The 112,116-nt window shown below is 68.6% G+C and carries 93 protein-coding genes and 11 pseudogenes; 57 read left to right on the forward strand and 47 right to left on the reverse strand.

Going from position 1 to position 112,116, the window contains the following annotated elements:
- Positions 1–198: 198 nt before the first annotated feature.
- A pseudogene (locus tag ACIBAF_RS35605) lies at positions 199–342 on the reverse strand (acyl-CoA dehydrogenase); the annotation flags it as partial.
- A 303-nt stretch (positions 343–645) separates the two neighbouring features.
- On the opposite strand from ACIBAF_RS35605, the pseudogene ACIBAF_RS35610 reads away from it, so the two are divergent.
- Positions 646–738 (forward strand): annotated as a pseudogene (locus ACIBAF_RS35610) (IS5/IS1182 family transposase); the annotation flags it as partial.
- A 44-nt stretch (positions 739–782) separates the two neighbouring features.
- Positions 783–938 (forward strand): annotated as a pseudogene (locus tag ACIBAF_RS35615) (IS110 family transposase); the annotation flags it as partial.
- Between the two features lie 486 nt (positions 939–1,424).
- Here ACIBAF_RS35615 and ACIBAF_RS35620 read toward each other — a convergent pair.
- On the reverse strand, positions 1,425–2,012 hold the full coding sequence (locus ACIBAF_RS35620) for a TetR/AcrR family transcriptional regulator (RefSeq protein ID WP_399468470.1): 588 nt from the start codon (positions 2,010–2,012) through the stop codon (positions 1,425–1,427).
- Positions 2,013–2,155: 143 nt separating this feature from the next.
- Between ACIBAF_RS35620 and ACIBAF_RS35625 the strand changes: the two genes are divergently transcribed.
- The 3 genes from ACIBAF_RS35625 to ACIBAF_RS35635 all read left to right on the forward strand — a co-directional run bounded on the left by ACIBAF_RS35625 (position 2,156) and on the right by ACIBAF_RS35635 (position 5,964).
- A complete protein-coding gene (locus ACIBAF_RS35625) occupies positions 2,156–3,349 on the forward strand; it encodes an acyl-CoA dehydrogenase family protein (RefSeq protein WP_399468472.1) in 1,194 nt (397 codons plus the stop codon).
- Positions 3,346–4,380 (forward strand): phosphotransferase family protein, encoded by a 1,035-nt coding sequence (locus ACIBAF_RS35630; RefSeq protein ID WP_399468474.1) that lies wholly within the window; start codon positions 3,346–3,348, stop codon positions 4,378–4,380. Before ACIBAF_RS35625 ends, ACIBAF_RS35630 begins: the two co-directional genes overlap by 4 nt.
- A gap of 342 nt (positions 4,381–4,722) precedes the next feature.
- Complete coding sequence (locus ACIBAF_RS35635) at positions 4,723–5,964, forward strand: cytochrome P450 (RefSeq protein WP_399468476.1); 1,242 nt, start codon at positions 4,723–4,725, stop codon at positions 5,962–5,964.
- A 41-nt stretch (positions 5,965–6,005) separates the two neighbouring features.
- Here ACIBAF_RS35635 and ACIBAF_RS35640 read toward each other — a convergent pair whose 3' ends face one another.
- From ACIBAF_RS35640 to ACIBAF_RS35675, 8 genes are all read right to left on the reverse strand, one after another.
- Positions 6,006–7,361 (reverse strand): VWA domain-containing protein, encoded by a 1,356-nt coding sequence (locus tag ACIBAF_RS35640; RefSeq protein WP_399468478.1) that lies wholly within the window; start codon positions 7,359–7,361, stop codon positions 6,006–6,008.
- A complete protein-coding gene (locus ACIBAF_RS35645; protein WP_399468645.1) occupies positions 7,358–8,245 on the reverse strand; it encodes an AAA family ATPase in 888 nt (295 codons plus the stop codon). Before ACIBAF_RS35645 ends, ACIBAF_RS35640 begins: the two co-directional genes overlap by 4 nt.
- A 60-nt stretch (positions 8,246–8,305) precedes the next feature.
- The gene (locus tag ACIBAF_RS35650; protein ID WP_399468480.1) at positions 8,306–10,666 is read right to left on the reverse strand and encodes a molybdopterin-dependent oxidoreductase; all 2,361 of its coding nucleotides are present in this window, start codon (positions 10,664–10,666) and stop codon (positions 8,306–8,308) included.
- The gene (locus ACIBAF_RS35655; protein ID WP_399468482.1) at positions 10,663–11,721 is read right to left on the reverse strand and encodes an LLM class flavin-dependent oxidoreductase; all 1,059 of its coding nucleotides are present in this window, start codon (positions 11,719–11,721) and stop codon (positions 10,663–10,665) included. The genes ACIBAF_RS35650 and ACIBAF_RS35655 overlap by 4 nt, the downstream gene beginning before the upstream one ends.
- A complete protein-coding gene (locus tag ACIBAF_RS35660) occupies positions 11,721–12,227 on the reverse strand; it encodes an SRPBCC family protein (protein WP_399468484.1) in 507 nt (168 codons plus the stop codon). Before ACIBAF_RS35660 ends, ACIBAF_RS35655 begins: the two co-directional genes overlap by 1 nt.
- A gap of 54 nt (positions 12,228–12,281) precedes the next feature.
- A complete protein-coding gene (locus ACIBAF_RS35665; protein ID WP_399468486.1) occupies positions 12,282–12,740 on the reverse strand; it encodes a winged helix-turn-helix transcriptional regulator in 459 nt (152 codons plus the stop codon).
- Between the two features lie 346 nt (positions 12,741–13,086).
- On the reverse strand, positions 13,087–15,099 hold the full coding sequence (locus ACIBAF_RS35670) for an FAD-dependent oxidoreductase (RefSeq protein ID WP_399468487.1): 2,013 nt from the start codon (positions 15,097–15,099) through the stop codon (positions 13,087–13,089).
- A 14-nt stretch (positions 15,100–15,113) separates the two neighbouring features.
- Positions 15,114–16,151 carry an acyl-CoA dehydrogenase family protein gene (locus tag ACIBAF_RS35675; RefSeq protein WP_399468489.1) on the reverse strand — a complete coding sequence of 346 codons (1,038 nt, stop codon included), beginning with the start codon at positions 16,149–16,151 and terminating at the stop codon, positions 15,114–15,116.
- A 114-nt stretch (positions 16,152–16,265) separates the two neighbouring features.
- On the opposite strand from ACIBAF_RS35675, the gene ACIBAF_RS35680 reads away from it, so the two are divergent.
- From ACIBAF_RS35680 to ACIBAF_RS35705, 6 genes are all read left to right on the forward strand, one after another.
- The gene (locus tag ACIBAF_RS35680) at positions 16,266–17,483 is read left to right on the forward strand and encodes an acyl-CoA dehydrogenase family protein (RefSeq protein ID WP_399468491.1); all 1,218 of its coding nucleotides are present in this window, start codon (positions 16,266–16,268) and stop codon (positions 17,481–17,483) included.
- Positions 17,480–19,801 (forward strand): AMP-binding protein, encoded by a 2,322-nt coding sequence (locus tag ACIBAF_RS35685; protein ID WP_399468493.1) that lies wholly within the window; start codon positions 17,480–17,482, stop codon positions 19,799–19,801. Before ACIBAF_RS35680 ends, ACIBAF_RS35685 begins: the two co-directional genes overlap by 4 nt.
- A gap of 374 nt (positions 19,802–20,175) precedes the next feature.
- Entirely contained in the window at positions 20,176–21,342 is a 1,167-nt protein-coding gene (locus ACIBAF_RS35690) for a thiolase family protein (RefSeq protein WP_399468495.1), read from the forward strand.
- A gap of 208 nt (positions 21,343–21,550) precedes the next feature.
- Positions 21,551–22,720 carry an NAD(P) transhydrogenase subunit alpha gene (locus ACIBAF_RS35695; protein ID WP_399468497.1) on the forward strand — a complete coding sequence of 390 codons (1,170 nt, stop codon included), beginning with the start codon at positions 21,551–21,553 and terminating at the stop codon, positions 22,718–22,720.
- 2 nt (positions 22,721–22,722) lie between these two features.
- Complete coding sequence (locus tag ACIBAF_RS35700; RefSeq protein ID WP_399468499.1) at positions 22,723–23,037, forward strand: NAD(P) transhydrogenase subunit alpha; 315 nt, start codon at positions 22,723–22,725, stop codon at positions 23,035–23,037.
- Positions 23,030–24,433 carry an NAD(P)(+) transhydrogenase (Re/Si-specific) subunit beta gene (locus ACIBAF_RS35705; protein WP_399468501.1) on the forward strand — a complete coding sequence of 468 codons (1,404 nt, stop codon included), beginning with the start codon at positions 23,030–23,032 and terminating at the stop codon, positions 24,431–24,433. The genes ACIBAF_RS35700 and ACIBAF_RS35705 overlap by 8 nt, the downstream gene beginning before the upstream one ends.
- Positions 24,434–25,028: 595 nt before the next feature.
- Here ACIBAF_RS35705 and ACIBAF_RS35710 read toward each other — a convergent pair.
- The 4 genes from ACIBAF_RS35710 to ACIBAF_RS35725 all read right to left on the reverse strand — a co-directional run bounded on the left by ACIBAF_RS35710 (position 25,029) and on the right by ACIBAF_RS35725 (position 28,932).
- The gene (locus tag ACIBAF_RS35710; RefSeq protein ID WP_399468504.1) at positions 25,029–26,000 is read right to left on the reverse strand and encodes an alpha/beta hydrolase; all 972 of its coding nucleotides are present in this window, start codon (positions 25,998–26,000) and stop codon (positions 25,029–25,031) included.
- Between the two features lie 76 nt (positions 26,001–26,076).
- On the reverse strand, positions 26,077–26,844 hold the full coding sequence (locus ACIBAF_RS35715) for an enoyl-CoA hydratase-related protein (protein ID WP_399468506.1): 768 nt from the start codon (positions 26,842–26,844) through the stop codon (positions 26,077–26,079).
- The gene (locus ACIBAF_RS35720; protein WP_399468508.1) at positions 26,822–27,307 is read right to left on the reverse strand and encodes a MaoC family dehydratase; all 486 of its coding nucleotides are present in this window, start codon (positions 27,305–27,307) and stop codon (positions 26,822–26,824) included. The genes ACIBAF_RS35715 and ACIBAF_RS35720 overlap by 23 nt, the downstream gene beginning before the upstream one ends.
- The gene (locus ACIBAF_RS35725) at positions 27,304–28,932 is read right to left on the reverse strand and encodes an AMP-binding protein (protein WP_399468510.1); all 1,629 of its coding nucleotides are present in this window, start codon (positions 28,930–28,932) and stop codon (positions 27,304–27,306) included. The genes ACIBAF_RS35720 and ACIBAF_RS35725 overlap by 4 nt, the downstream gene beginning before the upstream one ends.
- A gap of 104 nt (positions 28,933–29,036) precedes the next feature.
- Between ACIBAF_RS35725 and ACIBAF_RS35730 the strand changes: the two genes are divergently transcribed.
- On the forward strand, positions 29,037–29,876 hold the full coding sequence (locus ACIBAF_RS35730; RefSeq protein ID WP_399468512.1) for a 3-hydroxyacyl-CoA dehydrogenase family protein: 840 nt from the start codon (positions 29,037–29,039) through the stop codon (positions 29,874–29,876).
- A 9-nt stretch (positions 29,877–29,885) separates the two neighbouring features.
- Here ACIBAF_RS35730 and ACIBAF_RS35735 read toward each other — a convergent pair whose 3' ends face one another.
- Positions 29,886–30,494 carry a TetR/AcrR family transcriptional regulator gene (locus ACIBAF_RS35735; RefSeq protein ID WP_399468514.1) on the reverse strand — a complete coding sequence of 203 codons (609 nt, stop codon included), beginning with the start codon at positions 30,492–30,494 and terminating at the stop codon, positions 29,886–29,888.
- Positions 30,495–30,585: 91 nt separating this feature from the next.
- On the opposite strand from ACIBAF_RS35735, the gene paaA reads away from it, so the two are divergent.
- From paaA to ACIBAF_RS35775, 8 genes and pseudogenes are all read left to right on the forward strand, one after another.
- Complete coding sequence (gene paaA / locus ACIBAF_RS35740; protein ID WP_399468516.1) at positions 30,586–31,560, forward strand: 1,2-phenylacetyl-CoA epoxidase subunit PaaA; 975 nt, start codon at positions 30,586–30,588, stop codon at positions 31,558–31,560.
- Complete coding sequence (gene paaB, locus ACIBAF_RS35745) at positions 31,557–31,889, forward strand: 1,2-phenylacetyl-CoA epoxidase subunit PaaB (RefSeq protein ID WP_399468518.1); 333 nt, start codon at positions 31,557–31,559, stop codon at positions 31,887–31,889. The genes paaA and paaB overlap by 4 nt, the downstream gene beginning before the upstream one ends.
- Complete coding sequence (gene paaC, locus ACIBAF_RS35750) at positions 31,886–32,692, forward strand: 1,2-phenylacetyl-CoA epoxidase subunit PaaC (RefSeq protein ID WP_399468520.1); 807 nt, start codon at positions 31,886–31,888, stop codon at positions 32,690–32,692. The genes paaB and paaC overlap by 4 nt, the downstream gene beginning before the upstream one ends.
- Entirely contained in the window at positions 32,686–33,231 is a 546-nt protein-coding gene (gene paaD / locus ACIBAF_RS35755; protein ID WP_399468523.1) for a 1,2-phenylacetyl-CoA epoxidase subunit PaaD, read from the forward strand. The genes paaC and paaD overlap by 7 nt, the downstream gene beginning before the upstream one ends.
- Positions 33,228–34,331: a 2Fe-2S iron-sulfur cluster-binding protein gene (locus tag ACIBAF_RS35760; protein ID WP_399468525.1), complete on the forward strand. Its 1,104-nt coding sequence runs from the start codon at positions 33,228–33,230 to the stop codon at positions 34,329–34,331. Before paaD ends, ACIBAF_RS35760 begins: the two co-directional genes overlap by 4 nt.
- 402 nt (positions 34,332–34,733) lie before the next feature.
- Entirely contained in the window at positions 34,734–35,594 is an 861-nt protein-coding gene (locus ACIBAF_RS35765) for an MBL fold metallo-hydrolase (protein ID WP_399468527.1), read from the forward strand.
- A gap of 44 nt (positions 35,595–35,638) precedes the next feature.
- A complete protein-coding gene (locus tag ACIBAF_RS35770) occupies positions 35,639–35,956 on the forward strand; it encodes a YciI family protein (protein WP_399468529.1) in 318 nt (105 codons plus the stop codon).
- A 355-nt stretch (positions 35,957–36,311) separates the two neighbouring features.
- Positions 36,312–36,761 (forward strand): annotated as a pseudogene (locus ACIBAF_RS35775) (winged helix-turn-helix transcriptional regulator); the annotation flags it as partial.
- A gap of 197 nt (positions 36,762–36,958) precedes the next feature.
- On the opposite strand, the gene ACIBAF_RS35780 reads toward ACIBAF_RS35775, so the two are convergent.
- The 3 genes from ACIBAF_RS35780 to ACIBAF_RS35790 all read right to left on the reverse strand — a co-directional run bounded on the left by ACIBAF_RS35780 (position 36,959) and on the right by ACIBAF_RS35790 (position 40,509).
- The gene (locus tag ACIBAF_RS35780; RefSeq protein ID WP_399468531.1) at positions 36,959–37,405 is read right to left on the reverse strand and encodes a cupin domain-containing protein; all 447 of its coding nucleotides are present in this window, start codon (positions 37,403–37,405) and stop codon (positions 36,959–36,961) included.
- A 19-nt stretch (positions 37,406–37,424) separates the two neighbouring features.
- A complete protein-coding gene (locus tag ACIBAF_RS35785) occupies positions 37,425–38,600 on the reverse strand; it encodes a hypothetical protein (protein WP_399468533.1) in 1,176 nt (391 codons plus the stop codon).
- Positions 38,601–38,709: 109 nt separating this feature from the next.
- Entirely contained in the window at positions 38,710–40,509 is a 1,800-nt protein-coding gene (locus tag ACIBAF_RS35790) for a helix-turn-helix domain-containing protein (protein ID WP_399468535.1), read from the reverse strand.
- A gap of 149 nt (positions 40,510–40,658) precedes the next feature.
- On the opposite strand from ACIBAF_RS35790, the gene ACIBAF_RS35795 reads away from it, so the two are divergent.
- The 9 genes and pseudogenes from ACIBAF_RS35795 (at position 40,659) to ACIBAF_RS35835 (ending at position 47,746) form a co-directional block, all read left to right on the forward strand.
- Positions 40,659–41,852, forward strand: a complete 1,194-nt coding sequence (locus ACIBAF_RS35795; protein ID WP_399468537.1) for an FAD-dependent monooxygenase — start codon at positions 40,659–40,661, stop codon at positions 41,850–41,852.
- Between the two features lie 50 nt (positions 41,853–41,902).
- Entirely contained in the window at positions 41,903–42,937 is a 1,035-nt protein-coding gene (locus ACIBAF_RS35800; protein ID WP_399468539.1) for an alcohol dehydrogenase catalytic domain-containing protein, read from the forward strand.
- A gap of 1,034 nt (positions 42,938–43,971) precedes the next feature.
- Complete coding sequence (locus tag ACIBAF_RS35805; protein WP_399468647.1) at positions 43,972–44,493, forward strand: PadR family transcriptional regulator; 522 nt, start codon at positions 43,972–43,974, stop codon at positions 44,491–44,493.
- 198 nt (positions 44,494–44,691) lie between these two features.
- The gene (locus ACIBAF_RS35810; RefSeq protein WP_399468658.1) at positions 44,692–44,913 is read left to right on the forward strand and encodes a hypothetical protein; all 222 of its coding nucleotides are present in this window, start codon (positions 44,692–44,694) and stop codon (positions 44,911–44,913) included.
- 83 nt (positions 44,914–44,996) lie between these two features.
- A pseudogene (locus tag ACIBAF_RS35815) lies at positions 44,997–45,254 on the forward strand (MMPL family transporter); the annotation flags it as partial.
- Positions 45,255–45,354: 100 nt separating this feature from the next.
- A complete protein-coding gene (locus ACIBAF_RS35820; protein ID WP_399468649.1) occupies positions 45,355–45,807 on the forward strand; it encodes an MMPL family transporter in 453 nt (150 codons plus the stop codon).
- Positions 45,711–46,220 carry a hypothetical protein gene (locus tag ACIBAF_RS35825; protein WP_399468660.1) on the forward strand — a complete coding sequence of 170 codons (510 nt, stop codon included), beginning with the start codon at positions 45,711–45,713 and terminating at the stop codon, positions 46,218–46,220. Before ACIBAF_RS35820 ends, ACIBAF_RS35825 begins: the two co-directional genes overlap by 97 nt.
- A gap of 30 nt (positions 46,221–46,250) precedes the next feature.
- Entirely contained in the window at positions 46,251–46,454 is a 204-nt protein-coding gene (locus ACIBAF_RS35830) for a hypothetical protein (protein WP_399468651.1), read from the forward strand.
- 638 nt (positions 46,455–47,092) lie between these two features.
- Positions 47,093–47,746: a DedA family protein gene (locus tag ACIBAF_RS35835; RefSeq protein ID WP_399468541.1), complete on the forward strand. Its 654-nt coding sequence runs from the start codon at positions 47,093–47,095 to the stop codon at positions 47,744–47,746.
- 943 nt (positions 47,747–48,689) lie between these two features.
- Here ACIBAF_RS35835 and ACIBAF_RS35840 read toward each other — a convergent pair.
- The 7 genes from ACIBAF_RS35840 to ACIBAF_RS35870 form a co-directional block, all read right to left on the reverse strand.
- Positions 48,690–50,129, reverse strand: a complete 1,440-nt coding sequence (locus tag ACIBAF_RS35840; RefSeq protein ID WP_399468543.1) for an MFS transporter — start codon at positions 50,127–50,129, stop codon at positions 48,690–48,692.
- Positions 50,130–50,170: 41 nt separating this feature from the next.
- Positions 50,171–51,379: a cytochrome P450 gene (locus ACIBAF_RS35845; RefSeq protein ID WP_399468545.1), complete on the reverse strand. Its 1,209-nt coding sequence runs from the start codon at positions 51,377–51,379 to the stop codon at positions 50,171–50,173.
- Between the two features lie 227 nt (positions 51,380–51,606).
- Positions 51,607–52,578 (reverse strand): SDR family NAD(P)-dependent oxidoreductase, encoded by a 972-nt coding sequence (locus ACIBAF_RS35850; RefSeq protein ID WP_399468547.1) that lies wholly within the window; start codon positions 52,576–52,578, stop codon positions 51,607–51,609.
- Between the two features lie 21 nt (positions 52,579–52,599).
- Positions 52,600–53,799 (reverse strand): cytochrome P450, encoded by a 1,200-nt coding sequence (locus ACIBAF_RS35855; protein WP_399468549.1) that lies wholly within the window; start codon positions 53,797–53,799, stop codon positions 52,600–52,602.
- 14 nt (positions 53,800–53,813) lie between these two features.
- Complete coding sequence (locus ACIBAF_RS35860; RefSeq protein ID WP_399468551.1) at positions 53,814–54,971, reverse strand: NAD(P)/FAD-dependent oxidoreductase; 1,158 nt, start codon at positions 54,969–54,971, stop codon at positions 53,814–53,816.
- Positions 54,968–55,165, reverse strand: coding sequence for a ferredoxin (locus ACIBAF_RS35865; protein ID WP_399468553.1), 198 nt, complete (start codon positions 55,163–55,165; stop codon positions 54,968–54,970). Before ACIBAF_RS35865 ends, ACIBAF_RS35860 begins: the two co-directional genes overlap by 4 nt.
- A 235-nt stretch (positions 55,166–55,400) precedes the next feature.
- The gene (locus tag ACIBAF_RS35870) at positions 55,401–56,627 is read right to left on the reverse strand and encodes a cytochrome P450 (protein ID WP_399468555.1); all 1,227 of its coding nucleotides are present in this window, start codon (positions 56,625–56,627) and stop codon (positions 55,401–55,403) included.
- Positions 56,628–56,842: 215 nt separating this feature from the next.
- Here ACIBAF_RS35870 and ACIBAF_RS35875 point away from each other — a divergent pair.
- Positions 56,843–57,870, forward strand: a pseudogene (locus ACIBAF_RS35875) (thiolase family protein); the annotation flags it as partial.
- A gap of 151 nt (positions 57,871–58,021) precedes the next feature.
- The gene (locus ACIBAF_RS35880; RefSeq protein ID WP_399468557.1) at positions 58,022–60,466 is read left to right on the forward strand and encodes a SpoIIE family protein phosphatase; all 2,445 of its coding nucleotides are present in this window, start codon (positions 58,022–58,024) and stop codon (positions 60,464–60,466) included.
- Between the two features lie 127 nt (positions 60,467–60,593).
- Here the strand turns inward: ACIBAF_RS35880 and ACIBAF_RS35885 are convergent, their stop codons facing one another.
- The 3 genes from ACIBAF_RS35885 to ACIBAF_RS35895 are packed head-to-tail and all read right to left on the reverse strand — an operon-like array spanning position 60,594 to position 63,224.
- Entirely contained in the window at positions 60,594–61,445 is an 852-nt protein-coding gene (locus tag ACIBAF_RS35885; RefSeq protein ID WP_399468559.1) for an MBL fold metallo-hydrolase, read from the reverse strand.
- A 3-nt stretch (positions 61,446–61,448) separates the two neighbouring features.
- Positions 61,449–62,363: an alpha/beta hydrolase gene (locus ACIBAF_RS35890; RefSeq protein ID WP_399468561.1), complete on the reverse strand. Its 915-nt coding sequence runs from the start codon at positions 62,361–62,363 to the stop codon at positions 61,449–61,451.
- Between the two features lie 6 nt (positions 62,364–62,369).
- Positions 62,370–63,224: an alpha/beta hydrolase gene (locus ACIBAF_RS35895; protein ID WP_399468563.1), complete on the reverse strand. Its 855-nt coding sequence runs from the start codon at positions 63,222–63,224 to the stop codon at positions 62,370–62,372.
- 196 nt (positions 63,225–63,420) lie between these two features.
- On the opposite strand from ACIBAF_RS35895, the gene ACIBAF_RS35900 reads away from it, so the two are divergent.
- The 4 genes from ACIBAF_RS35900 to ACIBAF_RS35915 all read left to right on the forward strand — a co-directional run bounded on the left by ACIBAF_RS35900 (position 63,421) and on the right by ACIBAF_RS35915 (position 66,971).
- On the forward strand, positions 63,421–64,143 hold the full coding sequence (locus tag ACIBAF_RS35900; protein WP_399468565.1) for a flavin reductase family protein: 723 nt from the start codon (positions 63,421–63,423) through the stop codon (positions 64,141–64,143).
- Positions 64,140–65,360, forward strand: a complete 1,221-nt coding sequence (locus ACIBAF_RS35905; RefSeq protein ID WP_399468567.1) for an alpha/beta fold hydrolase — start codon at positions 64,140–64,142, stop codon at positions 65,358–65,360. Before ACIBAF_RS35900 ends, ACIBAF_RS35905 begins: the two co-directional genes overlap by 4 nt.
- Positions 65,361–65,426: 66 nt before the next feature.
- Positions 65,427–66,215, forward strand: coding sequence for an enoyl-CoA hydratase/isomerase family protein (locus tag ACIBAF_RS35910; protein ID WP_399468569.1), 789 nt, complete (start codon positions 65,427–65,429; stop codon positions 66,213–66,215).
- 120 nt (positions 66,216–66,335) lie between these two features.
- Positions 66,336–66,971 (forward strand): CGNR zinc finger domain-containing protein, encoded by a 636-nt coding sequence (locus tag ACIBAF_RS35915; RefSeq protein ID WP_399468571.1) that lies wholly within the window; start codon positions 66,336–66,338, stop codon positions 66,969–66,971.
- Positions 66,972–67,047: 76 nt separating this feature from the next.
- Here the strand turns inward: ACIBAF_RS35915 and ACIBAF_RS35920 are convergent, their stop codons facing one another.
- The gene (locus ACIBAF_RS35920; RefSeq protein ID WP_399468573.1) at positions 67,048–67,899 is read right to left on the reverse strand and encodes an HpcH/HpaI aldolase/citrate lyase family protein; all 852 of its coding nucleotides are present in this window, start codon (positions 67,897–67,899) and stop codon (positions 67,048–67,050) included.
- The gene (locus ACIBAF_RS35925; RefSeq protein ID WP_399468575.1) at positions 67,896–68,384 is read right to left on the reverse strand and encodes a MaoC family dehydratase; all 489 of its coding nucleotides are present in this window, start codon (positions 68,382–68,384) and stop codon (positions 67,896–67,898) included. The genes ACIBAF_RS35920 and ACIBAF_RS35925 overlap by 4 nt, the downstream gene beginning before the upstream one ends.
- A 567-nt stretch (positions 68,385–68,951) precedes the next feature.
- Here ACIBAF_RS35925 and ACIBAF_RS35930 point away from each other — a divergent pair.
- Positions 68,952–70,619 (forward strand): CocE/NonD family hydrolase, encoded by a 1,668-nt coding sequence (locus ACIBAF_RS35930; protein ID WP_399468577.1) that lies wholly within the window; start codon positions 68,952–68,954, stop codon positions 70,617–70,619.
- Positions 70,620–70,686: 67 nt separating this feature from the next.
- Here ACIBAF_RS35930 and ACIBAF_RS35935 read toward each other — a convergent pair whose 3' ends face one another.
- From ACIBAF_RS35935 to ACIBAF_RS35945, 3 genes are all read right to left on the reverse strand, one after another.
- Entirely contained in the window at positions 70,687–71,892 is a 1,206-nt protein-coding gene (locus tag ACIBAF_RS35935) for a CaiB/BaiF CoA transferase family protein (RefSeq protein WP_399468579.1), read from the reverse strand.
- A gap of 127 nt (positions 71,893–72,019) precedes the next feature.
- Positions 72,020–72,826 carry an IclR family transcriptional regulator gene (locus ACIBAF_RS35940; protein ID WP_399468581.1) on the reverse strand — a complete coding sequence of 269 codons (807 nt, stop codon included), beginning with the start codon at positions 72,824–72,826 and terminating at the stop codon, positions 72,020–72,022.
- A 187-nt stretch (positions 72,827–73,013) separates the two neighbouring features.
- A complete protein-coding gene (locus ACIBAF_RS35945) occupies positions 73,014–73,601 on the reverse strand; it encodes a TetR/AcrR family transcriptional regulator (RefSeq protein ID WP_399468583.1) in 588 nt (195 codons plus the stop codon).
- 107 nt (positions 73,602–73,708) lie between these two features.
- On the opposite strand from ACIBAF_RS35945, the gene ACIBAF_RS35950 reads away from it, so the two are divergent.
- The 4 genes from ACIBAF_RS35950 (at position 73,709) to ACIBAF_RS35965 (ending at position 78,028) form a co-directional block, all read left to right on the forward strand.
- Positions 73,709–74,524 carry an oxidoreductase gene (locus ACIBAF_RS35950; RefSeq protein WP_399468653.1) on the forward strand — a complete coding sequence of 272 codons (816 nt, stop codon included), beginning with the start codon at positions 73,709–73,711 and terminating at the stop codon, positions 74,522–74,524.
- Between the two features lie 56 nt (positions 74,525–74,580).
- Positions 74,581–75,297 carry an SDR family oxidoreductase gene (locus ACIBAF_RS35955; RefSeq protein WP_399468585.1) on the forward strand — a complete coding sequence of 239 codons (717 nt, stop codon included), beginning with the start codon at positions 74,581–74,583 and terminating at the stop codon, positions 75,295–75,297.
- A gap of 112 nt (positions 75,298–75,409) precedes the next feature.
- Positions 75,410–76,261 (forward strand): MBL fold metallo-hydrolase, encoded by an 852-nt coding sequence (locus ACIBAF_RS35960; RefSeq protein ID WP_399468587.1) that lies wholly within the window; start codon positions 75,410–75,412, stop codon positions 76,259–76,261.
- Positions 76,262–76,324: 63 nt separating this feature from the next.
- Positions 76,325–78,028 (forward strand): amidohydrolase, encoded by a 1,704-nt coding sequence (locus tag ACIBAF_RS35965; protein ID WP_399468589.1) that lies wholly within the window; start codon positions 76,325–76,327, stop codon positions 78,026–78,028.
- Between the two features lie 121 nt (positions 78,029–78,149).
- Here ACIBAF_RS35965 and ACIBAF_RS35970 read toward each other — a convergent pair whose 3' ends face one another.
- Together ACIBAF_RS35970 and ACIBAF_RS35975 are read right to left on the reverse strand one after the other, a co-directional pair.
- On the reverse strand, positions 78,150–79,955 hold the full coding sequence (locus ACIBAF_RS35970; RefSeq protein WP_399468591.1) for a GMC family oxidoreductase N-terminal domain-containing protein: 1,806 nt from the start codon (positions 79,953–79,955) through the stop codon (positions 78,150–78,152).
- Positions 79,956–80,050: 95 nt separating this feature from the next.
- On the reverse strand, positions 80,051–81,664 hold the full coding sequence (locus tag ACIBAF_RS35975) for a succinic semialdehyde dehydrogenase (RefSeq protein ID WP_399468593.1): 1,614 nt from the start codon (positions 81,662–81,664) through the stop codon (positions 80,051–80,053).
- 93 nt (positions 81,665–81,757) lie between these two features.
- Here ACIBAF_RS35975 and ACIBAF_RS35980 point away from each other — a divergent pair, with 93 nt between their 5' ends.
- From ACIBAF_RS35980 to ACIBAF_RS36015, 8 genes and pseudogenes are all read left to right on the forward strand, one after another.
- Positions 81,758–82,156 (forward strand): cupin domain-containing protein, encoded by a 399-nt coding sequence (locus tag ACIBAF_RS35980; protein WP_399468595.1) that lies wholly within the window; start codon positions 81,758–81,760, stop codon positions 82,154–82,156.
- Between the two features lie 8 nt (positions 82,157–82,164).
- Positions 82,165–83,605 (forward strand): annotated as a pseudogene (locus tag ACIBAF_RS35985) (phytoene desaturase family protein).
- A gap of 92 nt (positions 83,606–83,697) precedes the next feature.
- Positions 83,698–84,411 carry a flavin reductase family protein gene (locus ACIBAF_RS35990; RefSeq protein WP_399468597.1) on the forward strand — a complete coding sequence of 238 codons (714 nt, stop codon included), beginning with the start codon at positions 83,698–83,700 and terminating at the stop codon, positions 84,409–84,411.
- Positions 84,412–84,646: 235 nt separating this feature from the next.
- Positions 84,647–85,132, forward strand: a complete 486-nt coding sequence (locus ACIBAF_RS35995) for a hypothetical protein (RefSeq protein WP_399468599.1) — start codon at positions 84,647–84,649, stop codon at positions 85,130–85,132.
- Complete coding sequence (locus tag ACIBAF_RS36000; protein WP_399468601.1) at positions 85,129–85,944, forward strand: alpha/beta fold hydrolase; 816 nt, start codon at positions 85,129–85,131, stop codon at positions 85,942–85,944. Before ACIBAF_RS35995 ends, ACIBAF_RS36000 begins: the two co-directional genes overlap by 4 nt.
- Positions 85,945–86,061: 117 nt before the next feature.
- Positions 86,062–86,985: an alpha/beta hydrolase gene (locus ACIBAF_RS36005; RefSeq protein ID WP_399468603.1), complete on the forward strand. Its 924-nt coding sequence runs from the start codon at positions 86,062–86,064 to the stop codon at positions 86,983–86,985.
- Between the two features lie 32 nt (positions 86,986–87,017).
- Positions 87,018–87,872: an MBL fold metallo-hydrolase gene (locus ACIBAF_RS36010; protein WP_399468605.1), complete on the forward strand. Its 855-nt coding sequence runs from the start codon at positions 87,018–87,020 to the stop codon at positions 87,870–87,872.
- Between the two features lie 65 nt (positions 87,873–87,937).
- Positions 87,938–89,488: a carboxylesterase/lipase family protein gene (locus tag ACIBAF_RS36015; protein ID WP_399468656.1), complete on the forward strand. Its 1,551-nt coding sequence runs from the start codon at positions 87,938–87,940 to the stop codon at positions 89,486–89,488.
- A gap of 148 nt (positions 89,489–89,636) precedes the next feature.
- Here the strand turns inward: ACIBAF_RS36015 and ACIBAF_RS36020 are convergent, their stop codons facing one another.
- The 5 genes from ACIBAF_RS36020 to ACIBAF_RS36040 form a co-directional block, all read right to left on the reverse strand.
- Positions 89,637–90,839 (reverse strand): acetyl-CoA C-acyltransferase, encoded by a 1,203-nt coding sequence (locus tag ACIBAF_RS36020; protein WP_399468607.1) that lies wholly within the window; start codon positions 90,837–90,839, stop codon positions 89,637–89,639.
- A gap of 78 nt (positions 90,840–90,917) precedes the next feature.
- The gene (locus tag ACIBAF_RS36025; protein WP_399468609.1) at positions 90,918–92,093 is read right to left on the reverse strand and encodes an acyl-CoA dehydrogenase family protein; all 1,176 of its coding nucleotides are present in this window, start codon (positions 92,091–92,093) and stop codon (positions 90,918–90,920) included.
- Positions 92,094–92,108: 15 nt separating this feature from the next.
- Complete coding sequence (locus ACIBAF_RS36030; protein ID WP_399468611.1) at positions 92,109–93,191, reverse strand: alcohol dehydrogenase catalytic domain-containing protein; 1,083 nt, start codon at positions 93,189–93,191, stop codon at positions 92,109–92,111.
- Between the two features lie 19 nt (positions 93,192–93,210).
- Positions 93,211–94,617, reverse strand: a complete 1,407-nt coding sequence (locus ACIBAF_RS36035) for an aldehyde dehydrogenase family protein (RefSeq protein ID WP_399468613.1) — start codon at positions 94,615–94,617, stop codon at positions 93,211–93,213.
- 14 nt (positions 94,618–94,631) lie between these two features.
- Positions 94,632–97,853, reverse strand: coding sequence for a carboxyl transferase domain-containing protein (locus ACIBAF_RS36040; RefSeq protein WP_399468615.1), 3,222 nt, complete (start codon positions 97,851–97,853; stop codon positions 94,632–94,634).
- An 85-nt stretch (positions 97,854–97,938) separates the two neighbouring features.
- On the opposite strand from ACIBAF_RS36040, the gene ACIBAF_RS36045 reads away from it, so the two are divergent.
- On the forward strand, positions 97,939–98,577 hold the full coding sequence (locus ACIBAF_RS36045; RefSeq protein WP_399468617.1) for a TetR/AcrR family transcriptional regulator: 639 nt from the start codon (positions 97,939–97,941) through the stop codon (positions 98,575–98,577).
- 98 nt (positions 98,578–98,675) lie between these two features.
- On the opposite strand, the gene ACIBAF_RS36050 is transcribed toward ACIBAF_RS36045, so the two are convergent.
- The 5 genes from ACIBAF_RS36050 to ACIBAF_RS36070 form a co-directional block, all read right to left on the reverse strand.
- Positions 98,676–100,142, reverse strand: a complete 1,467-nt coding sequence (locus ACIBAF_RS36050; protein ID WP_399468619.1) for a class I adenylate-forming enzyme family protein — start codon at positions 100,140–100,142, stop codon at positions 98,676–98,678.
- A 75-nt stretch (positions 100,143–100,217) separates the two neighbouring features.
- Positions 100,218–101,099 carry an MBL fold metallo-hydrolase gene (locus ACIBAF_RS36055; protein WP_399468621.1) on the reverse strand — a complete coding sequence of 294 codons (882 nt, stop codon included), beginning with the start codon at positions 101,097–101,099 and terminating at the stop codon, positions 100,218–100,220.
- A 220-nt stretch (positions 101,100–101,319) separates the two neighbouring features.
- Entirely contained in the window at positions 101,320–101,757 is a 438-nt protein-coding gene (locus ACIBAF_RS36060; RefSeq protein WP_399468623.1) for a tautomerase family protein, read from the reverse strand.
- Positions 101,758–101,809: 52 nt separating this feature from the next.
- Positions 101,810–102,715 carry an alpha/beta hydrolase gene (locus ACIBAF_RS36065; protein ID WP_399468626.1) on the reverse strand — a complete coding sequence of 302 codons (906 nt, stop codon included), beginning with the start codon at positions 102,713–102,715 and terminating at the stop codon, positions 101,810–101,812.
- Positions 102,716–102,889: 174 nt separating this feature from the next.
- Positions 102,890–103,744, reverse strand: a complete 855-nt coding sequence (locus ACIBAF_RS36070; RefSeq protein ID WP_399468628.1) for a helix-turn-helix domain-containing protein — start codon at positions 103,742–103,744, stop codon at positions 102,890–102,892.
- 215 nt (positions 103,745–103,959) lie between these two features.
- Between ACIBAF_RS36070 and ACIBAF_RS36075 the strand changes: the two genes are divergently transcribed.
- The 3 genes from ACIBAF_RS36075 to ACIBAF_RS36085 all read left to right on the forward strand — a co-directional run bounded on the left by ACIBAF_RS36075 (position 103,960) and on the right by ACIBAF_RS36085 (position 106,849).
- Positions 103,960–105,042, forward strand: a complete 1,083-nt coding sequence (locus ACIBAF_RS36075; protein ID WP_399468630.1) for an AraC family transcriptional regulator ligand-binding domain-containing protein — start codon at positions 103,960–103,962, stop codon at positions 105,040–105,042.
- 477 nt (positions 105,043–105,519) lie between these two features.
- Positions 105,520–106,473 carry an aldo/keto reductase gene (locus ACIBAF_RS36080; protein ID WP_399468632.1) on the forward strand — a complete coding sequence of 318 codons (954 nt, stop codon included), beginning with the start codon at positions 105,520–105,522 and terminating at the stop codon, positions 106,471–106,473.
- Positions 106,474–106,546: 73 nt separating this feature from the next.
- Positions 106,547–106,849: an acyl-CoA dehydrogenase family protein gene (locus ACIBAF_RS36085; RefSeq protein WP_399468635.1), complete on the forward strand. Its 303-nt coding sequence runs from the start codon at positions 106,547–106,549 to the stop codon at positions 106,847–106,849.
- On the opposite strand, the gene ACIBAF_RS36090 is transcribed toward ACIBAF_RS36085, so the two are convergent.
- Entirely contained in the window at positions 106,824–107,285 is a 462-nt protein-coding gene (locus ACIBAF_RS36090) for a winged helix-turn-helix transcriptional regulator (RefSeq protein ID WP_399468637.1), read from the reverse strand. The two genes, ACIBAF_RS36085 and ACIBAF_RS36090, sit on opposite strands and share 26 nt — an antisense overlap.
- 48 nt (positions 107,286–107,333) lie before the next feature.
- Between ACIBAF_RS36090 and ACIBAF_RS36095 the strand changes: the two genes are divergently transcribed.
- The 5 genes and pseudogenes from ACIBAF_RS36095 to ACIBAF_RS36115 all read left to right on the forward strand — a co-directional run.
- Positions 107,334–108,761, forward strand: coding sequence for an MFS transporter (locus ACIBAF_RS36095; protein WP_399468640.1), 1,428 nt, complete (start codon positions 107,334–107,336; stop codon positions 108,759–108,761).
- A gap of 45 nt (positions 108,762–108,806) precedes the next feature.
- Positions 108,807–109,052: pseudogene (locus ACIBAF_RS36100) on the forward strand (winged helix-turn-helix domain-containing protein); the annotation flags it as partial.
- Positions 109,049–109,578 (forward strand): annotated as a pseudogene (locus ACIBAF_RS36105) (transposase). The pseudogenes ACIBAF_RS36100 and ACIBAF_RS36105, both read left to right, overlap by 4 nt.
- Before the next feature lie 258 nt (positions 109,579–109,836).
- Positions 109,837–110,565, forward strand: coding sequence for a hypothetical protein (locus tag ACIBAF_RS36110; protein ID WP_399468642.1), 729 nt, complete (start codon positions 109,837–109,839; stop codon positions 110,563–110,565).
- Positions 110,566–111,223: 658 nt separating this feature from the next.
- Positions 111,224–111,397, forward strand: a pseudogene (locus ACIBAF_RS36115) (hypothetical protein); the annotation flags it as partial.
- A gap of 345 nt (positions 111,398–111,742) precedes the next feature.
- On the opposite strand, the pseudogene ACIBAF_RS36120 reads toward ACIBAF_RS36115, so the two are convergent.
- Positions 111,743–111,970 (reverse strand): annotated as a pseudogene (locus ACIBAF_RS36120) (ISAzo13 family transposase); the annotation flags it as partial.
- Positions 111,971–112,116: the final 146 nt, after the last annotated feature.

Consider the following 112,116-nt stretch of genomic DNA (forward strand, 5'->3'; position numbering starts at 1 on the left):
CGTTGCTGTCGGCTCGGCAAACGAGCCTAACCATGAGGGTCTATTTATACAACTATGCAGGTAGAAATCATTTTTTATGGCGATGTGCATCGAGGCCGGACTCGGAACCCCGGGTCCGCCGACACCGGGGACGCTTCCCCCAGCACGCCGAGGACCTGTTCGCCGCCACCGTCACCAACGCACCCCGCGGCATCCACTCTCGTCCGGTGCGGCGATGTTCAGGGCCAGCGGCCCGAGCAACGAATACCCCGCCTCCTCGAACACCGCGGCCGGCCCCCGCATGTCCGGGCCGTGACCGCCGTACGCCGCGCTGACGTGCGGCGCGAACACACCCCGACCCTTTGGCTAATCACCAATAGCTAGAAGCTAGCGGACGCCGGCTGACATGCGCAACGGGTCGTAGCGTGTGACACAGCTGTTCGCTGCGTCACCTGCTAATCCTTGTTAGCCATCCGAGTCGAAAGGGGAGATCGCGTCCCGGCCTCCGGTATCCCGCCGTGGCTACGAGGCCACGACCGCGGAACGATGCCCACACAAGGAGGCCCTTGCGAAATGATCTCTGGTGGCACGGTGGAGACGCATGCGATCCCGTGCTTTGCAGGGGGGGTCATGGCACGGCGATAGCCGTGGGCGGTCAGCGACGAGTTGCGGGCGGTGATCGAGCCGCTACTGCCGAAGCATGAGCGATGGTTCCGGCACCCGGGGCGCGGGCGGATCGATGACCGCAGAACGCTGAAGACCACGCCAAGCTGCTCCAAGAGGCCACTCGACAGCAGGCGTTCAGCATCGGCGCGAACATTGCGGCCGATGTACTGGTCGTAACCGGGGACAACCCCGAACGCCTCCGCTCGCAGGCCGGGGTCGCCAAGCTCGCCGACGCCTGCCCGGTCCCCACCTCGTTCGGCAAGAACGACCCGCACCGGCTCAATCGCGGCGGCCATCACCAGCTGAACTGCGCCCAGCGTCAACTCGTGATCATCCGCTGTCCCAAACGGTATCTTGCCCGCGAGATACGAGGCCGGAGTGGTCTCCACCGGTCCCAGAGCGGTTCAGACAGCCACCGCCCCTGCGGTGCCGCATAGGGCAAACGGGTCCTCACAGTCGAGTCGGGGCTGCCGCTCGCTCACAACTGCCGCCCTTTACATGTTCAGCAGCCCCGCCCGGCGGCCGACGGCGTGACCACTGGGTGCGCGGCGGGATCGCCGCTCGGACGCGGACCGGCCATGGGCGGGTGGAGGCCGAACGCCACGGCCAGCCGGGTGCACACACGCCTTCAGCGCCAGGGCACGCTCGGGCTGCCGGGCTGCGTCAGGCTTGGTCCGCGAGGTTTGGGCGGGCATCCCTCCGCTACGGACCGCCCGACTTGTCATGGCTGACCACTTCGTGCTCCATGCTGGAGTCGTTGTCTGGGCTCGTTATGACGATCACGACGGTGCCGCGCCGACGATGCGGAGGGCGAACTCGGCGTACTGCCAGACGAGGGCGTCTTCGGTGAGTTCGCCGTCGTCGCGGTACCAGACGACGACCCCCATGCCGAGGTCCAGGATGGCGTAGGAAGCCATACGCGCGGAGGCGACGCGGAAGCGGCCGGCGGCGATGCCGTCGTTCACCAGCTTCCGGAAGCACTGCTCATATTCACTGCGCAGCGCGAGGACTTCGGTTCGGTGGGGTTCGCAGAGACTGCGGATTTCCCGGGTGCCGACGAAGGCTTCCAGCCGGTGGCGGGCGTGGTAGCGGACGTGGGCTTCGGCCGCACGGCGAAGCCGCTCGGTCGGGTCGGTCGTGGTGGCGATCGCGGCATGATGGCCGGAGATGAGGTCACGCATCGTGCTGATCATGATCTCCACGAGCAGGTCCTGCTTGGACGTCACATGCTTGTAGAGGCTGGGCCCGCGGATACCGACCCCTGCGCCGATGTCGGCCATGGTCGTGGCCTCGTAGCCACGGCGGGTGAACAGCTCCAGCGCGGCGGCGCGGATGTCGTCACGGCGGGATGCCGGAGGCCGGGACACTATCTCCCCCTTTGACTCGGATGGCTAACAAAGGTTAGCAGGTGACGTAGCGAACAGCTGTGTCACATGATACGACCCGTTGCGCATGTCAGCAGGCGTCCGCTAGCTTCTAGCTAATAATGATTAGCCAAGGAGGGCTCGTAGTGACCGTCGACCTCACTCCAGACCCGGCCGCGGCTGGCCTTGCCGCACAGACCGCGCAGTTCGTCCGCGACGTCGTACTGCCGATGGAAGCCGAGTACAAGGGCGTCGTCCCCTCCGATGCGGTGCGGGCGGAGCTGCAGCGCGCGGCAAAGGACCGGGGAGTGTTCGCACCGCACGTCAGCGCGGCGTACGGCGGTCACGGCCTGGACATGCGGGGGCGGGCCGCGGTGTTCGAGGAGGCGGGGTATTCGCTGCTCGGGCCGCTGGCCTTGAACATCGCCGCGCCGGACGAGGGCAATATGCACATGCTGGAGGCCATCGCCACGCGGGAGCAGAAGGAGCGGTATCTGCGGCCGCTGGCCGGCGGAGACATCCGGTCCTGCTTCGCGATGACCGAGCCCGCTCCGGGGGCCGGTTCGGACCCCTCGGCGCTGACCACCCGCGCGGTGCGGGTCGACGGTGGATGGCAGATCGACGGACGGAAATGGTTCATCACCGGAGCCGACGGGGCTGCTTTCGCGATCTGCATGGCCCGGACGTCCGGCGAGCCGGGTGACGCGGGCGGCGCCACGATGTTCCTGGTCGAGGCCGACAACCCGGGTATGGAGATCGTCCGGCACATCGAGACGCTGGACGAGAGCCTGTACGGCGGGCACGCCGAGCTGGTCTTCGACGGCTGCGTGGTCGCCGACGACGCGGTGCTCGGCGAGGTCGACCTGGGATTCCGGTACGCGCAGGTGCGGCTCGGGCCGGCGCGGATGACGCATTGCATGCGCTGGCTGGGGATCGCCCGCCGCGCCCAGGACATCGCCGTAGCCCGCGCCGCCGACCGGCATGTGTTCGGTTCGCGGCTGGCCGAGTTGGGGATGGTGCAGCAGATGATCGCCGACAACGAGATCGACATCGCCGCCTCCCGCGGGCTGATTCTGCAGGCGTGCTGGGAGCTCGACCAGGGCCGCTCCGCCGCACAGTCCACCGCGATCGCGAAGACCTTCTGTGCCGAGGCGATCTGGCGGGTCGTCGACCGCTCGGTGCAGATCTGCGGCTCACTGGGCATTTCCGGCGACGTGCTGCTCGGCCGGTTCCTGCGTGAGGTCCGGCCGTTCCGGATCTATGACGGACCCTCGGAGACGCACCGCTGGGCGATCGCCCGCCGCGTCGTCCGCCGCCACGACAAGGCATGCGCTCGATGACGACCAGCGCGGAATCCACTGTGGACGGTCTTGATCTGCCGGCACTCCACGGCTTCCTGCAGGCCAACGTGCCGAGTTATAGCGGTGAGTTGCGGGCGGAGCTGCTACAGGGCGGCAAGTCCAACCTCACGTACCTGCTGACCGATGGCCGCTCCCGATGGGTACTGCGCCGTCCGCCGCTGGGCGGTCTCGCCCCGTCCGCCCACGACATGCACCGCGAGTACCGGGCCGTCGCAGCGCTCTCCGGCAGCGGGGTCCCGGTCGCCCGCGCCGTCGCGTTCGGCGACGACACCGTGTTCGGCGTGCCGTTCTCCATCGTGGACTACGTCGAGGGCACCGTGATCCGCACCCGCGGACAGCTTCACGCCCTGCCGCAACAGCAGATCACCGGCTGCGCCTACGCCCTCATCGAAACCCTGGCCGGGCTGCATCAAGTCGACATCGACGCCGTCGGACTGGCCGGCTTCGGCCGCCCCCACGGATACCTGGAGCGCCAAGTGCTGCGCTGGCACGACCAGTGGCAGCGGGTACGCACCCGTGAACTCCCTGACATCGACCGCCTGTACGCCCGGCTCGGCGAACGCTGCCCGCAGGAAAGCGGAACGTCGATCGTGCATGGTGACTACCGCATCGACAACGCCATCCTCGACCCGGCCGACCCCACCAGAGTCCGGGCACTGGTCGACTGGGAGATGGCCACTGTCGGCGACCCTCTCGCCGACCTCGGCCTGCACCTGGTCTATTCCGACCCCGCGTTCGAGCCCGTCCTCGCCGGGTCCGCCGCGTCCACCAGCGACCGCATTCCCCCACCGGCCGACCTCGCCCAGCGCTACGCCATCCGCAGCGGCCGCGACCTGAGCCGGCTCCCGTTCTACCTCGCCCTCGGCTACTTCAAGATCGCCGTCATCGCCGAAGGCATCCACGCCCGTCACCAACAAGGCCTGACCCGCGGCGCCGGCTTCGACACCGTCGGCGAGGCCGTGGCCCCACTCGCCGCCAACGGCCTGCGCTCACTCACGACCACGCCTTGACGACACACCACCCCGGCCCGGCCATAGACGCATCAGAACGACCCTCGAGCTACCGACCCTCGCGCTGGAGGGATTTACCTATAGATTATGCAAACCTATGTTACCGTGACCTAGCCAGGTAATCGCGGTTCTCTCCTATTTGCTTGGCGCCCATGCCAGGAGGCCCCCGAAGCAGCCGGCGGCCCCGTCAGGCCCACGAGCTCCCGGACCCGGCCGTGATCGTTTCCGCTCTGCTCGGAGCGCCGTGCGTGGAACGCGAGTCCTACCACTGACACAGCATCAGATCGACAGCATTACGTCTGCCTCCCGATCGTCTGCCGTCTCATTTCGAGAAGAGGTCTCATGACCGTCGCATCTCTTCACCATTACCCGAAGCCCTTCCCCCTCGACCCCCGGGGAGTCGACCTGCCCGGCCAAGCGGCCCAGCTTCGAGCGCTGGGAGACGTGGCCGCGGTGGAGCTGCTCGGCGGCATACGCGCCTGGATGCCCACCTCGCAGCGGGTCCTGGAACCGCTCCTGACCGATCCCCGCGTCAGCCGGGACGCGCGTCAGCACTGGGACGCCTGGCGCAATGGCTGGCTGGCGAACACCCCGGACGCCCACTGGATGTACGGGCTCGTCGGCGAAAACATGTTCTGGTCCTACGGACCCGACCACACCAGGCTGCGCAAACTTGTCGCCCCCGCCTTCACGCTCCGGCGCATCAAGGCATTCCAGCCGTCCGTCGACCGCCTCGTCGCCGATCTTGTCGACCAGCTGGCCCAGACCGCGCCCGGCGAGGTCACAGACCTGCGCGCCGACTTCACCAGTCCGCTGCCGCTCCGCGTGATCTGCGAGATGTTCGGCATGCAGGGCGATGGGGCCGCCGCAGTGAAGAACTTCACCGAGATCGCGCTGGCTGACCCCGCCTCACAGGATGGCGGCGCCGCGCTCACAGCCTGCCGCGAGGCCTTCGCCGAGGTCCTGGCCCAGAAGCGGGCCCGGCCCGGCGACGACATGACCACCGCGCTCCTCCATGCGCAAGACGGCAACGACACCCTCTCCGACCTCGAGATCATCGACACGATGGTCCTCGTCCTGGGGGCCGGCCTCGAGACGACCGTCCAGCTGATCGGCAACGCCGTCGTCGCGCTGCTGCAGCACCCCGACCAGCTCGCCCTCGTCCGCGACGGCCGCGTGCCGTGGGAGACCGTGGTGGAGGAGGCCCTGCGCTTCGCCCCCGCCGCTGCGATGAGCCCGCTGCGGTTCGCCGTGGAAGACATCACCGTCGGGGACGTTCGCATACGCGCCGGCGAGGCGATCCTGGCCGCATTCGGCTTCCTCGGGTGGGACCCCGAGCAGTACGGCGAGGATGCCGACCGCTTCGACATCACCCGCCCCACCCCCATCAAGCACATGTCCTTCGGCCACGGCGCGCATCACTGCCTCGGCGCCCCGTTGGCGCGCGCCGAAGCGCTCGCCGCGCTGCCGGCGCTCTTCGAACGCTTCCCCCGCCTGACGCTCGTCGAGAACCAGCCGCTCGACCGTGTGGCGTCGTTCTTGATCCACGGGTTCAGGGAGATCAAGGTCGTCCTCGATCACTGAAGCTCGACTTGTACGGCCAGGAGAACTCCCCCGGCCGGCGCTCAGTCCGGCAGCAACTCGGTGACCAGGCGCGACAGCTGGCGTAGGTTGCGGCATTCGTACATGGGCACCAGCCGCGCGTACAGCAGCGCCGCCGAGTCACCGGTAGCCCACAGGCTCCTCGGTTCGGGGTTGAGCCAGTACACGTGCCGAGCCTGGTCAGCGATCCGCCGCACAGCGGACAGGTTCGCGTCGCCGCCGTTGGTGCGCCCGTCGCCGAGAATGAGCACCGAGGTACGCGGTCCGACCGCGTCGAGCCAGCCGTCGACGAAGCCGGCGAGCGAACTCCCGTAGTCGCTGCTCCTGGCCCAACGGGTCAGCCTGGCCTCGGTCGCGATGCGCTCGGCGAGATTCCTGGTGTCGGTGGCGGCTGCGGTGACCAGATCGGTGATGTCGTCGGTGAGTTCGATGAAGGCAAATGTCCGGACCTTGCTGAACTGGTCGGCCAGCGCCTGCACCAACTCCAGGGTGAACTGGGCGAACCCCGCTACTGACCCGGACATGTCGCACAACAGGACGAGTTCGGGTCGTCCAGGCCGCCGTCGGCGCAGTACCGGGCGCATCGGCACTCCACCGGTGGCCAGCGACCGGCGCAGGGTGCGTCGCATGTCGATCTGACCGCGGTGTGCCCTTCGCCGACGGGCCGCAAGCCTGGTCGCCAGCTTCCGGGACAGCGGCTGGATCGTACGCCGCAGTTCTGTCAGCTGTTCTGAACGGGCGCCGACGAAACTGGCTTGGTCGCTCGGCGGCGCGACTGCGTACCGGGCGATGTGGTCCCGGCCGCGCAGTTCGGAGGTACGGCGGCGTGCCTCGGACTGAATGTACTCGCGGAGCTGGGCGATGCGGCTGTGGGCTTCCTGCTGCGCGATCGCATCGGCGAGACCGCCGTCCTCTTCGCCTTGGATGGCGGCCCGTACGCGTGCGAACAGATCGTCCGGTCGGATCCGGTTCAGTGTGTGGTACGCGGACCAGCCGCCGGTCCCACCGCCGATGGTCCCGAAGCGGCCGTATGCGGCGACACCGGCGGCTGCCAGCGCCCGCATGCGTGCGGTGTCACCCGCGGCGAGCGCGGCCACGAGCGCGTCGCGCAGTGCGGGTAGCTCGGCGGTGTCGACCGTCGTTTCCGCCCTCCCCACCGCCACCGGAAAGTACAGGTCGAACAGCGCGTCGAAGGTGGCGCGCAGGCCCGTACCACGCAGCACGGTCGCGGCCAGCGCGGCGCGCAGGCGCTCGCGGTCGGCAAGGCCGAGTACGTCGACGGCGGCTGCGGCGTCCACGGTCTCGCCGGTCCCGACCGGGATCCCGTGTTCCCGCAGCGCCCCGACGAACTCCACCAGCCGGTGCGGCAGGCCGCTCATGACGACGCCGGATCCAGTGCGTGGTCCAGTCGTAGCTCGGCGGCGGCCTTCTGGTGGTCGGTCTGGTGCTTGAGGATCACGCCGAGGCTTGCCTCCACCACCGCTTCGTCGAGTGTGCGCGCGCCGAGCGCCAGCAACGTCCGCGCCCAGTCCACCGATTCGGCGACGGACGGCGCCTTCCGCAGGTGCATGGAGCGCAGCGCGTTGACGACCCGCACCAGCGACTCGGCCAGGCGGGTGTCGAGGCCCGGCACCTGCAGCCGGACGATGTCGCGCTCGAGCTCCGGCGACGGGAAGTCCAGGTGAAGGAACAGGCAGCGCCGTTTGAGCGCCTCCGACAGCTCGCGCGTCGCGTTCGAGGTGAGCAGCACGAAGGGACGGCGCGTCGCGGTGATCGTGCCCAGCTCGGGCACGGTGACCTGAAAGTCGCCGAGTACCTCCAGCAGGAGACCCTCCATCTCGATGTCCGCCTTGTCCGTCTCATCGACCAGCAGCACAGTCGGTTCCGGGTTGCGGATGGCCTTCAGGAGCGGACGGGGCAGAAGGAACTCCTCGCTGAACACCTCCTCGCGCGCCTGTTCCCAGCCCTCGTCACGGCTGGCCGTGATCCGCAGCAGCTGCTTGGCGTGGTTCCACTCGTACAGCGCGCGCGACTCGTCGACGCCCTCGTAGCACTGCAATCTCACCAGTTCGCTGCCGGTCGCCGCGGCAACGGCCCGTGCGAGTTGCGTCTTGCCGACCCCGGCGGGTCCCTCCACCAGGAGCGGTTTGCCGAGCTGGTCGGCCAGAAACACCGTGGTGGCCACCGGCGTGGACGCCAGATACCCGGCCTCGGCCAACCCTCGCGTCACGTCGTCCACCGAGCGGAACAGCGGCTGCTGCATCATGCCTCCCTGCTGTAGCGGCAACGCCGTGGCCTCAGAAGCCGGGACCGTTGGCGCGGATCATCCACGGGAGCCGTCAGCGAAAAGCGGGGTCGGCGGCTTCGTCCGGTCTCGCTCGGGGACCAGTCGACCGACCCGGTCGCGGTCTCGCTCGGCGTGCGCGCGTTCCGCGGCGGTGGCGGGTTCCAGGCGCACGGGCACATCCTTGTGATGCGGGGTGCCGGCGATGGGGTCGCGGTCGTTGGCGTCGGTGATCAGGTTGATCCGCGGGCCGTGTGTCACCCGTCCACCATGACCATCGGGAACCGACATCCCGTACCCGTGGGGCAGCGCCACCTGGCCGCGGCGAAGGCTTTCGTCGGTCTCGGCCCGGACCACGATGCGCCCCGTCCTGGACACCACGGCGACCCAGTCGCCGGGGGTGGCGCCGATCGCGGAGAGATCGTGCGTACGGACCCGGAGCGCGCCGTCGGGGTCGGTCTTGCGCCAGGCGGGCGGACGCAGGATCTGGTTGGCATTGTGCCTGCGGCGCTGGCCGCTGATCAAAGACAGCGGGTAGTCGGGATCCGGGCCGTCCCGCTTGGGGTCGAGCGCGGCCAGCCATTCGAGCAGTTCCGGTATGGCGAGCTGGACGCGCTCGTTTCGAACCAGCGTCCAGACCTCGCCGTATTCGTGGCGGCTAAAGGCAAGTCCGCTGGGACTTGCCAGGATCCGGTCGAACAGCTCCTCGCCGAGCGCCGGGCCGGAGAGCTCGGTACCGAGCGCCCGCTGCACCGCAACGGACATTCTCTGTGCCGCGCTGTGGCAGCCTCGCCACAACGCTGCCGCGGACGACGCACCGTCGGGCAGCGTGCGCCCAAGCGTCCGGTAGAGCACTACCGGTGCGATCGCGGGGTGGTCCTTGAATACATGGCTTGCGTGGCTCAGCAGATTCGGCCGGTCCGCCCGCGCGACCTCGGTCAGCCGGTCCAGCGTCTGCTGGTCCGGCAGCAGACCGAGGGCTTCGAACAGCCTCGCGTAAATCTCGGCCTCCACCAGGGTGCCGGGCAACGGGTCGAACAACGGCCGGCGCAGGTGGAAGTAGTTCGTCGGCCATTCGAAGTCGAAGAAGGTCCACTCCCACTTCTCATACTGTGAGGCGGCCGGTAGCACGTAGTCGGCCAGCGCGGCGGTTTCTGTGTAGGCGACGTCGATCACGACGGACAGCTCGCACTGTCTGATCGCCTGCTCGGTCGTCACGGTGTCCGCGGTGGTGTTGGCGGGGTTGGACGACTCGACCCACAGCACCCTCGCCCGGTGGGGATGGTCGGCGAGGATCTCCTCGGCAAGCGTGTTCATCGGCAGGTAGCCGCCGATGTACTCGAAACCCGTGATCTCCGACCGCTGCCCGCGCGACTCACTCATGATCGGAACCAGCCACGAGTGCACGGCATTGGTACCGGGCCGGCCGAAGTTCCCGGTCAGCAAGTACAGCAGCTTCTCCAGATAGCTGTTGAGCGTGGAGTTACGGCCCTGCTGAATACCCAACTCCACGCGGACGGTCATCGCCGTGGCGGCGAGGATCAGGTCCACCACGCGCTCGACATCTGCGCGGTCGACCTCCGCGTGGGCGATCCACTCCTCCACCGGAATCCCCCGCAGCACCGCGGCCACCTGGTCGAACCCGTCGGTGTGCGCCCGAAGGAACTCCTCGTCCTCGCCGCGCCGTTCGATGACCAGCGCCAGAATGGCGCCGAGCACATAGGCGTCAGTACCGGGCCGCAACGGCAGGTGCACGTCCGCAACGTCCGCCGTCTCGGTACGCCGCGGGTCAAGCACCACCAGCTTCCGGCTCGGGTCGTTCTTGATCGTGTTGACCACGTTGCGGGCCCGGTTGAAGCCGTTCGCCAACCACGGGTTGCAGCCGATCACAACCAGCAGGTCGCACTCCTCGACTCCCTCGGAGGTATGGCAGGTCTGCCCTCCGAACATCTTGCCGTTGACCCAGTAATCACCGGTCTTTTCCTGCGAGAGCGCACCGAAGAACCGGGAGGCGTTCATCCACCTCATCAGCGCGTGTCCGTAGGCGCCTCCGGAATGGTTGCCCTGGCCGCCCCCGCCCACGTAGGCGAACGACCCCGGCCGTCCCTCGGCCAGGTCGGCGTCGCGGACCTCACGCAACTTGGCCGCGATCTCGGTCAGCGCCGTCTCCCAGCTGACCGGTTCATGCGTACCGTCCGCACGACGGCGAAGCGGTGTGGTGAGCCGGTCGTCGTGGTCGCCGTACCACGTCAACCGCTGTGGCTTCTGACACAGGTAGCCCTGGCTGCGCGCGTTGTCCTTGTCTCCACGGACCCGGATGATCGCCGACCCCTCGGTCTGGACCTCGAGCCCGCAGTTGACGTAGCAGAGATTGCACGCGGTCTTGTGCCACTGGCTCACGCCGGACTCCCGATCTCCTGCACGAGTTCGATCGCCCGGCCCAAAGTGGACAAGCGCGCGTCCAGCGTGTCACCGGACGGATAGAGACGGACGGTGTCCACACCCGCGTCGCGCCACACTCGCAGCCGCTTGCGCACCATCTCTTCGGTGCCGATCAGCGTGGTGCCCAGCACCATCTCGTCGGTCACCAGCGCGGCGGCGCCGTCGCGGTCACCGCCCTGCCAGCGCTCGCGTACCTCGGCGGCGATCTCGGCCCAGCCCTGCCGGGAGTAGGCCTGGTTGTAGAAGTTGGTCGACGCCGAACCCATGCCGCCCAGGCTGAAGGCCAGTTCCTTCTTCCGCCCGGCCACCATCCGGCGCAGCGCGTCCTCGTCCGGCGCGAACGCCACCTCCGCTCCCTGGCATACGTCCAGATCCGCCCGGGTCCGCCCGCCGCGGGCCAAACCCTCGTCGAGGTACGCGAAGTACGCCCCGGCCGCGCCCTCGGGTACGAAGCTGGTGCCCAGCCACCCATCGGCGATCTCACCGGTCAGCCGGAGCATGCCCGGGGACAAGGTGGCCAAGTAGATCGGGATCTCGTGATGGGCGCGCATGGAGAGCCGCATCGGCACCGCATCGCCACCGGGCCGCGGGATCTGGAACTCGCGACCGGTGTAGGAAATCTTGCCGCCGGCGAAGGCCTGGCGCACGATCTCCACCGTCTCCCGGATCCGGCTCAGCGGCCGTGCGAACGGCAGCCCGTGCAGGCCCTCGATCACCTGGGGGCCGGAGGCGCCCAGCCCGAGCAGGAAGCGGCCCTCCGACAGGTTCGACAGGGTGATCGCGGTCTGCGCCAGCGCCACCGGCGTACGGGTACCCACCTGCATGATCCCCGACCCGAGCAGCATCCGCTCCGTGCGGGCCGCGTAGTAGCCCAGCGCCGAAGGCGCGTCCGAGCCCCAGGCCTCGGCGACCCAGCAGATGTCGAGGCCGAGTTTCTCCGCCTCCAGCACGAAGTCGATCTGTTCGCGCCAGCTGTCGCCGCCGGAGGCCTCGATCGTGGTCGCGGTCCGCATCAGGCTTCCGCCAGCTTCTTGATGTGCTCCAACGTGGCGGTGATGCTTTGCTCGAACTCCCGCATTCGCACGAACACGATCTTCTGCTCCTTCTCCGGCATCCGGTCGATCGCGTACGACAGTCCCGAGCGCCCCGGGCCCATCTGCATCCATTGCGACAGCTCGGTGCCACCGTCGCGGGGCTCTAGCCGGAACCGCCAGATCGCGGTGGGGCACTGCAGGTCCTCCACCGCCCACGCGAACAGCCGCGGCGGCTCGTACTCGATGATGTGCGAGGTGGTGGCCCACTCCCCGAGCGCCTCGTGCTTGCTGTGCCCGACGAACGTCGCGCCGACGGCCGGGCCCGAACAGCCCCCCACCCACTCGATCGACTGCAGTTCCTCACTCATGGTGGGCATCAGGTCGACATCCGACACCAGCGCCCAGACCCGCTGGGGCTCGGCGTTGATCCAGGTGCGTACCTCCGCCGTCGGCGTGTCGGCGTAACGAGCGCCAGTCCACTCCATCGTGGTCAGCCTCCTCACTGTCAGGATCTGACCGACAGAGTTGCTTAACTAGATTTAGCCTGTCAAGCCCGAGAATCGGCGCTGCACGTCCGGTCGCGATTTGAGCCGCTCCGGGTACCCCGGCCCCATTTGCATCGTGGTCTCGTCCGCTCGCAACGGTTCACCGCACGCGGCACAGACGACTTCGGCACGCGCGTCGTGGCCGCACGTGTCGTGATGGAAGATGACCGGCGCTCCCTCATCCGCGACCAGCCACCGGTCACCCCAGCGGGACATGGCGGCCAGCACCCCGAAGAAGTCCTTGCCTTTCTCGGTGAGCACGTAGTCGTAGCGCCGCGGCTCGGTCTGGTAGAGCTGTTTCTCCAACAGGCCCTCGTCGACCAGGCGCCGCAGCCGGTCGGCCAGGGTGTTGCGGGCGATGCCCAGTTCCTGCTGGAACTCGTCGAAACGGCGGATGCCGTAGAACGCTTCGCGCAGCACCAGCGGGGTCCACCAGTCGCCGAGCAGATCCATGGTCCGCGCAATCGAGCACGGCCAGCGGGAGAAAGATGTCCGTTTCATAGGACCAGGATATCGGGTTTCGCAACAAGACCGTGCTGTTGAAAGCGGCGCACGCCGGTCCAGCAGCCGGGCAGGGCTGTGCGCCTCGGCATGCCACGGCTGCCTGTGCAGGGTCAGACGCAGGCCGACGGGGTCGCTGGGCCGAGCGCCGCCGCAGGGCACCGTGCTCGGCCCGGTCAGCTATCGCGGGCTCCACCGGCCACGAGGGCGCGGTGCTGCTCACGCGCGTGCGTTGCGCCTGACCCCGCTGCCGGCCACCCGGCCACCAGGCCTTGCTGCCGGCGGTCCGACCGCCGGATCAGAGAGCGGCGGCGAGTCGGGTGCCCTGGTCGATCGCGCGCTTCGCGTCGAGTTCGGCGGCGACGTCGGCGCCGCCGATGATGTGCGCCGACATACCGGCCGCGGTGATCTCGTCGTACAAGTCACGGACCGATTGCTGCCCGGCGCAGACGACCACCGTGTCGACCTTCAGCACGCGGTAGTCCGGAGCGCTGATGTGCAGGCCCTCGTCGTCGACCTTCTCGTAGCGCACCCCGGAGATCTGGCTCACGCTCTTGGCTGCCAGCGCGGCCCGGTGGATCCAGCCGGTCGTCCTTCCGAGCCGGGCGCCTATGCGTCCGGGGCTGCGCTGCAGCAGGTACACCTCACGCGCCGGGGGTTCCGGTGCGGGAGCGGTGAGGCCGCCCCGGACCTGCGCGGAGTCCGTCACGCCCCATTCGCGTTGCCACACCGGCAGATCCAGGGTGGGCGAGGCGGTGTGGGTGAGCAGCTCGCTGACGTCGACGCCGATCCCGCCGGCACCGATGATGGCGACCCGGTCCCCGACCGGACGGGCACCGACCACGGCCTCCGGATAGGTCAGCACCATCGGATGGTCGATGCCCGGGATGTCGGGCAGGCGGGGTCGCACGCCGGTCGCGACCACTACCTCGTGGAAGCCACCGGCGGCCAGAGCCTCGGCAGTGACCCGCTCGCCCAGGTGCACATGCACACCGGTGCGCTCGAGCTGCCGACGGTAGTAACGGAGGGTCTCGGCGAACTCCTCCTTGCCGGGGATCCGCCGGGCCAGGTCGAACTGGCCGCCGATGTGGTCGGCGGCCTCGAACAGATCGACCCGGTGCCCTCGTTCCGCGGCGGTCACCGCCGCCGACAGGCCCGCCGGACCGGCCCCCACCACCGCAATCCGCTTGACCGTCCGGGTGGGACCGAGCACCAGCTCGGTCTCATGCGCGGCGCGGGGATTGACCAGGCAGCTCATGGGCTTGCCTACGAACACGTGATCCAGGCAGGCCTGGTTGCAGCCGATGCACGTGTTGATCTCGTCGGCCCGCTGCTGCGCGGCCTTGCGCACCCACTCCGGGTCCGCAAGGAATGGCCGCGCCATCGACACCAGATCGGCGTCACCGCGTGCCAGTGTCTCCTCGGCCACCTCTGGCATGTTGATCCGGTTCGAAGTGATCAACGGAATGTCCACCAGGGGCCGCAACCGTGCCGTCAGTGTGGTGAACGCCGCTCGCGGCACCGAGGTCGCGATGGTCGGGATCTGGGCCTCGTGCCAGCCGATGCCGGTATTGATGACCGAGGCCCCGGCCGCGGCGACCTCGCGCCCGGTGGCGACGATCTCGTCCCACGTCTGCCCGTCCTCGACGAGGTCGGCCATGGACAGCCGGTAGATGATCAGAAAGCCCGGGCCCAGGGCGTCCCTGGTGCGCCGGACGATCTCGACCGCCATCCGGCGCCGCTTCTGCGGTGTGCCGCCCCAGTCGTCGGTGCGCTTGTTGGTCCGCGGCGCAAGGAACTCGTTGATGAGGTAGCCCTCCGAGCCCATGATCTCCACGCCGTCGTACCCCGCTCGCTGCGCCAGCGCGGCGCACCGCGCGAACGCGTCGATGTGTTCCTCCACCTCGAAGTCGGCCAGCTCCCGCGGTGTGAACCGGTTGATCGGCGCCTTGATCGGCGACGGCGCCACGCATTCGGGAATTTTGGAATACCGGCCGCCGTGGAGGATCTGCAGTACGACTCGCCCGCCCTCGGCGTGCACCGCGTCGGTGACGATCCGGTGCTGGGCGATCTCGTCCTCGGTAGTGAGCTTCGACCCGCCCGGGCCCAGCACTCCGTCCTCATGGGGCGCGTATCCGCCGGTGACCATCAGGGCGACGCCCGCCCGGGCGCGTTCGGCGAAGTAGGCCGCGAGCCGAGGCGCCGCGGCGGGGTCGTCCTCCAACCCCGTATGCATGGATCCCATCACAACCCGGTTGGGCAGCGTGAACGCGTCCAGTACGAGAGGGCGAAACAGGTTCGGGTATTCCACAGGTGACTCCTTCGTCAGGGCTGCGCCACGAGGATGTGGTCGGCCAGCACGTCCAGCTGGTGTGCCGGGGACCCCAGCAGCGACCGGCGGGCGCGAGCACGCTTGAGGAACACGTGCGAGGGGTGCTCCCAGGTGAAGCCGATGCCGCCGTGCACCTGCAGCGCTTCGCCGGCGGCCGCCTGCGCGGCGTCGCTCGCGGCGGCCAGCGCCGTGCGGGCCGCGGTCTCGGCGTCCGCGTGCCCGTCGTCGATGGCCGCGGCAGCCCACTCGACGAGCAGGCGGGACGCGTCGAGTTGAACGTGCAAGTCGGCGAGCAGGTGCTTGATCGCCTGGAACGAGCCGATCGCGCGGCCGAACTGACGCCGCTGACCGGCGTAGGCGACGGCGCCGTCCAGCGCCCGCTGCCCGGTACCGATCAGCTCGGCCGCCAGCACCGTGTGGAGGGTGGCCCACGAGGTCACCGGCGCCAGCACCCGGGCGGCCACACCGGAGAGCTCGATCTCGGCCGCGGGCTCGGTGACGTCGAACGCCTCGACCGGTTGGCGTCGTACACCGGCCTGTGCCAGATCCACCAGCACGGGGGCCGTACCGGCGAACGCGAGCAGCAGATCCGCGTCCATCCCGTACGGCACCGCCCGCATCACGCCGTCCACCGTGGAAGCCGAGAGACGGAGCGCGTCCCGGCGTCCCGGCACGATCGGGAACGTCTCCCACGCCGGCACCGCGACCACGTCACCGTTCGCGATGGCCCTCACATCGTCGGCGACCGCGGCGAGCACCGTGACCGTGGCGATGAACGGAATCCTTGGCAACGCGCCACCGACCTGCTCGGCGACCAGACACAGTTCACGCAGACCGCCGCCCGAGCCGCCGCGCTCCTCGGGCACACCGAGCCCGAGGAACCCCAGCTCGGCCAGCGACCGCCAGAGGTCACGGTGCAGACCCTCGCCGGCTGCGTCCCAGGCGGGTGGCAGCGGTCCGGCACGCTCCGCGAGCACCTGGCGTGCCGTGCTGGCAAGCTCTCGCTGCTCGCCGGTCAACGCGAATGGCATGGCTCCTCCTCGAACCGAAAGACCTTGAACGGGCCTCACAACTAAGCATTGACTAGCTAAGTCCTCTTACGCAACTATCCATCTCGACACAGTGTTGTGACGGTTGGAGGGGTCGTGGCGCCAGTACCTGCCGACGCTCGGACCGAGCGCTTCCGCGACTCGGTCCGCGAGTTCATCGCCGAACTGGTACCCGAAGGGTGGCGTGGGATCGGCGGCCTCGACGACACCGCCCGCGAGAAATTCCGCGGCGCCGTACGCGCGGCTCTGGCCGAACGCGGCTGGGTCGCCCCGGCCTGGCCGGTGGAGTACGGCGGGGCCGGCCTGAGCGCGGCGGAGCTGATCGTGCTCCTGGAGGAGCTGGCCGCGGCCGGGATCCCGGCCGGCACCGACAATGACATGTTCGGCATCAGCATGCTGGGCAACACCATGCTGCGCTGGTCCAAGCCCGAGCTGCTGCACCGGTTCCTCCCCCGGATCGTCTCCGGCGAGTACGTGTTCGCCCAGGGATTCTCCGAACCCGGCGCCGGATCCGACCTCGCGTCGCTCGCGCTGCGCGCAGAGGCCGACGGCGACCGCTGGGTGCTGACCGGACAGAAGCTGTGGTCCTCCGGCGCGCATATGGCGAACTGGATGTTCGTGCTCGCCCGCACCAACCGCGACGCGCCACCCCACAAGGGCATCACGATGTTGCTCGTACCACTTGACCAGCCGGGCATCGACATTCGCCCGATCCGCAACATCACCGGCGGCACCGACTTCAACGAGGTGTTCTTCGACGGCGCCGTTACGGAGCGCGACCTCGTCGTCGGCGAGGTGGACCGCGGCTGGCCGGTCGCGATGACCCTGCTCGGCTTCGAACGCGGCGAGAACGCGCTGCACACGCCGGTCCGTTCGCGCCACGAACTGAACCGGCTCATCGACCTCGTCCACGAGCGAGGTCTGGCCTCGGATCCCGACATCCGCCGCCGCGTGGCGTGGTGCCATGTGCAAGTCGAGCAACAACGCTGCCATGGACTCCGGACCGCCGAAAAACTGATCAAAGGCGAAGAGCCCGGGCCGGCCGCGGCCACGTTCAAACTGCTGTGGAGCGAGTACCACAAGGTAGTCACCGAACTGGCCCTGGACGTGATCGGCCCCGACGCGCTCACCCCCAGCGGTCGGCCGTCCCCGAACTGGTACCACACCGACGACCCCGGCGCGCCCAACTCCTCCGCCTCCTGGACCAGCGTCTACCTCAACGCCCGCGCAGGGACCATCTACGCCGGCTCATCGCAGATCCAGCGCGGCATCGTGGGAGAACTGCTGCTCGGCCTGCCCAAGGAGCCCCGATGATCTTCCGTAGCGAATACCCGGACATCGCGATTCCCGACGTCTCGCTCCCCGAGTTCCTCTTCGATCGGCTCCCGCCCGAGGTTGCCGAGCAGCCGGCGGTCATCGACGGCGCCACCGGACACCAGTACACCTACCGCGAACTCGAACAGACCGTCGACCGTGGCGCCGCCGCGCTCGCGAGGCGCGGACTCGGCCGCGGCGACGTGGCCGCACTCGTCGCCCCGAACTGTGCGGATTACCCCGCCGTCTTCCACGGTGTGCTGCGAGCCGGCGCGGCGCTGTCCCCGGTCAACCCCCTGTACACGGCCCGAGAGCTCGCCGACCAGTTCCGCGACTCCAGGACTCGGATCGTGTTCACCACACCGGCCGCGCTGAGCCGCGTCAGCGCCGCGTCTCGACAGGACGGCGTGAGCATCGGCGAGATCGTCGTTCTCGGCGACCCCGGTGCCGAACACGCCACCGCCTTCGCCGACTTCCTCGCGGGCGACCCGACTCCGCCGTCGGTGACGGTCTCCGGCACCGACCTCGCCGCGCTGCCGTATTCCTCGGGCACCACGGGCCTGCCCAAGGGAGTGATGCTCACCCATCGAAACCTGGTCGCGAACGTCCTTCAGCTTCACCCCCTGCACCGCCAGCACCCCGGTTCGCGGATACTGGCGGTGCTGCCCCTGTTCCACATCTACGGCCTCACCGCGCTCATGAACGCGGCTCTGCACCACCACGCGACCCTCGTCACGCTGCCGAGGTTCGACCTCGACACGTTCCTCCGCACGATCGCCGAGCACCGGATCGACCACGCGTACATCGCCCCGCCCATCGCCATCGCGCTCGCGAAGAGTCCCCTGGTCGATGAGTACGACCTGAGCAGCCTTGAAATCGTGATGTCCGGCGCCGCATCACTGGATGCAGAGCTCGCCACCCTGCTCGGCAAACGGCTGAACACCACCGTCGTCCAGGGCTACGGGCTGACCGAATCCAGTCCCTGCACCCACGGCATTCCGCCCGACCGACCCGAGATCCACCGCGGTTCGATCGGTGTGGTGATGCCCAACGTGCAAGCCCGCGTCGTCAACCCGGCCACCGGCGAGGACGCACCAGCCGGGGCAAGCGGTGAGTTGTGGGTACGCGGCCCCAACATCATGCGCGGCTACCTGAACGACCCGCACGCCACCGCCGCCGCCCTCGACGACGAGGGCTTCCTTCACACCGGCGACCTGGTGACCGTCGACCCCGACGGTGCGTTCCACGTCGTCGGCCGGCTCAAGGAGCTCATCAAGTACAAGGGCTACCAGGTCTCGCCCGCCGAACTGGAAGCCGTGCTGCTCACTCACGAGGGCATCGCCGACGCCGCCGTCATCGGCGTCCACACCTCCGATGGGAACGAGATACCCAAGGCGTTCGTCGTCCGCCGCGACACCCACCCCGACCTCGACGCCGCCGAGGTCCTCGAGTTCGTCGCCGCCCTCGTCGCGCCCTACAAGAAGATCCGCGCTCTCGAGTTCATCGACGCGATCCCCAAATCCCCGGCAGGGAAAATTCTCCGCAAAGTGCTCAGGACACGCGAACAGCCGACGCCCGAGATCTCCGTCAACCGCACCGGCGCAGTGGCCACCATCAGCATCGACCGTCCCGCCAAACGCAACGCGCTCACACTGGCCATGTACGCAGCGCTCGCGGACGCCATCGCCGAGGCCGACGCCGACGCCGACGTCCAGGTCATCGTGCTCACCGGATCAGGAGGGAGCTTCAGCGCCGGCAACGACCTGCACGACTTCCAGTCCACACCGGACAACATCCTGCTGGATGCCGTGCTCCGCTTCCAGGAGACCGTCCTGGCGTGCACCACCGTGCTGATCGCGGCAGTCGACGGACCCGCCGTCGGCATCGGCGCGACCCTCCTCCTGCACTGTGACCTGGTCTACTCCACCCACAGCAGTTACCTGCAGTTCCCGTTCGTCAAGATCGGTCTCGTCCCCGAATTCGCCAGCAGCCTGCTGCTGCCCCGCGTCCTCGGCCCTCAGCGAGCCGCGGAACTCCTGCTGACCGGCCGACCGCTACCGGCACCCGACGCGGCCCAACTCGGTCTCGTCAACGAAGTACTCCCCGACCGCGACTCCCTCCACAAGCGAGTCGCCGACCAGACGGCGGCATTGCTGAGCTCACCACCCGCCGCGCTCCGCGCCACACGCGCGCTGCTGCGCGACACCGACAACCTGACCACCCGCGAACGCCTCGCCGTGGAAAGCACCGCCTTCGCCGAACTGCTGCACGACCCCGACACCGTCGCCAGGATCAGCGCGATGACGAAACGCGCGTGAGAACCAACCGGCCGCTCCCGCGGACACTCCGCGAAGCCAGAACGCGCTGAGCACTGGCCATCGTCCCGTCCATAGCCCGTGCCGCGAGCCGACGGGTCTGGGTCCGTCCGGGACCCTGGGTCCGTCCGGGACCGATCGAGTTCGGCTGAGAGGGAACCTTCAACTGCCCACGAAGCGCCGGGTCGCCTGTCGTTCGGATCAGGTCGCAGGGAGGCGAGGGTGCCCCGTCAGCGCCGGTGAGCGGGGCCTGAGGCCGTGCAAAGGACATACCTCAGATATCACGAGTTTAGCGAGTTGCAGTTCACAACTCAGCAGGTTGGCTTTCTGTACCCTCTCCTCTAAGTTGACGGCACCATCGTCAAAAGGGAGCCGTCATGACCATCGCCGTCATCGTCGACGCCGTCCGTACCCCCCTTGCGAAGGGCAAGCCGGGCGGCGCGTACTCCGAGATACATCCGGTCGGCCTTCACGCCCATGTGCTGCGGGCATTGATGGACCGAACCGGCGTCGACCCGGCGCTGGTGGACGATGTCATCAGCGGCGCCGTCGGCCAGATAGGGGAGCAGTCGGGCAACACCGCCCGCTGGGCTCTGCTGGCCGCCGGGTTCCCGGAGTCGGTGCCCGGTGTGACGGTGGACCGCCAGTGCGGCAGCAGCCAACAGGCCCTTCACTTCGCGGCCCAGGGCGTCATCGCGGGGGCGTACGACGTCGTGATCGCCTCCGGCGTGGAGTCGATGAGCCGGGTCCCGATCGGCTCCCAGTTCGCCGGAAAGGACTTCGCCGGTCCCCAGGTGCACGCGCGCTACGACGGCGGTCTGGTGCCGCAGGGGATCAGCGCCGAGCTCATCGCCCACCGCTGGGGGCTTTCGCGCCTGCAGCTCGACGAGTTCGCCGCCGAATCGCATCAGCGCGCCGCGACGGCTTGGAAGGACGGCCGGTTCGACAGCCAGGTCAGTTACGTCAACAACCTGCGCACGGACGAGACGATCCGGCCCAGGTCCACCGTCGAGTCTCTGTCCGCCCTGCGGCCGGCGTTTCGGAACGAGCACTGGGAGCAGCGGTTCCCGCAGCTGGACTGGCAGGTCACCGCGGGCAACAGCTCTCCCGTCAACGACGGCGCAGCCGCCCTCCTGGTCACCAGCGAGGAGGCGGCCGCCCGGCTCGGCCTCAGGCCGCGCGCCCGGGTCCACTCCTTCGCCGTCGTCGGCGACGACCCGATCCTCATGCTCACCGGGATCATCCCGGCGACGAAGAAGGTTCTGGCCCGCGCCGGGCTGAGCATCGAGGACATCGACGCCTTCGAAGTCAACGAGGCCTTCTCGTCGGTGGTCCTGGCCTGGCAGAAGGACACCGGCGCCGACCTGTCGAAGGTGAACATGCACGGCGGGGCCATCGCCATCGGCCATCCCATGGGCAGCTCTGGCGCCCGTCTGACGACCTCGCTCCTGAACGTGCTGGAGCAGCGTGAAGGCCGGTACGGACTGCAGGTCATGTGCGAGGCGGGCGGCCTGGCCAACGCCACGATCATCGAGCGCATCTGATACGGCGTCACCAAGTGCCCGGGGATCACCCGGTGCAGGCGGCCGGCCCCTCCCCCACGGATGTCGACAGCCCTGTACCTCGACGGGCAGGCGCGCCGTCTCATGACACCGCCTCGTCAAGGCATGACGTCCTTCCCCTGAACCCTCCACACCCCTGCGCCGGCCCTGCGGACGGCAGCGTTGGCAGCACCGTGAAAGGACGACGCACATGCGCATCGGCGTTCCCCGGGAAGTCGCGGGGGGAGAGACCCGCGTGGCTCTCACCCCCAACGAAGTACGCGCCTTCGCCGACCAAGGCCACGAGGTCGTGGTCGAACACAGTGCCGGTGAACGGGCCGGCCACCCCGACAGCGAGTACGGTGCGGCCGGCGCCCGCCCGGCTACCAGATCCGCAGCCTTCGCAGCCGATGTCGTACTGCAAGTACACCTGTCCGGATCCGGCGGAGCGGTAGGGAGCTCCGATACCTCCGACCTGTCCCTGTTGCGCCCCGGTACGGCCGTCATCGGCCTCGCCAACCCGCTCAGTCATCCCCACGGTGTCCGCCGTCTCGCCGATCGCGGCGTGAGCGCGTTCTCTCTGGACCTGCTGCCGCGCATCACCCGGGCGCAGGCCATGGACGTGCTCTCCTCGCAGTCGTCGGTCGCCGGATATCGCGCCGTACTGATCGCGGCCGCCCGGCTCAACAAGCTGCTGCCCATGATGACGACGGCCGCCGGAACCATTCCTCCGGCGCGAGTCCTGGTCCTGGGGGCCGGCGTGGCCGGGCTGCAAGCGATCGCGACGGCCCGCCGGCTTGGCGCCATCGTCCATGCCTACGACATCCGGGCAGCGGCGAAAGAGCAAGTGGAAAGCGTTGGGGGCATCTTCGTCGACGTACCGCTCGACATCTCCTCCACCGAAGCGGCCGGGGGCTACGCCCAGGCGCAGAAGGAGGAGGTCCAGGCCCGCCAACGGGACCTGATCACTACCGCGGTGGCCGCCAGCGACATCGTGATCGCCACAGCCCAGGTGCCGGGAAGACCCGCGCCGCTCCTTGTCACCGAAGACATGGTCCGGGAGATGCGTCCCGGCTCCGTCGTCGTCGACGCCGCAGCCGCCCAGGGCGGTAACTGCGCACTGTCCGTCCCCGACCAGACCATCGACGTGGCCGGGGTGGCCGTGATCGCACCGACGAATCTCCCCGCGGGCGCGGCAGCAGACGCCAGCCGCCTCTACGCCCGCAACATCGCCAACTTCACCCGCCACCTCGTCGCCGACGGCCGCCTGCGGCTGGACGCCGACGACCCGATCATCCAGGACACCCTCCTCAGCCGGGACGGCGAGGTCGTCCACCCGCGGGTGCGCGAGCTGCTCCTGGCCCCTGCGGAAGGACTGTAACCATGTCAGCCAGCATCGAAGCAGGACTGTACGTCCTACTGCTCGGATCCGTCGTCGGCCTGGAAGTCATCCGCCGGGTGCCGGCACTCCTGCACACCCCGCTGATGTCCCTCACCAATGCCATCGCCGGTATCTCTCTGGTGGGCAGCCTGCTGCTCGCCGGCTCCGACCGTGGTCCCCTCACGACCACGCTCGGCGCCGTCGCCGTGGCCGCCTCCAGCATCAACGTCATCGGCGGCTTCATGATCACCAACCGGATGCTGCGCATGTTCCGTCCCAGCGGCGGCCAGAGCGAAAGGCGAAGCCCTGATGCGTGACGATGCCATCCCTCTGCTCTACCTCGCCGCCGGTGCCCTGTTCATCGTGGGGCTGCGGGGCATCACCCATCCCCGAACGGCCCGTCGTGGCCTGCTCGCTGCCGCTCTCGGCATGGCGGCGGCGGTCGTCGGCACGCTCCTGCAGAAGGACCTCGTCGACTACCGGTGGATCCTCGTCGCCGTTGTCGTCGGCTCCCTCATCGGCGGCGCCATGGCCAAGTACATGCCGATGACGGCCATGCCCGAACGCATCGCTCTCTCCCACGCGTTCGGGGCCCTGGCCGCCGGCCTGGTCGGCACCGCCGAGTACTACGAGCGCACCGAGTCCCTCGGCGTCTTCATCGCCGCAGCGCTGATGTTCGAAGTCCTCCTCGGCTTCATCACCTTCACCGGGAGCCTCATGGCCTTCGGCAAGCTCAAGGGGATCCTGCCCGGGCGACCCACCGTCTTCAGCGGTCAGCAGGTCGTCAACCTGTTGCTGTTCACAGCGGCTGCCATCGCGGCCGTCTGGCTGGTGGTCTCCCCGTCGACGAAGGCGCTCTTCCCCGTGCTGATCACCCTGGCGGCGCTGTTCGGGATCCTCCTCGTCGTGCCCATCGGCGGCGCCGACATGCCGACCGTCATCTCGCTGCTCAACTCCTACGCGGGACTGTCCGGTGCCGCCATGGGCTTCGTCCTGGACAACAAGGCGCTGATCGTCGCCGGCTCTCTCGACGGAACCTCCGGATTCATGCTCTCGATCATCATGAGCCGCGCCATGAATCGGTCGTTCCGCAATGTGCTCTTCGGCGCCTTCGGGCACGTCGACTCCGCCGCCGCGAAGGGCGCGGGCGCGGCCGAGGAACGACCGGTCCGCAGCGCGTCTCTGGACGAGGCCGCGATGCTGCTCGAGGCGGCGCGGGACGTCATCGTCGTGCCCGGTTACGGCCTCGCGGTCTCCCAGGCCCAGCACCGCATCAGGGAGGTCGGCGAGATCCTGGAGCGCAGCGGCGCCCGTGTCCGCTACGCCATCCACCCGGTCGCGGGCCGCATGCCAGGACACATGAACGTGCTGCTGGCCGAAGCCGACGTACCGTACGACCGCATCCTCGACATGGACGAGATCAACAGCGACTTCGCACAAGCCGATGTCGCGCTGGTCGTGGGGGCCAATGACGTCACCAACCCTGCTGCACGCACCCAGGCGGACAGCCCCATCTACGGCATGCCGGTCCTGGACGTGGCGGCCGCCCGGACGGTCATGGTCGTCAAGCGGGGCATGAACGCGGGCTTCGCCGGCGTCGACAACGAGCTCTACTACCTGGAGAAGACGCTCATGCTCTTCGGTGACGCCAAGGACGTCGCGACCGGCCTTGTCCGCGAACTCGAGGAAGCCTCCCGGAGCCAGAGGCTCTGAAGGACCGCTTCACCGCCGCGTGCCGGCGCAACGAGACGTCACTGCGTCGTGTGAGAGGCGACCATCTTCCTCCGAATTCAGTCAATCTACTTGCAGGGTTTCATAAACAGACTCCAACCACTTGCCCGGACGGCGTCATCTTGGAGGAACCCATGCCCTTCGCGTCCGCAGTGGAGCAGCCTCGCTCGCCAAGATCGCACGCCGCTCGCTCGCGAGGTAGCAGACCGATAACCGAACACGCGGCCTGACACTCGGGCGGGCACGGGTTGTACAGCACTCCGAACGACTTCCTGCGCCTGCAGCGGGCCCTGCTCGCCGGCGGTTCCCTGGACGGCTCGGCCGTGCTCCGAAAGGACACCGTGGATGAGATGTTCAGCAATCAGATCGGTGATCTCGTCTTCCCGGCGCACATCCCGACGGCAGACCCGCTAGTGGCGAGTTCGTGGAACGGTCCGAGCGGAATGAAGTGGGGCTGCGGCCTTCTGCTGACCACCGACCAGGAGCCGGACTTCCGGGCTCCTGGCAGCGGACCGGTGTGTGGTCGATGCCGCGCGATGCACAGAAGCGGAGCGAAGGTGTGTGTCCGCACCCGCACTCATGTGGACGCGCTGCTGCCGCTGTGGCTCCCCGGACGGCCTGCACCGCGGGCGGCCGCGGCCGCGTCGAGGTGCTGGAGGAACCACTCCCGCGCCGGCACGCTCGTTTCCTCGAAGTGCTCGGTGTACGTGTCGAAATGGCCACCCTGGTGGACCACGAGCCTCTTCGGTTCGCGCGCGGTGTTGAACGCGTCGAACTGAATCTCAGGGAAGGTGCAGCGGTCCTCGGCCGCGACGATCATCAACAAGGGCTTTGGGCCGATGTGCGGCACCCAGCCCGCCGGCTCGAACGTGATCATGTGTTCGACCGAACGCAGCGTGACTTCGTTCTTCCAGGTGGGATACCACTCGTAGCCCGATTCGATGTAGCGCGGGCTGACGCGCGGTGGCAGTGCACACAACTCGTCGTCAGACGTGGTGAACACCTGGATCAGCTCGGGTTCCTTGCCCGCGAGGCGGGCGGTCCGGTCGGCGTCGAACCGCCGGCGCAGCTCCGCCAGCCGCACATCGTCGAACAGCCCTACGGAGTTGCGCGCTCCGGAGACGTTGGGCATCTGGGCGACGACGCAGCGCACCCGAGGGTCGGTCGCGGCGAGCACCATCGCCAGTCCGCCGGCGAAACTCGACCCCCACACTCCCACCCCTGTGGGGGCGAGTGGCCGCAGAGCCAGGAAGCGGGAGATGGCGTCGCGCCAGTCCGCGAGTTGCACCGCCGGATCGACTTCCAGACGTGGTGTTCCACTGGAGGTGCCGAACCCGCGGTGATCGTACACCAGGACGTCGAATCCGCCTTCGGCGAAGTAGGCAGCATAATGATCAATCTGTTCCTTGACCCCGGAGAACCCGTGGGCCATCACGATTCCCGGGCGCCGGCTGTCCGCCAGGGCGTCGATCTGGGCGCCGTCAGGCACGTGCAGGAAGCCACACAGTTCGGTGCCGTCCTCGGTGACGAAGCTGATGTCCTTGCGCATGGGCTGTGTTCCTCTCGTGAGGATCGGCAGCCAGCCGCCGATCCGGTGCAGCGTCGTGGGCGGTGCGGCGTGCGGTTCAACGCCCGGTGAAGACGGGTGCTCGTTTGGCGAGGAAGGCCGCGGTTCCCTCGGCCCCGTCGGCACTGCGAGCGGCCCTGCCCTGGGCGGTCGCTTCGAGATCGAGCGCGGCCTCGAACGTCGCCCCCTCGGCGACGCGTTCGACGATCGCGAGCGAGTCGCCGAACGCTCGCGTGGGGCCGTGCGCCAGCTGCCCGGCCAGTTCCCGTGCCGCCGTTTGCAGGTCGGCGTCGTTCACCGACCGAGCAACCAGTCCGACCGTCGCCGCCTCGCGTCCGCTGAGCATGCGTCCGGTCAGCAGCAACTCCTTGGCGACCTGGGGACCGAGGCGCGTGGTGAGGTGCCAGTGGAATCCACAGTCGGCGACCGCGCCCAGTTTGCCGAAGGGAGAGCCGAAACTGGCGGAGTCCGCCGCGAGGACCAGATCACAGGCGAGGGCGAGTCCGGCTCCGGCTCCCAGGCAGTGCCCCTGGACGGCCGCGACGGTCGGCACCGGCGCGTCGTGCAGGTGCTTCACGACCCGGTTGAACTCGCGCAGACTCGCCTCGATGTCCTCGTCGGGCTCGAACGACCTGAGGTCCCTGCCCACGCTGAACGACGTGCCCTCGGCCCGGAGCAGCACCGCGCGGGCCTGCTCGGACATGGCCCGGTGGAGCAACTCCTCGACCCGGAGCATGTCTTCCGTGCGTAGTGCGTTCAACCGCTCGGGACGGCTGAGGACGATCTCGGCCGCCCCGTCGGGTTCATGCTGGTACGCGACGGACATCGGCGTTCCTCCACGAGACGACCTTGAGCTGGCAGACCATGACGAGCTCGTCCTTCTGGTTGAGCATCCGCCAGTCGAAGGCGACGAGGCCGGTGCGGTCGTCACGTGGGGTGAGCTCCGCGACCTCGATCTCGCAGTGCACCGTGTCACCGATGAAGGTGGGGCGGGGGTAGCGAATCCGGTCGGACCCGTAGTTCGCCATGATCGCCTCGGCGTCCGGCGGCACCCCCAGTCCGCCGCAGAACGCGACCAGCATCAGCCCCGGGACGAGACGCTGCCCGAACACCGACCGCTCGGCGAACTCCTTGTCGGAGTGCATGACGAACCAGTCACCGGTGAGCGCGCACCAGTTCACGACATCGGTCTCGGTCACGGTGCGCGCGCGGGTGATCTCCTGGTCGCCGACGCCCAGGTCGTCGAAATAGCTGTCGACCAGACGCTTTACGCCGATTCGTACGGTCACAGGCTCGCCTCCTCCTTCTCGTTGAGCACGCTGATCGCAGCCTGCTTCACCTCGCCGCGGGCGATCTTGCCCAGCGCCGTCGTCGGCAACGACGGCAGCACGACCACGTGTTTCGGACTCTTGTAGCTACCGAGTCGGGAGCGCACGTGGTCGCGTAGCACCTGCTCGACGTCCTCGGGCTCGGCGGGTCGCGCGTGCAGCTGGACCACAGCGCACACCGCCTCGCCCCAGACCGGATCCGGTACCCCCACCACCGAGGCGACCGCCACCGCGGCATGCGTCAACAGGGCTTCCTCCACCTCCCTGGCCAGCACCGTTTCCCCGCCGCTCTTGATGCGTCCGCCGAGCCGCTCGACGTAGTAGACGTATCCATCGGGGTCGCGGTAGCCGAGATCGCCGCTGTGCAGCCAGCCGCCCTGCCACAGGCGCTCAGTGGCCTCGGGCTGGTTGTGGTAGCCGCTGATGAGCATGTCTCCTCGATAGACCAGCTCGCCCACCTCGCCCTCGGCGACATCGGTGTCGTTTTCGTCCACGATGCGCATCTCCACCCCGGGCTGCACTCTCCCGCAGGAGGAGAGGATGTGTTCCGCAGCGGGATCGGTGAAGCCTCGCTGATGGTCGCGCCGAGTCAGCGACAAACATGCTCCGCCCTCGGTGGAGCCGCCGATCTGCGACAGGTCGCACCGGAACAGCTGGGCGAACTCCTTGAGGTGTTCGACGGGGATCGGACTCGAGCCGTAGCAGATGTGCCGGAGCGAGGACAGGTCGTAGTGCGGAGCGTCAGGGGCACTCATGTGGCTCACGAGCATCCGCATGATCGTGGGAACGAGCACGAAGCAGGTGACCCGCTCCGTCTCGATCGCGCGGCAGATCGCCTCGGGTGACGGCTCGGCAAGCACCAGCGGCCTTGCGGCGTAGGCGGCGTGCGCCAGGGAGAACTCGCCCGCCTTGTGGAAGCGCGGCAGAACCAGCATGAACACGTCATCGACCTGTGTTTCGGTCGTGACAAGCAACGTGACCGCCCCGGCGAGCTGGTCCCGGCTCGCCACCAGAGCGCCACGCGGCGCCCCGGTCGTACCGGAGGTGTAGACCAACGTGTACGGCAGGTCGGCGTCACCGTGTGCGGGTACCGGCTCGGCGGAGGCTTCGGCGAGCATCTGCTCATAGGTCACGACGGAGGCGTCGGCGGGCGGCTCGCCGACATCGTCGCCGGACCGGTCACCGTCCGGGGCACCGATCCAGGCCAGCTCCGCGCCCGTGCGACGGGCCAGCTCGCGGGCCTGCGCGGCGAACGCCGGGGTCGCGAACAACACCTGTGCACCGCTGTCGAGCATCTGCCGGGTCATGTCGTCCACGTGGTGGCGCACGTTCAGGCCGGTATAGACAAGCCGGGCCCGCGAGGTCGCGAAGGACAGCTCCACCGATTCCAGGCAGTTGGCCGCCAGTAGCGCGACCCGGTCCTGCACGGACAGCTGGAGTCGATCGACAAGAACATGGCACAACCGATTCACGCGCTCGTCGAGCTCACTCCAGCTCACCCGGCGCTCACCGTCGACGACCGCGAGGCCGCCGGGCAGGCGACCAGCGTTGATTCGGGGAAGGTCACCAATGACCGTCTGGTTCATTGCACCTCACTCGCCCTTGCTGAGAAGTTGCTTACTAACCGATAGGTAAGTTAAGGTCCTTCCGCGTCTGGGTCAATGATGAATCCGTAGAAGGTGAAACCGTCATGGCAAAAGATCTGGTCGCCGTCGTCGGCGTCGGAGTGATGGGTGTCGGCATCGCCCGGATGTGCCTCGAGGCCGGGTACCGGGTGGCGCTCGCCGATCGCTCCCCAACGGTGCTCGACGACGCCCTCGGCTCGCTGTCGCGACTCGACCCGCACTACCCGAGTCTGATCGCGGCGGCCCCCCTTGTCGAGGCCGTGGATCAAGCCGCCCTGGTCATCGACGCCACGCCCCAGCTGGTCGACGCGAAAGCGGACCTGCTGCGTCAGATCGGTGAAATCGCCGACGCCGACACCCTGATCGGCACCGTCAGTGTGGCCACACCGTTGCAGGTGCTCGACCCCGGCGGCGCCCTGACCGCACGGCTGATCGGCCTGCATTTCATGAACCCACCGCACCGACTGCGCCTGTGCGAGGTGGTGGTGCGCGACGGCGTCGATCGCCACGCGCTGGACCGGGCGACGACGTTCCTGGCCGACCTCTCGGTCACCGCCATCGAGGTCGCCGACACGCCGGCGTTCGTCCTCAACCGCATCTTCGTGCCGTTCCTGCTGGACGCCGTCCGCGTCCTCGAGCGCGGTCAGGCGAGCGCGGCCGACATCGACCTCGCGTTCACCAAGGGCTGTGGGCACCCGATGGGGCCGCTGCGCATCCTCGACCTGCTCGGGATCGAGGTCTCCCTGCGCAGCGCGATCGAGCTGCACGAGGCCTACCCGGACGACCCTCGCTTCGAGCCTCCGCAGCTGCTCCGGCGCATGGCGGAACGAGGTGAACGGTTCCATCCGGCCCCCAAGGGCCGCGGCCGTGCGCGACGGAGAGCAGACGACCAGCTCGATTGGTGAGCGGGCGCCTCAGGCCACGCTGCGGCGCAGGCCGCTCATCGCGAATCGCACGGCGGTTTCGATGACCTCCGACGCCGGCCGCGGGTGGTCGGGCCGGTACCACTCGACCAGCGAGTTCGCCAGTCCCATGGACATTCGGGTGAGCAACATCGGGTCACTGTGCTCAGGAAGCTCACCGGCGGCGACGGCCTCTTCGAGGATGTCCGCGGCAGCACGGTCGAAGGCGCGACGTCGCTTGATCACGTCACGTTCGAGGTCGGTGTTCCCGTTCAGTCGCAGCAGCACCGCCACCTCGGCGAGGTGGCTCATGCCGATCTCGAGCGTGCGACGCAGCACGTACTCGAACCGCTGCAGGGGCGTGGCCTGGCCCGGCAGCGCCGGGGATTCGGTGAGCACCCCCTCCAACGAGCCCAGGGCCCGGTCGACACCGTAGGCGAGGATCGCTTCCTTGCCGGCGTGGTGGTAGTAGATCGCCGCCTTGGTGACGTTCAGCGCCGCTGCCACCTGGTCGAGGCTGGTCGCGTTGTACCCGTGGTGGAGGAACAGGTCGAATGCGGCCCGCGCCACGGCCTCGGCGTCGTAGGAGCCCTTCGCGCGTTCGAGGCGCTTACTCGTCATGGTCACAATCCTACGCTAACCAGGAGGGCCTGACGGTTGCGGATCGACGGAGGCAGAGTTAACTTACTAACCGGATGGTAAGGAGCCAGTTATGACGGTGCACACACAAGCGGACTTCGATCGTGTGATCGCGGATGACGAGCAGATCGAACCTGGCGACTGGATGCCGGAGGGTTACCGGGCGAGCGTGGCGCGACAGGTCGCCCAGCACGCGCACTCCGAGATCATCGGCATGCAGCCGGAGGGGCAGTGGATCGGGCGGGCACCGAGCCTGCGACGCAAAGCCATCCTGCTCGCCAAGGTGCAGGACGAGGCCGGCCACGGCTTGTACCTGTACGGGGCGGCCGAGACCCTGGGACAGACCCGCGACGAGGCCCTGGATTTGCTGCACGCCGGTCGGCAGAGGTACGCGGTGTCGTTCGACTTCGGCATGACGACCTGGGCCGACGTCGCGGCGATGGGCTGGCTGGGGGACGGGGCGGCGATCATCAACCAGATCCCGCTCTCCCGCTGCTCCTACGGCCCCTACGCCCGAGCGATGACACGGGTGTGCAAGGAGGAGAACTTCCATCAGCGCCAGGGGTTCGAGGCGATGTGCGCGCTGGCCTTCGGCACTCCCGCGCAGCGCAGGATGGCGCAGAACGCACTCAACGCGTACTGGATGCCGTCACTCATCCTGTTCGGACCGCCCGACGGGCAATCGCCGCGCTCGGCGGACTCGATGCGCTGGAAGATCAAGAAATTCAGCAACGACGAGTTGCGTCAACGCTTCGTGGACGCGACCGCCCCGCAGGCGGAATACCTCGGCCTGCGGATCCCCGATGACAACCTGAAACTCCGTCCGGACGGCCACTACCAGTTCACTCCGCCGAATATGGACGACTTCGCCGAACTGCTGCGCGGCAACGGCCCGTACGCGCGCGAGCGCCGCGCGCGGCGGCTGAAGGCCCATCAGGACGGAACCTGGGTACGCGAGGCGTTGGCCGCCCACGCACGACGTCAGGCGGGCCCGGCGGCTCAGCCCGAGTGCCCGGAGGCCACGGAGCCCGTGGCGGTGTCGCGATGACCGAGACCGCAGCGACGGCCGGGACCGGCGGCGACGCCGGCAGCGATGCGGTGAGCGAGCAGTTGTGGGAGGTGTTCGTCCGCAGCGCGAGGGGCCTGTCCCACGTCCATGTCGGGAGTCTGCGCGCGGCCGACGCACGACTGGCGATGCTCAGCGCCCGCGATCTCTACACCCGCCGGCAAGAAGGTGTGAGCTTGTGGGTCGTGCGGTCGTCCGACCTCCACTGCAGCGATCCCGCCGACAAGGAAGCCTACTTCGAGCCGGCGGCCGGCAAGCCGTACCGGCACCCCGGCTACTACACGATCCCGGAGGGGGTGACCCAGATATGATCGCGCCGATCGTCACGCGGTACGGCGGCACCGCGGCGCCCGGTCCGCAAGCGCTGCCCGCGTTCGCGGAGTACCTGCTGCGTCTGGGTGATGACGCCTTGATCCTCGGTCAGCGGCTGAGCGAGTGGTACGCGCTGGCGCCCCGGCTGGAGGACGACATCGCGCTGTTGAACATCGCGCTGGACTATGTCGGGCACGCGCGGGTGCTGCTGGCTCTCGCCGGCGAGGTCGAGGGCGCCGGGCGGGACGAGGACGACCTTGCATTCCTGCGCGTGCAGGAGGAGTTCGTCAACAGCCAGCTCGCCGAGCTGCCCAACGGTGACTTCGGGCAGACGATCGCGCGTCTGGCCCTGGTCTCGGTGTGGCACGTCGTCCTGTACGACGCCTGCCGGGAGAGCTCGGACCCGGGCCTTTCCTCGTTCGCGGCCAAGGCGGCGGTCGAGTGCCGCTTCCATGTGGAATACGTCTTCTCCTGGCTGGAGCGGCTCGCGCACGGCACCGATGAGAGCGCCAGGCGTCTCCAGGCCGGGATCGATGTGGTCTGGCCGTTCGCCGGGGAGCTGTTCGTCCCCGACGCGCTGGTCGACGGGCTGTGCGACAGCGGGCACGCCCCCGACCCACGCACGCTCGAACAGCAGTGGCGCAGCGTGCTCGAACCGCGGCTGGCCTCGCTCGGACTGACGACTCCGCACACGTGGATGCGCGCGACGTCCGGCCGCGACGGACTGCACCTGGAGCCGTTCACTCCGATGCTGGCCGAGATGCAGCACCTCCACCGGGCCTATCCAGGAGCGTCATGGTGATCACCTCGATGCGGGCCCGCGAGCTGGCCCACGCCGTTCCCGACCCCGAGCTGCCCATGGTCGGCATCGGGGAGCTGGGTATCGTGCGTGACGTCGTCGTCGACGTCGATCGGGTCACGGTCGTCATCACGCCGACATATATCGGCTGCCCGGCCATCGAGACGATCGAGCACGACATCACGGTCGCGTTGCGCGATGGCGGGGCCACGGACGTCCGCGTACAGCGTCGGCTCTCACCGCCCTGGTCCACAGACTGGATCACCGCCGTTGCACGAGAGAAGCTGCGGCGGTTCGGTATCGCTCCCCCGGTGCCCGCTCCGGCCGACCGGGTCCTGATCTCACTGGCCGACCTGTCCGCGAGCCTGCACGGCATCGGCCCGGAGTGCCCGCATTGCGGCTCGTCCCGAACCGAGCAGGTCAGCGCGTTCGGTTCGACGGCTTGCAAGGAACACTGGCGGTGTCAGGCTTGCCATGAGCCGTTCGACGCCATCAAGCCGCTGCCCGCCGGCGACCGGCCCAGCATTGCGGGGTACCGATGACATCGATCACCAGCCCGCAGCCACCGGTGCGGCAACTCGGCACCGGCGGGTTCGCGCCCCTGCGCATCGCCGAGATCGAGGCACTGACCGGGGATTCGGTGGCCCTCACACTCGGCGGCACCGAGGAGTACGGCACGACGTTCGACTTCCGCGCAGGTCAGCACCTGACCCTGCGGAGGGAGTTCGACGGCCGGGACGTCCGCCGCAGCTACTCGCTCTGCGTCCCACCCGGAGCGGGTGCGCTACGGATCGCGGTGCGGCGCATCGACGGCGGCGTCATGTCCACCTGGCTGACGCAGGAGGCCGAGATCGGCGACGAGATCGAGGTCTCCGCTCCGACGGGCGACTTCGGCCGTGGCATCGCCGAGGCCACCGGCCGTCACGTCGGACTGATCGGCGCCGGCAGTGGGGTCACCCCGCTGGTGTCCCTCGCCGCAGCCCATCTGAACGCCGGCCCGGACAACACCGCGCTGATGGTGCTCGGCAACCGCAGCAGCGCCAGCGTGATGCTCGCCGAGGACCTCTACGACCTCAAGAACCGCTACGCCGCCCGGATGCAGTTGGTGCACGTGTTCAGCCGCGAGCAGCAGGTGGCCGACGAGCTCAACGGGCACCTCGACCCCGCCCGCATCACCCGGTTGCTGCAGCTGTTCGGCACTCCCGCCGCGGTCGCCGACTGGTACCTGTGCGGCCCCCTGCCCGTCGTGGACAACGCCCGCACCGCGTTGACCGATCTCGGCGTCAGCCAGGCTGCGGTGCACAGCGAGCTGTTCCACGCGGGAGCGGTGGCCCGGCCCGCGGAGGTCGCCGGGTCCGTGGCGGAGAGCACGATTGTCGCGACGCTCAACGGGCGCCGCACCACCGTGTCCATGACGGCGGACAACCCATCGATCCTGGACGCCCTGCTCGGCGTGCGCAGCGACGCGCCGTTCGCCTGCAGGAGCGGGGTATGCGGCACCTGCCGAGCACGGTGCGTCAGCGGCGAGGCGGTCATGCGCACCAACTTCGCGCTGGGGGAACCGGAAGTGGAGGCCGGCGTGATCCTCACCTGCCAGGCGCTGCCCGCGAGTTCCGCCGTTGAGCTCGAGTACCTGTCATGACGAGGGGCGAACAAACCGGGCCGCCGCGGTCGCCCCCGAGAAGCGAAGGCGTTGTGCTCATCTCGGCCGACGTCAACACCATCTCCCCCGACTGGCGGGTCTCTGCCCGGCAACTGCTGCCTCAACGACACCACGGCTGTCTCTGTTCATGAGTCGCACCAAGGCTGAGTCGCCCGATCTGACCCTGCTGGCGCACATCGCGGCCTTGGGTGTCAGCGGCCTGTCGCTCCCGAGCACGGGTCGCGGACCGGTCGAGGTCGCCAAAAGCCCCTTCTCGAGCGGCTCGACGTCAACGGCGATGTTGTCGCCGTCGGTCACCCGTTCGGGACGACCGCCGTGCGCGTCAAACGATGCCGATCAACTCACCGCGGTACCCCGCTTCGATACATCATTGGAGAACGCATGGATATCACCTACGACGTCCTCGTCGTCGACGGGCTCCCCATCGCAGGCCGTCCGACGCCGGACGGGCACGCCCCCAAGTGGTCGCCCTCGTCGGTCACTCTGATCAGCTCGGGCGGCAAGTCCGTGCTCGTGGACGGCCTGCTCACCGCCGAGGACGGCCGACGGATGGTCGAGTGGATCGACGGCCACGACACCGAACTGGAGGCGGTGTACGTCACCCACGGGCACGGCGACCACTTCTTCGGGCTTGAGCCGGTCCTGCAGCGCTACCCCCGGGCACGGGTGATCGCTCGGCCCGAGGTTGCCGCCGCCATACCCGGCCAGATCAGTGGCCCGATGTTCACGGAGGTCTGGGAACCGTTGTTCGGTGACAAGCTGGCCGGTACCTTCCCCAGCGCCGAGCCGTGCGGCGACGCCTACGACCTCAACGGTCACACGGTTGAGTTCGTGTCCGCCGGGCACAGCGACTGCCCGGACACCACTTTCGTCCACGTGCCCGACCTCGATCTCGTCGTCGCCGGGGACATCGTCTACAACAACGTCACCCCGTACGTGGTGTACACGAACGCCGAGAAGCGTCGTCAGTGGCGCGCGTGCCTCGACCTCGTCGCGGAGCGCAACCCAGCGCACGTGGTCGCCGGTCACACCGACCCCGACTCCCCCCACGACCCGCGGCACATCGAGCTGACCCGGCAGTTCCTCCTGGACGTCGACGACGTCCTCGCACGCGGGGAGCAGAGCCTCCCCAACTACGAGGAGATGGTGCGGCGCCACCCGGACCGCATCAACCGCGGTGCGCTGTGGGCAGGTATCGCAACTCAGACGAAAACGCGCGACAAAGCGGCGCAGGCGTCCTGACTGCTCCAGCGAGTTCGATTCCGGCGACATACGAGGGAGCGGCGATGTTGTTCGCGGTCTGGTGTACGGCAGGTGAACGTGCTGAGGAGATCAGGGCGAAGTGGCGGAGACAGCATTTCCGCTACATCGTCAGCCAGAGGTCGGTCATCCGGACCGGAGGCGCCCTTTTCGCCGAGGACGGTCACACGATCAGGGGCATGTTGCAGGTCCTCGACCTGCCGGACCGCGAGGCTGCGTACCAGTGGGTGCTCGATGATCCGTTCGGCAGGGAAGGAATGTGGGCCACCATTTCGGTCGAGGCGTTCCATCCCCGCATCCCGGAGCCCGAACCAGGATTCCTGGAAGCACAGGTGATGCGGTAGAAAAGATCGTCCGGGCGATCGGCGATGGCGACACGCATGTCCGAGGATGAGGAGCGTGGCCGGGCCCACACCTGCGAGGACCCGGCCACGCCGACCCGCCGCAGCGGCCGACTTGAGCGTGCGGGTTCGGCCCAGCCGACCCTGTCTTCGGCGCTACGGCCGCACTCGCACCACCCGGATCCACACTGTGGTGCATCACACCGCACCGACCCGGGCTCACGGGTGCTCCCGGTGGAACCTGCGTGACCTGCGCGTTCCCATTCTTTGACGCCTCTGGCTTCTGCTGGCCAAGCCAGATACGCCCACGATCTGGCTACCAATGGTGAAGTCAGCCTAGGCAGGGCGCACGAGGTGGCTGGAGACGAGCACGGAGAACTGCACGGTCCGGCGGACACTGGACCTGGTCGGCGAGAAGTGGTCGCTGGTGCTGCTGCAGGACGCCATGAACGGTGTCCGGCGTTTCGACGACTTCCGGCGGCACATCGGGCTGTCCGAGGCCGTCCTGGCGCACAGGCTGCGCAAACTGGTCACGGCCGGGGTCCTGGAGACCGTCGCCTACCGTGAACCAGGCAGCCGCACCCGGCACGAGTACCGGCTCACACGCAAGGGCTGGGATCTGTGGCCCGCGATGATCGCCCTCAAGCAGGGGGGCGATCACTGCACGGCGGACCCTCAGGGACCGCCCTTGGACACTCACCATGCGGAGTGCGGCGAACCTCTCCGAGCGGTGGTCGTCTGCGGAGAGGATCACGGGCCGTTGACGCCTCCGGAGACCGGTACCCGCCCTGGCCCCTCGGCGCAGCCCCTCGGCGCAGCCCCTCGGCTGAGGCCGATGTCTGAGCACGGTTTCCTCAAGGAGCGCCGTGGTGGTGTCCCGGCAGGCGGTCCGTTTCCTGTTCGGTGACATCCGGGGTGGAGCGCGCAGGGGACACGTACGGACCGCCGCACGGCCGCGGAGCCGGCGGCGGCCCTCCCCACACGGACGTGCGGTGGGCGGAGTATTTACAGGTGGGTGTAGTCGACCGCTGCGGGCTCTGCGTACTCGTCGAGTTCGGGCAGGTTGACGACGACGGGATCGACACCGGAGCGGACCACGGCCCAGACCGTCTCGAACTCCGGGGAGGCGTTGATCTCCTGGTGGATGACGTGTGCGGGGATGAACACGAAGTCTCCCGGGCCGGCCTCGGCGACTTTCTCCAGCTTGTCGCCCCACCGGTAGCGGGCGGTGCCGCTGATGACGTAGAGGACGGTCTCCTGGTCGCCGTGGTGGTGGGCGCCGGTGGCCGCGCCGGGCCGAACGGTGCTGCGGAACGCGGAGAGGTGGGCCGCGCCGGGGTTGCGCCCGTCGAAGGCGACCTCTCGGATCAGGCCGGGGGTCTGGGGTGTGTTGCCGTCGAGCTGATCGTGGTGCACGACCCGGATCTGCGGGTCGGAGTGGGTGTCGCCCATGAGGATTCGTTCTCCGGTGTCAGGAGGTGCGGTTGGTTCGGGCCAGCGGCCAGGATTCTCCACCGATGACGAAGAGGAGGAGCCAGACGATGGCCAGGTCCATGAAGCCGAGCGCGTTGCCCGCGATGCCGGGCGCGAGAGCCGGTTCATGGAGGACGTGGGGGGCGAGGACGCGGTAGTACAGGGTGAACGTGACGACCGCGAGGGCCAGGGTGACGAGCACACGCACGGTGCGGTTCTTCGCCGGGGTGAGGTGCTGGGGCATGCTTCCCGCGCAGTTGGCCCAGAAGATCATCCAGAAGACCCAGCAGACGCCGAGTTGGGCGGGGAAGAGGCTCAGTGCGTCCGCGCCGAGGGCGGACCGTGCGTCGGCGCCCAGCAGGAGCCGGGTGACACCCGACAGGGCGAAGAACAGGCAGGTGCCCAGGAGGACGTTGCCCAGCGCCGTGAACAGGAACCATCGGCCCCTGCCCCGCACCGTGTTCCAGGGCTCGTTGTCGGTGAGGTTGCTGGTGGCGATGACGGAGACCACGATCGAGTAGAAGAGACCGACGACCTCGTTCGCGCTCAGCGGCGCATCCTTGACGCCGCTCCAACTGGCCAGCACCGGCAGGGCGAAGGCGACGTAGAGGAGGATGCTCGCCACCGTCGAGACGGCGATCTCGGCGATGCCCGCCCAGGGTTGGCCGAGGCCGAGGGTCTTCCACGGGCGGTGCTCGAAGACGGTCGCGGCGGGCACGTTCGTCACGAAGACGAAGAGGACGAAGACGGCGCCGGTGAAGTAGCCGGCCCCGCCCGTCCGTTCGGGTGCGAAGCTCGGGTCGACGTTGCTCCAGGCCAGAGCGAGCAGGGCCGTAATGCCGATGCCGGATCCGGTGGTGACGGCGGCCAAGGCGAGGCCTCGCGCGGGCTGGGCGAGCCGGTCGAAGCCTTTCAGTTCCAGGTTGAAGGCAAGACAGACGATGGCGAACAGGGTCCAGAAGATCGCCGCGTTGGCCGGGTTGCCGTAGACGTCCAGGACCGCCCAACGGGGGTCGATCAAGAGCCACCAGGTGGCGAGCGAGAGCGCTGCAACGATGAGCAGGGTCGCACCCGCCCGTCGTGCCTGGCCCGCGGGCGGGATGACGGTGTCTGGTGGGGCTTCTGGTGCCGCCACGGTGGCTACGGCGCTCGCCGTGTGGGGTGAGTCGTGCATGGGTCCTCCCCGCGTCGTTGCTGGGTGAGGACATGTTCAGGTCCACACGACCACGGGATCTGTATGTCACCACACAGTCTTCGTCGTGCTTCCTGTACGCCGGGACAGGTCAGGGGTTGCGGGTGATGTCGTCGATGGCGAGGGCCGCGCGCAGCGTGGTCAGGTCGGTGACGCTGGTCAGTGAGACGCCCAGGAGGGACTCGAGGCGTTTGACGCGCAGGCCGACGGTGTTGGGGTGGATGAACAAGGCCTCGGCGGTGGCGTTCGTGTTGAGGTCGTGGTCGAGGTAGACGCGCAGGGTGGCGACGAGGTCGGTGCCCCGGCGGCGGTCGTAGTCCCGCAGGGGGCCGATCCAGCGCTGGGCGAGCACTCCCATGCGCTGGGGCTCCACGTCCGCGAGCAGCATGCCGACCATGCCGGCCGACGTCACGGTGAGGACGTCCTCGTCAGGGGCGTACCGAAGGAGCCGGAGCAGTCCGTGGGCCTGACGGAACGCCCCGGGCAGCTGGTCCGGCGCGGGGCACGTCTCGCTGATCGCGACGCGCACGCCCCCCTCCACGGACTGGGAGGCGACGGTGCGGATGTGCCGGGCGAATTCCTCCGCGTCGGCCGGGTCCGCCACCGGCGCGACGATCACGATCGCACCGTCACGCAGGGCGAGCAGCGGCTTGGGGCGCGGCCGGGACAGCACGAGCGACTGCACCAGGCGCAGCAGCTGCGCGGTGACCGTCTCGCCGGGCTGTTCGGGGCGGACGGCCAGGACACGTTGCGGCAGGCGCAGGTCGCTGCCGAGGCGGTCGCCGCGGGCGATGGCGGCGGCCGGGTCGGTGAGCGTGCCGCTCGCCAGCTCGGAGACGAGGTCTCCCTTCAGCTGCCACTGTGCGTCGACGACGGCGCGGCGGCGCAGCATCTCCAGGCCGAGCACCACCGCCGCCTGCTCGATCGCGCGCAGCCGCAGGTCGTCGCCCTCGCTCTCGCCGGCCAGCCAGAGCACGCCGAGTGTCTCCTCCCCGACCCGTACCGGCCCGGCCAGCAGCCCGGGGAATTCCGGGGCGGCCGTCACCGGGGTGGCGTGGGCGACCAGGTCGAGCAGTGAGCGGCCGCCCTGCTGCTGGGGCCAGGACAGCCAGTCCGGCGGCCGGACCGACACCCCGGCGCGGGGCACGGTGGCCAGGACCTGCCCGGAGACGTCCTGCACGGCCACCGCCCGGTCCGTGGTCTCGGCCAGGGCGGCGGCGATGTCGGTGAGGCCGCCACCGCGCCGGGCGACGCCGATGAACCGGTCGTGGATGGCGGCGTGCTGGCGCAGTAGTTCGTTCAGGGAGCTGAGCTCGCGGACGCGGAGGCGGTCACGTTCCAGCTGAGCGCTGGTCTCCAGGGCGATGCCGGCGTGGCTGGCGAGGACCTGCAGCAGCTCCCGTCCCCCCGGTCCCAGGCGGCGCGGATCACCGCCGTAGACGTTCATCGTGCCAACGGTCTCGCCCTGGTTGCGCAGCGGCACCGCGGCCATGGAGTGGTGTCCGTGCTCCTGGGCTGCCTTGGCCCAGGGGCCGTACGAGGGGTCCCGGGCGATGTTCTCGATGATCACCGGCGCCCCCTCGACGAAGGCCCGACGGGAAGGGCTGGCCACGAACGTTCCCTCGGGCGCCAGCAGCAGCGGGGACTCCTCGTTCACCAGTCGCAGGTAGCTGTCACTCAGTCCCCATGAGCCTTCGATCCGCAGGGCCACGCGGTCGTCGTCGACGAGCAGCACGGCCGCGCTCTCGTAGCCGAGCAGGTCGCAGGCCGTGCGGGCGATCTGCTGGAGCAGGCCGGGCAGATCACGCTGCTGGTTCACCGCGATGGCCAGCTCGTCGATGGCACTCATCCAGCGCAGAAGATCCGGGCGCGCGGAGGCCGGAGAAATCATTGGTACCTCCTCGTACGGCACCCCACGAGCACCGAGGGCTGTGCACAAGGCCATGTTAACGGCGAATCACTGTGAGATGACACATGTTACAACGGGACCAGACGGAACCACGATGGCGTTCACCACCCCCTGGGCGAGAGGAATCCACGGTGGACAGCTACAAGGGCCTGCGGGCCGCAGTGGTCGGCGGCTCCATCGGAGGACTGACGAGTGCACTGCTGCTGCGCGAGTTGGGCTTCACCGTCGACGTCTACGAGCGCACACCGACCCTCCTGGACAACCGCGGCGGCGGGATCGTGCTGCAGCCCACCACCATGAAATGGTTCGGCGAACGCAGCGCGCAGCGCATCGAGAAGCTGAGCACGGTGACGCGCCACCTGCGCTACCTGGGCGAGCGCAACGACGTGCTGCACGAGGATCCGGTGGAGTGGCGCTACTCGTCCTGGTCGACGATCTACCGCGCGCTGCTCGACGACTTCGGGACCGACCGCTATCACCTGGGCGAGTTCTGCGCCGGCTTCGACCAGGACGCCGACAGCGTGACGCTGCGGTTCGTCTCCGGCCGGACCGAGACCGCCGACCTGGTGGTCTTCGCCGACGGCATCAGCTCCACCGCCCGCAAGCGGCTCTTCCCGGACCTTCAGCGCACCTACTCCGGATACGTGGGCTGGCGCGGCACCGTCCCCGAGGGCGAGGTGAGCGAGGAGACCCGGCGGCTGCTGGGCGAGGCGCTGACGTACAGCGTGGCCCGCGACACCCACATCGTCCTCTACCCGATCCCCGGCCTCGACGGTGGGATCGAGGCGGGGCAGCGGCTGCTCAACTACGTCTGGTACCGCAATGTGCCGGCGGGCCCGCCGCTCGACGAGCTGACCACGGACCTGCGGGGCTTCGAGTGCCCGGTCTCCGTCCATCCCGGTCAGGTGCAGCAGCGTTTCGTCGACGAGATGCGGGCGACGGCCGAGGAGTCGCTGGCGCCCGCGGCGGCCGAGACGGTCATCCGCACCGAGCAGCCGTATCTCCAGGTCGTGTTCGACACCCGCATACCGGCGATGGCCGAGGGGCGGGTGGCGATCATCGGTGACGCCGCCTTCGCCGCCCGCCCGCACGCCGCCGCCGGCACGGCCAAGGCCGCCGACGACGCCTGGACGCTCTACGAGCACCTGCGCGCGTTCGGCGGCGACATCCCCACCGCCCTCAAGCGGTGGGAACCGGCCCAGCTGCAGCTGGGCAACCAACTGATCGACCGCGTCGCACGGATGGGACACCGCTCCCAGGTGACGAACACCTGGACCCCGGGCGATCCCGACCTGCGCTTCGGCCTCCACGGGCCCGGCATCTGACGCCCGGCACCACCGCACCACCGCACCGCCATTCAACAAAGGAGTTGGACATGAAGGCACTCGTCTACGACGGACCGGGCAGGATCGAGTACCGGGATCACCCGATGCCGACGCTGACCGAGGACACCGACCTCCTCATGCGCGTCACCCACACCACGATCTGCGGCACCGACTCCCACATCATCAAGGGCGGCGTGCCCACCGTGCGGCCGGGCACCGTCCTGGGTCACGAGGCCACCGGCGTCGTGGAGGAGGTCGGCTCGTCGGTCACGAACGTGCGGCCGGGCGACCGGATCCTGGCCGCCTGCGTCAGCGCCTGCGGCTACTGCCGGTTCTGCACCACCGGCATGTACGGGCAGTGCGTCCACGCCGGCTGGGCCCTCGGCCACACCATCGACGGCGTCCAGGCGGAGTACGCCCGCATCCCCTTCGCCCGCAACTCCGTCTACAAGATCCCCGACGAGCTGACCGACGAGCAGGTCCTGTTCCTCACCGACATCCTCGCCACCGGCTACGAGGTCGGCGTCCTCAACGGCCGGGTACAGCCCGGCGACACCGTCGTCATCGTCGGCGCCGGTCCGGTGGGCCTGTCCTCGACGGTGACCGCCAAGCTGTTCTCCCCGCGCAACATCGTCGTCGTCGAACGCACCCCCGCCCGCCGCGAGATGGCCCTCAAACTCGGGGCCACCCACGCCGTCGGCGAGGACGAGGTCCACGACCTGGTCGCCCGGCTCACCGACGGCTACGGCGCCGACGTCACCATCGAGGCCGTCGGCTTCCCCGACGCCTTCGAACTCGCCGCCGACCTGGTCCGCTCCGGCGGCCGCGTCGCCAACATCGGCGTCCACGAGGGCCCCGCCACCCTCCACCTGGAGAAGCTCTGGGCCAAGCAGGTCACCATCACCACCGGCATCCCCTCCGGCCTCACCATCCCCCAGCTGATGAACTCCATCGCCACCGGCGCCCTCGACGCCACCCAGCTCATCAGCCACCGCCTGGACCTGAGCGACACGATGAAGGGATACGACATCTTCACCCGCAGCGCCGAAACCGGCGCCCTCAAGGTCGTCCTCACCAACGACTGACCCACGCGCCGCCTCCCCTCGGCCGACGGCAGCCCGACCGTCCACCCTGGTCCTCTACGGGCCAGGCTGGACGGTTTCGTCGTGAAGTGCGAGGAGACGTGCCTGGTACGCCGACGGATGGTCGTGACGGGTCGGCTGAGGCAGGTCCCTGTGCCGTGAGATCGGAAGGCTGCACGCGTCTACTGGCGCGGCCGAGGACATTCTGAACCTGCGGAGAATGTCCTGTGCATCCGGACTGAGGTCGTCGTCGAGACCTCCACCGATCGGCCTCGGGCAGCCTGGGCGATCGCCGCTCGGCAACCCCGGATGACCTCGTGGGCCGTGGAGCGTCGTGCGCGCCGCGGGCACGGGTCGGCGGCAGATCCCAGCTGGCCTGACGACACCTGCCCCTCTGTCTCGGCTGTCCTCCCAGCGGATTGCCCAAGACATCGGCCGCTGCACCGTCGTCGAGGCCCTCCGCCCCTACCAGGCTCCCGAAGCCCGTACCCGCCCGCCCCACGGCAGTCACCCGCCTGGCTCGCCAACCGCTGCCACCCGCCCGTGTGCCCTGATCCAACCCGATCAGGGCACACGGGCGGGGCACAATCCGGCTCATCGCGGCGCTGGGCAGCTTCTGACCTCGATCGAGACGGTCGCCGCATCGCATACGGCGACGTACCTCCCCCATCCCCGGATGCTGGTGCTTGCCCCCGTCGGGCTCGACAGCCATGCCTGGACCGTTCTGAGCCGACGCCGACGAACTGCTCCTCAAGAACGGCGTACCTGACGAAGTGACGGCGGCCTCCGCGCCGTGGCTCCCGGAGGCGTCGTCATCGCCCCTGGTCCTGCCCGTCGTCTGATCGACACTGTACGGCGAGGACCCCCTGCTCCCGCACGCCTGCGGACAGAGCGGCTCAGCGTGCCGCCCGGTCTGCCGCCGCTGCCGCACACTCGCTCGCCGCTCCGCCCTCACGCCCGCAGTCGCGCCGACAGGGTGGGGCCGACGGTGGCCTAAGTCACAGTAACCTTCTCCCACGTGGATTGACGTCCTCCTCCTGGCAGAGCTTGCTCGTGGCCCACGGCACGGCTACGAACTGCGCAGGGAAATCGAGGCAGCGACAGGTCACACACTGTCGAACAACTCCCTCTACCCGCGGCTGCGCCAGTTCGTCGCAGCCGCGGCAGTGCTGCGACGGGCCGAGGAGCACGAAGGCACACCACCTCGCCACATCTACTCGATCACTGATGTCGGCCGTGAACTGCTGCACGACATGCTGGCTGAACTCCCCGAAGACACGGGCGACAACGCACGGGAGTTCATGGCGCGACTGGTGCACTTCGACTGGCTGACGCCCGAGGAGCAGCTCCGGATCCTGGACGCCCGGGACAACATACTGGCCGGGGACCGGAAGAGAACCGCGATACTGGCAGCGGCACGGGCAGAGCACTGGAGCCTCTTGACGCTTGAGCACGGGATGGATCGGATCGACTGGGACAGGGCCTGGCTGGCCGACATCCGCGCCGAGGTCGAGGCGAACGCGGGCGCAGACAGCCAAGTGGATCCGACGCACAGCTGATGACGTCCTGGCGGGTCACCACCCGGTCGAGTCGGCTCCGATGCACGGGATGAAGCCGAGAAACCAAGGCTTTCGGGGGACAACCAGTAAGCGTCCGCGCCAGATCATCGTTCGGGAAGCACAAAGCTGCTGCACAAGCCGGGATGTTCGGCCTAGCGAAACCGCAAGGTCTCCCGACCCGCATCCCGCATCGGTGCCATGAGCTCCACCGGCAGCACCACGGAGGGCCTGAGCCTTCCGGGCACCCAGTCGCAGCAGGCGATCGATCTGCTCAAGAAGGAGTTCCCGCAGGCATCCGCCGACGGCGCCACCGCGCGGGTGGAGTTCAGGGCGCCGGGCGGGCAGAAGCTGACCTCCGCCACCAACAAGACCGAGATCGAGTCCCTGATCGCGAAGCGCAAGTCTGGCACCATCGCCTAAGCTCAGGTGACGTACCAGGTCGCGCCCAGACGGACGTCAGCGACGCCGCCCACGATGTCAAGGCCGATGTCGTCGCCCAGGACGAGAAGGCCGGCCTGACGGTGAGTCTGGGCGTCAACGCCGTCAAGGACGAAGCCAAGAGCAAGGCGGCCGAACTGATCGGCCTCGCTGTCGCCGCCGTCGCCCTGGTGATCACCTTGGCATCACTGATCGCGGCCGGACTGCCGCTGCTCACCGCGATCCTCGGCGTGGGCGCGGCCGTCCTCTCGCCCACCATCGCCACCCAGTTCTTCGACATGGCCTCCCAGGCCTCCACCCTGGCGCCGATGCGGGGCCTGGCGGTGGCCATCGACTACGCCCTGTTCATCGCCTCCCGCTACCGCAACGAGATCCGCGACGGCCACGAACCCGAGGAAGCCCGAGGAAGCCTGCGGGCGGGCCCTGGGCACCGCGGGCTCGGCGGTCGTCTTCGCTGGCTTGACCGTGGTCGTCGCCCTGAGCGACCTGAGCGTCATCGGCATCCACTCGCTCATCTCCAGGGGCCTTGCCTTCGCCGTCACCGTCGCGGTCGTCATCGCACTGACCCTGCTGCCCGCCATGCTCGGCTTCGCCGGGATGCGGATCATGAAATACAAGCTGCTGACCCGCCGGATGAAGGCACTGGAGCGCGGCGAGGGCCAGGCGTTGGGCGTGCGCTGGGCGCAGTTCGTCACCCGCAACCCGGTCAAGGTCCACGCCGTCTCCGAGGCCGGCCTGACCCTGCTGGCGCTGCCCGCCACATCTTTGCGTCTGGCCCCTTGCCCGACGACTCCAGGCGTGCACCAGGCAGCACCCAGCGCGTCGCCTACGACACCCTCAGCGAAGGCTTCGGACCGAGCTTCAGCGGCCCACTGACTGTCGTCGTCAACGCAGGCGACAGTGACGACCCCAAGGCCGCAGCCGAACAGGCGACCTCGCTGCTGGGCAAACTGGGCGACATCGCCTCGGTGCGCGGCACGGCGTTCAACCACATCGGCGACGTTTCCCTGATCGGCGTAATCCCCGCAAGCGCGCCGACCAGTCAGGCAACCAAGGACCTGGTCACCGGCATCCGCGGCCAGAGCGCCGCCCTGCACAAGGAGACCGGCGCCGAGCAGCCGTCCGCGTCGTCGCTCACGGGGGGCTCCGTCCTCTCTCCCCGTCTGACGCGCGAGCTCATCGACGCGGTCCGCGAACAAGACTCCGCCCACAGTCTCAAGCGGAAGCGCAGGCTGTCCCACCTCACCGGGCGCGAACGTGAAGTGCTCACCGCGCTCGCCTCCGGCTGAAGCAACAGGAAGATCGCCGAGCGCCTGTGCATCGCGCCGGCCACAGTCAAGACCCATGCCAGCAGCATCCTCGCCGAGATCGGCGCTCGAGCCCGTGCGCAGGCCGTCGTGTTCGCCTATGAGACGGGACTGGGCAGACCGCCCCGGCTGCGACCCTATCCACATGACTCGGGCATCTCGGATCGGCCAAGAGGAGGATTCGGATCCGCCTGGAGCATGGTTAAAGTGACCTAGGTCTTCCTGACCTATGGGCCGCTCAGCTCCCCACGAGGCCTCCCGCATGGCCGTTGAGCGCCGTGAAGCGACAATCCCCCCACATCAACAGGAGTATCGATGAGGACTCCGGCCGGAATCGATGACGACTGCCTCTGCCTTGCTTCACCCCTCGGGTCAGCGCGAACATCCGCGGTTCCGCATCTGGTAGCCAGCGGACAATGCAACGGAAGGCATCAGCGGCGCATGCCTGCATGAACGACCCCGAGCAACTGCGCAGCCAGGCCTATTTCGGCGTCCACGAACGGCCAGTCCTCGTGACGTGGGCCGTGACAACGGCTGCCGATGCACCGATGCCCAGGCTCGACCCATCCCGCATGCTCACGCGTTCCGTACAGCCGTCGCGGCCGCCGCCCCACACGCGTAGGCCTGATCCATGTCCCCCACACATCATCGGCGTGCTCGTCAGGCAGCGGAATCGCCTCTGGCCATGGATACGTTGCCGAGCACTCTCAACGGCAATGCGGAACTTCACATGCTCCGTCCCTCATCACCACACGCGCTCTCGCGGTTTATCCCCGGATGCGTCCTGAGGCCTCTCTCACGGAATCGGCAACAGCCCAGCATGTACATCAAGATTCATTGAAGGGATACAGCTGATGTTTTCCGATGTGCTCGACTGGCTTCAGTCGTCGCCGCAACCCGTGGTACTCGCGGGAGCTGCCCTGATAGCTCTGGGCGAGGCCATCGTCGGCGTCGGACTCTTCCTCCCCGGAGAGGCGGCCATGCTGATCGCCTCCTCCACCGTCGACTCAGTGCCCGAGTTCCTCCTCCTGTGGACGGTGGCCACGGTCTTCTCCATCGCGGGCAACGTGATCGGATTCGAACTCGGCCGCCGCCTGGGCCCGGCCTTACGCGAGACCAAGCTCATCAAGAAGCGTGGCGCGGAAGGCTGGGACAAGGCCAGTGCGCTGCTACTCAAACACGGCACCCGAGCGGTCTTCGTCGGACGTCTGATCCCCCTCGTCCGCGGCTTCGTACCCGCCGTGGCCGGCGCCGCCCGCATGTCCTACCGCACGTTCCTTCCCCCGGTGGCTGCCGGGGCCACCATTTCGACCGTGCTGCCCATCCTGTTCGCCCTTGGCGTCCTCTCCAGCTTGAAAAGTTCAGGCGGCGTGATCTTCGTCGTGGGACTGCTCGGCGCCCTCGCCGTGACCATCGTCGTTCGCAAGCGTCGCAGGAAGGCCGCACCGGACGCAGGCCGGCGCAGCCCGGACGCGGACCCGGACCCGGATCTCGAATCGGCTCACTGAGCGGCGTCATCGGGAAAACGAGGCCGTTCTTGCGGTTTCCAGAGTCGCCTCCGACATGCCGTCCGCAGTGGCGATCTCGGCCTTGGACAGGCCGACCGCCAGGTGGGTCAACACCTCGTCTCGCGCTCGGTCAGCCGACAAGCTTCGTCTCCGGGTTCGGCTCGGAGCGGTTCCCTGCGTGGAGTGCGCCGTCGGCAACGCTGCCGAGCGGGTGCCAGGTCACACGGGGCCGCTACGACCGCTTCAGCGACAACTGGTGCGTTCCATCAGCACTTGGCGGACGACGGTTGGGATCGCGCGATCATCACGGACACGTTGTGCGCCACGTTGTCCTGCATCTCCCATGGGCATCCGCGTGCACAACCGCCGCCGAGGGCCGCGCCGGGGTGTCTTCATGCTCGGCGCGACAACCCCGGCCCCGAGTGTAGTCAGGTGGACCTGCCGGCTCCAGGTTGCGCCCGAGGGTGAATGCGGCAGCGGTTATCCAACACAAGAGCACGACAGCAGTCCCGCCTTCCTCCGATCCCCACTTCAGCATCGCGTCGACGATGCGCACCTCCGCCACCGCCGGCGTCGGCACACCCGATCTCCCGCCACAGTGAGCCGCGATGCTGAAGCCGCGATGCTGAAGCAGCGATGCGCAGAGCCGGTGTCTGCGAAGGCGGTTGCCGTGATCTCGACCGCCGTGACACGCCCGGACGGACCGTTCTCGGAAAGCGACTGTTGCCGTGGAGACCCGTTGGTCGTGTGGGCAAATGCGGTGCTGGCGCGATGGGAGGCGAGCGTCAGCGCGTCGATGCCCCCGACACAGGCAATGACCGCCCGAGCATGGACTGCGCCGAGTACGTCGGCGTGAGAGCCCTGGCTGAGCCGGCTCGTGGTCCGTACCAACCGGATTCCAAGCCCATCTCGGGAGGTTGTGTGACACGGTACCGAGACCCCCTCATGGTCCAGACCGGCGTCCGGGGCTCGCGTCGGAGGGCTGAACGACCCAGCGGCGGCGGCCGGCAGGGAGCATGAGGGCGGCGAGGAAGGCGACACCGAGCGCGCCGGCGCACATCCAGAAGCCCGCGGTGAACCCGGCTTCGGAGGGCACGTGCCGGGCAGAGGTGGTCGCCGAGAGGATCGCGGCGAGCACGGCCGTGCCGATGCTGCCGCCGATGGTGCGGGCGAGGGTGTTGATGCTGGTGGCCACGCTGGTCTGGGTCGGGGGGACGGTCGCGAGGATGGCGTTGGTCATGGCGGAGGATCCCAGACCGATGCCGATGCCGATCATTGTGACCGCGGTCAGGATGTGCCACGCCGCGTCATGGGCGACGGCCAGCAGAACGAATGAGGCCGCGGCCATGAGGATGCCCAGTGTCAAAGGGAGTTTGGCGCCGAAGTGGCGATCCAGGACCCCGGACAGTGGCGCGAAGACGACCATCGCCATGGATGCGGGAAGCAGGTACAGACCCGCTTCGCTGACGGACTTGCCGTGGCCGTAACCAGTCGCGGTCGGGAGTTGGAGCAGGAGGGGCACTAGCAGGAAGGAGCCGAACGTGACGACCCCGAACGATATGCCTGCGATGTTGGTCGTCCACACACCCCGGTTGGCGAGCATGCGCATGTCCACCAGCGGTGCGCGGACGCGCAGTTCGACCACCACCCACGTGGCGAGCACAACCGCCGCCCCACCGAGCGACCCGAGTGCGGTGCCGCTGGTCCAGCCCCAGCCGTCGCCTTTACTGAGCGCGAGGAGCAGGCAGACCAGGCCGGAGGACAGCAGCAACGCGCCGGGCACGTCGATGCGGTCGGATGCGCGTACCGGGGATTCCGGGATGCCGTACGCGATGCCCGCGGCGGCGACGGCGATCATGATCAGGGGGAACCAGAACAGCCAGTGCCAGGACAGGTGCTCGGTGATCGGTCCGGCCAGTACCGACCCGAGTCCCCCGCCGGTCCCGAGCAGTGCGGACAGCAGGCCGACAGCGACGCCGACCCGTTCGCGCGGCAACTCGTCACGGACTATGCCGAATGCCAGCGGCAGGATCGCTCCCCCCGCTCCCTGCAGGACACGGCCCGTCACCAGGACGGCGAGGTTGCCGGCCAGAGCGGCGACCAGGGCGCCGGTTGCGAGCAGGCCCAGGACGATGAGAAGCACGCGGCGTCGGCCGAACATGTCGCCGAGGCGGCCCGCGATCGGCGTCGCGACAGCGGCGGCCAGCAGGTAGGCGGTCACGAGCCAGCTGATGTCCGCGGTCGAGGTCCTCAGGTCGGCAGCCATGGTCGGCAGAGCCGGGGCGACGAGCGACTGCAGCATCGCGAACACCATTCCGGCCAGTGCCAGAAAGCCGAAGACGAGCGCGGGATTCGTGTGCGGGGCAGCCCGTGGACGCGTCACGTCCGGTTCATTCTGGAGCGTTGAGTCGCCACGCGATCGCGTCACCAGCTGACGGGGAGTTCGTGCACGCCGTAGACGGACATGTCGTGCCGGAATATGACGTCCTCGAAGGGAATCGCAAGCCGGAGGCCGGGAAGCCTCCGGAACAGGACAGGCAGCGCGATCTGCACTTCGGCGCGCGCCAGTTGCTGGCCGAGGCACTGGTGAGTGCCGTGTCCGAAAGCCAGGTGTCCACGCGTGTCGCGGGTGATGTCGAGGACGTCGGGGTGGTCGAGGAAGGACGGGTCCCGGTTGGCGGCGGGCAGGTTGACGGTGAGGAGATCGCCGGCGCGGAGCTGTTGGCCGCCGATGGTGAGGTCCTCGGCGGCGATGCGGTTGACCTGGTTCTGCGAGATGGTCAGGTAACGCAGCAGTTCCTCGACGGCGTTCGCTATCACGGCCGGGTCGTCGGTGTCGCACATACGGGCGGCCTGCTCGGGGTGGCACAGCAGGGTCAGCGTGGACAGGGCGATCATGTTGGCGGTGGTCTCGTGCCCGGCGAGCAGCAGGATCTGGCTGTTCATGGCGACGGCCTCGCGGCTGAGTTCACGGGTGGCGACGCGGTCGGTGAGCAGGCGGCTGATGAGATCGTCGCCGGGGTCCTTTTCCTTGCGTGTCACCAGGTCGAGCAGGTAGCCGAAGAGCGCCGCGCTTGCCGCTGCCCTTTCTTCGGTGGTGGCGGTGACGGAGATCAGGGTGCTGCTGTGCTTCTGGAAGAACTCGTGGTCGGTGTAGGGAACACCGAGCAGGAGTGAGATCACCAGGGACGGGACGGGCAGCGCGTAGGCGCGGACAAGGTCCGCCGGCGCCCCGTTGCTGATCATCTCTTCGAGGAAGCCGTTCGCCATCTCCTCGATCTTCGGGCGCATCGCCGTGACTCGTTTGACGGTGAAGTCGCTGGTGAGCATGCGCCGCACGGTGGCGTGGTCGGGGTCGTCCATCCGCGGAAACGCATCCGGCTTGCCCTCCGCGTTCGAACGGAGCTCCGGGAACCGACGGGCGTCGGCGCTGATCCTGGGATCAGCCAACACCGTCCGTACGTCCTCGTAGCGGCTGACCACCCACCCGGTGCCGCCGTTCGACAGCCGGACGCGTTGCAGCCCCTCCGCCTTACGCCAGCCCGCGTATGCCTCGGGCGGGTCGAAGGGGCAGCGCTGGGAGCGCGCTCCTGGGAACGCGGGCAGGTCGGTCTGGTCGGTTGCGTGGTGCACGGAACCATGTCCTCTCTGTGCAATCGGCCGCGACGAGCTTCCTCGTCCGGTGCTTTCTTGATGACGTCAGCCGCGATCGGGGCGATCGAGACCACGACGATCGCGAGGGGCATGCTGAGCGGCATCGTGCTGACGTTGGCGGAGGCCGCTGGATCGGCCGACGTGGCCGCCGGGGGGCTACGGTGGCGCGCAGGATTCCGCGTGCCGGATTCCAGGCAACGCGATGCCTACTCCGTGGCGCGTTGAGACTGGACCGCTATGACGCGCAGAAGCTGGGCGATTTCCTCGCCGGGACCGTCGGGGACGGTGTAGCCGGTCTCGTCGCGGATTTCGGCGAGATGGTCCCGGACATCCTCCATCGACAGTGCTGGATGGTGGTAACCCCGGGTTCTGCCGGTGAAGAAGCGAGCGACCTGGCCGGCTCCGGCGGTGTAGATCTCGCCGGTGACAGGGCAGTCCTCGTGGGCGAGGAAGGCCACGACGGGAGAGACCAGTGCGGGGTCGAGGCTGCCGACGACGGCGTCCATCATGGCCGTGGTGGCGGCATCGTGCCTGGGGCGGCCGTCGGCGGTGTCGCCCAGGTGTTGGGTGAGCATGCGGGTGGCCGCGATGGGGGCGATGGCGTTGGCCTTGATTCCGTGCCCGGCGCCCTCCAGGGCCAGGACGCGGGTGAGGCCGGCCACCCCCGCCTTGGCCGTGCCGTAGTTGCTCTTGCGCGGACTGCCGAGCAGGCCGACGGCCGAGGTGGTGTTCACGACGCGGCCGTACCCCTGGTCCCGCATGATCCGCCAGGCCGGCCGGGTCACGTGGAACAGGGCATTGACGTGCACGTCGAGGACCGGCTCCAGCAGTTCAAGAGTCAGGTCCTCGAACAGCGCGTCGCGCAGGATGCCCGCGTTGTTGACGAGGATGTCGACGCGGCCGAAAGCGTCGAGTCCGGTGCGGACAATCGCTTCGCCGCCGTCCGGCGTGGCAACGCTGTGGGTGTCCGCAACGGCCTCGCCGCCGTGATCGCGGATCTCCTGCGCGACGGTCTCGGCCGGCCCGGCGTCCCGCCCTTCACCGGCCACCGACCCGCCGACGTCGTTGACGACCACCTTCGCCCCGCGGGACGCGAGCAGCAGCGCGTGCTGCCGGCCGAGCCCGCCGCCCGCACCGGTCACGATTGCCACCCTGCCGTCGAAACGGAGATCGCTCATGGTGTCTCCTCTTCTCGTCCTTCACCAGCTGACGGGCAGTTCGTGCACGCCGTAAATGCTCATGTCGTTTCTGAACCGGATCTCCTCGATCGGCACCGCGAGCCGCAGTTCGGGGAGCCTGCGCAGCAGGGTGGGCAGAGCGATCTGGAGTTCGGCGCGGGCGAGCGTCTGGCCGATGCACTGGTGCACGCCATGCCCGAACGCGAGGTGCCCGCGGGCGGACCGGTCGAGATCCAGCGTCCCGGGCTCGGCGGTGAAGGCAGAGTCCCAGTTACCGGCGGGCAGGTTCATGATCAGCCCTTCGCCGGCCTTGACGAGTGTGCCGCCGATCTCGACGTCCTCCTTGGCGATGCGGGCGATCAGGCTGTGCACGATCGTCAGGTAGCGCAGGAGTTCCTCGACAGCGTTCGCGATCACAGCCGGGTCGTCGGTGTCCCGGACCCTTGCGGCCTCGTCCGGGTTCTGCAGCAGGGCGACCGTGCCGAGGGCGATCATGTTGGCGGTGGTCTCGTGGCCGGCGTTGAGCAGGATCTGGCCGTTCATCGCCGCCGTTTCGCGGCGCAGCTCGCCGGTCTGCACGTGCTCACGGACGACCCGGCTCATCAGGTCGTCACCGGGTTCCCTCTCCTTGCGGGCCACCAGCTCCATCATGTAGCCGAAGAACTCCCGGGAAGCCCTGGCCTTCTCCTCGGGCGGGGTGTTCATGTTCATCAGGGTGGCGGTGATGCTCTGGAAGAAGTCGTGATCGGTGTAGGGGACGCCGAGCAGCAGCGAGATCACCAATGACGGGACCGGCAGGGCGTAGTCCTGGACGAGGTCGCCCGGCTGGCCCTTGGCGACCATCGTGTCGATGAAGTGGTTCGCCATCTCTTCGATCCGCGGGCGCATCGCGTTGACCCGCCTGACCGTGAAGTCCTTGGTGAGCATGCGTCGCAGCCGGGCGTGTTCGGGGTCGTCCATGCGGGGGAAGGTCTCGGGCGCGTTGGGGCCGTCGTTGTTTCCGTGGCCCTGCAATACGCCGAGAACTTCGGCGCTGATGGCCGGGTGGGTCATGGCGGTCTTGATGTCTTCGTACCGGCTCACGGCCCAGACCGTGTGGCCGTTCCAGTTCACCCGCCGCAGACCTTCCTCCTCCCGCCAACGCGTGTAGGCGGCGGGCGGGTTGAAGGGGCAGCGTGCGGTGCGTTCGCCGGGGAAGGCCGGCAGATCGGTGGTGGTCATGGGAATCCCTTCGGTCAGGCAGCCGTGGTGAGTGCGCTGGTCCAGGGGGAACGAGCCGCGATGAGGGCGCGCCAGGCGCGCAGTGTCCTGGGGGACATGTCGGCGGCGAGGACGCCGACCAGGCGGTCCGCCTTGCGGTAGACGACGAGAAGCTGGTCGTTGTCGAGGACGAGTGCCTCGTCATGGTCGCGGATGTAGCCGTAGGCCTGGATCTTCATGCCGTACTGGTCGGACCAGAAGTACGGCACCGGCGCGAAGGGCTGGAGCGCGTCAGGGCGGAGGAGGTTGCGGGCCGCGGCCATTCCCTGTTCTGCGGCGTTGGTGCGGTGTTCGATCCGCATGGAGAGGCCGAACAGCGGGTTGCGCCAACGGGCGACATCCCCGGCCGCGTATACGTTCGGCGCGGCCTCGCAGTACTCGTCGCAGACGACGCCGTCGCGGACTGTCAGACCGCTCGCTTCCAGCCAGTCGGTGTTCGGCAGCGAGCCGATTGCGACCAGGATCTCGTCGCCCTCGACGACTTCACCGTCGGCCAGCCGCACTCCGTCCTCGGCCACCTGGGTCACCGTGACCCCGGTGCGCAGGTCTACCCCATGGTTCCGATGGGCCATCGCCAGTGCCCGGCCGACCTCCTCGCCGACGGCGTGGGCCAGCGGCACCGGAGCTGGTTCCAGCAGCGTCACCGCGCAGCCGCGCTGCCGGGCGACAGCGGCGACCTCGGCGCCCAGGAACCCGGCACCGACCACGACCAGCCGTCGGGCGGTCAGCAGCCCGTCGCGCAGAGCGCGGGCGTCGTCGAGGGTGCGCAGCACGTGCGCGCCCTCACCGGGCAGCCGACGCGGACGTACTCCGGTGGCGATGACCAGTCCGTCGTACGGCACCGCCGAGCCGTCCGCCAGTGCCACCGCGCGTTTCTGGAGGTCGAGACCCGTGGCGGCGACGTCGAGGCGCAGGTCGAGGCCGAGGGCGTCGATGTCGGCGGGAGCGCGCAGCATGAGCTGTTCCGCGTCCCAACCCGCGGTCACGAACTGCTTGGACAGGGGTGGGCGGTCGTAGGGCAGGTACGGTTCGTCGCCGATCAAAGTGAGAGAGCCGTCGAAGCCCTCACGGCGCAGCGTCTCGGCCGCCGCCAGGCCAGCCGCCGAGGCGCCGACGACCACGATGCGCCTCACCGCTCCGCCAGGTGGATCGCCGCAGCCGGGCAGATCGCGGCCGCCTCGCGTACCCCGGCGTGCAATTCCTCGCGAGGGTCCGCGTCCAGCAGGATCGCGACGCCGTCCTCGTCACGCTGGTCGAAGACTTCGGGCGCGGCCAGGACGCACTGCCCGGCGGCAACGCACTTGGGCTCGTCCAGTGTCACGTGCATGCTTGTCGACCTCGGATCTTTCGTGTGGGGGTAGGAGGGACTCACCGAACGCCGAACGGTCGTGGCCGCGCCGTCCGATGGGGCGGAGAAGTCGGCGCCACCGCGACGGGAGCACGGGCCGCGAGGTCGCGCAAACGTCGCCGTGGGCGCCGTTCCCGCACAGGGCCGCGCGACGCACCGGCCACAGCGGGATCTCCCGGGCACCGCGGTGTCCGGGAGGCATGATCGAGAGTCACTACCAGGTGACCGGCAGCTCGTGGACGCCGAAGGTGGCCATGTCGTGCCGGAACCTCACCTCTTCCAACGGCACGGCCAGGCGGAGGGTCGGCAGCCTGCGGAGCAACATCGACAGGGCCTCCTGCATCTCGACACGGGCCAGCGTCTGGCCGAGGCACTGGTGGATGCCGTGGCCGAACGCGACGTGCTTGCCCGTGACGGTGCGGTCGATGTCGAAGACGTCGGGGTCGTCGAAGTGGGTGTCGCGGTTGGCGGCGGGCACGTTGACGGTCAGCAGATCGCCGGCGCGAACCTGCTGACCGCCGACGGTGAGGTCCTCGGTGGCCACGCGATTGACGTGCTCCTGGATGATCGACAGATAGCGCAGCAGTTCCTCCACGGCGCCCGCGATCAGCTTGGGGTCGTCGGTGTCGCGGACACGGGCGGCCTGCTCGGGGTTCTCCAGGAGGGCCAGCGTCCCGAGGCCGATCATGTTGGCCGTGGTCTCGTGCCCGGCGGACAGGATCGTCCGGCAGTTGATGGTCAGCTCGCGCCGACTGAGTTCTCCCGTTGCGACGCGCTCGACGAGAAGTCGGCTGATCAGGTCGTCACCGGGCTCACGCTCCTTGCGGTCGACCAGATCCAGGAGATACGCGGAGAGCGCCTCGCTAGCTACGATCTTCTCCTCCCGGGACGCCTCTCGGTGATTGAGGACGCCGCTCTGCTCCTGGAAGAACCGGTGGTCCTCGTAGGGCACCCCGAGCACCAGGGAGATCACCAGCGACGGTACAGGCAGCGCGTAGGCCCGCACGAGGTCCGTCGGCCGCTGCCGCTGGCCGGTCATCTCGTCGAGGAGGCCGTTGATCAGTTCGCGGATGCGCGGCCGCAGCGCCTCAACACGCTTGACCGTGAACTCGCCGGTGAACATCCGCCGGATACGGGCGTGCTCCGGGTCGTCCATGCGCGGGAACACCTGCGTCTGGCCAGGAGTCTGTGCGTTGTTGACCAACTGGGGGAACCGGTGGGCGTCCGCGCTGAAGCGCGGATCGTTCAGCACCACCTTGGCGTCCTCGAACCGGCTCACCGCCCAGGCGCTCCTGCCGATCGAGGTCTGGACCTGCTGGAGCCCCTGACCCGAGCGCCACTGTGCGTACTCGGCGGGGGGATCGAAGGGGCAGCGCCCGGAGCGTGTTCCGGGGAAGTCGGGAAGGCCGACGCTCTCGCCTGTCTCGGTCTCAGTAGTCATCGATGCTCCTGTGGGGGTGTGCGAGGCATGTGCGCCCGAAGCGGATCCCACGGCTCCGGCTCCACGGACGGAGGGCAGCGGGCCCCGCCGAGGCCCCACGGCCGGTCCCAGGCATGCCGAGCGCGGCGGCTTCTTCGGGCGTCGCGAGACGGAGTGCGTCACGACGACCTATGTCACCGTAACCTTTGCTGGCGGGGTTGGGATCCTCCTTTTGGCGGATCGACGACATCATGTTCGGCAATGCCAACAGCGCCGGCGAGGACAACCGCGATGTGGCCCGGATGGGCGCGTTGCCGGCAGGGTTCCCGACCGTCCCCGGCACGACAACGAACCGCCTGTGCGGCTCCGGAGTCGAGGCGGTCATCCAGGGCAGCCGCGCCATCGAGGCAGGCGACGCGACGCTGGTGCTCGCCGGCGGCGTCGAGTCGATGAGCCGCGCACCGTGGGTCGTACCCAAGCCCGACCGGGCATACCCGGCAGGCGACACGGCCATGGCCTCGACAACCCTGGGATGGCGGCTCGTGAACCCGCGCATGCCCAAGGAGTGGACCATCCCCTTGGGTCAGACGGCCGAGATCCTCGCGGAACGATTCTCCGTCCCGCGCGATGAACAGGACGCCTTCGCCCTGCACAGCCACAGCAACGCGGCACGCGCATTCGCCGAAGGCGCCTACGCAGCGGAAATCATCGACGTACCCGGCGTCGACCTGGACCGCGACGAGGGCATTCGCGACGACACCAGCATGGCCGCCCTGGCCCGCCTCAAGCCGGCGTTCGTGGCGAGTGGAAGCGTCACGGCGGGCAACTCGTCCCCCTCAGCGACGGAGCCTCGGCAGTGCTGCTCGGCGCCGAGCACGCGCTGCCCGGCACTCAGCCCCTGGCCCATGTCATCGGACGCGGAGTGGCGGGCAACGACCCGGACGTCTTCGGTATCGCTCCGGTGGAGGCGGCCAACCGCGCCCTCGCCCGCGCCGGCAAGAGCTGGTCGGACGTCGACCTCGTCGAACTCAACGAGGCGTACGCCGCACAGAGCATCGCCTGCCTGCGGCTCTGGCCCGAACTTGACCCCCAGAAGGTGAACGTGGACGGCGGCGCCATCGCCATCGGCCACCCCCTCGGTGCCTCCGGGGGACGCATCGTCGGCCACCTGGCTCACGCACTGGCCGCGCGCGGCGGCGGCATCGGCGTCGCCGCCATATGCATCGGGGTGGGCCAGGGGCTCGCGGTGGTGTTCGAGGCGTGAGCGGGCGCACCCGCGAGGGACAGCGACAGGGCTTCCGTCCGCCGCGAGCGGCGAGGCCTTGTTTGCGAACGGCGAGGAGGAGGCGCAGGCTGGGGTTGCGGTGATACCCGACCCGGCGGACCGCGGGTGCGACATGGCGTGAGGTGCACCAATGGACAGGGATGCCACATCGTCGGCTTCCGTTCAGGCGTGGCCGCCTCGGGCAGCGCTTGCCACGGTGGACGGCCAAGGTGTCGTGATCGCGTGGAGCGCGGCGGCACAGAGGCTTCTGGGCTACGAGCCGGGCGAGGTGATCGGTCGGGACGCGATGCGACTGCTTCCGGAGCCTCTCCCGGATCCCGTCCTGCGCTGCTGCGCCGAGTACCGGGCATGGCGTGACGTGATCACCGTGCGGCACCGTGACGGCCGCCTCCTGCGGGTGGGCCTGGAGGCGACCGCCCTGTGGGACGCGCGGGGGGAAGTGCAGTGGTCCCTGGCGAGCCCGGCACACGACTGGGCGGCGGCCACGGGCACCGGCGGCTCCGACGCCTGGGACATGACAGAGATCAAGAGCTGGGCGATGGAGCAGTTGCCGCTGCCCATGGCGCTCTACGACCGTCACGGGCTGCGGATGGCCGTGAACGCGGCCATGACACGCACGCTGGGCAAGCCAGAGCGGGAATTGCTCGGTTTGCCCCTCGGCTACTCCCGAGCCGGGCAGCACATCAAAGGCCTGGAAGGCCTCGACGCAACCGTCGAGCAGGTGTGGCAGAGCGGCAGGACAGTGCGGCTGGAAGAACATTTCCGTCCAGCCGACGAGGCCCACACCCGCGCGGTGATGTTCTCGCTCTACCCGGTGAAGGACCGCACCGGCCAGACCCGTGCGGTAGCACTCGCTCCGGCGGACATCACGGAGCAGTTTCATGCACGTCAACGGCTGAGCATCCTCAACGATGCCGGCCTTCGTATCGGCACCACCCTCGACCTGACACGCACTGCGGAGGAGCTGGCAGAAGTCGGCACGGACCATTTCGCCGACTTTGCCGTCATCGACCTCCTCGACAGTGTCATGAGGGACCATCCAACGGAGACGATTCCCTCCAGCCCGGTCTTTCGCCGGGTCGCCCAGCGGTCCGTGCTGCCCGGCTGCCCAGAGGCGGTGATGCCGATCGGGACGGTGCACAGCCATCCCGAGGATTCACCGCCGGCACGAGCGCTGGCCGCATGCCGCGCGCTGCCCCATTACATCGATGACACCACCAGGCGCTGGTGGGCGACGAACGACCCGGAACGGGCCCGTGTCATCGACGCCTACGGCTTCCACTCGTCGATTGCCGCGCCGCTCCGGGCCCGCGAAACCACGCTGGGCGTGGCGATCTTCATCCGCCACCGCACTCCGGAACCCTTCGACGAGGACGATCTACGGCTGGCCGAGGACCTCGCGGCCCGGGCAGCCGTCTGTGTGGACAACGCACGCCGCTACACCCACGAACGCCGGACCGCGCTCACGCTGCAGAACAGCCTGTTGCCGCTTCAGGGGCCCCGCCAGGCAGCCGTGGAAGTCGCGCACCGCTATCTGCCCGCCGACCCCGCGATCGGCATCGGCGGCGACTGGTTCGACGTCATCCCGCTGTCCGGCGCACGGGTCGCACTCGTCGTGGGAGACGTGGTCGGGCACGGAATCGAGGCCTCCGCCACCATGGGCCGGTTGTGCACCGCGGTCCGTACGCTGGCCGACATCGATCTCGCGCCCGACGAATTGCTCACCCAGCTCGACGACCTCGTACTCCGCCTTGACCGCGAGGCGACGCCGGGTGAGGCAGACGGCCCGAACGGCGAGGTGGGAGCCACCTGTCTCTACGCCGTGTACGACCCGGTGTCGCGCCTCTGTTCCATGGCGACGGCCGGTCATCTCACACCGACTTTGGCAACTCCCGACGGCACCGTGCATTCCCTCGACCTCCCGGTCGGACCACCCCTGGGTGTGGGCGGCCTACCGTTCGAGACGAAGGACTTCGACATACCGGAAGGCAGCATCCTCGCCTGCTACACCGACGGCCTCGTGGAAGGGATCGACCGCGACATGGACGTCGGACGGAGCGTGCTCCAAGACGCCCTCGCCGATGCGCACGATTCTCTGGAGGACACGTGTGACACGGCGCTGGAGTCGCTGCGACCCGATCTGCGCACGGATGATGCCATTCTGCTGCTGGCTCGGACGCGGGCACTGGACGTCGGCCAGGTGGCCGGATGGGATCTCATCGCCGAACCGGCAGTCGTGGCCCACGCACGCAAGCTGGCCGACGACCAACTACTGGCCTGGAACCTTGCCGACCTCACCTTCATCAGCGAACTCGTGATCAGCGAACTTGTCACCAACGCCATCCGCTACGGCCACCCGCCCGTGCATCTTCGCCTGATCCGCGATACGTCACTCATCGTGGAAGTGAGCGACGGCAGCAGCACAGCCCCGCACCTGCGTCGCGCCCGCGCCTTCGACGAAGGGGGCCGGGGCCTGCTCATCGTCGCCCAGCTCACCCAGCGCTGGGGCTGCAGGCACGCCCCCACCGGCAAGACCATCTGGGCGGAAATACCCCTCGCCACCCAGCTGGCATGATCGACCTGACGCCCGGTTGTCGCACGACACTGCGGGGCAGTCACCGCGGGGGGCGGCGTGGTCTGTAAGGCGTCAGCAGGCCTTTGCCGGCTGACGCCCCACAACTGCTGTCGACACAGCAGCCATGTCAGCCCTTGGCCGAACGCGCCGAGCCCCACAGAGCACCGGGATTGACGCGGTCGGGGTGGATCTTCAGCATCGCCTGGTACAGCTCCTCGGTGGAGCCGGTGCTCTCGACGCACTCCTCGAAGTCGTCGATGTACCCGCGGGTCTCGGCGAGGATGTCCGGGGAGTCGGGCCGGTCGGCACGCTTGTGTCCGGCCACGACGTGGGCGGGGTCGAGGCCGGCGATCACGTCGATCGCCTCCTTCCACGCCGCGCGGCCTTCACGCGGGGACTCGGCGAGGTAGAGGTGCACGTCGTTGTAGGCGGCGTCGCCCGCGACGACGAGGCCGATCGACGGGACGTGCAGCGCGGTCGTGTCGTCGGTGTCGGTGTGGCCGAGCGGCACGATCGTCAGCTCCCGGTCCTCGAGTTCGAGCGCCGTCCCCTCCACCGGCTCGGCGGCGACGAGACGGTCCGGGATCTGTCCCGGGAACCGTGTGTTCCAGAAGCTCTCGACGAAGCCCGGGTCCATCTGCTTCGTCATGTGCTCGACGACCGCCGGCGTGGCGACCGGCCGGGCGTTCGGGAAACGCTCCAGGAGGGTCGCCAGGCCGAACCAGTGGTCCCCGTGTCCGTGGGTGACGTAGATCGTCGTCAGGTTCCGGTCGAACGACTCCACCCAGTCGGCGAGTGCGGCCGCCTGCTGGGCCGTCATCACCGGGTCGACGAGCACCGCGTCGCGCTCGCCGTAGACGAGCGTCGAGGAGATGGGCGACCACATCCGCCGTTCCACTCCCGGCGGCAGATCGCTGATCGCCGTCGGGATGGAGGGTGAGACGTGGACCGCGTAGCGCAGATCCCTGTTGCCGGCCAAGGCCTACTCCTGTCCTTCGGTGGTGTCGCGGAGGTGTTCGCGGAACCAGCCGAGCGCCTCCGTACTGGCGGGTTCGAACTGGCTGCCGTAGGGGTCGAAGTGACCACCCGGAATGAGGATCAGCTTCTTGGGCTCGAGGGCGTCCTCGTAGGCTTCCAGAGCGACGTCCGTCACCGTCAGGTAGTCGTCCTTGGCCACGATCATGAGCAGCGGCGTGGGGGACACCCTACGGATGAACGCCCCGGGGTCGTACATGCGCGCCATGCGGGTGGACCGTACGGTCACGCGGTTCTCCCAGACGCCCTCGGGCAGCTCCTGGAGATAGAAGTCGACCGCGTCGCTGGAGTAGTAGGAGGCGCGGACCGCCGGATCGCTGCTGACGACCTGCTGGTACTGGAGCGGTTCCCCGCGGGCGGCGCCGCGCTCCTCCTCCGCGAACCCCTCTTCGAGGGCGGGAACGAGATGCGGAGGCACCCGTCGCTGTGCCTGCCGGTAGCCGTTGATGTTCGGGACCTGCGCGACGACGGCCTTGAGGCGGCGGTCGGTGGCGCCGAGCACGAGGGCGTGCCCGCCGGCGAAGCTGCTGCCCCACACGCCGATCCGGTCCGGATCGACCTCCGGCTGCGCCTCCAGGAAGGAGATCGCCCGACGCCAGTCCTCGGCCTGCACCCACGGGTTGACGTCCTGACGGGGTTCCCCGTCGCTGGCGCCGAACGTGCGGTGGTCATGGAGCAGTACGGCGAAGCCCGCGTCGGCGAACCGGCGGGCAAAGCCCTCCAGGGCGTGCTCCTTGACGCCCGCATAGCCGTGGGCCATGGAGATGGCCGGGTGAGGCCCTTCGCCGTCCGGTACGAAGTACCACCCGCGCAGGGTCACCCCGCCCTCGGCAGTGAACGCCACGTCTCGCTTGTCAACCATGGTTTCTCATTCCTGTCCTCGCATTTCCCTGCCCCCCACGGCGGGCGGGGGGCCCGAACGGCCTGCTGCCGCCTCGCGGTTGTCCGCGAGCCACGACTCGATCTGCTTCCAGCCCTCGGGCCACTGCGCATCGAGCATCATGCTGTGCCCGACGCCCTCGATCTCCCGGATGTCCGCCTCATAGCGCTTCGCCGTGGCCCGCACGGAGACGAACGGGACGAGCCGGTCCTCGGCGGCGGCGAGTACCAGGGCCGGCAGCGGCGGCACGCGCGTCGGCAGGTGGAACAGGAACTGGTACTGGACGAGCGGGGAATCAGGCGTCAGGCGCTTGCCCAGCTCGGCCGTCCCAGGGGCGTCCGGCTTGGCGTGGAGCATATGAGGACCCAGCCGGAGCGGTCTGCCGGCCAGGTAGCGCGGCACTTCCCACGGCTGCCGGCGCAGTACCGACAGCACCGTGTGCACCGCGGGACGCGGGGGAAGCGGAGCAACCAGGATCATCGCGGCGGCCCCCGCCGCCACGGCCGCCCGTTGGACGACGAGTCCGCCCATGGAATGCCCGATCAGCACGACGGGCCCGGGGATCGAGCGCGCGGCACGGACGACGTCGGCTTCATAGTCGCTCAGCACCGCTCGGGCAGCCGTGCCACCGCTGCCGCCATGTCCGCGCAGGGAGATCGCCCAGCTGTCGTGGCCCGCCGCGGCCGCCGCGGACATCCAGTCCTCCCAGCACCAGGCGGCGTAGCCAAGACCGTGTACGAACAGCAACCGGGCTGATCCCGGGGCCACGGGACCCGTGGGCGCGGCGTGGAGCAGTTCCAGTGCCGGCTCGCCGAGGGCACCAGGAAGCGTCGTTGCTTTCATAGCGGCGGACCCTAGCAGGCGTGTACATAGGTTACAACGGTATGACTCTGTCATTTCTCATGCGTCTGAACACCTGGTGTTGTCATAGGCGTAAGAGCTACGCTCCTGTACCAATCAGAGTCGACCCCTCTCGCCCCGTGCTTCCCGGGCGATCGACATCCCAACGCGTCGACCAGGGCGTTCAACGGAGAGTGCAATGATCATCGATACGGCATCGCTCGACGCCAGGTCGAGCTACAAACTCCTCATCGGCAGCGTTCTGCCGCGCGCGATCGCCTGGGTCAGCACCCGGTCGACCGCGGGCATCGGCAACGTGGCTCCAGTGTCCTTCTTCACCGTCGTCAGCCGCCTGCCTCCCATCGTGTCGATCTCCCTTCAGCCCCGCTCCGACGAGGTCACCCTGAAGGACACGTTCGTCAACATCCGGGACACCGGCGAATTCGTGGTCAACATGGCGTCGATCGGCCAGGCCGACGCGGTGCACCGCTCCGCCTTCGAGTTCGACCCGGAGGTCGACGAATTCGAGGCCCTCGGCCTGGAGAAGGCCGAGTGTGAGGTCGTGGCTGCGCCCAGGATCGCCGGCGCTCCTGTTTCCATGGAGTGCGTGGTCGATCGGATCATTCCCATGCCCCCGATGCCGGACCACGTGGTCTGGGGGCGGGTGAAGCGCTTCCACGTGCGTGACGACCTCTACCTGCCGGGCGGGCGCATCGACACCGGTGCCCTGGGGGCCGTCGGGCGCCTGGCCGCCGAGTACTCGCTCGTCGACAACATCTTCACCACCCCGCTTCCCGAGGAACTCGTCGAACATCTGCGCGTGACGCGCAGCGCACGGCTCGACGAACGCCCGACGGACTTCTCACCCATCGACACGGCGGAATGGTCGCCTTCCGGATCAACCAAGACAGGAACGAAATGACCAGAGACTCTCTTCGCATCGACCCCGCTGTCGCTGGTGCGGGCGATGTGCTCCCCGGGGCGCCGACCCTGCTGCTCGTCCACGGCTTCCTGGACGACGCCACCGTCTGGGACGGCTTCGTCGAGGCCCTGGACGGCGCCGCCGCGACGGCGCGCCTCGATCTTCCGGGGTCCGGGACCCGAGCGTCCGCCCCGCTGGACACGGAGAAACTGAGCCTGGCCCTCTTCGCCGACGAGATCGCATCCGTCATCGACGACATCGAGGGACCGGTCGTCCTGGTGGGCCAGAGCCTGGGCACCCAGGTCGCCGAACTCGCGGCCGCCGCCCGGCCCGAGCGCGTCGCCGGACTGGTTCTGCTCACGCCGGTTCCCCTCGGAGGCACCCGACTGCCGGAAGAGGCCGTCGAGCCGTTCCGGGCCCTCGGCGGGAACGCGGAGGTCCAGCGTGCCGTGCGCACGCAGCTCTCGCCGGCGCTCGACAACGAGGCACTGGACGCACTGGGCCGCAGCGGCCTGCTGGTGGCCCCGCCCGTGGTCGCACGGTACGTCGACCTGTGGAACGGCGGTGTCGACGCGGCCCCGGAGCAGAGTGCGTACCCCGGCCCCGTCCTCATCGTCCGCGGCGACAGCGACGGCTTCGTCACCGAGGACCTGGTCACCGGAGCCATCGCGCCTCGCTTCCCCGGTGCGCGCGTGGCGACGGTTTCCGGCGGCGGACACTGGCTGCACGTGGAACACCCCCTTGCCCTGGTCCACGAAGTCCTCGGTTTCCTCCGGAACCTGAACGCCGATGACGCCGCCTCGGGCTGGCGCAGCGGCTTCTCGGAGCAGTCCGAGAACACCTTCGCCGAGGGCTTCGCGGAGGACGTCGTACTGGAGGCCAGCGTCCTCGCCCGGCCGATCACCGGTCGGACGCTCGTCGCCTCGACGCTCGCCACCGCGAGCGCGATCTACGATTCGCTGGAATTCACGGCCGAGGCCTCCCAGGGAACCACGACCTACCTGCAGTGGGAGGCGACCGCGTTCGGCGGAGTGGAGCTCTCCGGCGTCACCGTCCTGCAGAAGAACGCGGACGGGCAGGTCGTCCGGGCGGCGATCCACCATCGCCCGCTCGGAGCAGCCCTGCGCTTCTCCGCCGCGATCCGCGACCGGCTGGCCGGCATCGTCCCGCCCGATCACTTCTACGCCGGTGACCCGCAGCCCGCTCCGGGCGCGTGACCGAGTTCTCCCCACGTGTCCCGCGCGGGCGTCGACGTACCCGTGTTTGAAAGGAATGAAGTACCGATGAGTCATCTGGGTGTCGACATCGACGATCACGTCGCCGAGATCGTCCTGGACAACCCGCCGCAGAACCGCATCGACGAACAGATGGCGGAGGAGCTGCTCGCCGCGGTCGAGAAGGCGGAGTCATCCGGGGCGCGGGCGGTCCTGCTGCGTGCCGAAGGGCCTGACTTCTGTTTCGGCGGGGACATCGTCACCTGGCCCGACCTCGACGTGCGGCAGTTGCGGATGCTGTTCGAGCGGTACATGTTCGCGTTCAACCGCTTCGAGCAGATTCCCGTGCCGGTGATCGCGGCGGTGAACGGCCTGTGCTTCGGCGGCGGCTTCGAGCTCGCGCTGCGGTCCGACGTGATCTTCGCCGGGGAGGGGGCTCGGTTCGGGCACCCCGAGCAGACCCTGGGCATCGTCACGCTGCTGGGCGGCATCTACCGATCGGCCGCTCGTGCGGGTCGCGCCAGGGCCTACGAATGGGCGCTGAGCTCGGAACAGGTGCCCGCCGCCACCATGGCGGAGGCCGGCGTCGTCAACCGTCTCCTCCCCGACGGTGACGTCGTCGAGGCCGCTCGGTCGTTCGCGCGCAAGGTGGCCGCGGGGCCCACCCGGGCACATGCCGCGCACAAGGCGCTCTTGCGGGTGTGGGAGGCCGGGGGCGTGAAAGCCGCCGACGACGCGATGTTCGACATCGCGGTCCCCCTGTTCGAGTCCAAGGACGTGGCCGCCGGTCTGACGTCGGCCGTGTCGGCCTACAAGGCCGGCCTGCCCCGACCGTCCGTCGACTTCACCGGGGAGTAGACCCCCTCGGGGGCCGTCGCGCAGACGGCCCCCGCCTCCGTAGTCCCGCCATTGTCATAGGTGAAGGGGATAGGCTCTTACATGGGCCACCCCGGCCCACGAAGACACCAGGAGGACGAGATGACTACAGCGGTCCGATGGCCTGCGTCGGCTCGCTTTGAGGAAGTGAAAAGCGGCGCTCCAGATGGGCTGGGATTCGTACAGGATCTGTTGAACACCGCAAGCATGGGCAAGCCACGCCAGCCCGATCTCCTGGAGTCGCTGGACACGGCGGAGTCATGGCTGAAGTCCTCCCTCGCCGCACTCAGCCAGATCGACTCCAGCGCTCCCCTCGTGCCGCATCCCCTTGACGCAGGCGGCCTCGGCCGCCTCCGGTCGCTGCGCGACGCCCTCCGTGCCGCACTGGCCACCGGCCATGCCGAAGATCCGACAGAACCGTCCACCGCCGTCACCGTCCCGTCGATCGAGGTGACGGCAGCGATCAGTCTGGGCGCCGACGGCGCACAGCTGCACCCGCGTGGCAACGGTGTCGAAAGTGTCCGCTCATACGTCCTGATCCAGCTGGCCGCCGCCACCTACGCCGACACGATGCGCCGTCTGAAGGTGTGCGCGAACCCCCGCTGTCGCGGCGCGTTCTACGACCGCTCCAAGAACTGCTCACGCTTGTGGCACGACGTCACCACCTGTGGGAACACCCAGAACGTACGGGCCTACCGGGCCCGCCTGAAGGAACGCGGGGTCTCCTCGCAGAGCTGACGCGACGGCAGGTACGGCAAGCCCGGGCACTGCCGCACCTCTGACGGACACCCGGACGCTGAGCGGGTCCGTGCCGTCATGACGCTGACTGCCGTCCTCTCGGGGCTCTGGCGAGGATCTGTCGAGCCCGACGGAGAACCGGCTCGTCGACCATGGACCCCTGGAAGGTGAACACCCCGCCTTCGGCGCCCGAGGCGCGGGAGGCGTCCAGTACTGCTCGGGCCCATTCGGCCTCCTCGGCCGAAGGTGTGAAGGCAGTGCGCACGAAGGGAAGTTGCCGCGGGTGGATGCACACCTTCCCGGCGAACCCGGAAGCCGCCGCATCGGCGGCTTCCTCACTGAGCGCCGCCTCGTCGGCGATGTCCAGCACGACGGCGTCGAGTGCCGGCCTGTCCGCGGCAGCCGCCGCCAGGAGGACCGCGGAGCGGGCGTGCCGGGCAACGTCGCGGTACCGGCCGTCGTCGCGCCTGCTCGAGGTTCCCCCCAGAGCCGCTACGAGATCCTCGGCCCCCCACATCAGACCGGCGCAGCTGGGGGCGGCTGCGATCGCGAAGGCGTTCTGGACGCCGCGCGGTGTCTCGCACAACGCCACCACCGCAAACCCCTGCAAGGCGGCCACCTGGTCACCGGACTCGGCCTTGGCCAGCATGACGTGGCGGAACGGCAGACGAGCCAGGGCGTCGAGATCCGCGTGGTGGTCGTCGGTGCCCGCGGGATTGATCCGGATCACGGTCGCGGAGGGCGCGAGAACGTCAGCCGCGCGCAGCAGCTGTTCCCGCGCCTGCCGACGCCCGGTAGGGGCGACGGCGTCCTCCAGGTCGATGATGACCACGTCGGCGGCAGCGGCTGCCTTCGCGTAGCGGTCGGGCCTGTCGGCAGGGCAGAACAGCCAGGCCGGCCCCTTGGCGAACACGTCGGCGTCGTTCATCGGCTTCCCCCGGGCCGCAGGCGGACGAGGGTGACGCGAACCGCTTCGGCCACCACTTCCTCGTGCTGGTTCCGACCGACGTGTGAGAACCGGACCACGCCTTCCCCGGGCCGGGACTGCGACAGGCGTTTGTCCAGGACCTGCGTCTCCGCGTACAACGTGTCCCCGTGGAACAGCGGGTGCGGGAACGCGACTCGCTCGAAACCGAGATTGGCCGTGATGGTGCCCTGGGTGAGCTGGCCCACGGAGAGTCCGACGAGCGTGGACAGGGTGAGCATGCTGTTCACCAGCCGTTGTCCGAAGGGCTGCACGGCACTCCAGGCGGCGTCCAGGTGGAGGGACTGGCTGTTCATGGTCTGCGTCGTGAACAACACGTTGTCCGCCTCCGTGAGAGTCCGGCCCGGCCGGTGGAGGTAAACGCAGTCCGTGCTCAACTCCTCGTACCACAGCCCTCGTTGCTCGATCTGCTGGACGGTGCTGGTCATCTGCACATCCTCCTTGTGAACGCTATTGGCGTTCAATCTACCCCTTGTAAGGTACAGAGTGTAGTGTCCGTTCCTCCCGCTGGGGCCGCTCGTCCGGAGCGGACGCAGTTCGGCCAGGAGGTGGTATGTCAGCGATCGATTCCTCTTCGAGACCGTGGTGGCCTCGGAGGACGTGCCCTGGATCCCCATGCCGGGGGAGCAGTCGATGGAGGTGAAGTTCCGCTGGCAGAGCGCGGCGGCGGGTCAGGCGTTCGCCCAGACGCGCTTCCTGCCCGGCGGCAGCATGCCACCGCACCGACACGACGGCCGACATCGCTCGGGCGGGACAGGTCAGCTACCGGCCCGGGGAGACCAACTGGTCCATGTCCTGGACGGCCGAGCAGTCACCGCCGCGGGCCCGGCCCGGGCCGGTGCTCTGGTGCACCTGCCCCAAGGATCCGCTCACACGGTGAGCACCACGCACGGTTCACCGCGGTGAGCCACGAGTGGGACGCGCCCCGTGTCGAATCGGCAGAGCCGCACATCCCGTAGCCGACACTCAACGACCCTCAACGGAGAGGATCATCCATGCTCAGCCGACTCAGCACCGTCACGGAGACGGAACGAGACGACGCCACGCGGGCCGCGGGCGTGCTCGGCGCCCACGCGGTCGTCGTCGAATCCCGTGCGGTGCCGGCCGACGACGGCACACCACTGCACACCGACATCTACCACCCACAGGACGCGGCCCGCGGACCTGTCGTCCTCACCCGCACCCCCTACGGCCGGGCCAACTTCGCCGCACAGGGGATCTACTTCGCCTCGCACGGCTATCACTGCGTCATCCAGGACACGAGGGGTCCGTCCTCCTACTTCCACGAGAAGGACGACGGCAGAGCCACCGGCGCCTGGATCTCCCGACAACCCTGGTCCAACGGCGCGCTGGGCCTGTTCGGCTTCAGCTACATGGGCTTCGCCGCCTACGCAGCGGCGGCCGGCGCATCTGAGGGCCTCGGCGCTCTGGCCGTCAGCGCCTACAGCTCGGACCGCGTCTCGGCCTGGTATCCGGGCGGCTCCTTCGGGCTGGACCTCGCACTGTCGTGGGGCTCGCTGCAGAACACCGCTGACGGGGATGGCTCCACCGACCGGCCGTCGGGCGACCCTGCTACCGCCCTCGCCGAAGCGCCGCGCGATGCGACGGCCCCTGGATTTCTGACGCTTCCGCTGTCCACCGCGGACAAGGCCTACGGCGGACAGGAAATCCCCTTCTACCAGGAGCGGTTGCGCCACGGGCCGGACGACCCGCACTGGGCGCCCCTCGACTTCAGCGGCCTGCTCACCGACGGGACTCTGCCTCCGACACTGCTGATGGACGGCTGGTACGACTACCACCGCCCGCACATGTGGAACGACTTCGCCCGCTTGCGGCACAGCCGGCCCGGAGACCGCATGGTCACCGGACCGTGGAGCCACCTGATCGACCCGATCAGGAGCAATCGGGAAGTCCTCACCTGGTTCGATCGCCACCTTCGCCCGGAACAGGGCGAGGCAGCGACCGACGTGGCCGTGACGGTCTACGTGACCCCCGACGCCGGCTGGCGGGACTTCGCGACCTGGCCCGCCCCCGACACCCGGCTCCGCAGCTGGTACCTGGGCGCGGGCGGAACGCTGAACACCGAGGCCCCGGACGGTGACGCCGGTCTTGTCGACGCGTACGTGTACGACCCCGCCGACCCGACACCGGCGGTCGCTCTGGCCAGTTTCGCTCCCGCGGACCTCATGGCGAGCACGGACAACCGGCCCTTGGAAGCCCGCGGTGACGTGCTGGTCTACACGAGCTCCGCACTGGACGCACCGCTCACGCTCCTGGGGGAGGTGAGTGTCGATCTGTGGGTCGACTCCTCCACCCCGCACACCGACTTCTTCGCGCGGATCACCGACGTACAGCCGGACGGGCGCTCCCTGCGCATAGCCGAAACCCTGATCCGTCTCAGCGGCGAGAAGGGCCTGGCCGACGGCTCCGGGCCGCTGCACCTCTCGCTGGACCTGGGAACGGTCGCACATCGGTTGGCCGTGGGTCACCGCCTGCGCCTGCAGGTGTCCAGCGGCGCGCACCCGTTCTACGCACGCAATCTCGGCACCGGTGAACCGCTCGCCTCGGGCACCCGCATGGTCCCGGCGCATCAGGCGCTTCACTTCGGGGCGGCCCCATGCCCGTCCCGAGTCACGGTACGGTGCGGATCCGACGCGGATTAGCCCCGCGCAGCGCGGGCGCCCGGTGGTCTGCGGTCCCGTTCACCGGATCCGCAGACCACCAGGCATGTCAGGCGACGACGCCGCTGTCACGCAGCTGCCTGATCGTCATGGCCTCGTACCCGAGTTCGGCGAGCACGTCGTCGGTGTGTTCGCCGAGGGCGGGGGGAGCGGACCGGTGCCGGGCCCGGTCCCCGTCCATCCGCAGGGGGGTGTCCACCAGCCGAAGGTCCGGAATATCGGGATGCGGAACCGTGGTCAGCAGCCCGAGGGCCGCGACCTGTTCGTCATCGGCCAGATCGGCGACCGTGCGCACCCGATTGCAGGGCACTCCGCGCTTGGCCAGGCGCTCTTCCCAGGTTTCCGCATCCGCGGCGAGGAACGCCGGTCTCAGCAGCGAGCGCAGTTCGTCCTTGTGTCCGACACGGTCGCCGTTGGTACGGAACCGCTCGTCCGAGGCGAGTCCGGGCAGTCCCAGCTCGCTCACGAGCGCCGTGAAGGACCGGTCGTTGCCGGCTGAGACCAGCAGATCGCCGTCGGCCGTCGGAAAGACCTCGTACGGCGCGATGAACGGTGTCCCCGTGCCCTGACGGCGCGGAACCACGCCGCTGCCCAGGTAGCCCGTGAGGTGGTACGACATCCACCAGGTCGCCGTTTCGAACAGGCTGGCCTCCACATGGGAGCCGTGCCCCGTGTCGGCACGGTTCGCCAGGGCCGCCTGGATGCCGATCGCGGCCCACAGGGCGGTTCCCAGATCGATGGCGCCGATGCCCAGCCGTGCCGGTGGCCCGTCGGGGTATCCGGTCATGTCCATGATGCCGGTCGCCGCCTGCAGCACGGGGTCGTAGCCGGGTCGGTCCTTCATCGGTCCCGTTCCGCCGTAGGCGCTGACCGAGCAGTAGACGAGGGAGGGGTTGACCGTCCTCAGGTCCTCGTATCCCAGTGCACGCTTCGTGAGCGATCCCGGCCGGAAGCTCTCCACCAGGACGTCACAACGGGCCGCGAGGTCTCTGATGATCGCCTGACCGTCCGGCTCGTCGAGATCGACGGCGATGCTGCGCTTGTTGCGGTTGGCCGTGAGGAAGGTGGCGCTGTGCCCGTTCCAGAGCGGCGGGGCCCAGGACCGTGTGTCGTCACCGCCTGCGGGCGTCTCCACCTTGATCACGTCGGCCCCGAGATCGGCGAGGAGCATGGTGCAGAAGGGCCCGGCCAGATTGCGTGTCAGGTCCAGTACACGGACTCCCGCCAGCGAGCGGGACAGCGGCGTGGTCTGCATGGGCACCACCTCAGGTGAACGCTTAAAGGGGCAATTTCTTTCTTTGTAGCGTACAGCTTGAGGGTGTGCCTCGACAGAGTGCTTGGTCACACACGGCGAAAGCGAGGAAGAGGGAGGTCTGCCGGTGTCACATTCGGCCGCTGGCCCGCAGCGCGGCTCCTGGATCACCCAGGCGGCCCGAAAGGGCGCGAGACGTCTCGACGACCAGGTCCGCCAGTTCCGCGCGCGGCATGTTGTCGAAGCGTTGCTGGGGGGCGATGACGGCCACGCTGCTCGTCACTTCCTGGCCGAGCATGATGGGCGCTGCCACACCGGCGGCTGCCAGATTGACCTCGTCGAAGCTGAAGGCGAAGCCGTCTCGCCGCACCTCGGCCAGGTGGGCCTCCAGTTCCTCCGGGCTTTTGGCGGTGGTCTCGGTCAGCGGAGTGAGCCCTAGTTCGCAGAGCGCCTTTCGTTCCTCCTCGGGACGGAAGGCGAGGATGGCCAGTGCGCTCGCTCCCGCATGGGCCGGCATCCACTGGAACAGGTCCGGTACGAAGCGGACGCTGTGGCGGCTCTCCGCGGCCGCCACGAACATGCGGGCCTTGCGATACGGATCGTAGACAGTCAGCAGAGCGGTCTCTCCGGTCCGATCGCGCAGTGCCTCCAGCGCGTCGGCGGCCGCGTGGAAAGGCTGCTTGCGCTGGGCGAGGGCGGCCAGCCGATAGAACTCCCATCCGAGTTCCCAGCGCCCCGACGGGCCGGACGCCACAAGACTGGTCTCGCAGGCCGTTTCCAGGGTCCGCTGCAGGGAACTCGGCGGTGTGCCGAGTCGGCGAGCCAGTTCGCGCAGCCCGACCGACGTGTCCTCCATCTCCGCCAGAGCGGCGAGCGCGCGAGTCAGCGCCCCCATCGGATTGCGCTCGCGTTTCGTCGGCTGCGCCCCCGCGTTCATGTCTTCCGCCTCCCTGCCGTGCGCGTACGCCAGTAGCGTACATTCACGCGCCGGCAGCTGAACTTCGCTTTCCGTCGTTCCTCAGGGCGCGACGGGCGTCCGCGAGCGACTCGGCGTCGATGCGCGAGGTCGACAGTGTCGATCCCCTCGCAAGCAGGCCCAGCACGACGTGAGCGAAAGGCGGCCGCTACCGCTCGGGCCCGGCGCTCAACACCGCGAGGACGTTGTTGATGCCCTGGTCGAGGACTTCTCGGGAGAGGTGCGGGTCGGTCAGGGCGCGGGACATTTGCAGTGTCCCGACCATCATGGCGAAGACGCTGAGCGCTTTCGCTCGCGCCGAGGGCGGGTCGTCGGGCGCCAGGCGGGCGGCGAGGTCGTCCATGACGACCAGCACGCCGTCGGTGAACGTCCGCCTGGTCGCGTCCGCGCAGCGTCCGATCTCGTCGAGCAGGGCGGCGGACGGGCAGCCGTCCTCGGGGTTGTCACGGTGCTCGACCGACAGGTACCCGCGCACGAACTGCTCCAGGCCGGCCTGGTCGGTCGGTTGCTCGCTGAAGCTCGCGCTCTGTGCGCGCAGCTGGTCGGCGACCACGTTGGCGACGAGGTCCTCCTTCGACTCGAAGTGGGCGTAGAAGGCGCCGTTGGTCAGCCCTGCGTCCGCCATGAGCGTGGAGATGCCCGAGCCGTCGATGCCGTCCCGCTTCAACCGGCGGCCGGCCGCCTCGACGATCCGCTGCCTCGTCGCCTGCTTGTGCTCTTTGCCGTACCGGGCCATACGCCCCTCCCTCGTCACTTCGCTGGAAGGACCGCTTGCCCTCCGCACAACTCTCACTCTAGGATAATCGCATTACGACCATAATCCAATGCGTTCAGGAGATCATGATGACGACGATTCGGCCGGTCGCGGTCGTGACCGGGGCGTCCTCGGGCATCGGGAAGGCCGCCGCCGTCGCGCTCGCCGAAGCCGGTTTCGAGGTGGCCGGCACAAGCCGGAACGCGGCGAAGGTCCCCCCTCTGCACGGAGTGACCTTCATCGACCTCGACGTCGCCGACGACGCATCGGTCGCCGCCGCCGTCGCGGAGGCGACCGAGCGGTTCGGCCACATCGACGTCCTGGTCAACAACGCCGGCGTCGGCTCGGTCGGCGCGGCCGAGGAAAGCTCCCTCGCGCAGGCCCGGCACATCTTCGACGTCAACGTCTTCGGCGCCATCCGCATGACCAAGGCGGTCCTGCCGCACATGCGCGCCCGCAGAAGCGGCCGCATCGTCAACGTCTCGTCCGTTCTCGGCGTCATCCCCGCCCCCTACATGGCCCTCTACGCCGCCTCCAAGCACGCCATCGAGGGCTACTCCGAATCCCTCGACCACGAACTCCGCCAGCACGGCGTCCGGTCCCTCCTCGTCCAGCCCGCCTTCACCGACACCGGCTTCGAGGTCAACAGCGTGCCGGCCGACACACCCCTGGCCGCCTACGCCCAGCAGCGGCACATCTTCGACGAGGTGACGGCCGCGGCGTTCAAGGGCAGCGACGACCCCGCAGCCGTCGCCAAAGCAATCGTCGCCGCCGCGACCGACCCCAAACCCAAACCGCGATACGCCGCCACCCCGACCGCCCGACGCGTCAGCACCCTGCGCCGCATCGTCCCCACCCGGGCCTTCGACCGCCAGGTCCGCAAACTCAACCGACTGCCCGGCTGACACACAAACCACCACACCACCCACTCACCGATCCACCGACTCATCTGGAGCCTTGCATGGACCTCTCCACCAGCACCGTCCTCGTCACCGGAGCCAACCGGGGGCTCGGCCGGGCACTCGCGGCCGAGCTGCTCAGCCGCGGCGCCACCGTCTACGCCGGCGCCCGCAACCCCGACCAGGTCGACCTGCCGGGCGCCAAGCCGATCGCACTCGACATCACCGACCCCGCCTCCGTCGCCGCCGCGGCCAAGGCCACCGGCGACGTGACCGTCCTGATCAACAACGCCGGCTCCTCCACCGGCGCCGATCTGCTCGAAGGCGACCTGGACAACATCCGCCTGGAGATGGACACCCACTATTTCGGCACCCTCTCCGTGGTCCGTGGCTTCGCCCCCCAGATCGCGGCCAACGGCGGCGGCGCGATCCTGAACATCCTGTCCGTCCTGTCCTGGTTCGCCATCCCGGACGTCGGGGCCTACTGCGCCGCCAAGTCCGCCGAATGGTCACTGACCAACGCCCTGCGCCTGCAACTCGCCGACCAGGGCATCCGGGTCGCCGGACTGCACGTCGGCTACATGGACACCGACATGACCCGTGGGCTTGCCACACCCAAGGCCAACCCCGTCGAGATAGCCCGCATCGCTGCCGACGGCATCGCCGCCGACGCCTACGAGATCGTCGCGGACGACACCAGCCGTCAGGCGCTGGCCGGTCTCGGCGGGGGCGTTGCGGCGCTCTACCCGCAACTGGCCGGCATTCAGACCGCGTCCTGATATCCCCCGATGCCGGGGAGCCGGCGGAGGAGCTGCTCCCGGGCTGGCACGTCCACCTCGCCCACGACGTCACCGACCCACTGAAACCATTGCTCACGACAGGAGTAGGACCATGACCGGTAAGAATGATCTGCGCTACGCGGTCCACGTCGCACCCCCCATCCCGACGACCATGCCTGATGTGCCGCCGGGTACGGGCCAGCTGATGTGGTCGCCCATCTCCTCGACGCTCGTCTACGGCGAGCGCGACGCGGTGCTCGTCGACCCGGTGATGACGGCCCAGCAGGCCGCCGCACTCGCCGACTGGGTGGAGTCGTTCGACCGGAACCTGACGACGATCTACGTCACCCACGGACACGGGGACCACTGGTTCGGCCTGGCGACCCTCCTGGAGCGCTTCCCGAACGCCCGGCCGGTCGCCACACCGACGGTCGCCGAGAACATGGTGAAGCAGATGGACCCGGGTTTCCTCGACAACTTCTGGAGGGCACTGTTCCCGGGGCAGATCGCGGACCGTCTCGTCGCCGCCGAGCCGCTGGAGGGGACGGCGCTCGAACTCGAGGACCGGGAGCTGACGATCGTGCCGCTCGGCCACACCGACACCGACGACACGACCGCGCTGCACGTCCCGTCGATCGGCCTCGTCGTCGCGGGCGACGCCGCCTACAACGACGTGCACCTCTACCTCGCCGAGTCCCCGCGTGAAGGCCGCGCCGCGTGGAAGGAGGCGATCGACGTGATCGCCGGCCTCGACCCCGCCCACGTCGTCGCCGGACACAAGCGTGCCGACCGGCCCGACTCCCCGGACATCCTCGCCGAGACCCGCGGGTACCTCGACGACTTCGAGGAGTGCGTCGAGAGCACCGGCTCCACCGAGGAGCTGTACCAGGCGATGCTGAAGATCCACCCCGACCGCGTCAATCCCGGTGTGCTGTGGGGCTCGGCGCGTTCGGCCAAGGGCTGACCCTCACCTCGGCCGTCAGGCGCCTCGCTTCCAGCACTCACTTGCAAGAGCAGGGAGATCTCCATGCCCGACTTCGCCGACCTGGTCTTCGTGAACGGTTCTGTGCTCACCGTCGACCCCGACTTCACCGTTGCCTCCGCACTCGCGGTCAGCGACGGCGTCATCAGAGCCGTGGGCGCCCGGGAGGATGTCGAGGACCGGATCGGCCCGGACACACGCGTGGTCGACCTCGTCGGGGGCACCCTCCTGCCCGGTATCAACGACTCACACCTGCACGGCTGTGCCTGGGGAGTCAGCTCACCGCCGCTGGCGCTCGACCTCGGGTATCCGAACGTGCGGTCCATCGCCGACGTGGCGGAGGCGGTGCGCGCCGCGGCCGAACACACCCCGCCCGGTCAGTGGATCATCGGCACCGGCTGGGACCTCGGCTACCTCGCCGAGTGCGCCGAGGACCCCTCGCGCCTGCCCACCCGGCACGACCTCGACGCCGTCAGCCCGGACAACCCGGTCCTGCTGCTGGACTTCTCCGCGCACGGCACCTGGGTCAACTCCGCGGCGCTCGCCGTCGCCGGCGTCGGCCGGGACACGGTGGCCCCGCCCGGCGGGGTCGTCGTCACCGACACCGAGGGCGAGCCCACCGGCCTGTTCCAGGAGGGTGCCCAGGTGCTGGTCCAGCAGGTGCTGCCGCCGCTCACCCCGGACGTCCGGGCCTTGGCGATCCGGTCCACCCTGGCCAAGCTGCGGGCGCTCGGCATCACCAGCTACACAGAGCCGGGCCTTGGTCCCGGCGGTGACCGGATGATGAGCGGGGCACTGTCCCAGGAGACCCTCGACGTCTACCGGCAGTTGCTGGCCGCCGGTGAACTGACCGCCCGGATAAGCGTGTTGCTGCTTCCCACCGGCATGTCGAGCACGGCTGCCGACTTCACACGCGCCCTGGACGGCTACGAGGTACCGGAAAGCGACGATCCACGGCGACTCAACATCATCGGCGTCAAGATCTTCGCCGACGGCATCCCGCCGAACAAGACGGCCTGGATGCACGAGGCGTACCTCGGCGGCGGCCATGGCGCGTTGTGCGTGGGCGGCGACACCGACGAGGAACGGGTCGCCCAGATCGCGGAGATGGTCCGGCACGCGCACACCGCCGGTTACCAGGTCGGCGTGCACGTGACCGGGGACCGGGGCATCGACACCGTCGTCGACGCATTCGCCGCCGCCACTGCCGGGCAACCGCGCCCGGACGCCCGGCACTACGTCATCCACGGCGACTTCCTGACCCCGCGCAGCATGAAGACGCTCGCCCGGCACGGCTTCGGCGTCAACATGAACCCCACGATCAAGTGGACCATCGCGGACCTGGAGGAGGAGTTCGTGGGGCCGGAGCGGGCCGCGTACGAATGGCCGTACCGGGACGCCCTCGATGCCGGCGTCCGGGTGGCGAGCAGCTCGGACGCACCGGTCACCTTCCCCGACTGGCGCCAGGGCATCGCCACTATGCTGCTGCGCGAGTCCAAGGCCAGCAGCCGCGTCAGCGGCCCCGGGCAGCGCATCACGCTCGCCGAGGCGGTGCGCACGTACACCATCGACGCGGCCTGGCAGGACTTCGCCGAGGAATGGAAGGGCTCCCTGGAGGTCGGCAAGGTCGCCGACCTGTGCGTGCTGGCCGGCGACCTGCTCACCGCCGACCCGCGCGCCATCCCGGAGCTGCCGGTGGTGCTCACCGTGCTCGGCGGAGAGGTGGTGCACGACGCGCTCGACGGCTGACGAAGCGGGCCGGGGCGGAATGCGCCGCTCCGCCCTGGGAAACGGAGGGGCGGACCCTGGATCTACGCTCGGAGGTAGCGCAGATCCTCTCCGTTTCTTCTTTCGGTCGCCGTCCCGGCCGCTACCTCTTCGGCGGCACTGCCGGAATCCCCAGGAACGGCAGCCTCAGTGCACCGAACGCCCCCGCCGGAACCGCCGGTGACTTCGGCTCGACCGGCTTCAGGCGTTCGTATGCCGCACCCTGTGCCGGGCGCGGATCGGTCTCGCCCTTGTTCGGCCAGTACGACATGGCGCGTTCGGCCTGTGCCGTGATCGTCAGCGCGGGGTTCACACCCAGGTTGGCCGACACCGCCGCGCCGTCGACGACCGAGACACCGGGGTGGCCGTACAGGCGGTGGTACGGGTCGATCACGCCGGTCTCGGGCGAGTCGCCGATGGGGCAGCCGCCGAGGAAGTGGGCGGTGAGCGGGACGCCCACCACCTCGCCGAAGTTGGAGCCGGCGAAGCCGTTGATCGACTCCGCGATCACCGACGCGCCCTCCGTGGCCGCCCTGATCTGCTTCGGGTTCGGGGAACCGTGGCCCTGCCGCGCCGTCAGCATGCCCTTGCCGATGCCGTTCGGCTTCAGGTACGTCGTGAGGGAGTTGTCCAGGGACTGCATCACGAGCCCGATGATCGTCCGCTCCGACCAGCGGTACTTGGAGAAGGAGCGCGCGGCCAGCAGGGGATGGCGGGCCGCGTTGCGCAGCCAGGCCGCGACCCGTGACGCGCCGTCCGTGTAGGGGACCTGCAGGGTCATCAGGGCGCCCATCGAATTCGATTTCTTGCCGTAGCGGACAAGTTCGATGTGGGTGTTCCCGTCGGGGTGGATCGAGGAGGTGATGGCGACGCCCCGTGTGAAGTCCACCTTGGACTCGCCCGTCACCTTGCAGTAGCGCCGGTCGGTGGTCTGGGATGCCACCAAGGCCTCGGAGTTGCTACGGGTCAGCTCGCCCAGCCTCGCTGCGAGGTACGGCAGTTCCCCGCCCGCCTTCATCCGGTGCAGCAGCGTCTGGGTTCCGTATGTCCCCGCCGCCAGCACCACCCGGCGGGCCCTGAAGAGCCTGCTCTGGCCCTTCTTCTTCCGGTCGGTCGGCAGCGTCGCCACCACGTACCCGCCCTGCGAGTCGTCCGTGATCGAGACGGCCGTCGTCATGGGGTGAACGACCGCGCCCGCCTTCTCGGCCAGGTAAAGGTAGTTCTCGTTCAGCGTGTTCTTCGCGCCGTGCCGGCAGCCCGTCATGCACTCGCCGCACTCGGTGCAGGCCTTGCGGGCCGGACCCGCACCACCGAAGTAGGGGTCGGAAACCTCCTCCCCCGGCCTCGCCTTCGCCGCCCCCTCGGCGTCCTTGCCGTCGCCGAAGAAGACACCGACCGGCGCCATGTGGAAGGTGTCGCCGACGCCCATCTTCTCGGCGGCCGCCTTCAGATGGACGTCGGACGGGGACATCGTCGGGTTCAGGCGCACCCCGAGCATGCGCTCGGCCTGGTCGTAGTACGGCTTCAGCTCCTCCTGCCAGTCGGTGATGTCCCGCCACTGCGGGTCGTCGAAGAAGGCCTTCGGAGGTACGTAGAGGGTGTTGGCGTAGTTGAGGGAGCCGCCGCCGACTCCGGCTCCCGCGAGGACCGCGACGCTGCCCAGCACATGGATGCGCTGGATGCCGTACACGCCGAGCTTCGGGGCCCAGAGGTAGTTCTTGATGTCCCAGGAGTTCTTCGGCAGGGACTCGCGGGTGAAGCGGCGGCCGGCTTCCAGCACGCCGACTCGGTAACCCTTCTCGGTCAGGCGCAGAGCGGTGACGGAGCCGCCGAAACCGGACCCGATGACGATCACGTCATAGTCGTACGCCGATTCGTCCTGTTCATGGACAGAGTTCTCCTGTGACATGTGCTCTCCTCATTGAAAGCTGCGGTGTGATCTAGGGCGTGTTTCGAAAGTCCCGTCCGCCCTTCGGGCAGACGACGCTACTTTCGAAACACGCCCTAGCGGAGGCGGAGTGCCTTCATCGCCCTCAGGCTGCGGCTCATGAACTGTGCGTGCTTCTCGTCGTCCATCCCCAGCGACGGCGCCAGCGGCAGCAGCCGCTGATGGGCGACGGTCTGGGCCTCGGTGTACTTGAGGATGCCCTCGGAACCGTGCCGACGGCCGAGTCCGGAGTCCTTCATGCCGCCCATGGGCGACTGGACGCTGCCGTACGCGGCCACCCAGCCCTCGTTGATGTTGACCGTGCCCGTGCGCAGGCGGGTCGCGAGCGCGTGGCCGCGGCGGCCGTCCTTCGTCCAGACCGAGGAATTGAGGCCGAAAGGCGTGGAGTTGGCGAGCTCGATCGCCTCGTCCTCGGTCTTGAAGCGGTAGATGGAGACGACCGGGCCGAAGGTCTCCTCGTCGCAGACGGCCATCTCGGGAAGGACGCCATCGAGAATGGTCGGCTCGTAGAAGTACGGGCCGATGTCCGGGCGGGCGGCGCCGCCAGTGACAACCTTCGCACCCTTGGCCACGGCCTCCTCCACGTGCCGCTTGACGGTCTCCAGCTGGCGCTCACCGGCCAGGGACCCCATGTCGGCGCCGTATGCCAGGGAATTACCCAGTCGCATCACCTGGGTGCGGGCGGCGAAGCGCTCGACGAAGGCGTCGGCGACGGACTCGTGGACGTACAACCGCTCAATGGAGACGCACAGCTGGCCGGCGGAGGAGAAGCAGGCGCGGACTGCTCCGGCCGCGGCCTTCTCCAGGTCCGCGTCCTCCAGGACCAGCATGGCGTTCTTTCCGCCGAGTTCGAGGGAGGCGCCGACCAGCCGGGCGGCGGCGCCCTGGGCGACTTCGCGGCCCGTTCGGGTCGAGCCGGTGAAGGAGACATAGTCGGCGTGCTTGACGACCTCCGGGCCGACGACCTGGCCCTCACCGAGGACGACCTGGAAGACGTCGGCGGGCAGGCCGGACTCGATGAGCAGGTCACGCGCCCACAGCGCCGTGAGGCACGTCTCCGTGTCGGGCTTCATGACGACCGCGTTGCCCGCGACGAACGCCGGGAGCGCATCGCCGACGGACAGCGAGAGAGGGTAATTCCAGGGGGCGATCTGGCCCACGACACCACGCGGGTGGCGCAGTTCAGTGACCTTGGTGAGGCTTGGCACGACGCCCGTGTGCCGCTTGGGCTTGAGGTAGGCGGGTGCTCTACGGCCGTAATGGCGAGCCTCCATGGCGACGCCCTGCACCTCCTCCTGGGCGTGGTTGCGCGCCTTGCCGGTCTCCAGCTGGACGAGATCGAGGACCTCGGCCTGACGTTCGAGCATCAGGTCGTGGAAGCGGAGCAGGACGGACGCCCGCCGGCGTACTGGGGTCCGCGCCCATGCGACCTGAGCCCTGCGGGCCGCATCGAAGGCCTTCCGCACATCCTCGGGCGTGGATTCGGGCAGGTCGGTCAGTTTCTCCCCGGTGAACGGCGTGTGGCTGGTGGTACGGCCAGAGCCGACAACACCTCTGGTGAGCCGGGCCACCAGCTCGGGGGTGACCACGTCAGCGGCGGTACGGGCGCCCTCCGGGGCGCGGGCAAGGGGGTTGGTGCCGGTCTTGGCCGGGGGCTGCGCATCCATCATGCCGCGCAGAGTAAGCCGGAGGCCCGCCCCTGGTCTATGTTGAGGCGTGCAATTGTTTCTTTATAGCGTTCACTCATGGAGGTGGGTCCGACCATGAACCAGGACAAACACGACAGGGCTGCGATGGTCCGCATGTTCGCCGAACTGGACGAGTACGAGCCTCCGCACCACGCCGCAACGACGAACCGCCGCGTGTTCGGACCGGAGGACGGCGTCGGCGACCTCTCGATGGTCCGAGGCACCCTACGGCCCGGTGGGGGCGCCGATCCGCACTACCACGAGCAGAGCGACCAGCTGATCTTCGTTATCGCCGGCCGGTGCCGCATTCGCGCCGGTACCACCGACGTGGTTCTGGGCGACAACGACACCGTCTTCCTGCCGCGCTCGGTTCCGCACGTGGTGGACGTGCTGGGTGACGAGCCGCTCGAACTGTTCATCACCTACCTGCCGGCGTTGCGGCCGGGCGACACGCATCCGGCCGACGTGCGGTAGTGCTCCAGATCTCCGATCACTGCCACGGCCCCGGACCCGGACCTGTCACGCGGGGTCCCTGGGCACCCTCCGCGTGGCCGAGTCCAAGCGTTCTGGAGGCCGCCGACACAATCAGCGGTGGCGCTCGCTCGGGTGAGGCGATTCCGCCAGGGCTGCTGCACGACCACTGCTCGGCCATCCATCCGATGGCCGTCGGGTCGCCGTTCCTGCGGACCCTCGATCTGGCCCGGTACGGGCTGCAGTGGAAGCTGCCGGAGATCGACTGCGTGCATCCGCTCCACGGCGGCACGGCCGGGGTGCTGCACCGTTCGGTCGTCGACACGGCCGAGGGCCTCGGCCCCGACGGCCGGCGTTGGCGGCTGCTGTTCGACGGACCGTCGGCAGCCCACGACGACCTGAGCGACGACATCCTCGGCCCGCTCCTCCGCGTTCCCCGGCACCCCCTTCGCCTCGCCCGCTTCGGCGTACCCGCCCTGGTCCCGGCGGCGTTGCCGGCGAAGATTTTCGCCACCGAGGAGGCCCGGGCACTGTTCGGCGGAGTCGCGGCGCACGCCTTCCATCCGCTGCACCGGCCGCTCAGCGCGAGCATCGGGCTCGGTATCCTCACCGCTGGGCACCGGCACGGCTGGGCCGTCGCCCACGGTGGATCCCGCCGCATCACCGATGCCATGGCGGCACTGCTGCTGGACCTCGGCGGCAAGATCGAGACCGGCGTCCGCGTACGGTCGCTCTCTCAGCTGCCGCCGACGGACGTGACCCTCTGGGATGTGGCGCCGACCGCGCTGGCGGACATCCTGGGCGACCGGCTGCCGCCGAGGGTTGCCCGGGCCTACCGCGGTTTCCGGTACGGGCCGGGAGCGTTCAAGGTCGACTTCGCGGTCGAGGGCGGAGTCCCCTGGACCGCCGAAGCGGCGCGGCGGGCGGGCACCGTACATGTCGGCGGCACGTTCGACGACATCGCCGCCACCGAGCGTGAGATCCACGCCGGGCGGATGCCGGACCGGCCGTTCGTCCTGGTCGGGCACAGTACCTGGCCGACCCCCAGCGCTCGGTCGGCAATGTGCACCCGGTGTGGAGCTACGCACACGTCCCGCACGGCTACTCCGGCGACGCGACCGAAGCGATCACCGCTCAGATCGAGCGGTTCGCCCCGGGATTCCGGGACCGGATCGTCGGCATCGCCGTGCCACCACACCCGAGTTCGCCGCATACAACCCCAACTACGTCGGCGGCAACATCATGACCGGCGCCAAGGACCTGCCTCAGCTGATCGTCGGGCCCCGACCCACCCTGCACCCCTACGACACTGGGCTGACCGGTCACTTCCTGTGCTCCGCGGCCACGCCGCCCGGTCCGGGCGCGCACGGCATGTGCGGCGCCCACGCCGCCGCGCGAGCCCTGCGACACCTTCACCGTGACGAAGTCAGGCCGCGGCGGTATCAGGGATAAGCATGGCGATTCCCCAGCTCACAACCGTTGCATGACATATCCTAAGAGCATATGGTTATGTCACCATTGCATCGCCGACCGAGAGGCGAAAAGTGATCATCAATGCGGCAGATCTCGACGCGACATCCGCTTACAAACTGTTGATCGGCAGCATCCTTCCTCGACCGATCGCATGGGTGAGCACGCGATCCACGCAGGGCGTCGACAATCTGGCCCCCATCTCGTTCTTCACGGCGGTGGGCCGCAAGCCGCCGCGGGTCTCGCTGTCGATACAGCCGCGCATGGACGGCACGACAGCCAAAGACACCCTGACCAACATCCGGGAGACCGGCGAGTTCGTGGTGAACCTCGCCGTATTGCCCCTCGCCGATGCAGTGCACCGCTCGGCCTATGAGTTCGAGACCGACGTCGACGAGTTCGAGGAGTTGGGGCTGGCGAAGGCGGAGTCCGTCGCGGTGAAGCCTCCGCGGGTCAAGGAATCGCCGATCAACATGGAGTGCGTGACATTCCAGATCTTCGACGATCCCAACTCCCCGGCTGCTGTTGTGTGGGGAGAGGTGGTCCGCTTCCATATTCGCGACGACCTGTACATGGAGAACGGCCGAATCGACATCGGCGCCATTCCCGCTGTCGGACGACTGGCAGGCGAGTACACCCTGGTGGAGAACGTGTTCTTCACTCCGGTCGAAGAAGAGGTGCTCGCCGCGCGCAAGGGACAGCGCATGAAGCGCCTGGACGGCCGAGACGAAAGCTACTCCCCCATCGACGCCGGCTCCTGGTCACCCTCGGGATCAACCATCGACTAGGACCTGTCCGGCCGATCATGCCGCAGACGCGGGGTGTGGCACGCACTCCCCCACTCTCGACTGCGCTTGAGCGGGGGCACCCCCATCACCCCGCTCACCGGCACTGATGCGGCGCCGTCGCTTTCCTGCGACTTGATCGGCCGGACAGGTCCTAGGCATCGAACCCGCCTACGACCCGCGGCCGGTCACCGCGGCGCGACTGACGAGCCCGTCCATCGACAGAGAGGTCAGGACCATGGCGCTTCCATCCCCCGAGCTTGAACTCGACGCGACATACGCCGAGATCAGCAACTGGTTCTTCGAGGATTACCTGGCGCGGTACATCACCGCCGTGGGGAGCTCGAACGATCCCTCCTTCATCGCCGAGTACTGGGCCGCCCCGCTCTGGGTCGGCAGCGACGACGGTCCGGTCGTCCTTCTGCGCACCGTGGAGGAGGTCATCGGATTGTTCAAGGCCACCTTCGACCGTCTTCAGGGAGCCGGCTACACGCACACCGCGGTGCTCGACCACCGGATCGTGATCTTCAACAGGCACAGCGCCGCCGTGGACGTCATCTGGTCCCGCCGCCGCGTCGACGAGTCGGAGATCGAGCGTCTGGCTGTGCACTTCGTCATCGGCCGACGCGAGGACGGACTGCGAGCCGTGGCCATCGAAGCGGCCTGCACCGCCTCCGATTCGCTGGACGCCAACTGGCCGGTCCACCGCGGCGGCGCACAGTGACGGACACCGGGCTCACGCAACATCTCACTCCGTCCGGAGTCGAGTACCTTCAGGCCGGCGACGGCGAGACCGGACTGCTGGTCTTCACCCACGGCTGGCGCGACAGCGCGCTGGGCTGGCAATGGGTCATCGACGAGCTCACCCGCTCCGCAACCACCGCCGGCTGGCGCGTCGCCTCCGTACAGCGCAAGGAGGTCGACCGTCCCGAGGAGGACACCGCCGGTTTGCTGGAGGATTTCGCCTCCCAGGTCGTCGAGGTCGCCCGTCACCTTGCGCGCCGCGACGAGCGAGTCGTGATCGTAGGCCAGTCCATGGGCGGCCCCGTCGCCGAGCTCGCCGCGGCCCGGCTCTCCGACCTGGCCGTCGGGCTGGTGCTGGTGAACCCCGCGCCGCTGGCGGGTTGGCCCCTTCCCCCCGACGTCGTGGAGATGCTCAAGACCGGGGCTCGCGACCTGGACCGGGTGACGGCCGGGCTCTCTCGGACCCAGTTCGCCGCCGACAGGTCCGACACCGCGAGGCTGCGCCTGGTCATCTCCACCCCCACGGAGACCGAACGCGCCAGCCTGCAATCCCTGCTCTCGTGGATCGGCGGACACCCGGCGGGCCATCAACCGTCGCCGGTCAGAGCCCCGGCCCTCGTCGTCGTCAGCGACGACACCTTCTTCTCGGAGGAGATGCTGCGCACCACGGTCGCCGGCCGATTCTCCGGTGCTCACGTCGCTGAAGTCCGCGGCGCGGGCCACTATCCCCACCTGGAACGCCCGGCAGAGCTGGCTCAGGTGATGGCCGAGTTCCTCGCGAAGCTCGAATGAACGGCGCCGGCCGGCCCGCGGAGCTCGCATCACGACAGCGGCCCCTTGCCGGCCGCCCGCGGCCACGGTCGGCCAGTTCCACCTGCCCTGCCACAATGTCAAGGAGATGTACAGGTCATGGCGCTTGAGCGCACAGAACACTGGATCCCCGCCGAGGGAGGCATCGGTCTGCACGCATGGGTCCTGCGCCGCACGGACCTGACGCGGCCGGCCGCGGCGGTCACCCTCGCGCACGGCTTCGGGGGCCTGGCCGAAGGCGGCCTGATGCACTACGCCGAGCTGTTCGCCGAGGCCGGTTTCGTGTCGATCATCCACGACCACCGCAGCTTCGGTGGCAGCGGTGGCTGGCCCCGCCAGGACATCGACCCGTGGCGGCAGGTCCTCGACTGGCGCCGCGTCATCACCTACCTGCAGGACCTGCCCGGCGTCGACCCCGACCGCATCGGCCTGTTCGGCTCCAGCTACGCCGGAGGGCACGCGCTGGTGCTCGCCGGCAGCGACCCGCGTATCAAGGCGGTGGTCGCTCAGGTGCCGACGATCAGCGGCTACGAGCAGGGCAAGCGCCGCAACCCGAGTCCCGAGACGACGAAACGGCTCCAGGACCGCTTCAACGCCGACGAGCGGGCACAACTGCGCGGCGCTGAGCCCGCTCGCCAAGTACTGAACAGCACCGACCCGGATGTGACGTCGGTGTACAAGGACCCGGCGATGGACGCCTACGAGAAGCGGTTCCCGGTACCCGAGCTGGCGCGCTTCGACCGGAAAGTCACGATCCGTTCCACCCTCAAAGCCCAGATGTACGACCCCGGTGTATGGATCGACCGCATCGCACCGACGCCCCTGCTGATGATCATCGGGGACGAGGACACGATCACCCCGTCCGACATCGCTCTGGCCGCGTACGAGCGCGCCGGCGAGCCCAAGAAGCTCATCACTTATCAAGGCGACCACTTCGGCGCGTACGACGACCGTTTCGACCAGGCCGGCGGCGGGGCGAGGGACTGGTTCATCCAGCATCTCAGCCCCGCAAGCGACAACTGACGGACAGTCGACACCAGAGGACTTCGCACACCATGGCAGCTGATCTGCGTTTCCACGTCCATGTCGCCGAGCCGACTCTCGAACACGGCACCCCACCAGTGCCGCACGGCCATCCCGCGGTGGCGTCGCCCATATCGTCGACGCTGATCACCGGTGAGCGCGACGCCGTCCTCGTCGACACCCCCTGGTCGCATGACCACATCCGCGTCATCACGGACTGGATCGCCTCGTTCGACAAGAACCTGACCGCGATCTACATCACCCACGGCCACGGCGACCACTGGTTCGGTGCGCCCGCACTGCTGGAGCGTTTCCCGGGAGCGAGGGCCTACTCGACCGCGGGAACCGCCGCGTACATCAAGAGCCAGCACGAGACCCGCGCAACCGCTTGGGATGCACGGTTCCCCGGTCAGGTCTGCGAAGGGGAGATCAGCCCGGAGATCATCCCGGATGAAGGCATCGAACTGGAGGGCAACGTCCTGAAGGCCGTTCAACTCGGCCATACCGACACCGATGACACAACCGGGCTGTGGGTGCCGTCGATCCGCCTCTTCGTGGCCGGTGACTCCGTCTACAACCACTGCCACCAGTACCTCAACGAGTCCGGCGACGGAGGCCTCGACGCGTGGTACCGGGCACTGGACGTCATCGAAGCTCTGGACCCGAGGTACGCCGTGGCCGGTCACAAGGACAGGGCCCAGCCCGACGACGGCGCTGCCGTCCAGCGAACGCGTACCTACCTGAGGACCTTCCAACGGCTCACCGAGGAGGGCCGCCGCACGCCCGAGGAATTCTTCGACGAGATGATGCGGCTGTTCCCCGGCTACGCCAACCCGAAAGCGCTGTGGCGCAGCGTCGTCGCCGTCACCGGCCCGCCGACCGCCTGAACCGCAGTGACAGGAATTCGAACCGACAAGCCCACGTCCCGCAGGAGAGAGCTTCGATGAGCACGATGGAGACCCGCGACTCCCTCAAGTCCTTTGAGACCGAGGTCAGAACGCAAGCTGGTCGGGTGAGGGGGCGCCAGGAGGGCGGACTGGCGGTGTTTCGCGGCATTCCGTTCGCTGAGCCACCGGTGGGGGACGCCCGGTTCCAGGCTCCGCGGACGGTGCGCGGCTGGGACGGGATACGGGAGGCGTTCTCGTTCGGACCCCCGCCGCCACAGGACCCGACGATGCCGATGGTGGCCGCGCCGCCGGACTCCCCGACGGGCGACGACTGGTTGACGGTGAACGTGTGGACACCGGACGTCGACCCGGCAGCCCGCCGCCCGGTCATGGTGTGGATCTACGGTGGCGCCTTCAAGGTCGGCTCGGCCAACCTCCCTGTCTACGATGGCAGTCACCTCGCCCGTGACGGGGATCTTGTCGTGGTGACCTTCAACTACCGCGTGGGTGTCGAGGGGTTCTCGTACATCGAGGGGGCGCCGGCCAACCGCGGTTTGCTCGACCAGGTCGCGGCGTTGGAGTGGGTCAGGGACAACATCGTGGCCTTCGGCGGCGACCCCGACCAGGTCACCGTCTTCGGCGAATCGGCCGGAGCCGGCAGCGTCGCCGCGCTGCTGGCCATGCCCCGCGCGACGGGCCTGTTCCGACGGGCCATCGCGCAGAGCGTACCGAGTGTTCTCCTCACGACGGAGTTGGCCAGGGACATGGCCACCACCATCGCCGACGGGCTGGGCCTGCGGCCGACGGTTGCCGACCTGTCCACCGTGGACCCGGGCCGGCTGCGTGACGCCGGTACGGCGGTGAGCACGAACACGGCGCGCTTCGCTGACCGCTGGGGGCAGGCCGCGCATGCCGGTGGTTTCGCGGCCGTGGTGGACGGCGAGGTGCTGCCGACCACCCCGTGGGAAGCCCTGGCCGGCGGCGCCGGGCGCGAAGTGGAGTTGATCGTCGGGCACAACCGGGACGAGGTCCGCGTATTCCTCGCCCTCGACGGGCGCCTTGGAACGATCGGTGACGACGACGCAGCGGGAATGCTGCGCGCGCTCGGCCCGGGCCCGGACAGCGAACGGGCCTACCGCACGGCGTTCCCGGAGGCTTCGTCGGAGAAGCTGTACGAACTCGTGCAGTCCGACTGGCTGTTCCGTATGCCATCGCTGCACCTGGCCGAGGCACAGGTTGCCGGAGGGGGCCGCGCGCACATGTACGAGCTGCCCTGGCCGGCGCCGGTGCACGGCGGTCTTCTCGGTGCCTGTCACGGACTGGACATGCCGCTGGTGTTCGGCACCCTCGACACAGCTTTCGCCAAGACGTTGCTCGGTCCTGAACCGTCTCCCGACGCCCAGGCACTGTCGCACCAATTCATGACGTCCTGGACCGCGTTCGCGGCCACCGGCGACCCCGGCTGGCCCGCCTACGATCCACAGCAGCGCCTCGTACGCATCTTCGACACGAACCCGGCGGTCACCCCCTACCCCGGGGAGGCCTCACGCCGCGTCTGGCAAAACCACACCTTTTCAGCCTTGCCGCTACTGATCTCCTCGAAGCCCCAGGGCTGACCTGCCTCGAACTTCCGTTACGGCCCGTCGGTTTCTCACTGCGGGCCGATTCGGTCGTTGTTCTGCGCGGCATGGTGGAGCGGCAGGTTGGGCAGTCCGGTGGCACGGGTGGCGCAGATGCCCGGTCCTCGGCCCCGACCTGCCCGGTTCAGGACGCCACCTCGAACAGCCCAGCCGCGCCCATGCCTCCACCGATGCACATGGTGACCACGACGTACCGGGCGCCCCGGCGCCGACCCTCGATCAGCGCGTGGCCGACCAGCCGCGCGCCGGTCATGCCGTACGGGTGGCCGACCGAGATGCCACCGCCGTTGACGTTGAGCCGCTCCGGGTCGATGTCCAGCTCGTCACGGCAGTACACGGCCTGCGAGGCGAACGCCTCGTTGAGTTCCCACAGGTCGATGCCGTCGACCGTGAGGTTGTGCTGCTTGAGCAGCTTGGGGATGGCGAGGACCGGCCCGATGCCCATCTCCTCCGGTCCGCACCCCGCGACGGCGATGCCCCGGTAGACGCCCAGCGGCCGCAGTCCGCGCCGCTCCGCCTCCTTGGCCTCCATCAGGACCGATGCCGACGCGCCGTCCGACAGCTGGGAGGAGTTGCCCGCGGTGACCATGGAGCGGGGGGTGACCTGGCCGTCCGGCAGCACCGGACGCAGCGCGGCGAGGCCCTCCAGCGTGGTCGATCCCCGGGCGCCCTCGTCTCGCGTCAGGGCCACCTCCTCGAGGCGGACCTCCCCGGTCTCCCGGTCGGTGACCTCCTTGACGCTCGGCAGCGGAACGATCTCCTCGTCGAAGCGGCCGGCCTGCTGAGCCGCCGCGGTCCGCTGCTGCGACACCAGCGCGAAGCCATCCTGGCGCTCGCGGCTGACGCCGTAGCGTTCGGCCACGATCTCCGCGGTGTGCAGCATCGGCATATAGATGTCCGGCTTGTGCTCGACCAACCAGGGGTCGGCCGCCCGGCGCCTGTTCATATGGTCGGTCTGCACCAGGGAGATCGACTCCACGCCGCCGCCCACGGTGACCAGCATGCCGTCCCCGGTGATCTGCTTGGCGGCTGTCGCGATCGCCATCAGGCCGGAGGAACAGGCCCGGTCGATCGTCATGCCCGGCACCGTCTCCGGCAGCCCTGCCCGCAGCGCTGCCTGCCGCGCGATGTTTCCGCCGGAGGAGCCCTCTTGCATGGCGCAGCCGAGGATCACGTCCTCCACCTCGCCGCCGTCCAGCCCCGCGCGCCGCACAGCGTGGGTGATCGCGTGCGCCGCCAGTTCCTGCGCCTGAGTGTTGTTGAACGCACCGCGATAGGCCTTGCCGATCGGCGTACGTGCGGTGGAGACGATGACCGCTTCCCTCATGACTGTTCAGCTCCCTGCCTATGGCGTGTGAGGTGTGTGATCCTGTGGCTGTGTGACCAGGCGTCCACGTGCGGTTCGTCAGCGGAACGCGGGCAGTCCGGTCAGGGCCTGGCCGAGGGAGAGGGCGTGCATTTCCTCGGTGCCCTCGTAGGTGAGCACGGTTTCGAGGTTGGCCATGTGCCGCATCACGGGGTACTCCAGTGAGATGCCGTTGGCGCCGAGCATGGCCCGGGCGGTGCGGGCGACGTCGAGCGCGGCGCGCACGTTGGCCATCTTGCCGAAGCTGACGTGGTGGTGGTGCAGCCTGCCGGCGTCCTTGAGCCGGCCGATCTGCAGGGCCACCAGTCCGGCGCGGTTGACCTCGATCAGGAGATCGGCCAGCTTGCGCTGGGTGAGCTGGAATCCGGCGAGCGGCTTTCCGAACTGCTCGCGGGTGAGCGTGTACTCCAACGCCGCCTGGTAGCTGGAGCGCGCCGCGCCGACGACGCCGCACAGGATCCCGTAGCGTGCCTCGTTCAGGCAGGACAACGGGCCGCGCAGGCCCCGCACCTCGGGGAACACTGCGTCGGCGGGCAGCCGTACGCCGTCGAGCACCAGTTCCGCGGTCAGCGAGGCGCGCAGCGACAGCTTGTGCTTGACCTCGTGGGCGGTGAACCCGGGGGTGCCGGCGGGCACCACGAACCCGCGGATGCCGTGGTCGGTCTGTGCCCAGACGACGGCCACGTCGGCGACGGTGCCGTTGGTGATCCACATCTTGGTGCCGCTCAGCACCCAGTCCGAGCCGTCGCGCACCGCATGCGTGCGCATGCTGCCGGGGTCGCTGCCGGCGTCGGGCTCGGTCAGGCCGAAGCAGCCGATGGCCTCGCCGGCAGCCATCGCGGGCAGCCACTGCTGCCGCTGCTGCTCCGAGCCCCACCGGTGGATGGCGTACATCGCCAGCGATCCCTGCACCGACACGAAGCTGCGCAGTCCGGAGTCGACCGCTTCCAACTCGCGGCAGGCGATGCCGTAGGCCACCGCGCTGGTGCCCGCGCAGCCGTAGCCCTCCAGGTGCATGCCCAGCAGTCCCATGACGCCGAAGTCCTTGGCGAGTTCACGCGCCGGAAGCGATCCCGTCTCGTACCAGTCGGCCACCTGCGGCGACAGGCGGTCGGCCGCGAAGTCACGCACCGCGTCACGGATGCCGCGCTCCTCGCAGCTCAGCTCCCGGTCGAGGTCGAGGAAGTCGTGCGGGTCCGGAGTAAGAGAGATCATTTGGGGTTGTTCCTGTCAGTCGAAGAGAACGAGGGATCGTGCGCCCTCGCCGCGCCGCATCCGCTCGAAGGCCTCAGGCACATCGGCGAGCGAGATCCGGTGGGTCACCAGCGCACCGAGGTCCAACGACCCGTCGAGCGCGGCGGCGGCGATCAGTGGCACGTCATGGTCGGCGTCGGCCGAACCGTAGACGGAGGACGTCAGACTGCGGGCGAAATGGAAGACCTCCAGCGCGGAGAACGACACCATGTCATCGCGGGCGCCCATGCCCACCACCACACAGTTGCCGCCGCGGCGAGCGCTCTGCCACGCCGTGCGGATCGTGGCCGCTCGGCCCACACACTCAAAGACGTGATCGGCTCCCCGACCGCCGGTCAACGACCGGATCGCCTTCGGCAGACCCTTGTCGGACAGCAGGAACTCCGTGGCGCCGCAAGCCCGTGCCAGGCCCTCCTTCTCCGGGGAGACGTCCACCGCGATGATCGGGTCAGCACCGGCCAGCCGTGCACCGGCCACGGCGGACAGACCCACCCCGCCGAGCCCGAGCACCACGACCGACTCCCCCGGACCCACCCCCGCGGTGTTGCGCACCGCACCGACACCGGTCAGCACGGCACAGCCCATCAAGGCCGCCTCGGCCAGCGGCAGTTGGCGAGGCAGCGTGATCAACGCCCGCTCACCGACCACGACCTCCTCCGCCAAAGCCCCCACACCGAGGGTGACGTGCGCCGGCGTGCCGTCGGCCAGCCTGCCGCGGGGGCGGGAGGACACACCCTCCGCCGTCACGCACAACCACGGCTCGCCCCGCCGGCAAAACCAGCACTCACGACAAGCGGGTGACCAGTTGATCGCCACGTGATCGCCTACGGCGACACGCGTCACCCCCGCCCCGGCCGCGATGACCACGCCCGCGGCCTCGTGCCCGAGAACCAGCGGGAACTCCGGAGACACCGTGCCGTTGATCATCGACAGGTCCGAGTGGCAGACCCCCGCCGCCCGCACCCTCACCCGCACCTCACCCGCCGCGGGCTCGGGAAGTTCGACGTCCTCCACGGACAGTTCGGCAGTCGCCCCACGGGCTACCAGCGCCTTCACCATGTTGTCGCCACCCCGGCACTCATCGTTGGATCGCCTTGGTCTGCAAGAACTCGTCCAGGCCATAGCGCCCGAGCTCGCGCCCGGTCCCGGACTGCTTGTAACCGCCGAACGGCGCCACCGGGTTGAAGGCCGCACCGTTGATGTCCACCGAACCGCTCTGCAGCCGGCCGGCGACGGCAAGAGCACGGTTCTCGTCGCCGGACCACACCGCCCCCGACAGCCCGTAGCGCGAGTTGTTGGCGATCGTCACCGCCTCCTCGTCAACGGAGAAGGGGATGACCGCCAGCACGGGCCCGAAGATCTCCTCCTGCGCCACCACGTCATCGGGCTCGACGTCCGCCAGCACCGTCGCCGGAACATAGTGCCCGCGCGACGGCAGATCACCGCCGCCCGCCACAAGCCGCGCCCCCTGGGACAACCCCGTGTCGATGTGCGCGAGCACCGAAGCGCGCTGGCGCGCCGAGGACACCGGGCCCAACCGGGTCCCCGCGCACATCGGATCGCCGACCGCGTACTTGCCGGCCGCCGCAGCGGCGAGCTCCACTGCCTCCTCGTACCGGCTGTGCGGCACCAGCATCCGCGTCCACGCCGTACACGTCTGCCCGGCGTTGAGGAACGCGTTGCCCACACCCACCTTCACCGCCGTGACCAGATCCGCGTCGTCGAGAATCACGTTGGCGGACTTTCCGCCCAACTCGAGCGCAACCTTCTTCACCGTGCTCGCCGCGAGCACCGAGATCTGCTTGCCGACCTCGGTCGAGCCGGTGAACGACACCATATCGACGCCCGGATGACCCGCAAGCGCGGTGCCGATCACCGCACCCGGACCGCAGACCATGTTGAACACCCCGGCCGGCAGCTCCGCTTCGTGCACCGCGTCGGCAAGAAGGTGAGCGACGAAGGGGGTGAGCTCGGCCGGTTTGAGCACGACAGCGCAGCCGGCCAGCAGTGCGGGTGCCACTTTGGCGATCATCTGGTGCAGCGGGTAGTTCCACGGCGTGATCGCGCCGACCACACCGACCGGTTCCTTGACCACAAAGGAGTTACCGACCCACTCGGAGAATCTGTAGTCGCCGGCGAGATCCGCATAGCTTCGCAGGACCGTCAGCGGCAGCCCGGCCTGAATCGCCGTCGCGGTCTTCAAGGGCGTCCCGAGCTCCAGAGTGACCGTGCGCGCGATCTCCTCTCGACGACGGTCCAGGTAGTGCCAGATCCGGTCGAGGTAGGCCGCGCGCTCGGCGGGTGACAGCACAGCCCAGTGCGGTAGGGCATCCTGCGCGGCCTGCACGGCACGGTCGACGTCGGTCGCCCCGGCGGCCGGCACCACACCGATGATCTGCTCGGTGGCAGGGTTCTCCACCTCCACCACGTCGGTGCAGGCCGGTCGGACCCACTCACCGCCGATATAGACATGCGTACGTTTCATCGACCTATGTCTCCTTACCAGGTGTCCACGTACCGGCGCGTGGCGCCGGGGGCTTGTTCCACCACGGGCGGCAGCGTCGCGACGACCCAGCGGCGCGTGTCCGCGGGATCGATGACATCGTCGAGTTCGAAGACCGCGGCCGCACTGGTCGCCTTCGCGCGCGCGTAGGCTTCGTCCAGCAAGTCGTCGAAGGCGCGCTGCCCGGCCGCGGGGTCCTCGATCGACTCCAGCTCGCGCCGGTATCCGAGGCGTACGGAGCCCTCGAGACCCATCGGGCCGAGTTCGCCCGTCGGCCACGCCACGCTGGCGACAGGAACCTTCAGGCTGCCGCCCAGCATGGCCATCGCACCGAGTCCGTAGCCCTTGCGCAGCACCACTGCGACCAACGGCACCGACAGGTGGGCGCCGACGACGAACAGCCTGCTGAAGTGCCGTACCGTCGCGGTGCGTTCGGCTTCGGGACCGACCATGAAGCCCGGGGTGTCGCACAGCGAGACCACCGGCAGCCCGTGGGCGTCGCACAGGTGCAGGAAGCGCGCGAGTTTGTCAGCCGCGGACGCGTCGATGGCGCCACCGAGGTAGCCCGGGTTGTTGGCCACGAGCCCCATCGGCCGGCCCTCGACGCGCACCAGGGCGGTGATGACTCCCGCTGCGAACCCGGAGCGCAGCTCCAGCACCGAACCGGTGTCGGCAAAGACCTCGATGATCTCCCGGACGTCATAGACGCGCTTGCGGTTCTCCGGGACGACGTGGCGCAGTCGGCGCTGGTCGGCGTACTCCCAGCCGTCCACCCGGCCCTGGAAATAGGAGAGGTAGCGCTTGGCCACCGCGACAGCCTCGGTCTCGTTCTCCACGAGCACGTCGATCACGCCATTGGAGGCCTGAACCGAGACCGGGCCGACCTCCTCGGGCAGGTAGCGGCCCAGACCGCCGCCCTCGATCATCGCCGGTCCGCCCATGCCTATGGTCGCGTCCCTGGTGGCGATCACGACATCGCAGCAACCGAGAAGGGCGGCGTTGCCGGCGAAGCAGCGGCCCGAGGCGATGCCGACGGTGGGGACCAGCCCGCTCAACCGGCCCATGTTCGAGAACGTCAGCTCGTCCAGCCAGGAGGCGGCCGGCGAGTCCGTGTCGCCAGGTCGGCCACCGCCTCCCTCGGCGAACAGCACGACCGGCAGCCGCTGCCGCTCGGCCAGCTCCAGCATCCGGTCCGTCTTGCGGTGGTTGACCATGCCCTGCGTGCCGGCCAGCACGGTGTAGTCGTACGACAGCAGCGCACATCGACTCCGATCGGCGTCGAACGTCTCGCTGTTGACCCGGCCGACGCCAGCGACCAGGCCGTCGGCCGGCGTGTTGGCGATCAAGTCGTCAAGGGAACGGCGCCGTTGCTGGGCGGCGATGGCCAGCGGGCCGTACTCGGTGAAGGTGCCTTCGTCACAGAGGTCGGCGATGTTCTCCCGGGCGGTGCGATGGCCGCTGCGGCGCCGCTTCGCCACGGCCTCCGGGCGGGCCTCGTCCAGGCCGATACGGTGCCGCTCCAGCACTTCGGCCAGGTCGCCGCGGATGTGGTCGAGGTCGACGGCCTCTTCCGCGCGGCTCACCGCTGACTGTTCCGCGTCCGGTTCGAGCCGGACGAGGACCGCGCGGTCCTCGGCGAGGGAGCCGACCTGGACGAGGACGTCGGTGACCGTTCCGGAAACCGCCGCGACCAGGACGTGCTGCATCTTCATGGCCTCGAGCACTATCAGCGGTTCCCCGGCCGCGACCCTGGCGCCGGGCACGGCCCGCACGTCCACGACCGTGCCGGCGAACGACGCGACCAGGTCGGCCCCGTCCGCGGACGGCGAGGCATCCGCCGGAGTGTCGGGTACGAGCTCGATGAGGTGATCGTCGACGAATCCGGTGGTGAAGGAGCCGTCGCGGAATGCCGATTGCTGCAGGATCGCGCGCAGGAACGCGAGGTTGGTGCCGGGGCCGACGACCCGGAATTCCGACAGCGTCGCGTCAGCGGCGGCTGCGGCCCGGCTCAGGTCGGTGTGCGGGACGTGTGTGATCACCTTGGCCAGCAGGGAGTCGAACCGGGTTGTCGTGCGCAGCCCCTGGTAGCCGCCGGTGTCCACGCGTACGCCTGGCCCGGCGGGGACTTCGAACACCTCGAGCTCGCCCGCGGTCGCGCGCGCGGTTCCGTCGGGCGTCAACTGCTCCAGGTTGACCCGGCACTGCACGGCAAGGCCGCGCGGCGGCGCGATGTCGGTCTGGGTGAGCCCGAGCTCGCCCAGCGTTCGGCCGAGCGCCACCTCGAACTGGGCCACGACGAGGTCGACACCGGTGATCTGCTCGGTGATGGTGTGCTCGACCTGAACACGAGGGTTGGCCTCAAGGAAGAAGAAGCGGGTCGGGTCGTCGGCGTCCACGAGGAACTCGAAGGTTCCAAGACCTGCGTACTTCACCGCCCCCGCCATCCGACACGCCGCCTCGAAGAGGGGGCGTCGCAGGTCAAGGCTCAGCGTGGGACAGGGCGCGATCTCGATGACCTTCTGATGCCGACGTTGGACGCTGCATTCGCGGTCCCACAGGTGGCTCACCGTCCCGGAGCCGTCACCGAGCACCTGAACCTCGATGTGCCGGGCGCGCGGCAGGAGTTGCTCGACGTACATCTCGCCGTCGCCGAACGCGCGCTCGGCCTCCGAACGGCAGAGCTCGAATGCGAAGGAGAGGTCGGCGGGATCGGTGACGACCCGCATGCCCCGGCCACCACCACCGGCGACCGCCTTGACCATGACCGCAGCTCCGGGGCCAAGGCCGGCGAGGAAGCTCGCCGCGTCCGCGAGGGTGACTCCCCTGTCGGTGGCCGGCAGCACGGGTACGGCATGGCTGGTGGCCAGTTCGCGGGCGAGGGCCTTGTCGCCGAGCAGCGAGAGCACGCCAGGATCCGGCCCGACGAAGGTGAGGCCCGCCTTGACGCACCGGGCCGCGAAGTCCGCGCTCTCGCTGAGGAAGCCGTATCCAGGGTGCACCAGCGTGCAGCCGGCGCGCCGGGCCACAGCAACGAGCTGCTCGGCATCGAGATAGCCCAGCTCGCCTTCCAGCGAGTGTGCCTCGTCGGCCAACCGCACATGCCGGGCATCACGATCTTCGGGCGTGAACACGGCGACTGTGCGTAGCCCGAGGGCGGCGGCCGCGCGATGCACCCGCACCGCGATCTCGCCACGGTTCCCGATGAGAACAGTCGTCATGGGGGCTCCTGTGCCGCTGACAGTGTCAAGAACACGGCTATCGTTATTGACGTTGACGTCAATGTCAATGGGCTAATCTGACGCCATGGCGACACCGAGAAGAATCACGAAGCAGGGCTGGGCGACTCGGGAGAAGCTCGACCGCGGCGACAGCGCCACTCGCGCAGCACTGCTCGACGCGGCTCAGCGAGTCTTCGAGCGACGTGGCTACGCCCGCACCACCATTGCCGACATCACCGACGAAGCCGGCGTCGGGCGAGCGACTTTCTACGTCTACTTCGCCTCAAAGGAAGAGGTCTTCGCCGTCCTCGCGCACGATGTGTGCGACAGGCTCCTCGCCGCCCAAGCGGTCACGAGTGGCGCCGCTGACAGCCCCTACATGGTTGCCGAGGCTACGAACGCGGCCTTCCTGGACACCTACACGGCCAACCTGGCCTTCATCACCGTCCTCGAGCACCAGGCGCTGACGAGCCCGGAAATCGAGGCACTCCGGGATGAGATCTACTCCCGGCCGCTGCACAGAACCGCCCGGTACATCGAGCGGCTGGTCGACCAGGGGCTCGCCCGCCCGGCCGCCCCGCCGGAGTCCGTGGCCCGCGCGGCCATCGGCATCGTGGCGATGTTCGCGCCTCTCGTCGCCCGCGAGCCCGCGCGCCGGTCCGAGGCCATCACCCACATCACGGCGATGTACCTCCGTCTACTCGGAATCGCCCCGGAGAGCTGAAGCACGGCCTGAGTCTCGGTGGCCGGCCGGCGCACGAGTGACCGGAATCAACCCACGAACAACGTAGGGAGTCACGCCCCCACGCATCTTCCAGATCGTCAAGAGCGGCAGGAGGCCGCGGCGTGGGCGGCCCGCAACGAGGGCTTGTCGATCTTGCCCACCGCGTTCTTGGGGATGGCGTCCACCACGACGAACGACGTCGGCCGCTTGTAGCCGCTGAGGTATTGCGCAGTCAGCGCTTCCAGGGCCGCGGGATCGACGGTCACGCCCGGTCGCGGTTGGACGTAGGCGACGACCACCTCTCCCCACTTGTCGTCGGGCACACCGATGACGGCTGCCTCAAGGACGAACGGGTCAGCCGTCAGGACGTCCTCGATCTCCTTGGGATAGATGTTCTCGCCACCACGGATGATCATGTCTTTCGATCGTCCGACCAGGATCAGGTAGCCGTCCGCGTCGAGGTGGCCGACGTCACCCGTGTACAACCAGCCGTCCACGATCGTCTTCGCCGTCTCTTCCGGCCGGCCCAGATAGCCACGCATGACGTTGGGGCCGCCCAGGATGACCTCACCATCCATGCCGGGCGCCAGCTCGGTACCCCGCTCGTCGACGATCCGGAGCTCCTGGCCCGGGAGCGGAAGCCCCACGCTGCCTGCGCGTCGCGGGCCCGCGACGGGGTTGACGGTGGAGAAGCACGTGCCTTCGGACAACCCGTAGCCCTCGACGAGGGGAAACCCGTACCGGTCCTCGAACCGGGTCAGCAGCTCGGGAGAGGCGGGTGCTGCGCCGCAGCACCCGTATCGCAAGGACGACGTGTCGGGTCGAACGTCGGCCGGCAGCGCCTCGAGCATGCTGTAGATCGTGGGCACGGCGCTGAAGTAGGTGGGGCGCTCCCGCTCGACGAGGTCGAAGAAAGTCTTGGGATCGAACCGGTCGGCGATGACGACGCTGGCGCCCGCGACCAACGGCATGAGCACGCTGACCACGATGGCGTTGACGTGGAAGAGCGGCAGGACCAGCAAGCAGCGGTCGACCGGCCCTACGTCGAGCGCATGGCACCCCATCGCCGCCATCGCGTCGATGTTGGAGTGGTCAAGCATCACCCCCTTCGGCGCCCCCGTCGTTCCGCTGGTGTAGATCAAGAGCGCCAGCGCGGACGAGTCCAGCTGCGGATTCAGCCCCGCGTCCACCGGCTCTCCGTACAGGTCGTCGACGGCGAGCGTGGCAACGCCTGCGGCGGTCGCGCCGTCCTCAACCACCAGCAGGCGTGCGCCCGAGTCCTGGAGCTGCCGTGCGACCTCGACGTCGGTCAGGCTCGGATTGACGGGGGTGACGGTGGCGCCGAGCCGCCAGGCCGCGAACAACAGGACCACGAACTCGACGCGGTTCCTCAGCTTCAGGGCGACGACATCACCAGAACCGATCCCGAGGTCCTGAAGGTGACTCGCTGCCGCCCGGACACGGGTCAGCAGCTGGGCGTTGGTGAGCGACTGACTCCCGTCGGAAACCGCGGGCCCGTCCGGAGCGGATTCGGCGCGGCGGTCGGGCAGAGACGCGAAATTCATGGTGGCGTGACCTATCGGGGTGTGGCGTGTTTCAACGCGAAGGCGACTGGTGCGGGCTCCAGATGGGAAGCTCGGTCACTGTGCGGCATCGCGCCGCGCGATCGCGCTGATGGCGGAGAACTGGAGCGTCCAGACGTTGCCGTGGTGCGGGTACTTCGCCGTCATCGTGGCCACCAGTTCCTCGGCGTCCTTCACGACCTCGTAGGCAGCGTGGAAGTCCTGGATGTAGGTGCGGGTCTGGGAGATCATGGTGTCGACCACATGGTCGTCGCCGTCGGGCCTGCGGTGTCCGGACACGATCATTCGCGGCCGGAGCCCCTCCACGACGTCGACGGTCTCGAGCCAGTCCTGCCACTCCTCGGGCGTCGACAGGCCGAGCATCGGGTGGATCTCGTTGTAGATGGAGTCACCGGCCACGACGACGTCGATCTCGGGGATGTGCACGATGGTCGTCGGATGGATGTCGGCCTGCTTCACCTCGATGATGTGCAAGGGAGATCCGTCGACGTACAGGGTGTGTCCCTCCATCGGGTCCGGAATCGGCCCCGCCGTGACGCAGGCGTCACCGAACAGCATCCTCCACTGCTCGATCTGCGTCTGCATGGACTCCTTCATGGACTCGATCACGTGGGGCAGCGCCACGCACTTCGCCTCCGGGAACCGCTCCAGAAGCGGTCCGAAGCCCAAGTAGTGATCAGCGTGATCGTGGGTGATGTAGATCGTCGTGAGCTTCTTGCCGGTGCGCTCGATCAGATCACCGAGGTCCTGGACGTCGTCCTTGAGGTAGAGCGCGTCGATCAGGACCACCTCGGTGGCGCCGCTCACCAGGGTGGCCGTCGTCGGCGAGAAGGTGCCCGACGGCACTCCGGGAAACTCCTCGGCCGGGATGTTCGGCCAGCGACCGACGAAGGCCGTCGCGCGGATGGGGGCGGCAGGCGCGTGGGTGTCAGTGTTCACGAGGGACCTCCGGTTGCGGTGTGGTCGGCCGGCGCGGCATTGCGATCGTCGGCGGACGAAGTCAAGTTACGAATGCGCGATCGGTGACTCATAGAAGGTGACTCATAGAAGGAGTGCGCCCGGCGCTGGTACACGAGCGCCACGGTCCGCTGAGCACCCCTGCGGGTCGAAGGAGGGCCCGGGGCACACCCGACCGTGCGCCGGGCCCACTGCCAGGGGGTCAGCTCGCCACTTCGTAGGGGATGGCCCGGTTCTCCTTGGCCCAGAGCTTCTCCACGTCGGAATGGGCGGGAGGCGGAACGAGGCCCTGGGTGCGCCACAGGTCGATGGGGGTCTCGTCGACGTGGACTTCCCAGTCGTAGCCGCGATCCTTCACGAACGCCGCCAGCTTCTCCTCGACCAGCCCCATGAACATGGCCCGGATCTCGGCGCCGTCCATCTGCCGGGCGATGTGGTCCAAGCGAATCCGCACGAAGTTGTTGGCCGGCTTGCCGCCGACGTACATGGTGTTCGCCGGCATGTCCTTGAACAGGACGACGACGTAGAACTTGGGCAGGCTCTGGTAGTCCACGTAGATCGAGGTGATCGCCTCGGACAGCTGTTCCTTGTCCTCCGGGGTGAAGGCGTTCTCGGGGGTGAAGATTTCCCAGTACGGCATTGCGGCTCCTTCTGGACAGATGGTGCGTGGATATGGCTTGGGTGGGGGTGTTTCAGGCTCGGAGGTGCTTCACGAAGTGGTCTCGTGCGGCTGCGGAGCACTCGTCGAACCCGGGTCCGCTGTAGGCGTCGAAGTGGCCGCCCTGGGTGATGACGATCTGCTTCGGCTCCCGGGCCTCCTCGTAAGCGTCGAGGGCGAACTCGAACGGCGCCACCGCGTCGGCGGCGGCCACGATCATCAGGAGCGGGGTCGGCGCGATCCGGCTGATGTAACTGCCGGGGTCGTACTCGCTCGCCAACTCCAGGCTCCGAACCGTCATCTCGTTCTTCCAGTTGGGCGCCCGGTCCGCCGACGTCTTGCTGAACCACTCGTAGGCCTCGGTCGAGGGCATCACCGCCTGCCCCATCGGGTCGGGCGTGACGACCGGGAGCATCGTGGACGCTCCATCCGTGAACCGGTGGAGTCGGTCGCCCTCCAGGGCCTCACGGATGTGCGGGATGAAGTCCGGCCGGACCAACCGGTCCAGGCCGCGTGGCCCCGAGATGAAGGGCACCTGGGAGACGACGGCCTTCACCCTCTTGTCGATCGCCGCGACCATGAGGACGTGTCCACCGGCGAAGCTGGAGCCCCAGATACCGATCTTCGACGCGTCCACATCGGGGCGGGTGGTGGCGTACGTGATCGCGTTCCGGAAGTCCCGGTACTGCAGGACCGGGTCGACCTCTTGTCGAGGAGTGCCATCGCTGTCACCGAAGTTCTGGTGATCGTAGACGAGCGCGTTGAGGCCGGCTTCGGCGAAGACCACGGCATAGTCGTCGAGGTGCATCTCCTTGACGCTCGACAGCCCGTGCGCCAGGACGATGACCGGTGCGGGGGCGCTGGTGTCCTCGGCCGGGTAGAACCAGCCCCGGAGGGTGACGCCGCCTTCGCCCTTGAACTCGATGTCTTCGCGATTCATGTGATCTTCCGGTTCACTTGGAGTGGTCCGTCTCTCGAGTTGTGGTTCCCTTGGAATGGACCGGCTCGGGAGTTGCGGTTTCGGACACACGCAATCTATGAATGCGGGCGAGCTGCTCATAGAACGAATGCGCCGCGGGCTGGTACCGCTGTGCCTCGGTCCGTGAGCAGGTGGTCAGGTGATTCCGTGGGCTTCGCGGTAGTCGCCAGGAGACAACGAGAACTCCCGACGGAACTCCCGTCCGAAGTGGCTGGCGTCGCAGAAGCCCCACCTGTTTGCGATTGCGGCATTGGAGAGATTCGTGTTCACGAGGTCATCTCTGGCCGCTGCCAGGCGGTGTCCGCGGACGATCGATCCGACGGTGTCTCCGGTTGACGCGAAAGCCCGGTGGACGGTCCTCGAAGAAACGCTGTGTGCGGCAGCGAGGTCGGCGACTCTGACCGCTCCACCGGCAAGGTGGTCGACGATCCATACCTCCAACTGCCGTCGGAGCAACTGCAGGAACTCGCTGTCTCCGATGTCTGGCCGACTCGCACGGATCATGCCGGCGATGAGGACCAGGAGGGCGCTGCGCGTGCTCTCGATCTCCGCCGCGGACATCCGCCCGGCATGACGGTCCACGCTCATGAGGACGTCCTGGAAAAGGTTGGCCAACGGGCTCTGAGCGGTCTCCAGGAGCAGGCACCCGGGCACGCCGCCCCCCGTGTGGAATGGGGACAGCGCGGTCATGGGCACCCTGACCGTTCGCTTGGTCAGGTGCTGTGGAATGACGAAGCGTCCGGTGGTGCGGGTGCTTGTGATGAGAACCGTCCCTGGTCGCAGGACGACGGTCTCGTCAGAGGTCTCGATGATCTGTCGGCCTGCGTAAGCGGTGAAGAGCAGCAGTGCGTCATCGTCGTGACGCGCGACGTTGCTGCCTCGGATCCCTTCGACCTGCGGGCACACCCAGTCGGTGACAAGGAGGTCTCCGAGGTCCAGCGCCTCCACCGATCCGAAGCACTCGACCGGCCCTGCGGGGTGCAGGTCCATGCCGGCGAGGCGGTCGCGGACGGCAAGCCTCCAACGGAAAGCGAACTCTTCGGGTGTCGGTAGGTCAGCGGGGCTTAGGGTGGATTGGGCGGGTGTCACGTTCTGGCTCCGGCTTCATCGACGGTGGGCTCGACGTGGTCGGGAATATGGTCGTGACATGCAGTTTGCTCCGTTGAACGTCTCGCTACTTGCCCTCAAGCGACAAGGATTTGTCCTTGCGTGACATCGATATGCCCGTTCGGGCCTCTGTCCTGCGGGGGCTGTCCGCGCTCGTCACTGGGGCCGGCGGCCGGGGTCCCGAGCTCCTCGCGGCGTACGGCTTCGACGAGGCGAAGATTGTCGAGGGCAACTCATTCGTCAGCCTCCGAGTGGTCGAGCGCCTTCTCGAGGAGGCGGCCGACCGGTTCGCACTTCCCGACCTCGGGTTGAAGATGGCGGCGCAGCAGGATCTGCACATGCTGGGACCGCTGGCGATCGCCATGGAGAACTCACGCACGATCGGCGAGGCCGTCGGGTGCGCGGGTCGGTATCTGTTCGTCTACAGCCCTGCCGTCTCCCTCGAGGAGATCGAAGATCCGCTGGGAAGTCCGGGGGCGATCGGGCTTCGCTACGCCAGCACGACGATGAACGCATCGCCACAGACGATCGACTACGGCATCGGGATCGTTCACCGAGTCCTGAAGCTGATCAACGGCGGCGCCCCCTACGGACTTCGTTCGGTCCAGCTTCCGCACGCTCGTCTGGCCCCCGAAAAGGCCTACCGGGACTACTTCGGCGCGGAAGTCAGGTTCGACTGTCCGAGCGTGGTTCTGCGCGTCACGAGCCAACTGTGCTCGATGCCGGTCAGTGGCGGCAACGACCTGCTTCGCGACATCGCGATCGGCTACCTCGACACGCACTTCGGCCACAAGGGCGTGCCGATCTCGGACCTGGTGGCAGCAGTCCTGAGCGAACACCTCGGATCCGGTGGTCCGGACCTGTCGAAAGTCGCGCGCCTACTGAGTCTGCACCCACGTTCTCTGCAGCGGTCCCTGGCCGAGGAGGGCACGACCTTCACTGGCGTCGTCGATCGCGTTCGCAGAAGTCAAGCCCTGGACCTGATCACGACGACCGACCTGTCGTTCTCGCAGATCGCGGCCAGACTGGGAATGCACGAACAGTCCAGCCTCACTCGTGCGGTACGTCGGTGGTTCGACACATCACCTTCCGGACTGCGACGGGCGGGACAGGAGCCGAAAGGCCGCTCCGCCTTGATCGACGACAAGGCGGAAACCCACTTCACGAGTGACGCCCTCTAGTGACGCCCTCTGAGGAGAACGGAGGCTCTTCGGCACTCTCCGTGAAGCAAGTGATCTTGAGGTAGCCCTCGGAGTGGGGGATCGAACTGCCGGTACCCGCCGCCGGTTCTGCGACAACCGAAACCTTGCCCCGTCTGACGGCAGGACAGGGGCCTGCTTCGCGTGGAGCATCGACCACCGCAAGGACCGCACCGCCAGCAGCACCTTCGCAACAAAGACTTGAGCTGACTGGGTTCGAGCGCCCTCTGCCCGTTGCGTCGTCACCACGCGGCGGAAGCTCCGCACCGGGACGACGGGCAAGGGCGCCAGTGACCGACGCCGTCGACAGTGGACGTCGTGGCGGTTGTCAAGCGTTCATCCGTTCATGACCGCACCGGAGTGAGTCCAAAAATAAAACTCACTGTGATACGTTCACCTCAGTGTTTCGACCTGCGCTTGTCTTCCGCAGCCGATCGTGTGCGCATGAGAGGACGACAGATGACCTGGGTAGCTTCCACCCGTGACGAGCAGCGCGAACAACTGGGGCGTTTCCTCCTCGGAACAGGCAACATCGGCGGGATCGCGAGTCAGACCGGACCCGGGATCGGTCTCTCGGAGAGCGAAGGGTTGGCGCTGATCGATCACGCCGTTGCGGCAGGAATCACGACGATCGATACCGCGGATGTGTATGCGGGCGGTGTCAGCGAGCGGGTGGTCGGCCGCTGGAGTTCCGCCCACCCGGAACAGTCCGTGCTCATTCAAACCAAGACGGGAGCAACCCCCAGTGGGCCAGACCTCTCGCCCGAGCGCGTGAGGCGGCAGCTTACGCGCAGCATCGACATCCTCGGGCGCGTAGACCTCTACATCGCCCACCGTTTGGACCCGCACACCCCATGGGCCGATTCGTTGCCCGTGTTCAGCGATGCAGTCCAGACCGGCACCATACGCGCCTACGGCCTGTCCAACGTCGACGGAAAGGCGTTGGAGGCCGCTCTCGAGACCGCTGACCGCCTCGGGCTGGTCCGGCCCGAACTCGTCCAAAACTCATACTCGCTACTCGAACGCAGCGATGACGACCATGTCCTCCCGGTCGTGAAGGCCGAAGGGCTTGCCTACACACCGTTCTCTCCGCTCGCCAACGGTCTGCTGGCAGGTCGATACAGCAACGGTGAACGTCCCGCCGCCGGCAGCCGGGCCAGCGTGGCCTCACGCTCCGCAGACTGGCTCGACCAACCCGCGGTGGTCAAGAAACTCCGCGCCTTCGACCGGGTGGCGGCGGAGCATCACATCACGTCGGCGGGTCTCGCTCTCGCCTGGCTGTACAACCACCCCGTCGTGACCGCCCCGATCATCAGCGTCAGCAAGTCATCGCAGTGGCAGGCCATCGACGAGGCCGCGACGATGCCATGGACACCACCGGTGCAAGACGCCGTCAACTCCCTATTCGAATAGGCCCGCTGGCGAAGCATGGAAAACGCGTGCGCGGCCCGTTGTCCTGCCTGAACGAGGCCCGCTACGGCATCCTGTGCGGCGTCGTCGGCGCGGCGCGCTCCAGCCATGTGGCGGCGTTGGAGTACACGCTCACCGCGAGCAGTTCGGCAGGCCGCTCGCCGAATTCCAGCTCACCCAGCGCAAGCTGACCGACCCCCTCATCGAGGTCAACCGCGCCGCCCTGGTGGTGCTGCGCATCGGCCGGCTCAAGGACACCGGCAGGCTGCACCGCCAATCGTTGGGTCTGTGTCATGGGCTGGTTGCCGGCCCGTGTCGTCTTTCCGAGGACCGCATGCGTCCTGGGCCGGAGATCAGCCGCGAACGACCGGGCCGGTGAGATCCCAGTCCGGCACGGTCGAGATCCGCTGGATGCCCTCTTCGCGGACAGGCTCGCCGCAGGTGGCGCAGACCACCTGCTGGCGGATCGGATGGCCGTGATGTTCCACCCTGACCGGCGGCTCTTCCACAGCCCACTTGTCGCCCCAGGCCCGCAGCGCGGACAGCACTGGCGCGAGTTCCCGGCCCGCCTCGGTGAGGTGGTAGTCGTGGCGCGGAGGGCTGGACTGGTACTCCCGGCGTTCCAGAATGTCTGCCGCAACGAGAGCTTTCAGGCGTGCGGCGAGCCGGTCGCGGGGCGCGCTGGTGTTGCGGGCGATCTCGCTGAACCGGTGGTTGCCGAACATCACTTCGCGCACCGCCAGCAGCGCCCAGCGGTCTCCCACGATCCCGAGGGTGGCAGCGATCGAGCAGGGGCGGCCGTGCTGTGCATCCATACGCCCAGCCTTCCACGCGAAGGTTTGTATATCAAACCGTCGCACCCTATGGTGGCGGTCGTGGTATGGAAATCAAACCGCCGTCGGGTCGCGATCGCAGTGGTCCTTACGGCTGTCTTCATGGCCAACATCGATCTGTGGATCGTCAACGTGGCACTGGTGACCATGCAGCGGGATATCGGCGGGTCGCTGGCGGCGTTCTCCTGGGTGCTCAACGCCTACGCCGTCACGCTCGCGGCGCTACTGGTCCCGGCGGGGCGGCTCGGCGACCGGATTGGGCATCGCCACGTGTTCCTGGCCGGGATCGGCCTGTTCACCGCCGCCTCCGCCGTCTGCGCACTTTCGCCCAACGTCGGCGTGCTGGTCGCGGCCCGGATCGCGCAGGCCGCAGGCGCCGCCGCTCAGCTGCCGACTTCTCTGGCGCTGGTCGTGGCCGCCGTCGAACCACGGCAGCGCATGAGCGCCGCCCGCGGGTGGGCCGCCACTGGCGGGCTCGCAGCCGCCGCCGCTCCCGCACTCGGCGGCGCGCTGGTACTGGGCAGCTGGCGCTGGGTGTTTCTGGTCAACCTGCCCATCGGCATCACGGCCTGGCTGGCCGGGCGCCGCGTGCTGCCTCGCCCGTCCGCCGACCGCCGCGAGCCGCTGCCGGACCTGCTGGGCAGCGCCTTGCTCATCGCCGCTGTCGGGGCGCTCACCGGATTCTTCGTCGAAGGGCCCGCATGGGGCTGGGCGGCGCCGGGAACCCTGGCCCTGCTCGCGGTGGCCCTCGTCGCGTCCACCGGATTCGCCTGGCGCTGCCGGATCCATCCGCACCCGATGATCGAGCCCGCACTGCTGCGCCTGCGGCGCTTCTCGGCGGCCAACGCCGCGGCCTTCCTGTTCAGCGTGGCCTTCGGGATCATGCTGCTGTCCAACTCCCTTTGGTGCCAGACGGTATGGCATTACTCGGCGCTGCGCACCGGCCTGGCCATGATCCCCGGACCGACGCTGGTGCCAGTCGTGACGCTGGCCTCCTCCCGGCTGGTGCACCGCATCGGCCCGGGACCGGTCGCAGCTGCCGGCTCACTGCTGTTCGCCGTCTCCCAGCTGTGGCGCAGCCTGTTCGCCGGCACGCACCCCGACTACCTGCGCGACCTACTGCCCAGCATGCTCATCAGCGGGGTGGGCGTCGGCCTGGCGCTGAGTACCCTGGTCGGGGCCGCCGCCACCGCCCTGCCGGGCAACCGCTCCGCGACCGCCTCCGCAGTCGTCAACTCCGTGCGCCAGGTGGCCTCGGCTCTCGGCGTCGCCGTCCTGGTCACCATGCTGGACGCGGCGGATACCGCCGAGGCCGGCTTCAAACTGGGCTGGGACGTCGCCCTTGTCCTCGCCCTGCTCGCCGCGGCCGTGAGTCTCTTCCTCGGCCCGCCGCCGGCAACGGAGCAGCACGGTGGCCTGGCGGCCGCGCCCCCGGCCACGACGGCAGACCCACGCTGACAGCCCGGAGAGGTGTCTACCGGGCGACCTGCAGCCGGGGGAACAGCCTGGACCCTGTCGCGGATCAAGACTCTGATCGGGCGTCGCTTCCACACGAGCTACACCGTGCAAGGCGTGGCCGCCCTGCTCAAGCGGCACGGCTGGAGCTGCCAGGTTCCTGCCCGGCGGGCGATCGAGCGGTACGAGAACCTGGTGGCCGGCTGGGTGAAGGAGAGCTGGCCCCAGGTGAAAGGACCGTGGCGGCGCTCGATGCCTGGCTCGTCTTCGAGGACGAAGCCGGATTCTCGATGACGCCACCGACCACCTGCACCTGGTCCCGCCGCGGTCAAACCCCCGTGGTCCGCGTCCGGGGGCGTTCCCGCCGCCGCTTATCGGTGGCCGCCCTGGCCTGCTACAAGACCGGCGAATCCTCACCGCTGATGATCTACCGGCCCTGCCCGGACGCCCGGCCCGACGGTCCCAAAAGCTTCTCCTGGAAGGACTGCCGTGACCTGATCAGAGCGCCCACCAGCAGCTTGGCGGCCCGATCGTGCTGGTCTGGGACAACCTCAACACCCACCTCACCGCCGGCATGCGCCGATACATCGCAGACCGCGACTGGCTCACCGTCTACCAACTGCCGCCCTACGCACCCGACCTCAACCCGGTCGAGGTCATCTGGTCGGTCCTGCGACGCACCACCACGGCCAACCGCGCGTTCGCCGACCCCGACGACTTGATCACCGCAGTCGGGCGCGACATACGCCAGCTCCAGTACCGCCACGACGTCCTCGACAGCTGCCTCCCCGGCACCGGCCTCCGACGCCAGCCACCATGACGACATCACGCACGCAAGGTCGTTAGTTGCAAAAAAAGACTTAGCAGGATAATGTGATGGGCGATCAGGAGCGGTGGAGGTACATGTGACCGGCGCCCGACCCTGAACCACTCGCTGGAACATTAGAGGCTGTCACTTTTTTGACGGGTTGCCGAACCGCTTCAGGCACTCGGACACGGCGTTGCGCGAGGCGACCATCAGAAGAGTTCTTCAGCTGCACCACGGCCATGACAGCGGCAGGCATGGGGGTATCAATCGATGGGCACCCTGTTGGATCTTGTGCTGAGCGCGCATGGCGACCTCGAGCGCTGGCACAGTGCTACGCAGATCAAGGCACATCTCAGCGTCGACGGCGCGATGTGGGGCCTCAAGGGCCACGCCGGCCAACTGGTTGACGAACAGGTGGTTCTGTGCACGAGAGAGCAGCGTATTAGCTTCACGCCGTTCACGGCCCCCGATCGCCGCAGCATTTTCGAGCCCGGCCGGGTCGCCATCGAGACCTCCGACGGATCAGTTATCGCCGAACGAACCGATCCGCGCACGGCGTTTGCGAGCCATACGTACCGCACGCTTTGGGATGATCTCCATCTTGCGTACTTCACCGGCTACGCCACCTGGAATTACCTCACGACGCCGTTCCTGTTCACCCTGCCCGGCGTGGAGGCGGAGGAGACCGAGCCGTGGATCGAGAACGGCGAAACCTGGCGACGTCTCAGGGTGAGGTTCCCCTCTGGCCTCGCCACTCACAGCCCGGAACAGACCTTCTACTACGGTGATGACGGACTGCTTCGCAGACTCGACTACAGTGCGGAAGTGGTCGGCGGTGTCGAACAGGCTCCAGCAGCCCAGTACGTCACGGATCACAAGAACTTTTCGGGATTCATATTTCCGACCAAGCGTCGCATTTACCGGCGTAACCCCGATAACAGCGCCCAGCCGAAACCAGTCGTCATATCCATCGACATCCTCGACCTAGAAGTTTCCTGAAGAGGGCCGTAGAAACCGATCAGCCCTTGCCGCCCTCGCCTCGGCGCAACGCTGCCCTCACAAGCGACGTACAGGTTGGTTACCTGCTGGTGCCGGGTGGGCGCGCCCGGCGCTCGCCTGTACTTCGCCGACACCGTGAGAGGCGGATCGGGACGAGATGTCGAAGTCCCCTTCCGGACCCGGCACCGCCCGCTCCTCGACCGCGAAGAGCCCGCGGCAGCTCAGTTGCTCCTCAATCGCGGACGCCGTCGCCTCGCTGCCCTGCCGCATCCGTGTGACCACGTCGAGCGTGAATGCCTGTCGAGCGTGAATGCCTGGGGAGCCAGCCGTTCGGACACGGTGGCCGGCACGGACCGAGTTTTCGGGGGCCCAAGGAGGCAGTGCCAGGGTCATCTGCGGTTCCTCGCCGGGCCGACTGCGGCACGGAAATGCAAACCGCCAGCACCGCGGTACCACTGCTCCCGATGCCTCAAATTCCGGCGATTTTGCCTCTGCGGCAAATCTCCGCGCACGGGAGCCGGCCGAGTGTGAGTATTCCGTAACTTCGCTTTATTCCGGATGACTTGGTTCGGCAATCGCCGCTGGCTGAAGTGGTCCGCACACGCAGCGACGAGGTGTCAAGACCTCGGCGCCTGGCATGGAGGATGTCATGCCCGAGATGTATTTCGATGTGCGCTGGCCCGATGGTGCGACCCAGCGCTGCTATTCCGCCTCCACTGTAATCGAGGACTACTTCGCGGCAGGCGGCGAGTACGAACTGGCCGACTTCCTGGAGCGCAGCAGGACGGCGCTCGGAATTGCCGGCGCCAGGGTGCGGGAGAAGGACATCTTTGACTGCGCGGCTGATGGTCATGGCGGTGGTGTTGAAGAGCTGGCCCAGAAGCTCCTGAAGAGGGTGTTTCCGCAGGCAGAGGATGGTGACCAGGATCTGGTCGGCGGGAGTGAGTGTGGGTTTGCGGCCGGTTCCTGGGGCGACGCGGCGTGGGCCGCCGCGGGCTGCGTGGCGGAGTTGTTCGCGGTGCTCTTCCAGTGCGGGGATCAAGGAGTGGGTGAGGTCGCTGAATTGCTTACGGGACATGCCGGTCAGCTCGGGGTGACGCAGGTCGTGGAGCGTGCGGGGGCGAGAGCCCCCGGCTGGCCGCCCGCCTTGGTGGGGAACGTCTGGGCATGGTTGGTGATCTGCGGGGTGAAAGGTGTAGTTCCAGTCTCCGTGGAAGCAGTGTCGTGTGATCGGCAGGCCGGCGATGGCCTCGTCGCTGATGCGGATGCCGATGGGGTACTCACCGCTGTCGAGTTCGGCGTGCACCGTCAGACCGGTGCGGCTGGTCGTTGCGGCGATAGCCTGGAGCATGACTTCATGGCTGGTCAGGGGTCTGCCGCGCCAGTTCATGGTGATGTGGGAGAACGGGGCTTGACCCTTGATCCTGGACACACGAGACACTGGATCCTGAGGATCTGAGTGGACGTTAAGTCCGTTTCTCGTAGCGACCTCGTCCGGGTTGGGTGAGGAAGCCTTGTCGGACGAGGCGTCCGAGGCGGCTGCGGGTGACG

This window comes from Streptomyces sp. NPDC051677 (genome assembly GCF_044453465.1).
Classification (GTDB): domain Bacteria; phylum Actinomycetota; class Actinomycetes; order Streptomycetales; family Streptomycetaceae; genus Streptomyces.

What these genes read in the sequence shown, in the direction of transcription:
- ACIBAF_RS35955 (WP_399468585.1), top strand. Translation starts at nt 74,581, where the DNA reads ATGGACCTCTCCACCAGCACCGTCCTCGTCACCGGAGCCAACCGGGGG.
- ACIBAF_RS36080 (WP_399468632.1), top strand. Translation starts at nt 105,520, where the DNA reads ATGACCTGGGTAGCTTCCACCCGTGACGAGCAGCGCGAACAACTGGGG.
- ACIBAF_RS35675 (WP_399468489.1), bottom strand. Translation starts at nt 16,151, where the DNA reads ATGCCATTCGCGTTGACCGGCGAGCAGCGAGAGCTTGCCAGCACGGCA.
- ACIBAF_RS35995 (WP_399468599.1), top strand. Translation starts at nt 84,647, where the DNA reads ATGGCGCTTCCATCCCCCGAGCTTGAACTCGACGCGACATACGCCGAG.
- ACIBAF_RS36030 (WP_399468611.1), bottom strand. Translation starts at nt 93,191, where the DNA reads ATGGTGAAGGCGCTGGTAGCCCGTGGGGCGACTGCCGAACTGTCCGTG.
- ACIBAF_RS35880 (WP_399468557.1), top strand. Translation starts at nt 58,022, where the DNA reads ATGGACAGGGATGCCACATCGTCGGCTTCCGTTCAGGCGTGGCCGCCT.
- ACIBAF_RS35910 (WP_399468569.1), top strand. Translation starts at nt 65,427, where the DNA reads ATGAGTCATCTGGGTGTCGACATCGACGATCACGTCGCCGAGATCGTC.
- ACIBAF_RS35700 (WP_399468499.1), top strand. Translation starts at nt 22,723, where the DNA reads ATGTCAGCCAGCATCGAAGCAGGACTGTACGTCCTACTGCTCGGATCC.
- ACIBAF_RS35730 (WP_399468512.1), top strand. Translation starts at nt 29,037, where the DNA reads ATGGCAAAAGATCTGGTCGCCGTCGTCGGCGTCGGAGTGATGGGTGTC.
- ACIBAF_RS35630 (WP_399468474.1), top strand. Translation starts at nt 3,346, where the DNA reads ATGACGACCAGCGCGGAATCCACTGTGGACGGTCTTGATCTGCCGGCA.
- ACIBAF_RS35855 (WP_399468549.1), bottom strand. Translation starts at nt 53,799, where the DNA reads ATGACCACCACCGATCTGCCGGCCTTCCCCGGCGAACGCACCGCACGC.
- ACIBAF_RS35940 (WP_399468581.1), bottom strand. Translation starts at nt 72,826, where the DNA reads ATGAACGCGGGGGCGCAGCCGACGAAACGCGAGCGCAATCCGATGGGG.
- ACIBAF_RS36050 (WP_399468619.1), bottom strand. Translation starts at nt 100,142, where the DNA reads ATGAATTTCGCGTCTCTGCCCGACCGCCGCGCCGAATCCGCTCCGGAC.
- ACIBAF_RS35950 (WP_399468653.1), top strand. Translation starts at nt 73,709, where the DNA reads ATGACGACGATTCGGCCGGTCGCGGTCGTGACCGGGGCGTCCTCGGGC.
- ACIBAF_RS35920 (WP_399468573.1), bottom strand. Translation starts at nt 67,899, where the DNA reads ATGAACGACGCCGACGTGTTCGCCAAGGGGCCGGCCTGGCTGTTCTGC.
- ACIBAF_RS36095 (WP_399468640.1), top strand. Translation starts at nt 107,334, where the DNA reads ATGGTGGCGGTCGTGGTATGGAAATCAAACCGCCGTCGGGTCGCGATC.
- ACIBAF_RS35945 (WP_399468583.1), bottom strand. Translation starts at nt 73,601, where the DNA reads ATGGCCCGGTACGGCAAAGAGCACAAGCAGGCGACGAGGCAGCGGATC.
- ACIBAF_RS35870 (WP_399468555.1), bottom strand. Translation starts at nt 56,627, where the DNA reads ATGACTACTGAGACCGAGACAGGCGAGAGCGTCGGCCTTCCCGACTTC.
- ACIBAF_RS36070 (WP_399468628.1), bottom strand. Translation starts at nt 103,744, where the DNA reads ATGGACCTGCACCCCGCAGGGCCGGTCGAGTGCTTCGGATCGGTGGAG.
- paaC (WP_399468520.1), top strand. Translation starts at nt 31,886, where the DNA reads ATGATCGCGCCGATCGTCACGCGGTACGGCGGCACCGCGGCGCCCGGT.
- ACIBAF_RS36025 (WP_399468609.1), bottom strand. Translation starts at nt 92,093, where the DNA reads ATGATCTCTCTTACTCCGGACCCGCACGACTTCCTCGACCTCGACCGG.
- ACIBAF_RS35770 (WP_399468529.1), top strand. Translation starts at nt 35,639, where the DNA reads ATGTTGTTCGCGGTCTGGTGTACGGCAGGTGAACGTGCTGAGGAGATC.
- ACIBAF_RS35640 (WP_399468478.1), bottom strand. Translation starts at nt 7,361, where the DNA reads ATGAGCGGCCTGCCGCACCGGCTGGTGGAGTTCGTCGGGGCGCTGCGG.
- ACIBAF_RS35705 (WP_399468501.1), top strand. Translation starts at nt 23,030, where the DNA reads ATGCGTGACGATGCCATCCCTCTGCTCTACCTCGCCGCCGGTGCCCTG.
- ACIBAF_RS35725 (WP_399468510.1), bottom strand. Translation starts at nt 28,932, where the DNA reads ATGAACCAGACGGTCATTGGTGACCTTCCCCGAATCAACGCTGGTCGC.
- ACIBAF_RS35665 (WP_399468486.1), bottom strand. Translation starts at nt 12,740, where the DNA reads ATGGATCTGCTCGGCGACTGGTGGACCCCGCTGGTGCTGCGCGAAGCG.
- ACIBAF_RS35980 (WP_399468595.1), top strand. Translation starts at nt 81,758, where the DNA reads ATGAACCAGGACAAACACGACAGGGCTGCGATGGTCCGCATGTTCGCC.
- ACIBAF_RS35890 (WP_399468561.1), bottom strand. Translation starts at nt 62,363, where the DNA reads ATGGTTGACAAGCGAGACGTGGCGTTCACTGCCGAGGGCGGGGTGACC.
- ACIBAF_RS35765 (WP_399468527.1), top strand. Translation starts at nt 34,734, where the DNA reads ATGGATATCACCTACGACGTCCTCGTCGTCGACGGGCTCCCCATCGCA.
- ACIBAF_RS35690 (WP_399468495.1), top strand. Translation starts at nt 20,176, where the DNA reads ATGACCATCGCCGTCATCGTCGACGCCGTCCGTACCCCCCTTGCGAAG.
- ACIBAF_RS36005 (WP_399468603.1), top strand. Translation starts at nt 86,062, where the DNA reads ATGGCGCTTGAGCGCACAGAACACTGGATCCCCGCCGAGGGAGGCATC.
- ACIBAF_RS36110 (WP_399468642.1), top strand. Translation starts at nt 109,837, where the DNA reads ATGGGCACCCTGTTGGATCTTGTGCTGAGCGCGCATGGCGACCTCGAG.
- ACIBAF_RS36040 (WP_399468615.1), bottom strand. Translation starts at nt 97,853, where the DNA reads ATGACGACTGTTCTCATCGGGAACCGTGGCGAGATCGCGGTGCGGGTG.
- ACIBAF_RS35960 (WP_399468587.1), top strand. Translation starts at nt 75,410, where the DNA reads ATGACCGGTAAGAATGATCTGCGCTACGCGGTCCACGTCGCACCCCCC.
- ACIBAF_RS35735 (WP_399468514.1), bottom strand. Translation starts at nt 30,494, where the DNA reads ATGACGAGTAAGCGCCTCGAACGCGCGAAGGGCTCCTACGACGCCGAG.
- ACIBAF_RS35895 (WP_399468563.1), bottom strand. Translation starts at nt 63,224, where the DNA reads ATGAAAGCAACGACGCTTCCTGGTGCCCTCGGCGAGCCGGCACTGGAA.
- ACIBAF_RS35635 (WP_399468476.1), top strand. Translation starts at nt 4,723, where the DNA reads ATGACCGTCGCATCTCTTCACCATTACCCGAAGCCCTTCCCCCTCGAC.
- ACIBAF_RS35645 (WP_399468645.1), bottom strand. Translation starts at nt 8,245, where the DNA reads ATGCAGCAGCCGCTGTTCCGCTCGGTGGACGACGTGACGCGAGGGTTG.
- ACIBAF_RS35905 (WP_399468567.1), top strand. Translation starts at nt 64,140, where the DNA reads ATGACCAGAGACTCTCTTCGCATCGACCCCGCTGTCGCTGGTGCGGGC.
- ACIBAF_RS35835 (WP_399468541.1), top strand. Translation starts at nt 47,093, where the DNA reads ATGTTTTCCGATGTGCTCGACTGGCTTCAGTCGTCGCCGCAACCCGTG.
- paaA (WP_399468516.1), top strand. Translation starts at nt 30,586, where the DNA reads ATGACGGTGCACACACAAGCGGACTTCGATCGTGTGATCGCGGATGAC.
- ACIBAF_RS35780 (WP_399468531.1), bottom strand. Translation starts at nt 37,405, where the DNA reads ATGGGCGACACCCACTCCGACCCGCAGATCCGGGTCGTGCACCACGAT.
- ACIBAF_RS35965 (WP_399468589.1), top strand. Translation starts at nt 76,325, where the DNA reads ATGCCCGACTTCGCCGACCTGGTCTTCGTGAACGGTTCTGTGCTCACC.
- ACIBAF_RS35685 (WP_399468493.1), top strand. Translation starts at nt 17,480, where the DNA reads ATGATCTTCCGTAGCGAATACCCGGACATCGCGATTCCCGACGTCTCG.
- ACIBAF_RS35785 (WP_399468533.1), bottom strand. Translation starts at nt 38,600, where the DNA reads ATGCACGACTCACCCCACACGGCGAGCGCCGTAGCCACCGTGGCGGCA.
- ACIBAF_RS35790 (WP_399468535.1), bottom strand. Translation starts at nt 40,509, where the DNA reads ATGATTTCTCCGGCCTCCGCGCGCCCGGATCTTCTGCGCTGGATGAGT.
- ACIBAF_RS35975 (WP_399468593.1), bottom strand. Translation starts at nt 81,664, where the DNA reads ATGATGGATGCGCAGCCCCCGGCCAAGACCGGCACCAACCCCCTTGCC.
- ACIBAF_RS35900 (WP_399468565.1), top strand. Translation starts at nt 63,421, where the DNA reads ATGATCATCGATACGGCATCGCTCGACGCCAGGTCGAGCTACAAACTC.
- ACIBAF_RS36010 (WP_399468605.1), top strand. Translation starts at nt 87,018, where the DNA reads ATGGCAGCTGATCTGCGTTTCCACGTCCATGTCGCCGAGCCGACTCTC.
- ACIBAF_RS35695 (WP_399468497.1), top strand. Translation starts at nt 21,551, where the DNA reads ATGCGCATCGGCGTTCCCCGGGAAGTCGCGGGGGGAGAGACCCGCGTG.
- ACIBAF_RS36090 (WP_399468637.1), bottom strand. Translation starts at nt 107,285, where the DNA reads ATGGATGCACAGCACGGCCGCCCCTGCTCGATCGCTGCCACCCTCGGG.
- paaB (WP_399468518.1), top strand. Translation starts at nt 31,557, where the DNA reads ATGACCGAGACCGCAGCGACGGCCGGGACCGGCGGCGACGCCGGCAGC.
- ACIBAF_RS35930 (WP_399468577.1), top strand. Translation starts at nt 68,952, where the DNA reads ATGCTCAGCCGACTCAGCACCGTCACGGAGACGGAACGAGACGACGCC.
- ACIBAF_RS35850 (WP_399468547.1), bottom strand. Translation starts at nt 52,578, where the DNA reads ATGAGCGATCTCCGTTTCGACGGCAGGGTGGCAATCGTGACCGGTGCG.
- ACIBAF_RS35810 (WP_399468658.1), top strand. Translation starts at nt 44,692, where the DNA reads ATGAGCTCCACCGGCAGCACCACGGAGGGCCTGAGCCTTCCGGGCACC.
- ACIBAF_RS36015 (WP_399468656.1), top strand. Translation starts at nt 87,938, where the DNA reads ATGGAGACCCGCGACTCCCTCAAGTCCTTTGAGACCGAGGTCAGAACG.
- ACIBAF_RS36060 (WP_399468623.1), bottom strand. Translation starts at nt 101,757, where the DNA reads ATGCCGTACTGGGAAATCTTCACCCCCGAGAACGCCTTCACCCCGGAG.
- ACIBAF_RS35710 (WP_399468504.1), bottom strand. Translation starts at nt 26,000, where the DNA reads ATGCGCAAGGACATCAGCTTCGTCACCGAGGACGGCACCGAACTGTGT.
- ACIBAF_RS35715 (WP_399468506.1), bottom strand. Translation starts at nt 26,844, where the DNA reads ATGTCCGTCGCGTACCAGCATGAACCCGACGGGGCGGCCGAGATCGTC.
- ACIBAF_RS36065 (WP_399468626.1), bottom strand. Translation starts at nt 102,715, where the DNA reads ATGAATCGCGAAGACATCGAGTTCAAGGGCGAAGGCGGCGTCACCCTC.
- ACIBAF_RS36035 (WP_399468613.1), bottom strand. Translation starts at nt 94,617, where the DNA reads ATGAAACGTACGCATGTCTATATCGGCGGTGAGTGGGTCCGACCGGCC.
- ACIBAF_RS35865 (WP_399468553.1), bottom strand. Translation starts at nt 55,165, where the DNA reads ATGCACGTGACACTGGACGAGCCCAAGTGCGTTGCCGCCGGGCAGTGC.
- paaD (WP_399468523.1), top strand. Translation starts at nt 32,686, where the DNA reads ATGGTGATCACCTCGATGCGGGCCCGCGAGCTGGCCCACGCCGTTCCC.
- ACIBAF_RS35760 (WP_399468525.1), top strand. Translation starts at nt 33,228, where the DNA reads ATGACATCGATCACCAGCCCGCAGCCACCGGTGCGGCAACTCGGCACC.
- ACIBAF_RS35915 (WP_399468571.1), top strand. Translation starts at nt 66,336, where the DNA reads ATGACTACAGCGGTCCGATGGCCTGCGTCGGCTCGCTTTGAGGAAGTG.
- ACIBAF_RS35970 (WP_399468591.1), bottom strand. Translation starts at nt 79,955, where the DNA reads ATGTCACAGGAGAACTCTGTCCATGAACAGGACGAATCGGCGTACGAC.
- ACIBAF_RS36020 (WP_399468607.1), bottom strand. Translation starts at nt 90,839, where the DNA reads ATGAGGGAAGCGGTCATCGTCTCCACCGCACGTACGCCGATCGGCAAG.
- ACIBAF_RS35660 (WP_399468484.1), bottom strand. Translation starts at nt 12,227, where the DNA reads ATGGAGTGGACTGGCGCTCGTTACGCCGACACGCCGACGGCGGAGGTA.
- ACIBAF_RS35800 (WP_399468539.1), top strand. Translation starts at nt 41,903, where the DNA reads ATGAAGGCACTCGTCTACGACGGACCGGGCAGGATCGAGTACCGGGAT.
- ACIBAF_RS36045 (WP_399468617.1), top strand. Translation starts at nt 97,939, where the DNA reads ATGGCGACACCGAGAAGAATCACGAAGCAGGGCTGGGCGACTCGGGAG.
- ACIBAF_RS35925 (WP_399468575.1), bottom strand. Translation starts at nt 68,384, where the DNA reads ATGACCAGCACCGTCCAGCAGATCGAGCAACGAGGGCTGTGGTACGAG.
- ACIBAF_RS35655 (WP_399468482.1), bottom strand. Translation starts at nt 11,721, where the DNA reads ATGCGGACCGCGACCACGATCGAGGCCTCCGGCGGCGACAGCTGGCGC.
- ACIBAF_RS35935 (WP_399468579.1), bottom strand. Translation starts at nt 71,892, where the DNA reads ATGCAGACCACGCCGCTGTCCCGCTCGCTGGCGGGAGTCCGTGTACTG.